This window comes from Streptomyces sp. NPDC002055 (assembly GCF_040296705.1).
Classification (GTDB): Bacteria; Actinomycetota; Actinomycetes; order Streptomycetales; family Streptomycetaceae; genus Streptomyces.
Genome location: NZ_JBEOXS010000003.1, coordinates 115344 through 230686 on the forward strand (window position 1 = coordinate 115344; position 115343 = coordinate 230686).

The 115343-nt window shown below is 70.9% G+C and carries 92 protein-coding genes and 1 pseudogene (2 of these 93 cut by a window edge); 36 read left to right on the forward strand and 57 right to left on the reverse strand.

The genetic code is table 11. The annotated features are described in order from the left end of the window. The 5 genes from ABT112_RS02520 to ABT112_RS02540 all read right to left on the reverse strand — a co-directional run. Positions 1 to 467 carry the beginning of a catalase gene (locus tag ABT112_RS02520; RefSeq protein ID WP_351504690.1) on the reverse strand. Its footprint begins 997 nt before the window's first position, so only the first 467 of its 1464 coding nucleotides appear in the window; its start codon is at positions 465 to 467; its stop codon lies off the left edge, out of view. A 477-nt stretch (positions 468 to 944) separates the two neighbouring features. Next, positions 945 to 3287, reverse strand: a complete 2343-nt coding sequence (locus ABT112_RS02525) for a SpoIIE family protein phosphatase (protein ID WP_351504692.1) — start codon at positions 3285 to 3287, stop codon at positions 945 to 947. Positions 3288 to 3332: 45 nt separating this feature from the next. Continuing rightward, a complete protein-coding gene (locus ABT112_RS02530) occupies positions 3333 to 4010 on the reverse strand; it encodes a class I SAM-dependent DNA methyltransferase (protein WP_351504694.1) in 678 nt (225 codons plus the stop codon). Between the two features lie 185 nt (positions 4011 to 4195). Beyond that, positions 4196 to 4891 carry a cytidylyl-2-hydroxypropylphosphonate hydrolase gene (fomD, locus tag ABT112_RS02535; protein WP_351504696.1) on the reverse strand — a complete coding sequence of 232 codons (696 nt, stop codon included), beginning with the start codon at positions 4889 to 4891 and terminating at the stop codon, positions 4196 to 4198. 178 nt (positions 4892 to 5069) lie between these two features. After that, positions 5070 to 6503, reverse strand: a complete 1434-nt coding sequence (locus tag ABT112_RS02540; protein ID WP_351504698.1) for a class II fumarate hydratase — start codon at positions 6501 to 6503, stop codon at positions 5070 to 5072. Between the two features lie 109 nt (positions 6504 to 6612). On the opposite strand from ABT112_RS02540, the gene ABT112_RS02545 reads away from it, so the two are divergent. Further along, positions 6613 to 8136, forward strand: coding sequence for a ricin-type beta-trefoil lectin domain protein (locus ABT112_RS02545; protein ID WP_351504700.1), 1524 nt, complete (start codon positions 6613 to 6615; stop codon positions 8134 to 8136). A gap of 240 nt (positions 8137 to 8376) precedes the next feature. Here ABT112_RS02545 and ABT112_RS02550 read toward each other — a convergent pair whose 3' ends face one another. Both ABT112_RS02550 and ABT112_RS02555 read right to left on the reverse strand, forming a co-directional pair. Next, on the reverse strand, positions 8377 to 10605 hold the full coding sequence (locus tag ABT112_RS02550; RefSeq protein ID WP_502975225.1) for a bifunctional polysaccharide deacetylase/glycosyltransferase family 2 protein: 2229 nt from the start codon (positions 10603 to 10605) through the stop codon (positions 8377 to 8379). Continuing rightward, on the reverse strand, positions 10602 to 10964 hold the full coding sequence (locus tag ABT112_RS02555) for a hypothetical protein (RefSeq protein ID WP_351504702.1): 363 nt from the start codon (positions 10962 to 10964) through the stop codon (positions 10602 to 10604). The genes ABT112_RS02550 and ABT112_RS02555 overlap by 4 nt, the downstream gene beginning before the upstream one ends. A gap of 220 nt (positions 10965 to 11184) precedes the next feature. Here ABT112_RS02555 and ABT112_RS02560 point away from each other — a divergent pair, with 220 nt between their 5' ends. Further along, positions 11185 to 12207, forward strand: a complete 1023-nt coding sequence (locus tag ABT112_RS02560) for a chitinase (protein ID WP_351504704.1) — start codon at positions 11185 to 11187, stop codon at positions 12205 to 12207. A gap of 220 nt (positions 12208 to 12427) precedes the next feature. Here the strand turns inward: ABT112_RS02560 and ABT112_RS02565 are convergent, their stop codons facing one another. The 10 genes from ABT112_RS02565 to ABT112_RS02610 form a co-directional block, all read right to left on the reverse strand. Beyond that, a complete protein-coding gene (locus ABT112_RS02565) occupies positions 12428 to 14887 on the reverse strand; it encodes an excinuclease ABC subunit UvrA (protein ID WP_351504706.1) in 2460 nt (819 codons plus the stop codon). A gap of 124 nt (positions 14888 to 15011) precedes the next feature. Beyond that, on the reverse strand, positions 15012 to 15428 hold the full coding sequence (locus ABT112_RS02570; protein ID WP_351504708.1) for a VOC family protein: 417 nt from the start codon (positions 15426 to 15428) through the stop codon (positions 15012 to 15014). Positions 15429 to 15438: 10 nt separating this feature from the next. After that, on the reverse strand, positions 15439 to 15858 hold the full coding sequence (locus ABT112_RS02575; protein WP_351504710.1) for a helix-turn-helix transcriptional regulator: 420 nt from the start codon (positions 15856 to 15858) through the stop codon (positions 15439 to 15441). 322 nt (positions 15859 to 16180) lie between these two features. Then, positions 16181 to 16426 (reverse strand): hypothetical protein, encoded by a 246-nt coding sequence (locus ABT112_RS02580; protein WP_351504712.1) that lies wholly within the window; start codon positions 16424 to 16426, stop codon positions 16181 to 16183. A gap of 335 nt (positions 16427 to 16761) precedes the next feature. Beyond that, entirely contained in the window at positions 16762 to 16971 is a 210-nt protein-coding gene (locus ABT112_RS02585) for a DUF397 domain-containing protein (RefSeq protein WP_351504714.1), read from the reverse strand. 443 nt (positions 16972 to 17414) lie between these two features. Further along, entirely contained in the window at positions 17415 to 17624 is a 210-nt protein-coding gene (locus ABT112_RS02590) for a hypothetical protein (protein ID WP_351504716.1), read from the reverse strand. Between the two features lie 72 nt (positions 17625 to 17696). Further along, on the reverse strand, positions 17697 to 18539 hold the full coding sequence (locus ABT112_RS02595) for a helix-turn-helix domain-containing protein (protein WP_351504718.1): 843 nt from the start codon (positions 18537 to 18539) through the stop codon (positions 17697 to 17699). After that, entirely contained in the window at positions 18529 to 19053 is a 525-nt protein-coding gene (locus tag ABT112_RS02600) for a DUF6879 family protein (protein ID WP_351504720.1), read from the reverse strand. The genes ABT112_RS02595 and ABT112_RS02600 overlap by 11 nt, the downstream gene beginning before the upstream one ends. Further along, positions 19037 to 19243, reverse strand: a complete 207-nt coding sequence (locus ABT112_RS02605) for a hypothetical protein (protein WP_351504722.1) — start codon at positions 19241 to 19243, stop codon at positions 19037 to 19039. Before ABT112_RS02605 ends, ABT112_RS02600 begins: the two co-directional genes overlap by 17 nt. Positions 19244 to 19463: 220 nt before the next feature. Further along, positions 19464 to 21146, reverse strand: a complete 1683-nt coding sequence (locus ABT112_RS02610; protein ID WP_351504724.1) for a fumarate hydratase — start codon at positions 21144 to 21146, stop codon at positions 19464 to 19466. 312 nt (positions 21147 to 21458) lie between these two features. Between ABT112_RS02610 and ABT112_RS02615 the strand changes: the two genes are divergently transcribed. Both ABT112_RS02615 and ABT112_RS02620 read left to right on the forward strand, forming a co-directional pair. Further along, on the forward strand, positions 21459 to 22166 hold the full coding sequence (locus tag ABT112_RS02615; protein ID WP_502975231.1) for a DUF1707 SHOCT-like domain-containing protein: 708 nt from the start codon (positions 21459 to 21461) through the stop codon (positions 22164 to 22166). Between the two features lie 145 nt (positions 22167 to 22311). Further along, positions 22312 to 22686, forward strand: a complete 375-nt coding sequence (locus ABT112_RS02620; protein ID WP_351504725.1) for a WhiB family transcriptional regulator — start codon at positions 22312 to 22314, stop codon at positions 22684 to 22686. A 171-nt stretch (positions 22687 to 22857) separates the two neighbouring features. On the opposite strand, the gene glpX is transcribed toward ABT112_RS02620, so the two are convergent. After that, a complete protein-coding gene (gene glpX, locus ABT112_RS02625) occupies positions 22858 to 23889 on the reverse strand; it encodes a class II fructose-bisphosphatase (RefSeq protein ID WP_351504727.1) in 1032 nt (343 codons plus the stop codon). Between the two features lie 283 nt (positions 23890 to 24172). Here glpX and ABT112_RS02630 point away from each other — a divergent pair, with 283 nt between their 5' ends. Further along, positions 24173 to 24763, forward strand: a complete 591-nt coding sequence (locus ABT112_RS02630) for a DUF4245 domain-containing protein (RefSeq protein WP_351504872.1) — start codon at positions 24173 to 24175, stop codon at positions 24761 to 24763. 83 nt (positions 24764 to 24846) lie between these two features. Here ABT112_RS02630 and ABT112_RS02635 read toward each other — a convergent pair whose 3' ends face one another. From ABT112_RS02635 to xseA, 3 genes are all read right to left on the reverse strand, one after another. Next, positions 24847 to 25440 carry a malonic semialdehyde reductase gene (locus tag ABT112_RS02635; protein ID WP_351504729.1) on the reverse strand — a complete coding sequence of 198 codons (594 nt, stop codon included), beginning with the start codon at positions 25438 to 25440 and terminating at the stop codon, positions 24847 to 24849. Between the two features lie 265 nt (positions 25441 to 25705). Beyond that, a complete protein-coding gene (locus ABT112_RS02640) occupies positions 25706 to 26023 on the reverse strand; it encodes an exodeoxyribonuclease VII small subunit (RefSeq protein ID WP_351504731.1) in 318 nt (105 codons plus the stop codon). Positions 26024 to 26143: 120 nt separating this feature from the next. Continuing rightward, positions 26144 to 27352: an exodeoxyribonuclease VII large subunit gene (xseA, locus tag ABT112_RS02645; RefSeq protein WP_351504733.1), complete on the reverse strand. Its 1209-nt coding sequence runs from the start codon at positions 27350 to 27352 to the stop codon at positions 26144 to 26146. Positions 27353 to 27737: 385 nt separating this feature from the next. Here xseA and ABT112_RS02650 point away from each other — a divergent pair, with 385 nt between their 5' ends. Both ABT112_RS02650 and ppgK read left to right on the forward strand, forming a co-directional pair. Beyond that, the gene (locus ABT112_RS02650) at positions 27738 to 28778 is read left to right on the forward strand and encodes a 4-hydroxy-3-methylbut-2-enyl diphosphate reductase (RefSeq protein ID WP_351504735.1); all 1041 of its coding nucleotides are present in this window, start codon (positions 27738 to 27740) and stop codon (positions 28776 to 28778) included. 180 nt (positions 28779 to 28958) lie between these two features. Next, a pseudogene (ppgK, locus tag ABT112_RS02655) lies at positions 28959 to 29690 on the forward strand (polyphosphate--glucose phosphotransferase); the annotation flags it as partial. Positions 29691 to 30078: 388 nt separating this feature from the next. On the opposite strand, the gene ABT112_RS02660 reads toward ppgK, so the two are convergent. After that, a complete protein-coding gene (locus ABT112_RS02660) occupies positions 30079 to 30657 on the reverse strand; it encodes a DUF6542 domain-containing protein (RefSeq protein ID WP_351504737.1) in 579 nt (192 codons plus the stop codon). 533 nt (positions 30658 to 31190) lie between these two features. Here ABT112_RS02660 and ychF point away from each other — a divergent pair. Further along, positions 31191 to 32279 carry a redox-regulated ATPase YchF gene (ychF, locus tag ABT112_RS02665; RefSeq protein WP_351504739.1) on the forward strand — a complete coding sequence of 363 codons (1089 nt, stop codon included), beginning with the start codon at positions 31191 to 31193 and terminating at the stop codon, positions 32277 to 32279. A gap of 256 nt (positions 32280 to 32535) precedes the next feature. Next, positions 32536 to 33429: an Abi family protein gene (locus ABT112_RS02670; RefSeq protein ID WP_351504741.1), complete on the forward strand. Its 894-nt coding sequence runs from the start codon at positions 32536 to 32538 to the stop codon at positions 33427 to 33429. Positions 33430 to 33610: 181 nt separating this feature from the next. Here ABT112_RS02670 and ABT112_RS02675 read toward each other — a convergent pair whose 3' ends face one another. The 3 genes from ABT112_RS02675 to ABT112_RS02685 form a co-directional block, all read right to left on the reverse strand. Next, the gene (locus ABT112_RS02675; protein WP_351504743.1) at positions 33611 to 35227 is read right to left on the reverse strand and encodes a serine/threonine-protein kinase; all 1617 of its coding nucleotides are present in this window, start codon (positions 35225 to 35227) and stop codon (positions 33611 to 33613) included. Between the two features lie 81 nt (positions 35228 to 35308). Further along, a complete protein-coding gene (locus ABT112_RS02680; RefSeq protein WP_351504745.1) occupies positions 35309 to 35500 on the reverse strand; it encodes a hypothetical protein in 192 nt (63 codons plus the stop codon). Between the two features lie 11 nt (positions 35501 to 35511). Next, positions 35512 to 36363 (reverse strand): helix-turn-helix domain-containing protein, encoded by an 852-nt coding sequence (locus ABT112_RS02685; RefSeq protein WP_351504746.1) that lies wholly within the window; start codon positions 36361 to 36363, stop codon positions 35512 to 35514. 252 nt (positions 36364 to 36615) lie between these two features. Here ABT112_RS02685 and ABT112_RS02690 point away from each other — a divergent pair, with 252 nt between their 5' ends. Next, positions 36616 to 37029: an ATP-binding protein gene (locus tag ABT112_RS02690; RefSeq protein ID WP_351504748.1), complete on the forward strand. Its 414-nt coding sequence runs from the start codon at positions 36616 to 36618 to the stop codon at positions 37027 to 37029. A 44-nt stretch (positions 37030 to 37073) separates the two neighbouring features. Here the strand turns inward: ABT112_RS02690 and ABT112_RS02695 are convergent, their stop codons facing one another. From ABT112_RS02695 to ABT112_RS02720, 6 genes are all read right to left on the reverse strand, one after another. Then, complete coding sequence (locus ABT112_RS02695) at positions 37074 to 40274, reverse strand: type I restriction endonuclease subunit R (RefSeq protein WP_351504750.1); 3201 nt, start codon at positions 40272 to 40274, stop codon at positions 37074 to 37076. Positions 40275 to 40280: 6 nt separating this feature from the next. Beyond that, entirely contained in the window at positions 40281 to 40895 is a 615-nt protein-coding gene (locus ABT112_RS02700) for a DUF4276 family protein (protein WP_351504752.1), read from the reverse strand. Beyond that, positions 40892 to 42133, reverse strand: a complete 1242-nt coding sequence (locus ABT112_RS02705) for an AAA family ATPase (protein WP_351504754.1) — start codon at positions 42131 to 42133, stop codon at positions 40892 to 40894. The genes ABT112_RS02700 and ABT112_RS02705 overlap by 4 nt, the downstream gene beginning before the upstream one ends. A 7-nt stretch (positions 42134 to 42140) precedes the next feature. Then, positions 42141 to 43409 carry a restriction endonuclease subunit S gene (locus ABT112_RS02710; RefSeq protein WP_351504756.1) on the reverse strand — a complete coding sequence of 423 codons (1269 nt, stop codon included), beginning with the start codon at positions 43407 to 43409 and terminating at the stop codon, positions 42141 to 42143. Further along, positions 43406 to 45502 carry a type I restriction-modification system subunit M gene (locus tag ABT112_RS02715; protein ID WP_351504758.1) on the reverse strand — a complete coding sequence of 699 codons (2097 nt, stop codon included), beginning with the start codon at positions 45500 to 45502 and terminating at the stop codon, positions 43406 to 43408. The genes ABT112_RS02710 and ABT112_RS02715 overlap by 4 nt, the downstream gene beginning before the upstream one ends. A 78-nt stretch (positions 45503 to 45580) precedes the next feature. Beyond that, positions 45581 to 47701 (reverse strand): N-6 DNA methylase, encoded by a 2121-nt coding sequence (locus ABT112_RS02720; protein ID WP_351504760.1) that lies wholly within the window; start codon positions 47699 to 47701, stop codon positions 45581 to 45583. A gap of 215 nt (positions 47702 to 47916) precedes the next feature. On the opposite strand from ABT112_RS02720, the gene ABT112_RS02725 reads away from it, so the two are divergent. Continuing rightward, positions 47917 to 49611 (forward strand): TIGR04141 family sporadically distributed protein, encoded by a 1695-nt coding sequence (locus ABT112_RS02725; protein ID WP_351504762.1) that lies wholly within the window; start codon positions 47917 to 47919, stop codon positions 49609 to 49611. Positions 49612 to 49744: 133 nt separating this feature from the next. On the opposite strand, the gene ABT112_RS02730 is transcribed toward ABT112_RS02725, so the two are convergent. From ABT112_RS02730 to ABT112_RS02785, 12 genes are all read right to left on the reverse strand, one after another. Next, entirely contained in the window at positions 49745 to 51157 is a 1413-nt protein-coding gene (locus ABT112_RS02730; RefSeq protein WP_351504763.1) for a DUF6177 family protein, read from the reverse strand. Next, positions 51154 to 55146 (reverse strand): type VII secretion protein EccCa, encoded by a 3993-nt coding sequence (gene eccCa / locus ABT112_RS02735; protein ID WP_351504765.1) that lies wholly within the window; start codon positions 55144 to 55146, stop codon positions 51154 to 51156. The genes ABT112_RS02730 and eccCa overlap by 4 nt, the downstream gene beginning before the upstream one ends. Continuing rightward, complete coding sequence (locus tag ABT112_RS02740) at positions 55143 to 56363, reverse strand: CpaE/TadZ family protein (protein ID WP_351504767.1); 1221 nt, start codon at positions 56361 to 56363, stop codon at positions 55143 to 55145. The genes eccCa and ABT112_RS02740 overlap by 4 nt, the downstream gene beginning before the upstream one ends. A gap of 9 nt (positions 56364 to 56372) precedes the next feature. Further along, positions 56373 to 57737, reverse strand: a complete 1365-nt coding sequence (eccD, locus tag ABT112_RS02745; protein ID WP_351504769.1) for a type VII secretion integral membrane protein EccD — start codon at positions 57735 to 57737, stop codon at positions 56373 to 56375. Positions 57738 to 57750: 13 nt separating this feature from the next. Beyond that, positions 57751 to 58056: a hypothetical protein gene (locus ABT112_RS02750; protein ID WP_351504771.1), complete on the reverse strand. Its 306-nt coding sequence runs from the start codon at positions 58054 to 58056 to the stop codon at positions 57751 to 57753. A gap of 171 nt (positions 58057 to 58227) precedes the next feature. Further along, the gene (locus tag ABT112_RS02755; RefSeq protein WP_351504773.1) at positions 58228 to 58515 is read right to left on the reverse strand and encodes a hypothetical protein; all 288 of its coding nucleotides are present in this window, start codon (positions 58513 to 58515) and stop codon (positions 58228 to 58230) included. A gap of 10 nt (positions 58516 to 58525) precedes the next feature. Beyond that, complete coding sequence (locus ABT112_RS02760; RefSeq protein WP_502975226.1) at positions 58526 to 60694, reverse strand: hypothetical protein; 2169 nt, start codon at positions 60692 to 60694, stop codon at positions 58526 to 58528. Next, positions 60691 to 61077 (reverse strand): DUF6507 family protein, encoded by a 387-nt coding sequence (locus tag ABT112_RS02765; protein WP_351504775.1) that lies wholly within the window; start codon positions 61075 to 61077, stop codon positions 60691 to 60693. The genes ABT112_RS02760 and ABT112_RS02765 overlap by 4 nt, the downstream gene beginning before the upstream one ends. A gap of 54 nt (positions 61078 to 61131) precedes the next feature. Next, the gene (locus tag ABT112_RS02770; RefSeq protein WP_351504777.1) at positions 61132 to 61443 is read right to left on the reverse strand and encodes a pore-forming ESAT-6 family protein; all 312 of its coding nucleotides are present in this window, start codon (positions 61441 to 61443) and stop codon (positions 61132 to 61134) included. A gap of 11 nt (positions 61444 to 61454) precedes the next feature. Next, complete coding sequence (locus tag ABT112_RS02775; protein WP_351504779.1) at positions 61455 to 61787, reverse strand: hypothetical protein; 333 nt, start codon at positions 61785 to 61787, stop codon at positions 61455 to 61457. A 566-nt stretch (positions 61788 to 62353) separates the two neighbouring features. Continuing rightward, positions 62354 to 62587: a hypothetical protein gene (locus ABT112_RS02780; RefSeq protein ID WP_351504781.1), complete on the reverse strand. Its 234-nt coding sequence runs from the start codon at positions 62585 to 62587 to the stop codon at positions 62354 to 62356. Between the two features lie 50 nt (positions 62588 to 62637). After that, complete coding sequence (locus ABT112_RS02785; protein ID WP_351504782.1) at positions 62638 to 63045, reverse strand: DUF5997 family protein; 408 nt, start codon at positions 63043 to 63045, stop codon at positions 62638 to 62640. A 154-nt stretch (positions 63046 to 63199) separates the two neighbouring features. Between ABT112_RS02785 and ABT112_RS02790 the strand changes: the two genes are divergently transcribed. Beyond that, on the forward strand, positions 63200 to 64042 hold the full coding sequence (locus tag ABT112_RS02790; protein ID WP_351504784.1) for a LysR substrate-binding domain-containing protein: 843 nt from the start codon (positions 63200 to 63202) through the stop codon (positions 64040 to 64042). Positions 64043 to 64272: 230 nt separating this feature from the next. Here ABT112_RS02790 and ABT112_RS02795 read toward each other — a convergent pair whose 3' ends face one another. Beyond that, a complete protein-coding gene (locus tag ABT112_RS02795) occupies positions 64273 to 64761 on the reverse strand; it encodes a MarR family winged helix-turn-helix transcriptional regulator (protein ID WP_502975227.1) in 489 nt (162 codons plus the stop codon). 59 nt (positions 64762 to 64820) lie between these two features. Between ABT112_RS02795 and ABT112_RS02800 the strand changes: the two genes are divergently transcribed. Continuing rightward, on the forward strand, positions 64821 to 65237 hold the full coding sequence (locus ABT112_RS02800; RefSeq protein WP_351504786.1) for a cupin domain-containing protein: 417 nt from the start codon (positions 64821 to 64823) through the stop codon (positions 65235 to 65237). Between the two features lie 171 nt (positions 65238 to 65408). On the opposite strand, the gene ABT112_RS02805 is transcribed toward ABT112_RS02800, so the two are convergent. Beyond that, entirely contained in the window at positions 65409 to 67202 is a 1794-nt protein-coding gene (locus tag ABT112_RS02805) for an NAD-binding protein (RefSeq protein ID WP_351504788.1), read from the reverse strand. 201 nt (positions 67203 to 67403) lie between these two features. Next, positions 67404 to 68936, reverse strand: coding sequence for an amino acid permease (locus ABT112_RS02810; RefSeq protein ID WP_351504790.1), 1533 nt, complete (start codon positions 68934 to 68936; stop codon positions 67404 to 67406). Positions 68937 to 69343: 407 nt separating this feature from the next. On the opposite strand from ABT112_RS02810, the gene ABT112_RS02815 reads away from it, so the two are divergent. Further along, entirely contained in the window at positions 69344 to 70801 is a 1458-nt protein-coding gene (locus ABT112_RS02815; RefSeq protein ID WP_351504792.1) for a PucR family transcriptional regulator, read from the forward strand. Between the two features lie 148 nt (positions 70802 to 70949). Here the strand turns inward: ABT112_RS02815 and ABT112_RS02820 are convergent, their stop codons facing one another. Further along, positions 70950 to 72323 carry an FAD-binding oxidoreductase gene (locus tag ABT112_RS02820; RefSeq protein ID WP_351504794.1) on the reverse strand — a complete coding sequence of 458 codons (1374 nt, stop codon included), beginning with the start codon at positions 72321 to 72323 and terminating at the stop codon, positions 70950 to 70952. Between the two features lie 326 nt (positions 72324 to 72649). Here ABT112_RS02820 and ABT112_RS02825 point away from each other — a divergent pair, with 326 nt between their 5' ends. The 8 genes from ABT112_RS02825 (at position 72650) to ABT112_RS02860 (ending at position 83874) form a co-directional block, all read left to right on the forward strand. Beyond that, positions 72650 to 75217, forward strand: coding sequence for a SpoIIE family protein phosphatase (locus tag ABT112_RS02825; RefSeq protein WP_351504796.1), 2568 nt, complete (start codon positions 72650 to 72652; stop codon positions 75215 to 75217). A 301-nt stretch (positions 75218 to 75518) separates the two neighbouring features. Continuing rightward, positions 75519 to 76697 (forward strand): alpha/beta hydrolase fold domain-containing protein, encoded by a 1179-nt coding sequence (locus tag ABT112_RS02830; protein ID WP_351504799.1) that lies wholly within the window; start codon positions 75519 to 75521, stop codon positions 76695 to 76697. A 100-nt stretch (positions 76698 to 76797) separates the two neighbouring features. Continuing rightward, on the forward strand, positions 76798 to 77550 hold the full coding sequence (locus ABT112_RS02835) for a GntR family transcriptional regulator (RefSeq protein ID WP_351504801.1): 753 nt from the start codon (positions 76798 to 76800) through the stop codon (positions 77548 to 77550). A gap of 422 nt (positions 77551 to 77972) precedes the next feature. Next, the gene (locus ABT112_RS02840) at positions 77973 to 79628 is read left to right on the forward strand and encodes an APC family permease (protein ID WP_351504803.1); all 1656 of its coding nucleotides are present in this window, start codon (positions 77973 to 77975) and stop codon (positions 79626 to 79628) included. 147 nt (positions 79629 to 79775) lie between these two features. Further along, positions 79776 to 79958, forward strand: a complete 183-nt coding sequence (locus ABT112_RS02845; protein WP_351504805.1) for an SPOR domain-containing protein — start codon at positions 79776 to 79778, stop codon at positions 79956 to 79958. A gap of 49 nt (positions 79959 to 80007) precedes the next feature. Beyond that, on the forward strand, positions 80008 to 80436 hold the full coding sequence (locus tag ABT112_RS02850; protein WP_351504877.1) for a (deoxy)nucleoside triphosphate pyrophosphohydrolase: 429 nt from the start codon (positions 80008 to 80010) through the stop codon (positions 80434 to 80436). 159 nt (positions 80437 to 80595) lie between these two features. Then, positions 80596 to 81042, forward strand: a complete 447-nt coding sequence (locus tag ABT112_RS02855) for an ATP-binding protein (RefSeq protein ID WP_502975232.1) — start codon at positions 80596 to 80598, stop codon at positions 81040 to 81042. Between the two features lie 201 nt (positions 81043 to 81243). Continuing rightward, the gene (locus ABT112_RS02860) at positions 81244 to 83874 is read left to right on the forward strand and encodes a SpoIIE family protein phosphatase (protein WP_351504808.1); all 2631 of its coding nucleotides are present in this window, start codon (positions 81244 to 81246) and stop codon (positions 83872 to 83874) included. A 91-nt stretch (positions 83875 to 83965) separates the two neighbouring features. On the opposite strand, the gene ABT112_RS02865 is transcribed toward ABT112_RS02860, so the two are convergent. From ABT112_RS02865 to ABT112_RS02880, 4 genes are all read right to left on the reverse strand, one after another. Then, entirely contained in the window at positions 83966 to 84733 is a 768-nt protein-coding gene (locus tag ABT112_RS02865) for a succinate dehydrogenase/fumarate reductase iron-sulfur subunit (protein WP_351504810.1), read from the reverse strand. Then, entirely contained in the window at positions 84730 to 86673 is a 1944-nt protein-coding gene (locus tag ABT112_RS02870; protein ID WP_351504812.1) for a fumarate reductase/succinate dehydrogenase flavoprotein subunit, read from the reverse strand. The genes ABT112_RS02865 and ABT112_RS02870 overlap by 4 nt, the downstream gene beginning before the upstream one ends. Before the next feature lie 18 nt (positions 86674 to 86691). After that, positions 86692 to 87534 carry a succinate dehydrogenase subunit SdhC gene (gene sdhC / locus ABT112_RS02875; RefSeq protein ID WP_351504814.1) on the reverse strand — a complete coding sequence of 281 codons (843 nt, stop codon included), beginning with the start codon at positions 87532 to 87534 and terminating at the stop codon, positions 86692 to 86694. Positions 87535 to 87686: 152 nt separating this feature from the next. Then, positions 87687 to 87983, reverse strand: coding sequence for an Rv0250c family protein (locus tag ABT112_RS02880; RefSeq protein ID WP_351504815.1), 297 nt, complete (start codon positions 87981 to 87983; stop codon positions 87687 to 87689). A gap of 314 nt (positions 87984 to 88297) precedes the next feature. Between ABT112_RS02880 and ABT112_RS02885 the strand changes: the two genes are divergently transcribed. The 13 genes from ABT112_RS02885 (at position 88298) to ABT112_RS02945 (ending at position 105821) form a co-directional block, all read left to right on the forward strand. Then, positions 88298 to 90580 carry an ABC transporter substrate-binding protein gene (locus ABT112_RS02885; protein ID WP_351504817.1) on the forward strand — a complete coding sequence of 761 codons (2283 nt, stop codon included), beginning with the start codon at positions 88298 to 88300 and terminating at the stop codon, positions 90578 to 90580. 259 nt (positions 90581 to 90839) lie between these two features. After that, the gene (locus tag ABT112_RS02890; protein ID WP_351504819.1) at positions 90840 to 91520 is read left to right on the forward strand and encodes a hypothetical protein; all 681 of its coding nucleotides are present in this window, start codon (positions 90840 to 90842) and stop codon (positions 91518 to 91520) included. Positions 91521 to 91679: 159 nt separating this feature from the next. After that, positions 91680 to 93584, forward strand: coding sequence for a translational GTPase TypA (gene typA / locus ABT112_RS02895; protein WP_351504821.1), 1905 nt, complete (start codon positions 91680 to 91682; stop codon positions 93582 to 93584). A gap of 462 nt (positions 93585 to 94046) precedes the next feature. Next, a complete protein-coding gene (locus ABT112_RS02900) occupies positions 94047 to 95690 on the forward strand; it encodes a peptide ABC transporter substrate-binding protein (RefSeq protein ID WP_351504822.1) in 1644 nt (547 codons plus the stop codon). Positions 95691 to 95820: 130 nt separating this feature from the next. Further along, a complete protein-coding gene (locus tag ABT112_RS02905) occupies positions 95821 to 96747 on the forward strand; it encodes an ABC transporter permease (protein ID WP_351504879.1) in 927 nt (308 codons plus the stop codon). Beyond that, positions 96740 to 97693, forward strand: coding sequence for an ABC transporter permease (locus ABT112_RS02910; protein ID WP_351504824.1), 954 nt, complete (start codon positions 96740 to 96742; stop codon positions 97691 to 97693). Before ABT112_RS02905 ends, ABT112_RS02910 begins: the two co-directional genes overlap by 8 nt. Before the next feature lie 11 nt (positions 97694 to 97704). After that, complete coding sequence (locus ABT112_RS02915; RefSeq protein ID WP_351504826.1) at positions 97705 to 98763, forward strand: ABC transporter ATP-binding protein; 1059 nt, start codon at positions 97705 to 97707, stop codon at positions 98761 to 98763. Continuing rightward, complete coding sequence (locus ABT112_RS02920) at positions 98756 to 99904, forward strand: ABC transporter ATP-binding protein (protein WP_351504829.1); 1149 nt, start codon at positions 98756 to 98758, stop codon at positions 99902 to 99904. The genes ABT112_RS02915 and ABT112_RS02920 overlap by 8 nt, the downstream gene beginning before the upstream one ends. A gap of 212 nt (positions 99905 to 100116) precedes the next feature. Beyond that, positions 100117 to 101742 (forward strand): peptide ABC transporter substrate-binding protein, encoded by a 1626-nt coding sequence (locus tag ABT112_RS02925; protein ID WP_351504831.1) that lies wholly within the window; start codon positions 100117 to 100119, stop codon positions 101740 to 101742. A gap of 85 nt (positions 101743 to 101827) precedes the next feature. Next, positions 101828 to 102751 carry an ABC transporter permease gene (locus ABT112_RS02930; RefSeq protein ID WP_351504833.1) on the forward strand — a complete coding sequence of 308 codons (924 nt, stop codon included), beginning with the start codon at positions 101828 to 101830 and terminating at the stop codon, positions 102749 to 102751. Continuing rightward, positions 102744 to 103727 (forward strand): ABC transporter permease, encoded by a 984-nt coding sequence (locus ABT112_RS02935; protein WP_351504835.1) that lies wholly within the window; start codon positions 102744 to 102746, stop codon positions 103725 to 103727. Before ABT112_RS02930 ends, ABT112_RS02935 begins: the two co-directional genes overlap by 8 nt. Before the next feature lie 11 nt (positions 103728 to 103738). After that, positions 103739 to 104791, forward strand: a complete 1053-nt coding sequence (locus ABT112_RS02940) for an ABC transporter ATP-binding protein (protein ID WP_351504837.1) — start codon at positions 103739 to 103741, stop codon at positions 104789 to 104791. Beyond that, positions 104784 to 105821 (forward strand): ABC transporter ATP-binding protein, encoded by a 1038-nt coding sequence (locus ABT112_RS02945; protein ID WP_351504839.1) that lies wholly within the window; start codon positions 104784 to 104786, stop codon positions 105819 to 105821. Before ABT112_RS02940 ends, ABT112_RS02945 begins: the two co-directional genes overlap by 8 nt. Positions 105822 to 105889: 68 nt before the next feature. On the opposite strand, the gene ABT112_RS02950 is transcribed toward ABT112_RS02945, so the two are convergent. From ABT112_RS02950 to ABT112_RS02975, 6 genes are all read right to left on the reverse strand, one after another. Then, entirely contained in the window at positions 105890 to 107005 is a 1116-nt protein-coding gene (locus ABT112_RS02950; RefSeq protein ID WP_351504841.1) for an ABC transporter ATP-binding protein, read from the reverse strand. A 73-nt stretch (positions 107006 to 107078) separates the two neighbouring features. Further along, a complete protein-coding gene (locus ABT112_RS02955; protein ID WP_351504843.1) occupies positions 107079 to 108185 on the reverse strand; it encodes an ABC transporter ATP-binding protein in 1107 nt (368 codons plus the stop codon). A 13-nt stretch (positions 108186 to 108198) separates the two neighbouring features. Beyond that, positions 108199 to 109176 (reverse strand): ABC transporter permease, encoded by a 978-nt coding sequence (locus tag ABT112_RS02960; RefSeq protein ID WP_351504845.1) that lies wholly within the window; start codon positions 109174 to 109176, stop codon positions 108199 to 108201. Between the two features lie 204 nt (positions 109177 to 109380). Then, entirely contained in the window at positions 109381 to 111180 is a 1800-nt protein-coding gene (locus ABT112_RS02965) for an ABC transporter substrate-binding protein (RefSeq protein ID WP_351504847.1), read from the reverse strand. A 124-nt stretch (positions 111181 to 111304) separates the two neighbouring features. Then, on the reverse strand, positions 111305 to 112330 hold the full coding sequence (locus tag ABT112_RS02970; RefSeq protein ID WP_351504850.1) for an ABC transporter permease: 1026 nt from the start codon (positions 112328 to 112330) through the stop codon (positions 111305 to 111307). Between the two features lie 462 nt (positions 112331 to 112792). Continuing rightward, positions 112793 to 114922: a S9 family peptidase gene (locus ABT112_RS02975; protein WP_351504852.1), complete on the reverse strand. Its 2130-nt coding sequence runs from the start codon at positions 114920 to 114922 to the stop codon at positions 112793 to 112795. Between the two features lie 321 nt (positions 114923 to 115243). Between ABT112_RS02975 and ABT112_RS02980 the strand changes: the two genes are divergently transcribed. Continuing rightward, positions 115244 to 115343, forward strand: the 5' portion of a protein-coding gene (locus tag ABT112_RS02980) for a hypothetical protein (RefSeq protein WP_351504854.1). It continues 95 nt past the right edge of the window; 100 of the gene's 195 nt are visible here — the first part of the coding sequence; the start codon lies at positions 115244 to 115246; its stop codon lies beyond the right edge, outside the window.

A 115343-nucleotide genomic window follows, 5' to 3' on the forward strand; every position in this document is an offset into this window, starting at 1 on the left:
TCCGGGCGGCGCTTCTGCGAGCGGATGAAGTCCTGGAACTTCATCGGGTCGCGGACGAAGAAGATCGGCGTGTTGTTGCCGACCAGGTCGTAGTTGCCCTCGTCGGTGTAGAACTTCAGTGCGAAGCCGCGGGGGTCGCGCCAGGTGTCGGGGCTGCCCTGCTCGCCCGCCACGGTCGAGAAGCGGGCGAGCATCTCGGTCCGCTTGCCCGGCTGGAAGAGGTCGGCCTTGGTGAACTGGCTGACGTCGTTGGTGACTTCGCAGACGCCGTAGGCCCCGCCGCCCTTGGCGTGCACCACCCGCTCGGGCACGCGCTCGCGGTTGAACTGGGCCATTTTCTCGATCAGATAGTGGTCGTGGAGCAGGATGGGGCCGGTGTCGCCGACGGTGAGCGAGTGCTCGTCGCTCTCCACCGGGATGCCGGTGTTGTTCGTGGTGTGCGGGACCTTCTTCGGGGACTGGCTCATGGAACGCCTCGCAGTGCCGTGGGTGACGATTTATTCCGGGATGTCCGGATTGCAGTCAACTCTGCCGACGGCCTGTCGGCAACCACGCGGGTCCCCGGCGTGCCCCCGCCGAAACCCGTGAAACGGGGCATCGCGGAACGGTGTCCGCCCCCTCCGCTTCCCGCGAGCCCCGGGAACGCGCCCCAGGCAGGCGCGCCCCGGGAATGTCCACCGGGTATGCGCCCCAGGCCCGCCCGCCCCGGGAACGTCCACCGGGTACGCGCCCCGGGAGCCGCCCGCGCCCCGCGGGCCGCACCGGCCCCGGACAGCACGCAGGGTTCCGCGGAACCCTCCGGCTCCACGGAACCCTGTCCCGGCGCGGCCCCTGCGCGGCCCCGGAGGCCGGGACCGGCCCTACGGCTACAGCCCCGGCGCCGGGCCGGCGCCGGGCCGGAACCGGCCCACGGCTGCCGCCCCGGCGAAGGGCCGGGGCCGCGCCTACGGCTGCCGCCCCGCCGCGGGGCGTGCCAGCTCGAACCAGACCACCTTCCCGGTGCTCAGCCGCGTCGCGCCCCAGCGCCGCGCCAGCTTGTTGACCAGGTACAGCCCCCGGCCGCCCTCGTCGGACGGGCGGGCCTGCCGCAGCCGGGGCAGCTGGGGCACGTCGTCGCCCACCTCGCAGCGCAGCACGTCGGTGCGCAGCAGCCGCAGCGTGATGGGCCGCCCCGCGTACCGGACCGCGTTCGTCACCACCTCGCTGACCAGCAGCTCGACCGAGTCGGTCAGCTCCTCCAGGTCCCAGCGGGCCAGCGCCCGGCGGGCGAGCCGGCGGGCCTTGCCCGGCGTCTGCTCGTGCGGCTCCAGAAACCAGTACGCCACATCGCTCGGCGCGATCCCGTCGAAGCGGGCGGCGAGCAGCGCGATGTCGTCGTCCCGGTCGCCGGGCCCGAGCATGTCGAGCACCTCGTCGCAGAGGGGTTCCAGTGGCGGCGGGTGGTCCGGGCCGGTCAGCCGGGCCGTCGCGGTCAGCTTCTCCCGCAGCTGCTCTATGCCGGTCCAGACGTCGCGCAGCCGGGACTCCACCAGGCCGTCGGTGTAGAGCAGCAGTGTGGCGCCCGCCGGGGCGTCCAGCTCCACCGCCTCGAAGTCGACCCCGCCGACGCCTATGGGGGCACCCGGCGGCACCCGCAGCACCTCGGCACGGCCGCCCAGATGCAGCAGGACGGGCGGCGGATGCCCGGCGTTGGCCACCATGATGCGGTGCGCGACCGGGTCGTAGACCGCGTACAGGCAGGTCGCCATCCGGTCGCTGCCGAGCCGCTGCGCCTGCTCGTCCAGGTGGTGCAGCACCTCCTCCGGCGGCAGGTCCAGCCCGGCGAGGGTCTGCGCGGTGGTGCGCAGCTGCCCCATGATCGCGGCGGAGGTCATGGAGTGCCCCATGACGTCACCGACGACCAGCGCCACCCGGCTGCCCGGGAGCGGGATCGCGTCGTACCAGTCGCCGCCCACCCGCGCGGTCTCGGCGGCCGGCAGATAGCGGCTGGCGAGCTTCACCCCGGTGGGCTGCGGCAGCGAGTCGGGCAGCATGGTGCGCTGCAGCGCGTCCGCGATGTACGCCTCCCGGCCGTACAGGACCGCCTTGTCGACCCCGAGCGCGGTGTGCGTCGCGAGCTGCGCCGCGACCAGCAGGTCGTCGGGGTCGAAGGCGGGCCGGTCCGGGCGGCGCAGGAACACCGCCGCCCCGATCACCCGGCGGCGCCCGCGCAGCGGGGCCAGCACGGCGCGCCGTCCGCCCGGTACGGAGTGGGCCGGGCCGAGGAGTTCGGGCAGCGCGGCGCGGGCGGCGGCCGAGTCGCCGAACACCGGCCGGACCCCGCGCAGCACCTCGGCGAGCGCCCCGCCCGGCCGCACCTCGGCGAGCTCGGCGGCCTGCGGGTAGTCGGCCGGCACGGTGAGCACGGGCAGCCGGTTGCCGTCGGTGTCCTGGTCCTCGGGGATCCGGTCGGTGCGCCGCAGCTTCAGGACGACCGGGCCGGTGGGCCGCTCGTCACCGACCGGCAGCGGGTCGCGGAGGTAGACGAGTATGACGTCGGCGAAGGTCGGGACGGTGGCCCGGCAGAGGCCGAGCACGATCTCGTCGAGGTCGATGCCGCGGGCGATCCGCCGGGTGGCGGCGCCGACGAACCGCAGCCGGTCGCCGTCCCGCGTGCCGCCCGCCACGGGCAGGCCGTCGGCCTGGTCCGGCGGGAGGGTCGGGTCGGGCACCGGCTCGGACGGGGCCCGCTGGTGCCCGATCTCCGCGCTGTGCGCATGGCCCGCGAGCTCCTCGGCCCCCGTGCCCTGCGGGTGACCGGCGCGGCCGGCGCCGGTGGCGGCGTTGCGGTCGGACTCGCCGCCGGGCGGCGCCGGGTGCGGCACCCCCGGCGGGGGCTCGGCCGGGGAGGCGGAGGCGCCGGCCCGGTTGCGGTGGTCGGCCGCGCCGGCCGGACCGCAGGAGTGGCCGGTGCCGTCCGGGTCCTGCCGGGGCCGGCTCGTGGGCGCCGCGAGGGTGTCGTCCCCCGCGGGCCGGGGGCGTCCTATGGTGCCGTCCGGCTCGGCCGGGCCGTGGGCGGCGCCGCCCTGCGGCCGGGCGCGGTGGGCGGCGTCGTGGTCCGCGGACCGCCGGGCCGGCCCGGCGCGTCCTGCCGGGTCCTGGCCGTGCGCCGCGGCCTGCTGGATCGCACGCCGCGGGTCCGGCGAGGCGCCGGGTGCGTCCTCACGGGCCCGCGGCGGCTGTCCGGCCGCGGGCACGGCGGAGGCGGCGGCCTGCCGGCCGCTGTGGGAGGTCGGGTACTCCGTCACGCGTAGGGTTCCATCCGTCCGGGGCTGCGCGTCGGGCGCGCGTGGTCAGGCGCGTCGTCGGCAGTGCAGGAAGAGCTGGATCTCGGGCGGTACGTCCGTACTGGCCGGGGCGTAGGCGTAGCTGTCCTCCCCGGTGACCTCGAAACCCGCGTCGGACACGACCTGGCGCAGTTCGTCCCTCAGGTAACCCGATACCCGGATCGTGTGGCCCAGGAACGGAATTGCGAAGTCGTCCACGTCGGCTTCGACCATCGACAGCGCGAGCAGCCCCTCGGGCCGCAGCAGTGTGTGCAGCGTCCGCAGCGCGAACGGGATCTCCGCGCGGGGCAGCATCAGGATCGAGAAGAAGGCGGCGACGCCGTCGAAGCGGCCGACTCCCTGCGGTCCGTCAGCGGTCAGACCGGCGATGTCCCGCTTCAGGAACTCCGCCGCCGGGACCTTGTCCCGGGCGAGCCCCAGCATGCCGGGCGACAGGTCGACGCCCACCACCTGATGCCCCGCCGCGACGAGCTGGGCCGCCGTCGGCACGCCCGTACCGCAGCCGAGGTCCAGCACCCGGGAGCCCGCGGGCAGGGTGCCGGCCAGCCACTGCCCGGCGGCGAGCTGTCCGTCCTTGTGCGGGAACGCCTCGTCGTACCGGTCGCCGATGGCATCGAATGCCTCCGCCTGACCGGTCCGGTCGATCCGTAACGGGTCGTACCCGTCGTAGCCCTCGCCGCTCACGACTCCACCCTTTCAGCTTCCCGATGACGAAAACTTATGGCCAAACGTTGCCTGTGGTCCGGGAGTTGTGCGTACCTGTGCATGGTTGCGGAGGACGATCCTACGTTTGGTGCACAGGGAAACTTCAAGAGCTCCCGGTGGATGATTCCCCGACAGCCGTGTTTCAGGAGGCCGGCCGCTGCATTTCAGGAGGCCAGCCGCGCGGGTGCCCGGTCCCAGTCGGCCGGCAGTTCCGGCACCGTCCACGCCGGGTCCGGCCGCCAGTTCTCCCAGCCCGCGTCGAACGGCGTTCCCCAGGCGCCGATCTGTTCGACCGCCGCGCGCCCGGCGGCCCGTACCCGCTCGGCCTGCCCGGCGTCCATCAGCCCGGCCCGCTGGGCCTGGGCGAACTCGTCCTCGTCGCGCCACTCCCAGCTGCGGTCCGGGCGGACCTCGATGTCCAGGAAGTGGTCCTCGGAGTCGACTCCGCGGGCCCAGCGGCTGCGCGGCTCCTCGAGGTTGACGTAGTAGTTCTTGAACCGCCAGCCCGGATCCCAGAACAGCCAGACCGACCAGGGGTCCCCGGGGCGCGCCAGCTTGAGCACGCCGGTGCCGAACCAGGGCGAACGGGTGAGCGTCCGCGGCTTGGTGTAGCGGGTGGCCAGCGGCTCGCGATGCACCGGCGTGCCGTCGCTGAGCACCGGCTTCACACAGACGGTGCCCGGCGCCATCCACACCGCCAGCAGCTCGGCGGAGTCCTCGACGACGGTCATCGGACGGCAGATGTGGAAGCGGTCCGTGGCGTTGCCACGGTAGCGCCACAGGATGTGCTCCCCGGGTGCCCAGGTGCCCGGGGCCGCGCCCGTGCCGCCTGCCTGGGGGCTCGTCGTCTCCGCTGTCATGCACAGATCTTAGTGCCGCGGGAGGCGCTCCGGACCGTTGCGTGCGGCACAACCGGGTGCCCGGGGCCCGGCACGCCGCTGCCTGGAGCGCTCACGGCGCTGACCGCCGCGCCCCGGCGCCCGAGGAGCGAACCGGGGCGCGCCGCCGCGGTCCGGCGGGCGCCGGGGGCGCGCCCGCTCACGGGTGCGTCATCCGCAGCACGTCCAGGGCCTCGTCCAGTTGCTCCGGGGTGAGGTCGCCGCGTTCCACATAGCCGCCGGCGAGGACCACCTCACGGATCGTCCGCCGCTCGGCCAGCGCCCGCTTGGCGACCTTCGCCGCCTCCTCGTAGCCGATGTACCGGTTGAGCGGCGTCACCACCGACGGCGAGGACTCGGCGTACTCGCGGGCCCGTTCCACGTCGGCGGTGATGCCGTCGACCGTGCGGTCGGCCAGCAGACGGGCGGCGTTCGTCAGCAGCCGGACCGATTCCAGCAGGTTCTTGGCGATCACCGGCAGCATCACATTGAGCTCGAAGTTGCCCGAGGCCCCGGCGGTGGCCACCGTGGTGTCGTTCCCGGTGACCTGCGCGGCCACCATCAGCACGGCCTCCGGGATCACCGGATTGACCTTCCCCGGCATGATCGACGACCCGGGCTGGAGGTCCGGCAGCGCGATCTCGGCCAGCCCGGTGCGCGGGCCGGACGCCATCCAGCGCAGATCGTTGCAGATCTTGGTGAGGCCCACGGCGATGGTGCGGAGCTGGCCGGAGGTCTCCACCAGCCCGTCCCGCGCGCCCTGCGCCTCGAAGTGGTTCCGGGCCTCGGTCAGCGGCAGCCCGGTGCTGCGCACCAGCTCGGCGATGACCGCGGCGGCGAAGCCGGGCGGGGTGTTGATGCCGGTGCCGACCGCCGTGCCGCCCAGTGGCAGCTCGGCCAGCCGGGGCAGCGACGCCCGCAGCCGCTCCACGCCGTAGCGGACCTGGGCGGCGTACCCGCCGAACTCCTGGCCCAGCGTGACCGGGGTGGCGTCCATCAGGTGCGTCCGCCCCGACTTCACGACCTCCGCGAACTCCTCCGCCTTCCGCTCCAGCGCCTCGGCCAGATGGTCCAGAGCCGGGATCAGGTCACCGGTCACGGCCGCCGTCGCCGCGATGTGCACGGAGGACGGGAAGACGTCGTTGGACGACTGGCTGGCGTTCACCTGGTCGTTGGGGTGCACCGGCGCGCCGAGCCGCTCGCCGGCCAGGGTGGCCAGCACCTCGTTGGTGTTCATGTTGGAGGACGTGCCGGATCCGGTCTGGAAGACGTCCACCGGGAAGTGCTCGTCCCACCGCCCCTCGGCCACCTCGGCCGCGGCCTGCCCGATCGCCTCGGCGACGTCCCGGTCGAGCACCCCCAGCTCCGCGTTGACGTGGGCCGCCGCCGCCTTGATCCGGGCCAGCGCCTCGATGTGGGCGCGTTCCAGCCGCTGGCCGGAGACGGGGAAGTTCTCCACCGCGCGCTGGGTCTGCGCCCGCCACTTGGCGTGCGCCGGGACCCGCACCTCACCCATGGAGTCGTGTTCGGTCCGGTATCCGGGGCCCTCGGGGGTGCCGTCCGGGGTGTGCTGTCCGCTGCCGTGGTCGGCCATCGTTCGTTACCTCCTGGGTGCCACAGCGTTTGTCCGGTTCACAGTGTTCCCAATGCGGCTTACCTGACAGTAAATACCGCGGGTAACAACCGAGAACAGGGGAGGTCTCATGCAACGCAGCAGACATGGGGTGCGATGTACGGTCGCGGTCCTCGCCGCGCTCGCCGCCGGATTCGGTGGCATGTCGGCCACCGCCCCCGCCGCCGCGGCGGACGCCGGCCGCGGCACGGCATCGGCCCCCCTCTCGCCCGAGCTGGAGCGGATCCGCGCGGCGGAGGCGACGAAGCTGTACGGCAGCTCCGCCGAGCGTCCGCTCGCCGACCGGAAGTCCTCCCTGATCTCCCTGGGGGACAGCGAGATCTCCGGTGAGGGCGTCGGCACCTACGAACCGGGCACCAACGGCCCGGACAACTGGTGCCACCGCTCCCCGGACGCCGCCATCCACCGCACCGGCATCCCGGCCGACGTCACGTACAACGTCGCCTGCTCCGGCGCCGGCACCGACAACATCCGCATCGGCGGCTCGCAGCAGTACCCGGACGAGCTGGTGCAGAGCGACGCGCTGGCGGTCAAGGCGCGCACCACCCGGATCAAGATGGTGCTGTTCGTCGCCGGAGCCAACGACGACCTCCAGTTCGGCCCGGTGATGACCGACTGCGTCACCCGCTGGTTCCTCATCCAGGGCACGTGTCAGCCGAAGTACGACCCGGGCTGGCAGGCCCGCGTCGACGGTCTGCGGCCGAAGGTCGAGCGGAGCGTGAGCGACCTGCGGACCGTGATGCGCGACGCCGGGTACGCCGACACCGACTACCGCCTGGTCGTGATGGGCTACCCCAGCCCCATCGGCCCCGACATCCAGGACAACCCCGGCTACATCGGCAAGCTGCCGGGCGGCTGCACCGGCTACACCTCCGACGCCGCCTGGGGACGCAACACCGCGGTGCCCGCGTTCGAGCGCGGGATGCGGCAGGCGGCCCGGGACGCGGGCGCGACCTTCCTCGACAGCTCCCGGCTCTTCCACGGCCACGAGGTGTGCATGGAGGAGACCTGGGCGCGCGGTCTGTGGGTCGACCTGACCAACCCGTTCCCGCCGGACTCCAACTCCGTCCGGCAGTCCTTCCACCCCAACGCCCGCGGGCACGGCGCGTTCGCGTCCTGCCTGACCCAGCTCTACAACGCCGGCTGGCGCGAGGCGAGCTGCGCCGACCCGGCGAGCACCGGGAAGCCGGAGCTGTTCCGCGGCGGCTGGGACGACGCGTTCGAGCCGCTGAAGAGCGCCGCCACCGGCGCCTGCCTGGACGCCCGGGAGGGCAGCAGCCGCAACGGCACCGCGGTGGGCGGCTGGGACTGCCACAACGGCCGCAACCAGAGCTGGTGGTACGACGAGCAGCGGGGCTCCCTGCACGTGGGGCTGACCCACGACCGCTGTCTGGACGTGCCGGGCGGCCGGTACGCCGACGGCGTGTCGCCGACGCTGTGGAACTGCCACGGCGGCACCAACCAGCGCTTCGTCCGGGACGGCGACACGCTCCGGCCGTCGGCGGCGCGGGAGCTGTGCCTGGCGCTCGCGGGTCCGCGGGAGCTGGTGCGGCTGCGGAAGTGCGACGGCTCGTCGGCGCAGCGTTTCGCCTGACCGTGCCGCGTCCGGCAGCCCTTCCCCCGTCAGCGGCGCGCCCGACGCGCTGACGGGGGCGTGCCCCGTCGTGCCACTGCCCCCGTCCTGCCACCGCCCCCGCGGGTCCCCGGACCCGCGGGGGCGGTGCGCCGTGGCGGCGGTTCGCGGCCGGGCCGCAGGCAGATGCCGAGGCACACCCGCCGCGCCCGTTCCGTACGCCTGTCCACGGGCGGTGCGCCGCCCCGGGGGCGCGAAGCGTCACCGCACGGCCTCCGTCGCCAGGGGCGTGCTCACCTCCCCGGTGCGCCGGAGCTTGTGCCAGGGCAGCCGGGTGCCGGTGGCGGCGGTGACACAGGAGTGGATCAGGACCAGGTACATCAGCTGCCGGTACGCGATCTGCTGGAGCGGCAGCATCACCAGGCACCGCAGCGGCTCCCGGTCCAGCCGGAACGCGTACGCCGCGCTGGCCAGTTGCACCAGCAGCAGCGCGCACCACAGCGACAGCGCGGCCAGCGGGTCCCCGAACAGCGCGCCGTACAGCGTGAAGAGGTCGATCAGCGGCGCGCACGCCGGGGTGAGGATCTGGAAGAGCGCCACCAGCGGCAGCCCGATCCGGCCGAAGCGCCCCGAGGGCCCCCGGTCGAGCACCGCCCAGCGGTGCTTCCACAGCGCCTGCATGGTGCCGTAGCTCCAGCGGTAGCGCTGCCGCCAGAGCTGGCCGACGGAGCCGGGCGCCTCGGTCCAGGCGCGGGCGTGCTCCTGGTAGACGATCCGCCAGCCGGCCCGGTGCAGGGCGATGGTGACGTCCGTGTCCTCGGCGAGGGTGTCCGCGCTCATCCCGCCGACGTCCAGCAGCGCCCGGCGGCGGAACGCGCCGATCGCCCCCGGGATCGTCGGCATGCAGCCCAGCAGGTCGTACATCCGCCGGTCGAGGTTGAACCCCATCACGTACTCGATGTGCTGCCAGGCGCCGATGGCCTTCCGCCGGTTGCCGACCTTGGCGTTGCCCGCGACGGCGCCGACCGAGGGGTCGGCGAAGGGCCGGACGAGCTCCCGCACGGTCTCCGGCTCGAAGACGGTGTCTCCGTCCATCATCACCACGATGTCGGACCGGGCCTCGGCGATGCCGCGGTTGAGCGCGGCGGGCTTGCCCGTGTTCGGCTGCCGCAGCACCCGTACGTTCGGCAGGTCCAGCGCCTCCGCGAGGTCGGCGGTGCCGTCCGTGGAGCCGTCGTCCACCACCAGGATCTCGATCGGAACGGTGCTCGCGGCCAGCGAGTTCACCGTGTGGGCGATGCACTCCTTCTCGTTGTACGCGGGCACGACCACGGTCACCGGCCCGTCCACCGGCGGCCCCCAGGAGAACCGCTCCCCGTTGCGGATGCGGTGGTGCCGCCGGGCGAACACCGTCATCAGCACGATCCTGCCGACCATGGCCGCACCGACCACCACCAGCAGGGCGGCCAGGCCCGGCAGTGCGAGCCGGCCGAGCGCCGCGGCCAGGACCAGCGCCCGCCCGTGCCACAGCCGGATCCCGGACGCCGGCCGGTTGGCGCTCGGGGCGCCCACCGCCCGGGTGACGGTGGTGAAGGTGTAGTGGCGCGCCTTCATCCGCTCGATGTACCGGTCCAGCGCCGCGAGGGTCCGGGACCGGTTGCCGCCCGCGTCGTGGAAGAGGACCACGGCGCCCCGGCCCTCCGGCGGGGTGGCGTTGCGGACGATCTGCGGCACCGCGGGGCCGCGCCGGTCCAGGCTGTTCCGGTCCACGAACGCGCTCATGTAGCCCTGCGCGCCCAGGTGTTGCTGCACCCGCCAGGCGCGGTCGTCGAGCCCCGAGACGTGCGCGGTGTACGGGGCCCGGAACAGGGAGCTGGAGATGCCCGCGGCGCCCGCCAGGGCCAGCTGGGTCCGGGCGACTTCCCGGTCGACGCCGGCCACGTCCTGGTTCCCCAGGTCGGGGTGGGAGAAGGTGTGCAGCCCGATCTCACTGCCCGCCGCCCGCATCCGCCGGATCAGCCCCGGGTACCGGACCGCCTGCCGGCCGACGACGAAGAAGGTCGCGGGCACCCGGTGTTCCCGCAGGATGTCCAGGACCTTCGGGGTCCACCGCGGGTCCGGGCCGTCGTCGAAGGTGAGCGCGACGGTCCGGGACGGCGGGGTGTGACTCGTGGCCTCGCCGTCGCGGAAGGTCAGCACCGGGCCGCCGGTGCGCACCTCCTCGGGGACGCTGCCCGCGTAGCCCGGGGTGTGCGCCGGGCAGTGGTCGTCGGGCTTCGCCCGCAGAAAGCCGTCCAGCAGCAGGACGCAGACCACCGAGACCAGGGCCACCAGGGAGAGCACCAGCCGGGGACGGGGCGCGGCGCGGCGGACGGCGGCGATGGTCCGGACCGGCAGGCGTGGACCGCGCGGGGCGGCCGGGGCGTCGTCGCGCGGGGTGCGGACGGGACGGCGTGGCCGCGGCAGCACCAGCGGCTTCCAGCGGTTCACGGCAGCTGCGGTCGGACGCGGCCCTGGGCCGAGAGGGTGGTGCCGATGACCGGGACCGGTCCGCCGCCGGCGCGGGTGGCCGGTCCGCCCGGGAGGCGCTCACCCAGCGGGGCGGCGGCCGCGGCCGGCACGGACTCCTTGCCGGGGGGCCGCCCGGGGGCGAGTGGAGTGCCGCCCGCCAGCCCCAGGACCACCGTCCCCAGATATCCGAGCAGCACGAGGTCCGCGACCAGACCGGCATGCCGGAGCGTACGCGCCCGGCGGCCGGTGGAGTCCACGAAGACGGGCCTCTCCTCGCCCCCGCACGACAGGAGCGTGCGCGACGGCACGCGCTCGACCACGTCAGCCTCAAGATCCATGACCCGAGATTAATGCAGACAATCTTAGTATATCTGTCAAAAGCCTGGTGTGTCATGGTTCATGGCACTCAGTCAGGTATGGAAGTTTGTCCGGCATGCTGGAATCGCCACGGAACGCCTCGCCCGGCCGGAACGGGCCCCACCACCGGAACGAGCCCGATCACGGGAACGCGCTCCGGGCCCGGAACCGGGTCCCGGGCCGGAACGAGGAGCGTGCGGGATGAGCGGACACCGCTCCCGCCTCGGCGGATTCGTCGGCGCGGTGGCGCTGACCATGGGCTGCGCCGCCGCCGCGGTATGGGTGGGCGGCTCCGGCCCGGCGGAGGACCGGTCCGCGTCCGGCCCGTCCGCCGGCCGGCACGTCCGCGTCACGCCCTACCTCAGCGCCTGGGCCGCCCGGACCTACGACATGGCCGCCGCCGTGCCGCGCGGCATCGACGAGTTCACCCTGGCCTTCGTCGTCGCCGGACGCGGCTGCGCCCCGCGGTGGGACGGCGGGACCGCGCTCGACGACCGTGCGCTGGAGCGCCGGATCGCCGCCCTGCGCAAGGCCGGCGGGGACGTACGGGTCTCCTTCGGCGGCGCCGAGGGCACCGAACCGGCCCGGGTCTGCCGGAACGCGACCGAACTCGCCGCCGCCTACGGCACGGTGATCGACCGTTACCGGCTCACCCGGATCGACTTCGACATCGAGGGCGCCACCCTCGCCGACACCGCGGCGTCCACCCGCCGGGCCCGGGCGGCCGCCCTGCTCCAGCGCTCCCGGCCGAGCCTGGAGGTCTCCTTCACCCTGCCCGCGATGCCCTCCGGGCTCACCGCCCCGGGCCTCGCGCTGCTGAAGGAGGCGAAGGCGCGGGGAGTGACCGTGTCGGCCGTCAACGTCATGGCGATGAACTACGGCGCGGCTCACACCGGCGACATGGGCGCCTACGCCGTCCGGGCCGCCACCGCCGCCCACGGCCAGCTCCGGCAGGCGCTCGGACTGTCGCCGGCCGGGGCCTGGAAGGTCCTCGCGGTGACGCCGATGATCGGGCTCAACGACGTCCCCGGCGAGGTCTTCACCGTCCGCGACGCCGCCGCGCTGGCCCGCTTCGCCGCGGACAAGGGCGTCGGCCGGCTGTCCATGTGGTCCGCGGAGCGGGACCGGCCCTGCGCCGCCGCCACCGACAAGCCGGCCGTGCGCTGCAGCGGCGTCACCCAGGCGCGGGGTGACTTCGCCGCGGCGCTCTCCGGGACGGGCTGACCGGCGGGGCCGAGCGGCGGGGCTGACCGGCTGGGCCGACCGGCTGGGCCGACCGGCCGGTGGCGCCGGGCCGCCCGGCCCCGGCGTACGCCCCACGCCCCCGCCCCGGCGTACGCCCCACGCCCTCGCTGCGCGCAGCCCCCGCCCCCGTGGCCCGCCAGGACCTGACGGACCGTCCGGGCGGGCCGTCCGCCGCCCTCCACCGGACGCCGGCGGACGGTCAGCCGCCGACGTAGGCCGCCAGGTGCTCGCCGGTGAGGGTGGAGCGGGCCGCGACGAGGTCGGCGGGGGTGCCCTCGAAGACGATCCGGCCGCCGTCGTGGCCGGCGCCGGGGCCGAGGTCGACGATCCAGTCGGCGTGCGCCATGACCGCCTGGTGGTGCTCGACGACGATCACCGTCCGGCCGGAGTCGACGAGCCGGTCGAGCAGCCCGAGGAGCTGCTCGACATCGGCGAGGTGCAGGCCGGCGGTCGGCTCGTCCAGGACGTAGACACCGTCCTTCCCGGCCCGCGAGCTCCCTCCGGCCGAGGGCTGGGGAAGGGTGGCCAGCTTGAGCCGCTGCCGCTCGCCGCCGGACAGCGTGGTGAGCGGCTGGCCGAGCTTGAGATAGCCGAGCCCGACGTCGGCGAGCCGGTTCAGGACCCGGTGGGCGGCCGGGGTGTGCGCCTCGCCGGAGCCGAAGAACTCCTCGGCCTCGGCCACCGACATCTCCAGCACCTCGCTGATGTCCCGGCCGCCGAGGCGGTACTGCAGCACCGGCGCCTGGTACCGCTTCCCCTCGCAGTCCTCGCAGGGGGCGGAGACGCCGGCCATCATCGCCAGGTCGGTGAAGATGACACCGACGCCGTTGCAGGTGGGGCAGGCGCCCTCGGAGTTGGCGCTGAACAGCGCCGGCTTCACGCCGTTGGCCTTGGCGAACGCCTTGCGCACCGGGTCGAGCAGCCCGCTGTACGTCGCCGGGTTGCTCCGCCGCGAGCCGCGGATCGGGCTCTGGTCGATCGCCACCACCTCCGAACCGGCCGCGCCCGCCTGCCCGGGAAGCGCCCCGTGCACCAGCGAGCTCTTGCCGGAGCCGGCGACGCCGGTGACGACCGTGAGCACCCCGAGCGGGATGTCGACGTCGACGCCGCGCAGGTTGTTCGTGCTCGCGCCGCGGACCGCCAGCGTGCCGGTGGGCTTCCGGACCGTCTCCTTGACGGAGGACCGGTCGTCGAAGTGGCGGCCGGTGATGGTCCCGCCCTTCCGCAGCCCCTCGACGGTGCCCTCGAAGCAGACGGTGCCGCCCGCCGAACCGGCGCCGGGCCCGAGGTCGACGACGTGGTCGGCGATCGCGATCACCTCCGGCTCGTGCTCCACGACGAGCACCGTGTTGCCCTTGTCCCGCAGCCGCAGCAGCAGGTCGTTCATCCGCTGGACGTCGTGCGGGTGCAGGCCCGAGGTGGGCTCGTCGAAGACGTAGGTGACGTCGGTGAGCGAGGAGCCGAGGTGGCGGATCATCTTGACGCGTTGCGCCTCGCCGCCGGACAGCGTGCCCGACGCCCGGTCGAGCGCGAGATAGCCGAGGCCGATCTCCACGAACGAGTCGAGGCTCTGCTGCAGCGCGGTGAGCAGCGGGGCCACCGAGGCGTACGCCTTCGCCGTGCCCGACGCGGGCTCGCGCAGGCCGCGGACCCACTCGGCCAGGTCCCTGATCTCCATCGCGCAGGCGTCGGCGATGCTGATCTTCTTGATCTTCGAGGACCGGGCGCCCTCGGTGAGCCGGGTGCCGTCGCACTCGGGGCACGTGGCGAAGGTGACCGCCCGCTCCACGAACGCCCGGATGTGCGGCTGCATGGCCTCCTTGTCCTTGGACAGGAACGACTTCTGGATCTTGGGGATCAGCCCCTCGTAGGTGAGGTTCACGCCCTCGACCTTCACCTTGGTCGGCTCCCGGTACAGGAAGTCCTGCATCTCCCGCTTGGTGTACTTGCGGATCGGCTTGTCCGGGTCGAGGAAGCCCGACTCCGCGTAGAGCCGCACGGTCCAGAAGCTGTCCGACTTCCAGCCGGGGATGGTGAACGCGCCCTCGGCGAGCGACTTGGAGTCGTCGTAGAGCTGGGTGAGGTCGATGTCGGAGACCGCGCCGCGGCCCTCGCAGCGCGGGCACATGCCGCCGGTGCGGCTGAACGTCGCCTTCACGGCCTTCCGGGCGCCGCGCTCGACGGTGATCGCGCCGCTCGCCCTGACCGAGGGGACGTTGAAGGCGTACGCGCCGGGCGGGCCGATGTGCGGCTTCCCGAGCCGGCTGAAGAGGATCCGCAGCATCGCGTTGGCGTCGGTGGCGGTGCCGACCGTGGAGCGGGGATCGGCGCCCATCCGCTGCTGGTCGACGATGATCGCGGTGGTCAGCCCGTCGAGCACGTCGACCTCGGGCCGGGCCGCCGTAGGCATGAAGCCCTGGACGAAGGCGCTGTAGGTCTCGTTGATCAGCCGTTGCGACTCCGCGGCGATGGTGTCGAACACCAGCGAGCTCTTGCCCGAGCCGGAGACGCCGGTGAACACCGTGAGCCGGCGCTTCGGGATCTCGATGCTCACGTCCTGGAGGTTGTTCTCACGCGCGCCGTGCACACGGATGAGTGCGTGGCGGTCGGCGGCGTGCGCCGCGGCCGGCTGCGCCTTCGCCCTCGGGGCCCTGCTCATGCTGTCTCCATCTCTCCGGCGGGGCCGTCCGGGCCCGCGGTCGCCGCCGACGACGAAAGACGGCCCCGCAGCGGTGACCGGGCGCCGCTGCGGCGGGGCAGCGCCCGGTGCGCGGGGCCGGAGGTCACTGCCCGCGTACCTGGTTGAAGCGCAGCATGTTGCCCGACGGGTCGCGGAAGGCGCAGTCGCGGACGCCGTAGGGCTGGTCGACCGGCTCCTGGAGCACCTCGCCCCCCGCGGCGCGGATGCGCTCGAAGGTGGCGTCGACGTCGTCGGTCGTGAAGATGACACCCCGCAGCAGGCCCTTGGCCAGCAGCTCCGCCATGGCCTGCCGGTCGGCGGGCGAGGCGCCCGGGTCCGCGAGCGGCGGTTCGAGGACGATGCCGACACCGGGCTGCGACGGAGCGCCGACGGTCACCCAGCGCATCCCCTCGAAGCCGACGTCGTTGCGCACCTCCAGACCGAGCACGTCCCGGTAGAAGGCGAGCGCCTTGTCGTGGTCGTCGACGGCGATGAAGCACTGCGAGAGCGTGATGTCCATGCGTTTCACGCTACGGGCGGGGAGCCGCTTCCGCTTCTCCGTTCCTGACCGGTCGCGTGCGGATCTTCGCGATGCAGGCCGGGACGGCGGCGCCGTCCTCATGGCTCCGGGCCCGGTACGCGCTCGGGCTCTCGCCGACCAGCTCGGTGAAGCGCGAACTGAACGACCCCAGCGAGGTGCAGCCGACCGCGCAGCAGACCTCGGTCACCGACAGATCGCCCCGCCGCAGCAGCGCCTTGGCCCGCTCGATCCGGCGCGTCATCAGATAGCCGTAGGGCGTCTCCCCGTAGGCGGCGCGGAAACTGCGGGAGAAGTGGCCCGGCGACATGAGCGCCTCGCGCGCCAGCGCCGGAACGTCGAGCGGCATCGCGTAGTCGCGGTCCATCCGGTCACGGGCCCGCCGCAGCCGGACCAGGTCCTCGAGCGTCACACGGCCACCATCCCACGGCCCGGCCGCGGGCTGCCCATGCCTCGTGGAGCGTCCTACCACTCGGAGTGACACGCGACTCGGAGGGACATGCGGCGAAGTCCGGTCACCCACCGTGAGTGCTGGAGTCTCGCCGCTGATTCCGCTGCCGCTACGCCTGACGCGCCGCGATGGAGGGACACGAACGGCGGGACGGGCGACGGGACGGCCTGTCCGCGCCTCGACGCTGAGAGGAACCGGGCGATCATGCGCGACACTGCTGTGATTCGTCGGACCGGCGTCAAAGTGTGCCGAGTGATCAACGAAATCTCACAGCGTTCGCGGATCAGCCGTCCGAAATTCTTTCCTCCAGCGCTTCTCTCGAAATTTCACCGAGTATCCATGCGTTGATGAAATGGAGTTCTTTCACGGAGGCCGGGAAGGCGAACCGAAGGATCTTCGCCAAGGTCATAGGGCTGTCGCGCAGGCGAGAGTGCTTCTCCACCATGAGCTCAGCCACTTCAATTACGCTGCATCCGATATCTCGATATTCGACTGCCAGGGTGGACAGTCGCTCCACATCACTTTTCATGATCCCACACCCGTCAAGGCGTCTCTTACTTTCTGAACGTTGCCAAGACTTCTTGGAAATCTCCATCGATCCGCGGAACCGCGTTTCCGCACAACGGCGTGCGGAAGCCCCGCCCATCTGCCACGGGGGAATAGCAGACGGACGGGGCCGCTCTCAGTGCTCGCGCGGCGCTACAGGGTTGCGCGTGGCCGCTTGACGCCACCACCACAGACCCCGGCAACCGGGGAGCGAGAGACCGAAGAACGCCCCACACCGAGCACACCAGGGAACTCCGCTCTCAGGGTCCGTGGGGCTCTCGTCGGAGCAGCGGGGGCACTGCGGCATGGGGCCTTCTCTCAGGCGCTCAGATCGAACTCACCGGCCTTGACCGCGTCGGTGAGCGTCGCCCAGTCGGAGGCGGTCATGGTGACGATGCTGTCGGGCCTGGTGCTCTCGCGCAAGGCGACGACCCCCGGCACGTTGGTTGCCACCTCGGGGCAGTTGCCCACCTTCTTGTCACGGCACGCGGCCGTCTTGACGAACTCGAATTCGGGGGTTCCGCTCATGGTGCTTGATCCCTTCGCCGAACGAGCGGGGAAACGGTCCCCGCACCGTCATGCAACCCGCCCCGGCCCGCTCGACCTCTCCGGGGTTTCCGCCAACCGGGGCGGGAGTTCATAGGTTGTGCGTCGCGGCAAGCGTGATGATCAGTCCGCAGGACGCGGCAATCAGGAGAACGAAGGATGGCCACGCAGTGCGGTCGAGGAATCGCTTCACCATCTGATCGGTTCCAATGTCCCGCCCGCACAGTGCGGGCACGGCACCTTGAATGTGAAGCGGCACGTAGTGCAGCCTTCGAATCCGTAGCAGTCCGGGCACCAAATGCGCTTGTGGTCCGTGCAGACACCGCAGTAGGTCGGAGGGACGGCCTGCGGCCTGTCAGCGGCCTGCGGGGCGCTCCTACGTCGAATGGTTTTGCCTGCTCGCTTCTGAGGCGCCTTGGTAGCGGTCATGCGTTTTTCCGGTCGGTGGCCCTCCGGTGCGGGCAATTTCGCAGCTCGACGTTGCAATCCGCCGCCGCTGAAAAGTTCCCCCTGGCCTCGGCCTCTGCGCGCTGCTTGGCCAGCGCGGCACAAACCGCGCATCCTTCGGTTGGCTTCGGCGGGCTGGGAGGGAGCGACAGATGGACAGGCGGTGTCATCATCGTGTTGTCGCTCATCGATATTGGCCTCCCCGGCTCGGCTGCTCGGTGGCAAGCAATGATGCCGGGAAGCGGTCAGGGATAGACGCTTTATTGGCGTTGTCGGGTAAAGTTCATGGACCACTCGGCCAAGAGCTCCCGGCAGTCATCGCCAAACATTGCGAACCGCTCGTATGCCTCGAAGTCCCTGAGGTACGCCGTGACGTCTCTGTGGTCGCGCAAGATCAATGCCCCCGTGCCGGTTTCCACAGTGGCTAGCCGGCGGTCGTAGACCGTGAATGTGCTCAGTGGCCTTTCCCGGATGTGTCCACCCAAGGGGATCACGCCTAGCTGCACATTCGGAATACGGGATACGGACGCGAGTCTGTCGAGCTGCATAGCCATGGCCATCGGGGGAAGTAGCGGCCACCTCACCGCCTGCTCGGTGAGAATGAACGTGAACGACTTCGAGGAGTCATAAAGCACCTGCTGTCGTTCCAGCTTCTTAGCAATGGTCTTCGACTGGTCGCCGGGAACGTCGGCGATGCTGGCGCGCACATATTCAGGCGTGGCCAGCAGTCCGGTCACCATCGACAGCAGGAAGAATCGGACCTCTGTCGAGACTGATTCGAGCGTCGCCAACTCGTTCTGTTTCTTGTCCAAACCCCTGCGGCGAGAGGACCAGTGGTCTTGCCATTCCGTGTTGGCTGTTCTTGCTACCGCCAAGATTTCGGAAGCGACGGGGCTGTCGGTTCCGAGTGCTTCAAGAATCACTTCGACGTCGACAAGGGAGGGCGTGAGCTTGCCGCCCTCGATGTTGCTTACCTTGGTTTGAGACATGTTGCAGTGGCGAGCGAGCCAGGTTTGGGTTTTACCGGCTCGCTTGCGCTGGGTTCTCAGTGCTTCGGCTAGGTCAGACCTGGACTTACCCAGCCTCTCGGGCTCAAGCGTCAAGGCCCTTCACGTACTCCTCAAAGGGCACCGACTCAGTTACCGCAATCCGCTGGTATTCGATGAATCGGGCTACATCCCCTTCGTAGACTTCGCGGTTTATCTGCTGCCCATTCGGGCGGTAATTCATCAGCACCACTTCGGCACGGTCGAACATCCAGAAGTCCTGAACGCCGGCCAGCGGATTATCTCGGTCGGTCACGTCGAGAATGCGGATCTGCTCACCCGCCAACGCGTGGGGCGCGTAATACTGGGCGAACTCGAATTGCAGGTAGTCCGTTAGTGGCCGCGTCACGATGTGCACGCGCCCCTGAGTGCGCCCTTCTGCGGCTTGTCGGCGCAGTCGGTCGGTGTACTCATTCGATACGGCGTGGGGGTCGATTCGGGCCCCCGCTTTGAACGCCTCGAACTCGTCTTCCTCCTGCGGCATGAGGTATTGGGGCAGGGTCTCGAGTCTCCACGCTTCCTGCTGGAAGCCCTCGAACCGCGTGGCCCACTTCTCACCAGCCAAGAACACGAACGGCCTCCCTCAGCACGCTCTCGGGGATCTCCACAAGTCCTTCTCCCTCGGGCGGCGTGAACGCCTGGGAAAGGTCGCCCTGGACGACGAATGAGCCGTTGGCGGTGCGGTAGACGTTCGGGCAGTCATCCTTGCCGCAAGTGCCGCTTCCGTTGCCGGTGAGTCGGGTCAGTTCCTCGCGCGCCATGCTGAAACCCCCTTGCGGTAACCCCTGTTGGGGCCTGGTGGCTACGACGGTACGAGGGGCCGGCACCCCCGTCCATGCGGCAACGCCAATATTCGCGTGGTCGGGTAAACGGTGGCCTCGGCGGCGCTCTGGGCAAGCCTGTGCGGGGCCGTCTGACTCACGGGCAACGACAGAGCCCCCGGCGTGCGCCGAGGGCTCTGTGGGGCTGTGCGGGGATGACTCAGGCGAGGCCAGGGGCCCGCACCGGGATGCTGGTCACGAACGGCTGGGCGGGCGAGGGGTCCTGGAAGAAGTCGTTGCCCTTGTCGTCGACGACGATGAAGGCCGGGAAGTCCTCGACCTCGATCCGCCAGACCGCCTCCATGCCCAGCTCCTCGTACTCCAGGACCTCCACCTTCTTGATGCAGTCCTGGGCCAGGCGGGCCGCCGGGCCGCCGATCGAGCCGAGGTAGAAGCCGCCGTGCGCCTTGCAGGCGTCGGTGACCTGCTGGGAGCGGTTGCCCTTGGCGAGCATCACCTTCGAGCCGCCGGCCGCCTGGAACTGCTCGACGTAGGCGTCCATCCGGCCCGCCGTCGTCGGGCCGAAGGAGCCGGAGGCGTAGCCCTCGGGGGTCTTGGCCGGGCCCGCGTAGTAGACCGGGTGGTTCCGCAGGTACTCGGGCATCTCCTCACCCGCGTCCAGCCGCTCCTTGATCTTCGCGTGCGCGATGTCCCGGGCGACGACGAGGGTGCCGGTCAGCGACAGCCGGGTCTTGACCGGGTGCCGGGTCAGCTCGGCGAGGACCTCGTCCATCGGCCGGTTCAGATCGACGGCGATCGCGTCGAGGTCCGCGCCCGCGCCCTCGGTCAGCTCCTCGTCGGTGGTCTCCGGCAGGTACGTCGCCGGGTCCTTCTCCAGCTGCTCCAGGAAGACGCCCTCGGCGGTGATCTTCGCGACGGCCTGCCGGTCGGCCGAGCAGGACACGGCGATCGCCACCGGGCAGGACGCGCCGTGCCGCGGCAGCCGCACGACGCGGACGTCGTGGCAGAAGTACTTGCCGCCGAACTGCGCGCCGATGCCGATCTTCTGCGTCAGCTCGAAGACCTTCTCCTCCAGCTCCCGGTCACGGAAGCCGTGCCCGGTCGGCGACCCCTCGGCCGGCAGCTCGTCGAGGTAGTGCGCGGAGGCGTACTTCGCGGTCTTCAGCGCGTACTCGGCGGAGGTGCCGCCGACCACGATCGCCAGGTGGTAGGGCGGGCAGGCGGAGGTGCCCAGCGAGCGGATCTTCTGCTCCAGGAAGGACATCATCGACGCCTCGTTGAGCACCGCCTTCGTCTCCTGGAAGAGGAAGGACTTGTTGGCCGAGCCGCCGCCCTTGGCCATGAAGAGGAACTTGTACGCGCCGCCGTCGGTCGCGTACAGCTCGATCTGGGCCGGGAGGTTCGAGCCGGTGTTCTTCTCGTCCCACATGGTGAGCGGGGCCATCTGCGAGTAGCGCAGGTTCAGCTCGGTGTACGCGTCGTAGACGCCGCGGGAGAGGGCCTCCTCGTCGCCGCCGGAGGTCAGCACGTTCTGCCCGCGCTTGCCCATGACGATCGCGGTGCCGGTGTCCTGGCACATCGGGAGCACGCCCGCCGCCGCGATGTTCGCGTTCTTCAGCAGGTCCAGCGCCACGAACTTGTCGTTCCCGGACGCCTCGGGGTCGTCCAGGATGCGGCGCAGCTGCGCGAGGTGGGCGGGCCGCAGGTAGTGCGAGATGTCCTTCATCGCCTCGGCCGCCAGGGTGCGCAGGGCCTCCGGCTCGACCTTGAGGAACGTGCGTCCGTCGGCCTCGAAGGTGCTGACGCCCTCGGAGGTCACCAGCCGGTACGGGGTGGTGTCCTCGCCCAGCGGGAGCAGATCGGTATAGGCGAACTCGGGCATCGGGGTCGTTTCCTCACTCGGCAGACGGCTGCGCTGACATCTTCCTGCGGACACCTCCCGGCCGGAGCCGGGCCAGCCGGACAAGGGTAGAACGCGGCGGAGGCGCCGGGGTGGTGAGGTAAGGCTCAGTCACCCGGGGGATCCGTCCCCCGCGGAATCCGTCACCACGGGAGGGGTCCGCCCGCAGTATGGCGGACCGGACACTGGTCGCGATCTATCGCGTTTCGCTACGCTGACGGGGTGGATGCAGCCTCTTCTCGCCCGGGTGTCACTCCCGGGCCCCCGGACCCGCAGCGGACCGAACTCACCGGTGTGCGCCCCGAACCGGATCCCGGGCAGCCGCCGGTACCGCTGAGCAAGCCCGCCGCCGAGGCGGACCGGCCCGCTGCCGGGTCCGGCGCACCGGTCGCGGAGGGCGGCCTGCGCGCGTCGGACGCGGACCGCGACCGGATCGCCGACATCCTCCGCGAAGCACTGGCGGAGGGCCGGCTGACCCCGGAGGAACACTCCGAGCGGATCGACGGCGTCTACCGGGCCCGGAGGGTGGCCGAACTGGAGCCCCTGGTACGGGATCTGCCCGCGGTCCCCGCCGCTCCGCGGCACCCGGCGCCGCCGCACTCCCCGACCGACGGCGCCGCCGAGAACCTGGTCGCGGTCTTCGGCGGCGCCTCGCGCCGGGGGCGCTGGCGGGTGGGGCGCCTGACTCGCGCCTTCGCCTGCTTCGGCGGGGTCGAGATCGACCTCACCGAGGCGGTCTTCGAGCAACAGGAGATCGTCATCCGGGCCGTCGCGCTCTTCGGCGGGGTGGAGGTCCGGGTGCCGGAGAACGTCTCGCTGCGCGGCGCGGGCCCCGGCATCTTCGGCGGGTTCGACGTCCGGACCAACGAGGCCCCCGACCCCGACGCCCCCGTTGTCGTCGTCACCGGCTTCGCGGCCTTCGGCGGAGTGGACGCCAAGGCGAAACGGGGCAAACGCCTCAAGAACCTCCGGGAACGCCCCCGTAAAGAACTCGGTGACTAGCAAACTGCCACGGTGTGAATAGGCGTGCGCACAGCGGGTAGGGACTGCTGCATCGTCTCTCGTACGGCATGGGGGTGCCATCGGTCGTGCGCCTGGGAGACGGGCAAGGGTGACTCTTCAGCGAAGCCGTCGTCAGGAGTAGACCGTGCTGCAACCGCCGCATCAGCCCCTGCAGGCCCCCGCCGCCCCGCCGCAGCGCACTCCGGCTCGGGAGCAGGCAGGCCCCTGGCACTCGGAGGCGGTGTGCCGTCGCGACGAAGCGGGATTGTTCTTCGCCCCCTCGAAGGAACCGACAGCGTCGCGGCTGTCCCGGGAGGAGGCCGCGAAGCGGGTCTGCGCCCGGTGCCCCGTCATGGTCGAGTGCCGCGAACACGCACTCCTCCAGCCGGAGCCGTACGGCGTGTGGGGCGGTCTCACCGCGGCCGAGCGCCGGGTGGTGCTGGCCCGCCGCCGGCGGCGGGACGTGGAGCTGCAGAAGGCGGCCCGCTCGGCCGTCTCGCAGATCGCCGCCGCAGGCTGAACCACACACGCCAGGGGCGCCCCCAGTGATGGGGGCGCCCCTGGCGTGTGCGGACCGTGCGCCCGGCGGGCCGCCCGCCGCGGGTGGAATCGCTGCGCCGGAACCGGCGCGTCGGAATCGGCGGCGGGGGCGGCGCGGCGGTGTCGGTGCGGCGGGGTCGGCGTTGCGGGGTCAGCGCGGCCGGTCGAAGTCCACGGCGCTGTAGGCGCGCAGCTTCGACAGCCGGTGCCGCGAGTCGATCTGGCGGATCGTGCCCGACCGCGAGCGCATCACCAGCGACTGGGTGAGCGCGTTGTCCGAGCGGTAGCGCACTCCCCGCAGCAGCTCGCCGTCCGTGATGCCGGTCGCCACGAAGAAGACGTTCTCGCCCCAGACCAGGTCGTCGTTGGTGAGCACCTTGCCGAGGTCGTGGCCCGCGTCGATGGCGCGCCGGCGCTCCTCCTCGTCCTTGGGCCACAGCCGGCCCTGGATGGTGCCGCCGAGGCACTTCATCGCGCAGGCGGTGATGATGCCCTCGGGGGTGCCGCCGATGCCCAGCAGCAGATCGACTCCGGTGCCCTCGGTGGCGGCCATGATGGCGCCGGCGACATCGCCGTCCGAGATGAACTTGATCCGGGCCCCGGCCTCGCGGATCTCCTTGACGATGCCCTCGTGGCGGGGGCGGTCGAGGATGACGACGGTCACGTCCTCCGGGGCGGAGTGCTTGGCCTTGGCGACCCGGCGGATGTTCTCGGCGACGGGCGCGCCGATGTCCACCACCCCGGCGGCCTCCGGGCCGGTGGCCAGCTTCTCCATGTAGAAGACCGCGGACGGGTCGAACATCGTGCCGCGGTCGGCCACCGCCAGCACGGAGAGCGCGTTGGTCATGCCCTTGGCGGCGAGCGTGGTCCCGTCGATGGGGTCCACGGCGACGTCGCACTCCGCACCGGTGCCGTCGCCGATCCGCTCTCCGTTGAAGAGCATCGGGGCCTCGTCCTTCTCGCCCTCTCCGATGACGACGACGCCGTTCATCGAAACGGTCGAGACCAGGGTCCGCATGGCCTTCACGGCGGCGCCGTCGGCGCCGATCTTGTCGCCGCGGCCGACCCACCGGCCCGCCGCCATCGCGGCGGCCTCCGTGACCCGGACGAGCTCCAGGGCGAGGTTGCGGTCGGGGGCCTCCGGGCTCACTTCGAGCGGGGACGGCATGTGGTGCTCGGTCATCGGTGCGCACCTTCCTGTGTACGACGACGGCCGGATAAGAGGGTGCCTGTGACTTTATCCGTTCATCGCGAATGTGAGCAGGGGGCCCCACGCATGAGCACCGCCGGGGGCCCCGCCGAACAGGCGCGGAACGCCTGACTGTCTTACGGACAACGGGAGTCGGGGCCCCGGCCCGGCCCGGGATCCATGACGGCGGCGGCACCGCGGGCGGGCGCCCCCGGTGCCGGCGGGGGGTGCCGGAAAGATCCGCCCGGCGATGGGGGACGATGGGGGCGTGGCAGGTATGCGCGGAACCCAGACGGTGCGGGACATGGTGCTGTCGATGGCGGTCATCGGTGTCGTCGTCGCGTCCATCTATATCTTCGTGCCGCACGACGAATCCCAGGACCCGGTGAAGCCGATCGGCTACCGGGTGGAGCTCGACACGGCACGCCGGGCCGCGCCGTACCCGGTCGCCGCGCCCCAGGGGCTGCCGAAGACCTGGCGTGCGACCTCGGTGACCTACAACGGCGCCGGGGACGACGGCGCGGTCTGGCACCTGGGCTTCATGGACCCGACGAACCAGTACGTCGCGGTGGAGCAGAGCAACGGCCGGGCGGCGAAGTTCATCGACTCCGTCAGCCGGCGGGCCACGAAGACCGACCGCACCCAGAAGGTCGGCGACACGACGTGGGAGCGCTACGAGGGGCCGAAGTACGACGCCCTCGTGCGCAAGGGGCGCGGGGTGACGACCGTGGTCACCGGCACCGCCTCGTTCGAGCGGCTGGGGCAGATGGCCGCCGCGCTCGAGACGACCTCCGCGAAGCCGTCCGCTGAGCCGTCCGCCACGAAGTCCTCCTCCGAGAAGCCGGCAGAGGCGAAACCCTCCTCGTAACCCGGAGGCCGCATCCGCCGCCGGGCCGGGAAGCCGGTGACGGCAGCCGGGGCGGAGGCCGCTCCCGGCTGCCGCCGACGGGCTCAGACGGTGGTGACGACCTCGTCGTAGTCCAGCCGCGGGAGGCGCGGGCGGAAGGCGTCCTCGGCGGGACGGCCTATGTTCACCACGGCCAGCACCGAGTGGTCGCCGTCGGGGAAGAACTCCTTGTTGACCGCGGCGGCGTCGTACCCGGTCATCGGGCCCGCGGCGAGACCGGCCGCCCGGACCCCGATGATGAAGTAGCCCGCCTGCAGCGCGGCGTTGAAGGAGCCGGCCTGCTCACGGGCGGGGCGCTCGCTGAAGAAGACGTCCTTGGCCTGCGGGAAGGGCGGGAACAGCCGCGGCAGCTCCTCGTGGAACTCGTGGTCCGTGGCCAGCACCGCCACCAGCGGGGCCGCGGCCGTCTTCGGCCGGTTGCCCTCGGACATGTGCTGCACGAGGCGCTCGCGGGCCTCGGGCGAGCGGACCAGGACGACGCGCAGCGGCGACTGGTTGAAGGCGGTCGGCGCGTACTTCACCAGGTCGTAGATCGCCTGCACCTGCTCGTCGGTCACCGGCTCTTCGGTGAACGCGTTGGCGGTGCGGGCCTCACGGAACAGCAGGTCCTGCGCGGCGGGGTCGAGGGCGAGGGTCATGTCGGAGAGCACCTTCTCTGTCGCGTGTGCATGGGTGGCGGGCTCGGCCGCAGCGGAGCCGACCGTATCAAGATAGATTAAACTTCAACTAAATCGGCGCGGCGTGGTGCACGTCACGTGCGCACCGGTTCGTCCCGATCCGGGATATGCGGGCGTGGGGCCGTCGGGGGACCGCGCGGTGCCGCGACGGACGCGGCCCTGAAGCCGCCTGATTCCGCCACGGACGTGGCCCGGGGGCCGCGCGGGGATAACGGAACGGGTGAGGTCATCGGGCGGGTCGGTCCTCGTCGCCCGTTCCGGCGCCGGGAGCGCCGTCCTCCGACTCGGCGAGAGCGGCGTCCAGCCGGGCCCGCGCACCGTCCAGCCACCGGCGGCACACCTTCGCCAGCTCCTCGCCCCGCTCCCACAGGGCCAGGGACTCCTCCAGCGTGGATCCGCCCGCCTCCAGCCGGCGCACGACCTCGATCAGCTCGTCGCGCGCCTGCTCGTAGGCCGGCGTCGAGCCGGCGCCGGCCGGGTCGCTCCCGGCGCCACCGGAGCCGGGGCCTGCCGAGCCGGTGGACTGCTCGTCCGTAGTGGTCATGGGCTCCAGCCTAGAGGGGGGAGACGACAGGAGAGTTGCGGCGCTGTGGCGGCGGGACCGGGAGGCCTCCGGGGCCCCGGAGAGAGGCGGGCACACGGGTGCCCGCGTGGCGGGAGGGCTTCACGGGGTGACCCGCACCGAGAACTCGCCCTCCGCCACCCTGGCCCGCAGCTTCTCGTCGGCCGACACCTCGTCCGCGTCCCGGACGACCGCGCCGTCCGCCCGCTGGAGCACCGCGTACCCCCGCTCCAGGGTGGCGGCCGGGGAGAGCGCCACCACCCGCGCCCGGGTGTGGGACAGCTCCGAGTCGGCCCGGTCCAGCAGATGCCCCAGCGTGCGGCGGCTCCGGCCGAGCAGCGCGTCGATCTGCTCCTCCCGCTCCTCCACCATCCGCTGCGGCCGCTCCATGCACGGGCGGTGCCGAGCCGCGGCGAGGCCCCGCTCCTCCCGGTCCAGCAGCCCGGTGACGGTGCGCAGCGCCCGCTCCCGCAGCTGCCGGATCCGGACCAGCTCCTCGCCGACGTCCGGCACCACCTTCTTCGCGGCGTCCGTGGGCGTGGAGGCGCGCAGGTCGGCGACCAGGTCGAGCAGGGGCGTGTCCGGCTCGTGCCCGATCGCCGAGACGACCGGCGTCCGGCACGCGGACACCGTCCGGATCAGCTGTTCGTCCGAGAACGGCAGCAGGTCCTCGACGCTGCCGCCGCCCCGGGCCACCACGATCACGTCCACGTCCGGATGCGCGTCCAGCTCCTCGACCGCCCCGATCACCTGGGGAACGGCGTGGACGCCCTGCACGGCCACGTTCCGCACCTCGAAGCGGACGGCGGGCCAGCGGTGCCGGGCGTTCTCCAGGACGTCCCGCTCCGCCGCCGAGGCCCGCCCGCAGACCAGGCCGATGAGCTGCGGCAGGAACGGCAGGGGCCGCTTGCGGTCCAGGGCGAACAGACCCTCCGCCGCCAGCGACTTCTTCAACTGCTCCAGCCGGGCCAGCAGCTCGCCCACCCCGACGGGCTTGATCTCCGTGGCACGCAGCGAGAGCTGGCCGCGGGGGGCGTACCACTCGGGCTTGGCGTGCACGACCACGCGCGCGCCCTCGGAGATGATGTCGGCGACCCGGTCGAAGACGACGCGGTAGCAGGTGACCGACAGCGAGATGTCGTGCGACGGGTCGCGCAGCGTCAGGAACACCACCCCCGCCCCGGGCCGCCGGGACAGCTGGGTGATCTGCCCCTCGACCCAGACGGAGCCGAGCCGGTCGATCCACCCGCCGATCAGCCGGGACACCTGCCCCACCGGGATGGGTGCGTCCGCCGAGGTGTTGAGAGCCATACCCGCAGGCTAGCCGCCCGCGCCGACAGAACCCCCGGATCCGCGTGATCCGCTTTCCGCCGCCCCGGGGGCACCCGGGGAGCCGGCCGGGGCGGGTGCGTCCGGGGCCGCGGGAACGAGGGCGTGCGGGAGGGTGACCGGCTCGTCCGGGCTGCGGAACGACGGCCGGGGCAGCGGGAACGACGGTGAGCGGGGTAGGCGGCGAGCGCGTCCGGGAGACACACCGAGCGCGCGCCCGGAACACCCGCCCGGTCCCTCGTACGGACCCCCGCGCGGCCGCTCCGGAACGCCCTGACCAGGCATGGCCCGCGCCGCCCCCGGCCGGTGCCCGCCCCGGCGGCGGGTGCGATCATCGCGTACCTCCCACGGCCTTACGATGGGGGGCATGACTGCAACGCCCAGCCCGTCGCCCGCCACCGCCCACAGCGGAGAGGCTGCTCGCAAGACCGGCCGGGTCCTGCTCGCCGCCCCCCGTGGCTACTGCGCCGGCGTGGACCGTGCCGTGATCGCCGTCGAGAAGGCCTTGGAGCAGTACGGCGCACCCATCTATGTGCGCAAGGAGATCGTCCACAACAAGTACGTGGTGCAGACCCTGGAGAAGAAGGGCGCGATCTTCGTCGAGGAGACGGAGGAGGTGCCGGAGGGGTCCATCGTGATCTTCTCGGCGCACGGCGTCGCCCCGGTGGTGCACGACGAGGCCGCTCAGCGGAAGCTCGCCACCATCGACGCCACCTGCCCGCTCGTCACCAAGGTCCACAAGGAAGCCGTCCGCTTCGCCAACGACGACTACGACATCCTCCTCATCGGCCACGAGGGCCACGAGGAGGTCATCGGCACCAGCGGTGAGGCGCCCGAGCACATCACGCTGGTCGACGGCCCGGACGACGTGAAGAACGTCGAGGTCCGCGACGAGTCCAAGGTCGTCTGGCTCTCCCAGACGACGCTCTCCGTCGACGAGACGATGGAGACCGTGGGCGCCCTCAAGGACCGCTTCCCGCAGCTGATCAGCCCGCCCAGCGACGACATCTGCTACGCCACGCAGAACCGGCAGGTGGCCATCAAGCAGGTCGCGGCCGAGTCCGACCTGGTGATCGTCGTCGGCTCGAAGAACTCCTCCAACTCCGTCCGTCTGGTCGAGGTGGCGCTGGGCGCCGGTGCCAAGGCCGGTCACCTGGTGGACTTCGCCGAGGAGATCGACGAGGCCTGGCTGGAGGGCGTCGGCACGGTCGGTGTGACCTCCGGCGCCTCGGTCCCGGACGTCCTGGTCGAGGGCGTGCTGGAGTGGCTGAAGGAGCGCGGTTACGGCGACGTCGAGATCGTGCAGCCGATGGAGGAGAGCCTGACCTTCTCGCTGCCGAAGGAGCTGCGGCGCGACCTGCGCGCCGAGGCCGCTGCCGCGGCGGGCCCGGAGCCCTCCCAGGACTGACGGCCAGGACTGACGGGCGGACGGTCCGGGACTGTCCGGCCTCGGCCCCGGCCCCGTCTTCGGGCGCCGGTGCCCGTCGGTATCTGCGCATGCCCGCGAAATCTGCGCATGTCCGCGAACGGGCAGCGATCCGCGTCGTCCGAGAAGTGACGCGCGGTCGCTGCCCGTAGCGTTGTCCTCATGCAGCGACACATTTTCGGTGTGGACATCGGCGGATCGGGCATCAAGGGCGCCCCGGTCGACCTCTACCAGGGCGACCTGGCCGAAGCGCGGCACAAGGTGCTCACCCCGCACCCGGCGACGCCGGAGGCGGTGGCCGAGGGCGTCAAGGAGGTCGTGGACCACTTCGGATGGTCCGGGCCGGTCGGGGTGACGTTCCCCGGCGTGGTGACCGGCGGCATCACCCGCACCGCCGCCAACGTCGACGCGGGCTGGGTGGACCGGGACGCCGAGGGCCTGCTCGCCGGCCGGCTCGGCCTGCCGGTGACCGTCCTGAACGACGCCGACGCCGCCGGCACCGCCGAACTGGCCTTCGGGGCGGGCCGGGGACGCTCGGGGACGGTGATCCTGCTGACGTTCGGCACCGGTATCGGCAGCGCGGTCTTCACCGACGGCCGGCTCGTGCCCAACACCGAGCTCGGCCACCTGGAGCTGAGCGGCCACGAGGCGGAGAAGCGCGCCTCCACCAAGGCGAAGGAGGACGAGGACCTCAGCTGGCCGCACTGGGCGCGGCGGGTCCGGAAGTACCTGGCGCACCTGGAGATGCTGTTCTCGCCCGGGCTGTTCATCATCGGCGGCGGCGTGAGCCGCAAGGCCGACAAGTTCCTCCCCCTGATCGACGGCATCCGCGCCGAGATCGTCCCCGCGGAGCTCCAGAACAACGCGGGCATCGTCGGCGCCGCCATGGCGGCCTTCGAACAGCGGGGGAGTGAGGGTCCGAGGGTGGGGCTGGCGGGGGGATCGGTGGGGGCAGGGCCGGGTGCGGGTGGGGGCCCGGGCGTCGGTGGGGAGGCGGGGCCGATCCCGGGCGCCGGGGCGGGCTCCGCGGCGGACGGTTCTACGGATGGTGGCGCGGGCTCGGGCTCGCCGTCATGGGGCTCAAGTCCGTCACAGGGCTCGGGCCCGTCGTAGAGCAGGTCCGTCACAGGGCTCGGGTCCGTCGTAGAGCTCAGGTCCGTCACAGGGCTCGGGGCCGTCCTAGGCAGGGGGAGGGGCGGTACGGCGGTTCCGGCCTCGGCCTCGGTTCCGTTGCCCTCGGGAGGGGAGGGCCCGAGGCGGCGGAGCCCCGGAATGGGGCTGGTCAGGCACTCTCGGGCTGCGGGCGCTCGGCCGTCGGCTGGCCGCCCCCCGGCGTACGCGGCGTACTCCCCGTGCGACGGGCGCGGCTGCCGAGCAGCAGGACCTTGCGCACCACCACGATGAGCACCGCGGTCAGCGTCCCGCCGTAGAGCCAGCCCGCCTGGAGCGCGAGCTGGGTGAACACCGCCATCACCTGGCTGCCGAACCCGCCCGAGCCGCCGCTGACCGGCACGAGTCCGGCCGCGAACGCGATCGGCGCGCTGATCGGCGCCGCGACCAGGTCGGACGGCCGTACCCAGAGGGCACAGAGCGCGCTGGTGAGCAGGAACAGCAGTCCGTAGGGCAGCGCGGCGGCATCCAGCAGCAGCCCGTCCAGCGTCCCGCCGACGATCATGACGACGAGCGAGGCCAGCCCACAGCCGAGACCGGTGAGCCGGGGACCGGGGAGCCGCTTCCCGAACCGCCGCAGCCCGGCGGGCCCCGGGGCGCCGGGGGGCCGCTGCCCGGCGCGGTGAACGGTGGCCGACTCCTGCTGAGCGCCTCTACGCGGCTGGGGCGTGCGCATCCTGGGTTGCTCCACCCGACCAACGTAGGTCGCGGGGGGCGCGGAACCCGGGGTGGGACACGCGGTTTGAGCCACCTTGGCGGTATGTTCGGCCGATAGTCCGAGCGGCCGGCGGTCCGGATGGTCAGAGGTGTGAGCGGTCGGCGGTCCGGGCGGACAGCGGTGCGAGTGGCCGCCGGTCCGTGCCGTCGAGGGTCCGTGTGGTCGACGGTCCGCGCGGCCGACGGCCCGTGCGGCGGGGTGGGCCGCGGTGGGTGTGCCGTGCGGTGGGCGGGCCGGAGGTGGAGCGGGCGGGGCGTGGAGCGGGCCGCGGATGGGTGCGCGGAACCTGGGAAGGGCGGCCCATGGCGGACATCGCCGCCGCTCGGCAGCGCTCGGCAGTGGTCTGCGGCGGTCGGCAGCGGTTGGCGGAAGATCGCCGGGGCCGTGTCCGGAACATCGGGCCCGTCGGCGGTCCGCGGGCAGGGAAACCGGCCCCGTAGACTGGATGACCGGCCCCGGCCCGGGGCCTGCCCTCCACCAACGTTCTCGCTACGGGAAGTCGCCACGTGTCGCTCACGATCGGAATCGTCGGCCTGCCGAATGTCGGCAAGTCGACCCTTTTCAACGCCCTGACCAAGAACGACGTGCTGGCGGCCAACTACCCGTTCGCCACCATCGAGCCGAACGTCGGCGTCGTCGGGGTCCCGGACCCGCGCCTCGACAAGCTGGCCGAGATCTTCAGCTCGCAGCGCAAGCTCCCGGCGACCGTCGACTTCGTCGACATCGCGGGCATCGTGCGCGGCGCGTCCGAGGGCGAGGGTCTGGGCAACAAGTTCCTGGCGAACATCCGCGAGTCGGATGCGATCTGCCAGGTCATCCGGGCGTTCCACGACGAGAACGTCGTCCACGTGGACGGCAAGGTCTCGCCCAAGGACGACATCGAGACGATCAACACCGAGCTGATCCTCGCCGACCTCCAGTCCGTCGAGAAGGCGATCCCGCGCCTGACGAAGGAGTCCCGCCTCCAGAAGGGCAAGGTCGCGGTCCTCGCGGCGGTCGAGGCCGCCAAGACGATCCTGGAGGAGGGCCGGACCCTCTTCTCCGCGGGCATCACCAAGAGCACCGAGCAGGGCGCGCTCCTCCACGAGCTGCACCTGCTCACCACCAAGCCCTTCCTCTACGTCTTCAACGTCGACGAGGACGAGCTGGTCGACGAGGCGTTCAAGGACGAGCAGCGCAAGCTGGTCGCCCCCGCCGAGGCGATCTTCCTCAACGCGAAGATCGAGTCCGAGCTGATCGAGCTCGACGACGAGGAGTCGCTGGAGCTCCTCCAGTCGATGGGCCAGGACGAGCCGGGCCTGGCGACACTGGGCCGCGTCGGCTTCGAGACCCTCGGCCTGCAGACCTACCTCACGGCCGGCCCCAAGGAAGCCCGCGCCTGGACGATCAAGAAGGGCGCCACCGCCCCGGAAGCGGCCGGTGTGATCCACACCGACTTCCAGAAGGGCTTCATCAAGGCCGAGATCGTCTCCTACGAAGACCTCCTCGACTGCGGCTCCATCCCGGAGGCCCGCGCCAAGGGCAAGGCCCGCATGGAGGGCAAGGACTACGTGATGCAGGACGGGGACGTGGTGGAGTTCCGGTTCAACGTCTGATACGTCCGGCGAAAGGCCGTCTGACCTGCGACGGACCGGGTTGGGCGGCCTTTGCGGTCCGCGCAGAGTCCGCAACGTGCTGGATGCGTCCGGCACGCGGGAACCGGCGGAACGGGCGGGAAGAAGTAGCCGGTCGACCTGCAGGCGGCGGCTGGTGCGAGGCTCGGCGCCTCGGCTAGAATGGCGGCAATCGACCCCCTCCCAAGCCTCTCCACGATGCTCAAATGGGAGGGGCCTCTTCCTTTCCGGGGTGCGAGTGAAGCCGAGCCTGTCCGTGGGGGAGCAGGTCGCGCTCCTGGCCCGTCGTGGCCTCGTCATCGACGACGAGGCCGTCTGTGCGGCGTTCTTTGGCTCGAACAACTACTACCGATTCTCCGGCTACGCTCGCTACTTCCAGCGAGCCCCCCACGTGGGCGACGATGCGTTTGCGCCCGGCACGACGTTCGCTGAGATCCGCCGCATCTACGAAGCCGATGAGGCGCTACGCACCGCGCTCAGCCAACCTCTCGCACGGGTCGAACTCCTGCTGCGCACGCATGTCGCCCGAGTGATCGCCGACGTGCACGGTCCGTACAGCAGCTTCCTCGAGGAAAGCTTCTACACCGACGTCGGCAACGTTGAGCCGACCGTCGAGTCGTGCCTGCGCGACATCGGCCGGAGCAAGGACCGCCACATCCTTCGGTACAGGGGCACCGAAGGTGACCGCGTCGACTACGGCAAGCTGCCCGTGTGGTCCGCCGTTGAAGCGTGGTCGTTCGGGACGCTGTCCAAGGCCATCGAGCGCGGAGCCGGCGGCGCACTGGCCGATGCCGTGGCGACCAGCGTCGGGGTCGCGAGGGCCGGGTTCGCCTACCGTGTGAGGTCGTTGGTCTACCTGCGTAACCGGTGCGCCCACCACAGCCGGCTGTGGCATCACTCGGTCCTCGACGCCGGCCCTACGCCGAACAATGTGCGTAGCAAGGCGAAGCGGCTGGCGGGGCAGTTCGAGCCGCGTTCGGTTCTCGATGTCATTGCCTCGCTCGACGACGTGGCCATACGCGGCAAGGTAGCTGATCCTGTGCTCCCGCAGGTTGTCGAGCAGCACCCCCGTGACTGCTTGTTCTGGGAGGGACTGGCGCGGCCTCAGAGCCCGCGAGATCACAGGGCGTGAATCGGTCCTGGGTAGGGACGGATCCCCCAGTACGGGGGTGCGGTGCGGAAGGCTACCGGTCACATGCCGAGAGCTCGCGAAACATGTCCTTGGCGACCTGGCCGACGGTGTTGCCGTTCTCGCACCTCCCGTGAAGGAGCGCAGGCCGCACCGCAGGAACACGTACCGCACCGGCGGGACGTCAGTAGGGGCCCGGCCCCTCCGGGCGGCGCAGCCGGGCGAGGAGGTCGGCGATCTCGCGGGTCTCCTCGTCATCTTCGCCGAGGATGACGCACATGTCCTCGTGGAGAGCGTCGAGGACGCCCTCGGCCTCGGTGCGGCGGCCTTCGGAGAAGAGGATGACGCCGATGCTGCGGCGTAGGTCGAGAGCGGTCTCGGAGGCGTCCCCGTCCGTGTCGGACACGACCTCCAGGACTGTCTGGAACTCCCGCAGGGCAGCAGTGGCCTGGCCCAGGTTGGCCCGGCAGTGGGCGGCGTGCCGGCGGCACTCCAGCGCGCTGACGCCGGCCGGTCCCGCCGTACGGGCGTAGACGGCGGCCAGCGCGTCGAACTCCGGCAAGGCACGCCGGAAGTCCTCGCCGGCCATGAGGATCGCTGCGCGCTGCTGCCGCAGGTTGAGTACTCGGGAGTTGTGCGTGCCGAGGGCGGTGGCCGCTTCGGCGATCGCCGCCTTGAGGACATCCGCGGCCTGGGCGAAGCGCCCGCGTTCGGCGAGGTCTGCCGACCGGGAGTAGGCGTCCCGGATCGCGTCCCGCAGCGCGGTGTCGGCGCGCGCCGGGACCGGCCCTGGAGCCGCCGGTTCGGGTGACGGCGCAGGCACCGTGGTCCGCCGCAGGGGGGCGTTCGGCTGCCTGTAGACCACCGTCGGGTCGGGAACTGCGGAAGGAGAGTCAGCGTCGGTGAAGATCACGGGCACAGCCGCTGAACCCGGCTGCGGCAGGTGCGGCCACAGGCGCTCGTACACCGCGTACGCGTCGGCCGGACGCTGCTCCGGCGCCTTGGCCAACAGGTCGAGGGTCAGCGCCTCCAGGTCCTCCGGCACCTCGGACCGCAGGGCGCGCAACGGCGTCGGCGGCACGTCCATGTGCTGATTCATGAGCTGGTAGTCGTTGTCGCCGCTGAAGACCGGCTCACCGGCGAGGAGTTCGTGCAGCACGCAACCGAGCGCATAGAGGTCGCTCAGCGGCGTGATCTGCGCGCAGTCGATCTGCTCGGGCGGCATGTAGCGGCTGGTACCGATCCGGCTGCCGGTGGCCGTGAGCCTGGTGACGTCCGTGTGCAGCAGCTTCGCGATGCCGAAGTCCAGGACCTTCACCGTGCCGTCCGCGGCGATGAGGATGTTGTCCGGCTTCAGGTCGCGGTGCACGACCGGGATCGCGTGGGCGTACGACAGGACCGTGCAGATCTGCGCAGCGATCGACGCGGCCCAGCTCACGGGGAGCCCCACCGCCGCTCCGTCCTCCGCGCCCGTGAGGACCCTGCGCAGGGAGATCCCGCGCACGTACTCCATCACCAGATACAGCCGGTCGTACGACGCCTCGTCCAATACCGCGTCGAACACCTGCGGCACTCCGTGATGCCCGATCCGTGCGGTGACGCGCGCTTCGCGCTCGAAGCGGTGGGCGAACTCTTTCGCCTGCGCGGGTGATGCGACGACGTCGGGCCGGATGAGCTTGACCGCGATCTCCCGGTCGAGGACGGCGTCGTAGCCGCGCCAGACCGTGCCCATACCGCCGGACTCGATCTCCGCGATCAGCTCATAGCGGCCCTGCTCGCCGATTCTCCTGGCCTGCGCCACGCGTTGCGCCCCCGTCGCCCTGATGCCTCGTCAGTCGATTGCAGTACACGGTACCGCTGGCGACGGAGGGCACGGCAGGTACTACAGCAGGTGGTCCGCCTTGCCGGCCTTGATCTCGGTGATGAGGGTGCGCAGGGCTTCGCGGGAGTCGGTGAGGTAGTGCTCCTCCTGCCCGCTGACGGCTATGTAGCCGTTGCCGTCGGCATCGGTGCCGAGGCGGAAGCAGGAACTGCCCTCGCCGCAGAGCGGTGCTTCCCAGGTGATGTCGGCCATCTGGCTTCTCCTCATAGCTGTTGGGCGATCTGGCGGATGAAGTCGCGGGACCGCTCCGGGGACAGTGCCAAGCCTTCCAACAGGTCGAGCTGTGCCCGGTATTTCGCAAGCTGACCGTCGGCATGCAGGAATGCTGGTCCATGAGAGTTGTCCACCTGCACGGTATCGAGCTGTCGCACAGGCCCCTCGGTGTAGACGACCGTATGCCCTGCTCCGGGGAAGGAGCCATGGCTGAAGGGAAGGACGAGGACGGTGACGTTGTCCCGCTCGGAGGCCTCCAGCAGGTACTCCAACTGTGCGTGGGTGACGTCTCGCCCGCCGAACTGCATGCGAAGCGCCGCTTCGTGGATCACGGCCACGTACGGGGCCGGATTGTTGCGGGTGATCACCTTTTGGCGCTCCGAACGGTGCGCGAGGCGGAGAGCGACCTCATGCTCGGGAAGCTGGGGGACGACGGCGCGGAAGATGGCCATGGCGTGCTCCGATGTCTGGAGCAGCCCCGGTACGTGCACGGTGTTCGCGCCCCGCAAACGTACCGCGTTGGCCTCAGTTTCGGAGATGTCCAGCAAGCCTTGAGGCAAGCTGCCCCGGTAGCGCTCCCACCATCCTGTTTCGCTCGGTTCCGCCATCTCGGCCAAGGCGTCGATGTACTTCTCGTCGGTGCAGTCGCAGTTGCAGGCCAGCGTGCGCAACCGTTCGGCGCTGATCGCGCGTAGTCCGGACTCCATGTTGGAGATCCTGCTTCGGTCGACGCCGAGGAGTCCTGCGGCGTACTCCGCGGACATGCCAGATGTGGTGCGCACCCTGCGCAATTCACTTCCCAGACGCTTCTGACGTTGGGTGAGGATCGTCCTTGGTGGCATGTCGTTCCTTCCGTACCGCGGGGCCTCGCGTGGGTCCGATGGGCATAAGTTCATCGCATCGAGGCCATTATTGCGGCCAGCATGGCAAATATGGCCCCTCGTGTCCTACTGTAAGTATCGCGCAAGCTACACACCGCAATGCCGGAAGTGCACCGCGCGAGCATGCCCGCCTGCCCTGGGACGGGCGTGTCCGCGCCCAGGGCGGTAGGCCACCGGCGATCCCAAATCCCTCGCACATCCGTGGAGTTCGCCATGCCCGAGATCCCCCTCGTACCCGTCCACTGGCGCTTCCCCGCCCACCCCACCTCCGTACGGCGGGCCCGGCACGCCGTCACGGAATCGCTGCCGCACGTCCTTCGGCCCCACTTCGGCGACGACCTCGTCCTGTTGACCTCAGAGCTGGTCACCAACGCCATCCGTCACGGCGCGTGCCGGGAGGACGAGGACCTCATCGAACTCGTCCTGTGGCCCGCCGACGGACACTACTGGCTGGCCGTTTCCGACCCAGGTACGGGCAAGCCCGCGCTGACCCACCCGGACACGGACTCTGAGAGCGGTCGGGGTTTGCTCCTCGTCGACCGCCTTGCCACCGCCTGGACCGTCCGGCCCCGCCCCACGCGCGGAACATCCGTGATCGCGGGCCTCTCTTTTCGCCAGGGCGGTTGACCCGGCGGAGCGGTCGGCCGGGAGGGGCCGGAAGGCCGGGCAGGTCAGGCCGCCTCGTCGTCGATGTTCTCCTCCCGGCGGATCATCCGCCAAGCCGCCCGGCGAGCACTCTGGTTGAGCGACTGCTTGAAGCTGTCGTCGTGGCTGAAGTACTGGCGTCCCATGTCGGCGATGGTGTCGATGTGCTCGGCCATCTTGTCCTCGAAGACCTCGTCGAAGACGAGCCCGAAGTTCTCCTCGTCGTTGACGGCGGCGGCGCGGACCTTCGGGTCCGCCTTTGCCTCGTCGAACGGCGTGAGCACGTCCTGATCGGTGAAGTCGGTGCCGAACTTGTCGTTGAACTTCTCGATCAACTCCGACAGCAGCGACTTCTCCTGTTCCTTGGCACCACCCGTACCCTCACCGAAGCCGCGTAGCTCCGCCGCTCCCTCCGAGGTCAGCGCGAGGTCGTGTTGGCCGGTCTTCTGGATGCGCAGGTGACTGAGGTCGACGTCTCCTATGTCCACGCCGCCGTCTCCCCGTCGTGGCAGACGGTTGAGCAGGTGGCGGCCGTAGAGGTAGAGGCATTCGAGGTCGGCATCGCGGTAGGACACGATCTGCGAGAGGAAGCCGTACTTCCGCACGTAGTCGTTGAGGTCCGCGCGGAACTGCTCGGCGGCTTCCTGGGCGTCCTCGTCCGCGTCGCCCGCCTCGTCCTTGCGGTCCAGCAGCTCGGTGAACCGCTCGACGGCGGGCCCGAGATGCCGGTACAGCTCCGCGTGCAGCTTCTCCCAACGGGCCGCAGAGCCCGCGGCCTTCTCCTCGGCCTCCAGGTAGGCACCGGCGAACTCTCGCATCTCCTCGTCGACGAGGATGTCGGGCTGCATGACCTTGCTTTGCGCGGTGTAGAGGAGGTTGGGGTCGGAGGGAAGAGTGTTCGCCTCCTCGAAGTACGGGCGGAAGGACTCCTTGATGTCCTCGGCGTCATTGACGAAGTCCAGTACGGCCAGGTCCGCCTGCGACTTGCGGTCGGTGGTGCGGTTCAGGCGGGAGAGAGTCTGGACGGCGCTGATGCCCGCGAGCTTCTTGTTCACATACATCGTGGTGAGGAGTGGCTGGTCGAAGCCGGTCTGGTATTTCTCGGCGACCACCAGGATGCGGTACTCGCGCTGCGTCGCTTTCCCACCGGTGCGCACGGCCTTGTCGTCCTTGCGTGTGTACGCGAACGCCTTCGGCAGCGCGGACTCGGCCAGGCCGCCGTTCTCCTTCGGCTCGGTCGTCTCCACGCCGTCGTACGTCAGGCTGCCGGAGAACGCGACCAGGACACCGGGGTCGGCGTACGCCTGGTCGTCGACGTACTTCCTGATCGCGCGGGCCATCTGCACGGCGCTGTGCCGGGAGGCCGTCACCACCATGGCCTTGGCCCGCCCGCCGAGCCGGCCGGCGGTGTGCGTGCGGAAGTGCTCGACGATCACCTGCGCCTGCTGCGTCACGGTGGAGTCGTGCGTGAGTGCGTACCGGGCGAGCAGCGGATTCGCCTTGGACGGGTCGACCTCGCGCTCGTCCGGGTTCTTGTTCACCAGCTTCCAGTACGTGTCGTACGTGACGTAGGTGCGCAGGGGATCGAGGATGAAGCCTTCCTCGATGGCCTGGCGCATCGAGTACGTGTGGAAGGGGACGTACGTCGGCTTGCCGTCGACGCTCTCCAGGGTGCCGAAGAGTTCGAGCGTCTTGGCCTTGGGCGTGGCAGTGAACGCGAAGTAAGAGAGGTTCGGGGCCTTGCTGCGCTGGATGGCCTTTCGGCGGAGCTTGGCATCGGTGGCGGCTTCTGCTTCCGCGTTGGTCGCCCCGGCTTCGTCGGAGTCCGAGTCCAGGCCCAGGTCACGCAGCGCCGCGCGTACGTCCGTGGCCGCGCCGCCGGACTGGGAGGAGTGCGCCTCGTCCACGATGATCGCGAAGTTGTGGCCCTGGATCTCGGTGGGGTTGCGGCGCAGGTAGTCGATGAGGGCCGGGAAGGTGTGCAGCGTGACGGTGATGATCTTCCCGGCCTCGCGGGAGAGTGCCTTGGCGAGCTGGTCGGATTTCGCGCCGTGCTTCTCGTCGATCTTCACGACGAGACCGGCGGTCTTCTCGAAACTGCCGACGGTCTCGCGGAGCTGGGCGTCGAGATTGCGGCGGTCGGTGATGATGACGACCTTGTCGAAGACGGGTGCACCCGGCTTGAGTCCGGCGGCCAGGGCATCGGGGTCGATCTCGGCCGGGTCGGTGGGCGTGTGCAGCGACGACAGGCGGTGCGCCAGCCATCCGATGGTGTTCGACTTGCCGGAGCCGGCGGAGGCCATGCCCAGGTAGTTGTGACCGGGGCCGTGGAGGGCCGCGTGGTGGGCGAGCTTCTTGACGATGTCCCACTGGTGGTAACGCGGGAAGATCAGCTTCTTGCGGGTCCGGCCGTCCGCGCCCTTCTCCTTGCTGAGATGCACGAACCGCTCGATCAGGTCCAGCCAGGTGTCCCGCTCCCAGATCTGCTCCCAGAGGTACGAGGTGGCGTACGTCCCCGGGACGGTGGGCGCCGGATTCCCCGCGCCGCCGGGCTTCCCCGGGCCCTCCGACCCGGTGTTGAACGGCAGGAACCGTGTCGTCTTGCCGCGCAGCTCCGGCGCGACGAACACCAGGTCCGTGTCGATGGCGAAGTTCGCGATCACGCGCCGCGCGAAGATCAGCTCGGTGGGGTCGCGGTCCGTGCGGTACTGGTCCTTGGCGGCCTCTACTCCCTGGCGCGTGAGGGCGTTCTTCAGCTCGGCGGTCGCCAGCGGGATCCCGTTGAGGAAGAGGGTGAGGTCCAGGCGCTTACCCTTGTCCGCCTGTTTGGCGGCGTACTCCAGCTCCTTGACGAAGGTCAGCCGGTTCGCCCGGTAGTCGTCCAGGACCGCGTCCGACGCGACGAGCGACGGTTTGAAGTAGGCGAGCCTGATCAGGACGCCGTGGTCCTTCACGCCCTTGCGAAGTACGTCCAGGACGCCGTCGGTCGCGATGGCTTGATCCACGCGCTTGGCGAACCCGGCCTGGGCAGTGTCGGGATCCCCGCCGTAGAGGGCGATCAGTTCGGCCCATTCGTCGGCTTGGGTCTTGCCGATGAACTCGAAGAGTTGGGCGGTGTCGAGGCCGAGGTGGGGGCGGTAGTTCTGTCGGTTTCCTTCACGCCAACCGCGCTCCCGCAGGGCGGCGACTATGGCGTTTCCGAAGGCTGCTTCGTCGTGGACGGGCATGAGCGGCTATTCCCCCCGGTTTCCGGTTACCAGATACTTGATGTCGCGGCAGAACTTTTCGAATGAGGATGAGTTGGCGCGGGCAAGGTCAAGATCCATGTCCTGGGTCAGTGCCGCCTGGTCCACGCGGGGGCGGTACCGCACTCCGTCGCGCCGGTGGTGGGTCAGCCAGCCCTTGCAGTCGCGTAATGTCTCGCTATTGGCCGGGACCTCCAGATGCCTGGCGAGCCCTGCCCGCCCGCCGAGGGAGGGCGCTGACGCGAGGAACCATGCCTCGAACTCCCGGCTCGCCATCACGACGGCCGTCCGGCGGTCCGGGCGGGTGGCCTCGGCCCTGGCCAGGAGCGAAGGCCCGAGGCTGGCCGGACAGTCGTCGTCGGCGTCGATCACGACCAGGATGCCACCCGGGCAGTCGGCGGGTACGCGTCGAGCCTGGGCTTCCACGGCGGCTTCCAACCCGCCCGGCCGGACGAGCCGGCCGCGGTCGACCAGGAAGGGCGGCTGGATGTCGGCGTCCCAGATCTCCGCCTCGTACATCAGCCGTCGGAGGAGTACGGGCAGCGCGCTGATCTCGCCCTCACCCTCCACGACGGAGGCGATCGTGACCCGCGGGTGGTTCACTCCTCACCCTCCGACTGCTCGTCCGGCTGGTCCGCGGGTTCGACGACCGGGCGCAGTTGGTCGGAACGCAGCAGTTCGGCCGTGGTGGCCAGGCCGTCGGCGACGATCGACCGGCTCACCGGGTCCACTTCGCCGATCACCGTCACCCCGTGCTCGGCGGCGACCACGCGGATCGCCGACAGGTCGGCCTCCTTGCGGTCGAACAGCTCCGCGCTCTGCGTGGTGGCCAAGACCTGCACATGCTCACTCGCCTCCGTGAGGGCGTCGTAGAGGGCCCCGGCCGCGAGCGGGTGCAGAGCGAGTTCGGGCTCTTCGACCGCGATGAGTGGGATCAAGTCTTCACGGGCGTCGGGATGGAAGAGCGCGGTCAGCAGGCCGATGGCCCGGATGGTCCCTTCCGACATGGACTCGGCGCGGAAGACGTGGGGTTCCGTCTCGCTGTCGGTGGCGAAGTTGATCCGAGCTGCGATGTAGTCGGCGGAGGGGTCCGTGGGGCCGACCTGCACGACACCGGGCACGATCACCCCGAGGTACTGCGAGACGCGCTCTCGCTCCTGCTCCCCGAGCGCGGCCAGCGCCGGGCCGAGGTCGCCGCCTTCCTCACCCAGGGCTCCGGCGGTCGGCGTGTTCGGGCTGGCTTTGCGGAGACTGGCCAGGTCAGGGCTGTAGAAGAACATCTCCGTGAGGGCCGCGAAAAGGTCAGCGAAGGGCTCGCCCTCACTCAGGTGTGAAAGTTGCAGTCGCTTCTGGCGACGCCCCTTCCCGGTGCGGTCGCGCATCATGAAGTGCTCTGCATTTGCCCGACCCTCGACGCCCGGGCGACGCATCTCGCACAACTCTCGCTGGATACGGACACCGGGCCCCGCATCGCGCCTCGTCTCGGGGACGGTCTGCGGGGCAATGGTGATCTCGTACCGCCCCACCCATGGCTTCGCGTCATGGGTGATCGCCGGCAGGTGGAATTCCAGACCGATCGTGCAGGAGGTCGTCGGCTCAGGGACCCGGCGCAGCACCTCTTCCCATCCGCCGCGCGTCGCCACGGCCTCGGCCGGGCTGTTCACCAGCGCGTCGCGTACGAAGCGCAGGGCATCGAGGAAGTTCGACTTACCTGCGGCGTTCAGCCCGAGCAGCACGGTGAACCGGCCGAGAGTCACGTCGCAATGAGCGATGGACTTGTAGTTGTCGACTCGGACACGGGTGATGAATGGCAGCGGGGGCTGGGGCGCGGCGGGGCTCATGGCGCGATCATTCCTCGATCCCACGTCCGCTGGCGGTGGACACGTCGATCTGGCCGGTGACGGCGGCGGTGATCAGGGCTTGGCGCCGCTCGGCGAGCAGGTTCTCTCTCTCCCTGAGTAGCTGGACCTTACGGCTCAGTTGCTCTTCCGCTCCAGTCAAATAGAATACGATTTTCTGCTGCTCCGTCATGTCGGGGGTGGGAATCCATAGACTTCTGATCAACTCCTGGCTGAGGTTAGGCTGACCAGCTCCTTGGGCGAGGGCAACGACGCTTTCCTTATGCGCCCGGAACCAATAGCGAGCATATTGTGTCGAAATTCTTCCTGTGGGTGACAAAACGCAGCATGCTTGATTTACGCATGCCTGGTTTGCCAGCAATCCTACTTTCCCCTTGGTGGCGCCCTGCCCGTACATCGCAATTACCAAAGAGCCGTGGTTGTGGAGTTTCAACGCGGGGAAGTCATTCAAGGCTCTATCTGTGATCTTCTTTTCGCTCGATGTGACCTCTCCGTCATTGAGGTCGGCGCTGTTGATCCACCAGTAGGGCCCATCGAAGTACTCGGCTACCGTTGACGTGGGAGTCGTACCGCTTCCTGTCATGAACTGATGGCCTACCTTGAGAAGGCTCCAATTAGAGTTCATCTTGGGCATCCACGGAATTCTTGTCGGACTCGTCTCGTCATTTCCGACCGTTGTCCAGCGGCGCATCATCTCGTGAAATTGCTCCTGGAGGAGCGCTAGTTGACGAGCAGTTCTCCATTGAAGATCGTTGATGCGATTAGTCTCGGCGTCGAGGAAGTCGGCAATGCGGCGCTGTTCCTCCAGTGTTGGCAGCTGTACTGGTAGGTCACGCAGAAACCTGTCCGGAACACGCTGCTGTCCGGCAACACCGTACATCTCCGCCTCCCCCTGTTTGAGGAAGCTGTGTGTATTCGCTACGTACAAAAGGAACCGCTGGTCAATGAGCGGCCCGGGACGGAGCACGTGAAGCTCCGTACTCCCCACGCCCACGCCTCGATGGAGACCGTGGATTAGGACAGACCGTCCGGCCTCGAATGTGGGCGTGATCTTCGGTACAAGAACGTCGCCGTTCTGGAAGCGGGTGTAGCCAGTTGAAACGGATGCTTTGGTTCGACGCCATGAGAGGTCTAGCCTCTCTCCAGGCCATACTGCTTCCATGGGGAGGAAAGTGAGCTCCTCCTCGTTCGCAAGGCGATTGAAAGCTGGCGTCAATGGATTGATGTCAGCGAGGTGTCGCAGACGCAGGGTGCTCATTCCGCCACCTCCCCAAGCAGCGCTTGGATCTCGCCTTCCAGCGCCTTCAACTCCGCGTCGATCTCCGCCAACGGCCGCGGCGGCTTATACACATAGAAATGCCGCGTGAACGGGATCTCGTACCCGATCTTCGTCTTCGTGTGGTCGATCCACGCATCCGGAACGTGCGGCAGCACCTCCCGCTTCAGGTACTCCTCCACGTCCTCTTCCAACGGGACGTTCTCGTAGTCCCGCAGCTCCGGGTCCGGTTCCGGCTGACCCTTGACGCGCTGGATCTCGCCCTCCGGGTCCCGTACGCCGACCGCCTCCCGCAGCGCCCTGTTGAACGGCGCGCCCGTCGGCCACGTCTGGCCGGCCGCGACGACCGCGTCCTTGAGGTCGATCCACGCGTCGGACTTCGTCGTCCACGACTTGCCGTCCAGCGGGCGCAGCGCCGCCACGAACTCCTCGGCGTCCGTCGCCCGTGCGATCGGCTTCGACGCGGTGATCGCCGTCAGCGTTTCCTCCGTCACCTCGAAGCGGAGCTTCCATGGGCGCTCGACGGCGATCCGGCGGTACCCGAAGTCCTCGTTGCGGAAGACCTTGATCTTCCCGGCCCGGTCGGCCAAGTCGTGGCCGCCGTCCTTCTCCGCCGCGTCGAGGACCGCCAGCGCCTCCGTGTACAGCCGCGTGATCTCGGAGATGTGCTGATCGCCCAGTTCTTTGCGCTTGTCGCCGAGCGACTTCCGCATCTTGCGCCAGTAGTCGCGTGCGTCCAGCAGGACGACCTTGCCGCGCCGGTCCCTGGCCTTGCGGTTGCTGAGCACCCAGAAGTACGTGGAGATGCCGGTGTTGTAGAAGAGCTGGTCGGGCAGGGCGACGATGCCCTCCAGCCAGTCGTTCTCCAGGATCCACTGCCGGATCCTGGACTCACCCGACTCCGCTGCCCCCGTGAACAGCGGGGAGCCGTTGAAGACGATCGCGATCCGGCTGCCGCCGGACCCCGACGCGTCCACCGGCTTCATCTTCGAGATCATGTGCTGGAGGAAGAGCAGCGAGCCGTCGTTGATGCGCGGCAGGCCGGCCCCGAACCGCCCGCTCTCACCGAGGCGTTCGTGCTCGTCCTCGACCGCGTCTTTCACCTTCTTCCACTCCACGCCGAACGGCGGGTTGGCCAGCAAGTAGTCGAAAGTGGTGGGCGTGTTCTTGTCCTTCTTGGAGTCGTCGCTGTTGAAGCCGTCGTCGCTGAACGAGTTGCCGTACTTGATGTTCTCCGGGTCCTGCCCCTTGATCATCATGTCCGACCGGCAGATGGCCCAGGACTCGGCGTTGAGTTCCTGGCCGAAGACCTTGACCGTGGCGTCCGGGTTGAGGGCCGTGATGTGCTCCTCGGCCGCGCTGAGCATGCCGCCGGTTCCGCATGCCGGGTCCATGACCGTGCGGACCGTGCCCGGCAGGGCCAGCGCGTCACTGTCCGGTGCGACGAGCAGGTTGACCATCAGCCGGATGACTTCCCGCGGTGTGAAGTGCTCACCGGCCGTCTCGTTGGACTGCTCGGCAAAGCGCCGGATCAGCTCCTCGAAGATGTAGCCCATCTGGTGGTTGGTGACGATCTCGATCGGCTTGCCGTCCTCGCCGAGCGCGAGATTGCCCTCTTCGTCCCTCTTCACCGGCCGCAGGTCGAGGTCGGCGAACCGTCCGACCACCTGGTACAGCAGGTTCGCCGCGTCCAGCCGCTTGATCTGCTGGGCGAAGTCGTACCGCTCCAGGACCTCCCGGGCGTTGGGGGAGAAGGCGCCGTAGTACTCGTTGAGGTACTTCGCCGCGTGCGAGGGGTCGCCCGCGATGGCCTTCAGCGTGTAGGAGCTGGTGTTGTAGAAGCTGTGGCCGGACGCCTTGCGCAGGAAGCGGTCGGGGTTGAGGTCCTGGTCCTGGTAGCGGGCTGCGACCTCCAGGACCTTGTCCTTGGTCGGGGCGAGGACACACTCCAGGCGCCGCAGCACGGTGAACGGCAGGATCACCTTGCCGTAGTCGGACTGCTTGTAGTCGCCGCGCAGGAGGTCGGCGACCGACCACGCGTGGTTCGCCAGTTCCGTGTGCTTACTGCTGTTCAACGGAGTCCTTCCGGTGTTCGCCGCTTCAGCGGGACAGAGACATCAAGTCTGGTCGTTCGGGGCGCCGCGGCGCACGTTTCACGCCGATCCGTGACCGTCCGGCAACAGCGCGCCGCCGGTGAGGCCGGCGCCGAGGAGGCGCGTGACCTCCTCGGCGGCCCGATCGGCACGGCGGGCCGCGGTGCGCAGTTCGTGAAGGCGGCGGAAGGCGGCGCCGTAGCGCTGCTGCTCGGCTAGTGGAAGCAAGGGAACGCGCAGGCGTCGCGGGTCCACGCGGACGAGGGATGTGCCGGTGGCGGCGGCGTTGACGTTCTGCTCCGCCGCGAGGAACCCGGCGAGGAACCAGGGGTCGAGCCGACGCCGGTCCGGGCGGAAGAGCAACAGGTGGGGCCCGAGGAAGAAGCCTGCCTCGACCGGCTCGACGACCCGGGCCACGGCGGTGCGTTCCGCGCGGAGGATCTCGGTGAGCAGCACGTCACCTTCCTGGACCAAGGGGAGGGCGACGCCGGTGGGAAGGTCCGCTTCCGTTCCGGAGGCGGGCCGGCTCTCGAGGACATCGGCAGCCGTGAGCGCCGGGCGTGCGCCGGTTTCTGCTTCTGGCCGAGGCTGCGGTTGGCCGTTACGGGTCCGGCGGCCGAGGGGCGTGGTGTGGAGCAGGCTGAGAGCGCCGCCGCGCAGAAGGTCCGCGACCGTTGCGGTGCGCCAGTCGCGGGGCCGGTCGTCGGCCGGCGGCCAGTCGCCGTCGGCGCTGAGGTCGATCAGGTCTGTTGCCCCTTCACGGAGTTGGTCGTACAGCTCCGATGCCTGCCGGGCCAGCAGGGCGGGGCGGAGGGATTGCCGGGAAGCCGTCCGGATGCGGCGGGCCGGGGTCAGGTCCACGGCCTCGTCCAGGAGGTCGGTGACCGGCATCGCGGCGGCGACGCCCGGGGCTCCCGTGAAACCGTCCTGGTCGGCGAGGTAGGACCGCCACGCCGAGAGCACAGTGTCGTCGACGGTCTCCCCGGCGAGATCTCGGTGCTCGGCGGCGGCATCGACGAGTAGGACCGTCCCAGGGGCTTCAGCCTGCGGATCGGGTCGTTCGAGCACCCACAGGTGCAAGCGGATGTGGAGCGGGGTTGCCGTGCCCTGCGGAAGCGAGACGACCGCGCGGAGGGCTCCGTCGCGTACGAGTTGAGCCCGGATACGCCGGCCGGCGGTGCGTTCGGCCACGGCGGGAGGCATGAGCAGTACGGCACGGCCGCGGGGGGTGAGGTGGGCCAGGCAGTGCTGGACCCAGGCGAGCTCGGGCTCGCCCTTGGGCGGCACGCCGTAGGCCCAGCGCTGGTCGTACGCCAGATCGTCGTGCCCCCAATCGCGGACTCCGTACGGGGGATTGCACAGGACGGCGTCCACAGTGAGGCCCTTGAAGGCGTCGGAGCGCAGACTGTCCCCCGCACGGACGGAGATCGCCGCCTCGGGGGCGTTCAGCCGGAGTCGCACGGCGGCCGGTGCGGCCTGAGCGACCAGCAGGTCCTGGCCGTGCAATTCGCTCGCGCCCGCGGATGCTGCTGCGGCAAGCAGCGATCCGGTGCCGCACGCGGGATCGAGAACGCTGACGGGGAAGGCACCCGCGCTGTCGGCCAGGAGCCGGGCCATGAGGGTGGCCAGGGGGCGCGGCGTGAGGTAGGTGCCGGCACCCCCCGTGTCCTCCAGTAGGCGTTCGGCCAGGACAGCGGCCGCGGCCTCGGCACCATCCGTGACGACGCACCGCAACAAGGCCCTCAGCGGTCCGGTCGCGTCGGGGCTGTACGGGGCGTCCAGGACTCCGGGGATGTCCTCGGCTCCGTCGCCCGCAGCCGACCGCGCCCATCGCAGCAGTGCGTCGTCACGCAGTTCGGGAAGGGCTTGGCGCTCTCTCCTGTCCAGCCGGGCAGCCGTCAGCACCGCAGGGAGCAGGTGCAGGGCCAGATCGCCGTCGCCGGGGTGGGTGCGCAGCGCGGTGCGAAGCCGGTCCGCCGGGGTGTCCTCGGGGAGTTGGCCACGGGCGGAGAGCCAGGCGCGCACGGCGTCGAGGTCGTAGGTCGGGCTGGTGTCCGTGCCTCCCGCAGGGGCCGGGAAGTCGGGATGCCGACGACGCCAGTTGCTCACCGTGGCCCGGGTGACTCCGGCCAGCCGCGAGATGTCGGCGGCGGTCACGAGGGCACTGGCCTGCTGGTTCATGGGCTCCTGCCGGGTGACGTGGGGTGCGCGCTGGATGGCTTCACTCTATACCGACGCCGAACCGATGTGAACGGTTTGACGTCGCTTTCAAGTGTCATTTGACAGTGCTTTCAGTTGCAGCTCTACTGGGTGTGCTTTCACTCGGCTCTCAGCTTCCCCGGGCCTCCCGGGCTTCCCCCTGCCCACAAGACGTTCGATTCGAATGGAGCGGCACCATGGCCACCAGCACCTCCGGCACGTCCAAGCGCACCCTGTACCGCCTCACGGGTATCGCTCCCACGGTCGACGCGATGTTCGACGTCCTTGACCCGGCCCGGCTCGCAGCCGTTGACGCGGAACTGCACATCCCGGAGGAGCGGTTGGGCGTTCCGGCTCTGCTGGTCACCGGCAGCTTCGAGCAGCCGGTCGCGAGCTGGTGCGGCGAGATCAACCGCACGACCGGGTGCGAGGTGTCGCGGCCCGTGAACCGGTCGGCCGGGCTGCTGATGCTCGCGGTCGACGGCGAGGTGTACGCCATCGGCTACGACCAGGGCTTCCGCCTGGTGCCCGACCAGGTCAAGGACCGGCGGTTCGGGTTGAGTTTCGTGATCCGCAGGGTGGACCCCGCCCAGATCCGGGACCTGGTCTCCCATACGCCGGGCGGCGGCCGGACCGACATCACCCTTGTGCCCGGCGGCGCTCCGGTCTGGAGCCTGGGCGTCCAGGAGCACGCGCAGATCGTGCGGCGGCTGGGCGGTCGGCTGGACGGGATCGAGCTCACCATCGCTCAGGACGACCGTACGAAGATCTCCAGCGTTGAGGGCGGTACCGGGTTGCGGATGCGCCTCGGTATCGACGCCGCGGACCTGGTCGCGGACATCCGGGCCATCGCCCGTGTCCTTCGGGACGAGGTCCCCACTCCGGAACTGGAGTTCGTCGAGCACATCGTCCCGGTCAAGGAGGCCGACCTCGTCACGCGGCTGGAGGAGAGGCTCGACGACATGCTGGGCGAGGTGCCGGACGGACGTATCGCGGTCGCCGTCCCGGCCGATCACTGGGACGACTACGGCGCCGCCCAGGCGTTCGCCACCAAGGTGCACAGCCCGGAGGCGCGCCTCACCGCCGACTTCAGCCTGGAGTATGTCCTCAACCGGGCCCGCGTGCAGAGGGCGGGAACACGCTTCGCCGCCCTCCGGGACGGCACCGTCACCCTCTATGCGCACGCCCGGGCGGAGAAGGGGGACGTCATCTGGGCATCGAGCGTGCTGCGGTGGATCGAGGCGCAGGTGACGCTCGGCCCCCGTCGGTTCTTCCTGCTGGACGGGCAGTGGTACGAGATCGGGGAGGCGTATCTGGAGGCGATCCGCTCGCAGGTGGAGCGGCTCATCACCGGCACGCCCTCGGTCGACCTCCCGGCCTGGGTGCTCGGGGACAAGGAGCGGGACTACAACGAGTCGGTGCCCGACCTGCGGCCCGGGTACGTCTGCTTCGACCGTGACAACGTCCGGACCGCGCTGCACCGGGGCAACGGCGTGGAGGTCTGCGACCTGCTGAGCCCGGACGACGTCCTGGTGATGGTGAAGCGGGCCAAGGGCTCCGACGCGCTGAGCCATCTGTTCGGCCAGGCCGTCGTCGCCGTGCAGACCCTGCTGCACTCGCCGGAGGCCGTGGACGGGTTCGCCCGGAAGGTGGCCGCGGCCCGGCCTGGCCGGGCCTTGCCGGACGGCTTCCGGCCGTCGAAGGTCGTATTCGCGATCCTGCTGAAGGGCGGAACCGATCTCACCGCCGACACGCTGTTCCCGTTCTCCCAGGTCACCCTTGTGCAGACGGCCAAGACCCTTGAGGCCTGGGGCGTCGAAGTCGAGGTCATCGGGATCCAGGCCACGGCGGTGCCTCCGAGCGGGGCGGGAATCCGCCACCTGGCTGCGTAGCGCGGTGTCAATTGGCCCCCGGTTTGCACCGGGCCGCTCGCGGCCCGCACGGATCGCAGCAATCTTGCGGTGGCCGCCGGGCAGGGCGTCCTCGTCGGGCGTCCGCACTGACGGCCCACAGCAGGCCACGGGCTCAGCTGCCCGCCCGCAAGTGCTGGGTGAGCCGACGCAGCGCGGTCCACGTCTGTGGGTCCGTTCCATCGCCGAGGGGGTAGTGGAGTGCGGGGCGGGCGCTGGGGCCGAGTGGTGCGGGGAGGAGGTCGTGGGGCGGCCGGCGGGCGTGTGGGAGGCCGATGTCCTGGACCGGGTCCGGGCCGAGCGTGAAGGAGACCGGGACGGGGGGCGCCTCGATGTGTGCGGGAACCGTCAGGTCGCGACGGGCCCGGCGCACGGTGGCGAGCATCGACGTCAGGCCGTGCTCGGGTGCGGAGAGCGCCTCGGCGAGAGGGAGGACCGCGCCGAGCGGCAGGTCCTCGGCGGGGCCGTGGCCCACGGCGAGGGTCATCTCCTCCTCGACACCTGCGGTGGTGCGGGTTACCCGGAGCGTGGCCAGGGCGGGGCGGTCGGGGTGCCCGACCACGGTGAACCAGGTCGGCTGGGGTGCGCGTCGGCGGGCGAGGTCGGTCAGCTGGCGCGTGGTCCAGGGGTGGTTGACCGGTTCCGCCGTGCTCCAGCCGGCGGGCGCGGCCCCGGTGATGTGGTGCCAGGCGGCCTCGAGAGCGCGGCCCAGTACCAGGTGCTCGTCGGCCGGGTGGCGGGTGCGCAGGGAGAGGACGAGCTGGCGGTCCCCGGAGTCGGTGCGGTCAGCGAACGCGGCCGCTACGGGAGTCCCGGCCGACGTGGTCCGGGCGGGGGCGAAGCTGTCGCCCTGCCAGTGCAGGACGGCGCCGGACAGGCCGTCGTAGTAGCCGTCCTCGCCGTCCTGGACGACCCAGCGGTGGGGGTGGCCGCCCAGCGCGGCGCGGGCGGGGAGGGTGAGGCGCGTCGTGTCGGGGGTGACGATCTGCAGGGCGCGGTCGCTGGTGATCGCGGTGCGCAGGGCGTCCGAGAGCCAGCTGGTCATGGCGACCACGGGACGGTCCTGGAAGACGACCGCGGCCTGCTCGGTGAGGACGTCCACAGCCGGAGGAATGCCCTCGGTCTCCGGCGGAGCGTCCGTGCCGGACGGGACGGGGACGACGGCGGTCGTCAGGGCTTTGGGCGGCCACGTCGTGCCGTCCAGCACTGTGGCGAGGCGTCCGGCGAACGACGCGGCGAGCTGTTCGGCTTCGGGGACCGCGGTGGAGGCACGGGCCTCGGTCCACCAGACGGGCCCGTCCGGTACTGCCGGGACGGGCCCGAGCAGTCGTTCGACCTCGCCGGGGACCTGGACGAGAACGGGAGCCTCCACGGAGACCAGAGTCCGTCCGTCGGGTGCGCAGAGCTGGACGACGGCTCCGTCCGCCGTCGTGCGGACGCCCAGGTCGGGGCCGCCGGCGTACAGGCCCGCCAGGAGCGTCCGGACATCGGGCATCGTCGGGGTGAGGGTGATGACGTCCTTGGTCACAGGGTGTGTTCCCGGCTGATGTCGGTGGCGAGGGCGGTCTGGATGAGCTGGTGGGGGCGGCCCCGGCGGACGAGGGTGCCGCGCCCCGGAGGCTGAGCACTGGCGTGGAGGCCGGGGAAGAGCTGGCCCTCCGTGCGGTCGCCGGCCATGACGAGGGCCGCGGTGCCGGTCTCGCGCAGAGTCGTCAGCAACGGGTCGTACAGGGCTCGTGAGGCGCCGGCGACGCGCCGGGCGATGACGAAGTGCAGCCCGATGTCCTGGGCCGAGGAGATGTACGGCAGGAAGGGGGACAGCGGTTGTTGCCCGGCGGCGGTCAGGATGTCGTAGTCGTCGATGACGACCACGATGCGCGGCCCGGTGAAGGCCGGTCCGTCGGCCGGCGTCTCGTGGTCGAATGCCTCGTCGGGGAGGCGTTTGTCCAGTTCCTTCGCGATGCCCGTGGCGAGGGCGGCGGAGAGCTTGGGGTTGTGGGCATAGCCGCCCCGGTAGGGCTCGGGGACGACGCTGCGCAGGCCGCGCCGGGGGTCGAAGACCGCGAAGACCAGCTCCTCGTCGGTGCAGCGGTCGACGAACTGCCCGGCGATGAGCCGCAGCAGATTGGTCTTCCCGCATTCGTTGTCGCCCAGGACGAGCAGATGCTGGTCCTGTTCGAACAGGTCGAGCAGGACGGGGGCGAGGCTGTCCTGGTCGACACCGATGGGAACCCGCGACGGCTCGGCCGCGGCCGAGGGCAGCTTCGCGGCGGGCAGCCGGGTGGGCAGGATGCGGACGGGCGCGGCGAGTTCGCCGTGCCAGGAGGCGCGGATCGTGCGGGCGGTGTCCTCCAGGACCGGGCCGAGGCCCTCCCCGGACGGGACGGTGTCGATACGGGGCAGGGCGACCTGGGCGAAGAGCTTGCCGTCGGTCAGGACCCGGCCGGGGGTGCCGGGGTCCAGGGTCTCGGAGAGCTTGCGATCGATGCTCGAGTCGGACGGGTCGTTGAGCCGCAGTTCGACACGGGTGCCGAACATCGACTGGGTGGCGAGCCGCACGTCGTTCCAGCGCATCATGCCGGCCACGACGTGGATGCCGTACCCGCTGCCGCGTTTGAGCAGATCGGTGACGGCGTCCTCGAGGTCGGCGAATTCGTCGCGGAGCGCGCCGAAGCCGTCGATCAGCAGGATGATGTCGGTGGAGGGGAGCGCCGGCAGGCCGCCTTGGGTGCGGACCCGCCTGAGCTGGTCGACGGAGTCGATGCCGGACGAGCGGAAGAGGTCCTCGCGCTCGCCCAGCATGGCGCGGACCTCCGCGACGGTGCGGGTGGCGCGTTCGTGATCGGAGCGACCGGCGATGCCTCCCACGTGCGGCAGGCCGGTCAGGGCGCTGAGGCCGCCACCGGCCAGGTCCAGTCCGTAGATCGCGACGTCGCGCGGTGTGTGCGACAGGGCGAGGGAGAGCGCCAGGGTGCGCAGCAGGGTGGTCTTGCCGGACTGGGGGCCTCCGATGACTGCCGCGTGGCCGCCCGCGACGGTCAGATCCAGCTGCCAGCGGTCCTGCCACTGCTGGGCCGGATCGTCGAGGATTCCGAGAGGTACGCGCAGGATGGCCGGCCGGTCCGTGAAGTGCACCCCGTCCGCCGAGGCCCGGACGCCGCCCGCGGCGACATCCAGGGCGACGGCGTCGGGCAGCGGCGGAAGCCAGATGCGGCGCACCGGCTCCGCGGCGCCGCGCAGCCGGCCGACCATGGCGGACAGGACGGTCGGGCCGGTCTCCCGTTCCCGCATCTCCGGAGCTTCCTCGGCAGCGGGCTCCGCTGCCGGGACGCTGTTGAAGGCGGCGTACGGGAGGGCGAGCGGTTCCTCCTTCTCCGGCGCGCGCAGCGCGGGACCACGGTAGGCACCGGAGACGTAACCCGTCTTGAAGCGTTCGTAGGTGGACGTGTCCACCTTGAGGTAACCGAACCCCGGCAACGGCGGCAGGTGGAAGGCGTCGGTCGTGTCCAGGACGGTGCGGCTCTCGTCGGCGGAGAAGGTGCGCAGGCCCAGCCGGTAGGACAGGTAGGTGTCCAGCCCCTTGAGCTTGCCGCCCTCGATGCGCTGGCTGGACAGCAGAAGGTGGACGCCGATGGAGCGGCCGATGCGTCCGATGGACAGGAAGAGGTCGATGAAGTCGGGTTTGGCGGTGAGCAGTTCACCGAACTCGTCGATGACCACGAACAGATGGGGGAGCGGCTCCAGATCGGGGCGGGTGGCACGCAGCGCGGCGTAGTGGCCGATGTCGGCGACGTTCCCGGCGTCCTTGAGTACCTGCTGGCGGCGCTTCACTTCTCCCGCGAGGCTGGTGTGCACCCGCTCCACGAGACCGGCCTGGTTCTCCAGGTTCGTGATCACACCGGCGACGTGGGGCAGGTCCTCGAACGGCGCGAACGTGGCGCCGCCCTTGTAGTCGACCAGCACCAGTGCCAGGTCCTCCGGCGCATGCGTGGCGACCAGGGCGAGGACGAGGGTGCGCAGCAGCTCACTCTTGCCGGAGCCGGTGGCGCCCACGCACAGCCCGTGCGGGCCCATGCCCAGTTCCGAGGACTCCTTGAGGTCCAGCAGCAGGGGCTCACGCCGGTCGGTCACCCCGATCGGGACCCGCAGAAAGCCTCGCTCGCCCCGCGGGGCCCACAGCCGTTCGAGGTCCAGTGCCGCCGGGTCCTCGATGCCGAGCAGTTCGGGGAAGTCCACGGGACCGGACACGGGTGTGCCGTCCGCGGCGGATTCGGCCGACAGCCGCAGGGGTGCCAGGGCCCGCGCCACCCCCTCCACCCCGGGCCGGGTGATGTCGTCCACGGTTCCCGACGCGCGAGCAGCTTCCGGGACGCGCAGGTCCTCCACCTCGACCCGGTCCCCGGCGACGGTGAGGCGGACGCTCACCTGATCGGGCTCCTGCACCTGCCGCTCCAGCAGATGCAGGACCGTCACCCCCATGTCGGGCAGGGCGACGGCCTCGTCCGGGCGCGGCAGTTCCACGGCCGTCCCCCCGTGCGCGTCACTGATCACCAGGAGGCGCCCGGTCATGCGCAGGGCGTTCCGGTCCGACAGGCCCCGGCGTATCTCGGCGGCGTAGGAGGCGCGGCTCCGCAGCTCCGCGCTCAGCAGGGTGGCCAGCTGCTGCGGACCGGGGGCCATCCGGCGTGCGGCCACCGCTCCGTCGCGTTCGGACGGGTCCAGCACGTGCGGCAGCCACTTGCACCATGCCCAGTCCTCCTCCCGCTCATCGGGGAACGCCAGAGCGAGGGCCAGGTCGTCGGGGGCGTGCGCCACGGCCGCCTGGACCAGCACGGACCGGGCGACCCGGAGGACCCCTTCGCGGTCGCCCACGATGCTGACGTTGCCCGCGCGGTCCAGCGGCACCGTGAGCGGGAAGTCGGTCGACGCGGCGAACCGGCCCAGCAGGGCGTGGGCCTCGTTCAGCATGAACGGATCCGGCGGCGTCAGCACGGTGCCCGCATGCTGCCCCACCGTCAACGCCTGCACCGGCACCTCGCCCGTACCCACCCGCACCCGCAGGAAATCCGCGTCTGGCCGCCGCCGTTCCCACAGCCGTGCCGGGTCCCGGAGCACGTCGTACAGGGCACCGGGCGGGGGGTTGAGCACCCGAGCGATCCGCCGGCGCCGGCGCTCCAGCTGCCCGAACTCCTCCCGCAGCTCCTCCAGATACTCCAGGTACCTCTCGCGCTGGGCGCGTCGGGTGCGCTGCGCCTTGCCCCGCTGCGACCAGAACAGGGCCACCGCACCGAGCAGAGCGAACACCAGGACGATGGCGCCGATCGCCGCGAACTGACTGTTGCGGATCACGGTCATCATCACGACCGAGCTCATGACGCCGGCCATGGGCAGCAGCGCGGTCGCCGCGTTCCCGATCCTGCCCTCGGGAAGGTTCGGCGGGGGCTCGACGGTGCGTGGTTCCGCGGGAGCGAGCGGGCGGGTGCTGCGGGCGGGCCGGTGGATCAGCTGCTGGGTCACCGTGCGCTCACCGCACGCCGCATCGCCTCGGCGGCCAGCACGGTGGCCGCGTCCCGGGTGTCCCGTCCCAGCATGGCGTTCACCAGGGGTCCTCCTCCACCGAGGTGGCGGTCGTAGGGGACGGGAACCACCACGACTCCCGTCTCCCGCAGATGTGCGGTTGCCGTCTTCAGGTCGAGCGTCGTGTCGGGCGAATTCGCGGTCAGCGCCACGACCGTGGTCTCCAGGGCCGAGTGCGGGAGCCGGGCCAGCCAGTCCAGGACGATGCGGGTGCCGTTGACGCCCTCCGCGGTCATCGGCGCGACGACCACCCGGGCGTGGGCGGTGTCCATCGCCGTGCGGGCCACCTCGCCCGGCAGCGTCTCGCAGTCGACGAGCGTCAGGGCGAAGTGGCGCCGCAGCGCCAGCGTCACCGTGCGGTAGCTCCGTACGTCCAGCGGCGGGCCGACCCGGCCGTTGCTCGCGGGAAGCAGCCAGCCCCCGTCCGACACCGGCACCAGATAGCCGATGATGTCGGTCAGCTGCATCGACGGGGTGAGGATCCCGGCCAGCTCCGCACAGGACCAGCGCACCGACTCGGCACCGAGGCGCACGGGCAGCGTGCCCAGCGCCGCATCGGCGTCCAGAGCGAGCACCGGATCGTGCCGGTAGTGGTTGAAGACCCGGCTCAGCAGGGCCGTCACCGTGGACTTGCCCACCCCTCCCCTGATGGACGTGACGGCGATCACCCGTCCGGTGGTCACCGGTTGCTGCAACTCCCCGGCCAGCCGGGTCTCTTCGGCGACCTCCTGCGCCGCGGACGACCCGATGCGGAGCAGTGAACGACCGGTGCGCCGTGCCATGGAGTCCCCGTGCACCGGGCGGCCCATCGCCCGGGCGAGGCGCGGGTCGACGGTCGGTACGGACTCGGGCGTCGGCATCGGGAGACGAGGATCCCGCGTGCCGCGGACAGCGGGCTGTGGCCCGTCCGCCGGGGCGTGCACCTGGGCGGGGGAGCCGGCTTGCGGAGATGCGGGCGCCTGTTGCTGGGGTGGTTCGACCGGCCCCGGCTGCGGCTGCGGCTGCTGCTGCGCGGCAGTGTGTGGCGGCTGCGGGGCGGCCCTGCCCGGCTCCGACGACGTCTCGCTCCGGGGGCGGCCCGTGTGGGAGGTGCTCTCCGGGGTGCTGCCGTGGCTCAACTCCCGCAGCAGATTCCGCTGCCAGTCTCCCTGCGACATGCCGAGCCCCTAAGCGAACGTGTCCAGCAGGCGTCCGTACACCCCGAACACTCCGATGACCAGCGGGAACAGAGCGATCACGCCGGTCGACTCGGCCATGTCCCCCATGCGCCGGAGGCGCACCCGGACATGCTCCGCGGGCTGTACGGCCAGCACGACCAGGGGAACGACGGCGAGTGCGGCGAGCACGGCAAGGGGCCCGTGGACCCCGGAGTGCTCCAGCCATACGACGATCAACCGCAGCCCGACGCCCGCGCCGGCCAGGAGCAGCGCGACGACCTCGGCGATCAGCGGGAAGGCACGGGCCCGCAGGGGCACCACCACGGCGACGACGACAGCCACCAGGACCGTCCACACGGTGGGTGTGCGCAGCGCGAGGACTCCGGCGGCGCAGGCGGAGCAGGCCGCGACGAGCGTGGCGAGCACCAGCCCGCGGTGCGTTGCCGTCAGCGCCGTTCCCACCCGGTACCGGCTCACCGAGGCTCCGCCGGACCGGCGGTCGTCCAGCCCGGTCAGCCCCGATGCCATCAGAGCCAGCCGGGGTACCAGCCCCAGCGCCACGACGGAGACGACCGCGAGCACGGCACCCACCCGCGCCTGCTCATCGGCCGATCCTGCACCGCCCTGGAGGGCCGCGACGATCTCCCAGCACCCGGCCGTGACCGTGACGGCCGCGCCTCCCACGAGTCCGCCGCGTCCCAGCGGGGAGAACCACCCCAGCAGCAGCAACGTCATGACCACGGAACCGGCGGCCGCGGCCAGCCGCAGTCCGGAGGACCACTCGTGGGCGTCGGCCAGCGTCCACGTACCCACCACACCCAGGGCTCCGGCCGTCGCGATCAGTGCCGTGGCCACCCCGCGCCGGCCGGCGCGCCCGGTCAGGGCACCGGCCGCGGCCGCTGTCGCTGCGACGACCAGCAGTGCGGCCGCGACGGAGGCCGGAGCGAACGCGCCGCGTGCGAGGAACCCGGCCGCGACGGCCCAGCCGACTGTGGCCGCACCGGCGGTGACGCGCCGCGCGGCGGGGCTCCATCGCCATGGCCGGACGTCGAGATCCTCGGCCACCTCGTCGGTCACGTCGTGCACGACCGGCGCCGACGGCGCGTCCTCGACGCGTACGAGGCGCAGCACCGCGCCGTCCGGTATCCCGGCCGACTCCAGCGTGCTGTCCTCAGCCAGCACCGAACCGTCCGCCGTGACGAGGTGACGAAGGGACGGCCGGGCGGGCACACGGTCGTCCAGCAGCCGAAGAACGTCGGGCAGCAGGCGGCCGACGGGCTCCTGGGACGGCAGTACGAGATCGATCCGCCGCCGCTCACCGACGAGCGTGACCCGGCTCAGCGCAGTCCGACGTAATGCCCCAGCAGCTACCACGCGTTCGAACCTATCATCGGTGAGTAGTCGCTCTGTTCGGTGCGGAGGGGGACGAAGGGGAAGAGGAGGGCGAAGGGGAAGAGGTCGGGGCCGAGGGGCCGTACGGGCTCTTACCGATGAGCCGGTGGGAGATGAACGACCAGCCCACGCAACCGGCACACAGCACCGCCGCGATCACCACCCCGGCAACGACCTTCCCCAGCCGCTCGTCCACGGAGCGCCGCTGGCGCTGGGCTCCGAACAGCAGGGCATCGCGAAGGCGTCGGCGTCGTACTGATACCGACTCAAGTAGTTGGCTGTCGTAGTCGTGGGCTGGCACGGTTGCCAGTCTCCCCCTCGTAGCTGTCCGTCCACCAAACCCTGGTATTGCATTGCGTGCACCGCGCGATGGTTATTCTGCCCACCTCGCGCCCAACCTGATGGCCTTGTGGGTACCTAGGGTTTGCATCGACTTCGGGGCTGTAGATCCACCCTGGTATGGGCATGCATCCTATTCCGGAGGCAAAGGCTGCTCGCGCTCATCCTCGAAAAGGTAGCGGTACATCTTCTTCAAGTAGTCGTATAGCGCGTCCTCGTTCGGGAACTCGATATCTGTGAGTCCCTCGTAGTCGCCCACGGAGAGCTCTCGGGTGTTCAGGACACTCTCAAGCCCATGCTGTACGGCTTCCACATACTCATGCTTGAATGCGTGCAAAGTTGGACGGAGGTATCCACCCGTGTCGTAGGCCTCTTCAAGATTGAGGTAGACGCGGATGAATTTTTGTAGTTCTCGATTCATGATTTCCGTCCTAAGGGTGTCGCCCGCGACCCGGGTTAGGGTACATGGTGTGAAGGTGCCACTCCTCGCCGTGTCTGCGGTAGACGGCCTGGATCGTGCCGTTCTCGAAGTCGACGGGAAGGAATTCGTCCGGCGCTTCCGGATCCCTGTAGTATCCCGTCAGTCGCTTGTGTGCGTCAGGACCGAGTACTTCTGCGATCGGTACTGCATTCTCAGGCGGTTCGCCGTGATCCTTGATGTACTTTCGGAAGTACGCATCAGCATCGACCATGTCGCGGGGCTTGTCGAATCGTGTGGAGTAGGCTCCCACTCGATGGCTGCGACCTGAGACTCCGTCCACTGTCGTCCCAGTGAGTGGGTCGATATTGTTCTCCGATTTCACGTGGCCAGGGTAATTGGACTGTGGCCCGTAAAACTTCAGCTGTCCATCGGTATCGGTCTTCGGGGATCCTAGGCGATCCTGCAATGTTGAATCGTCGGGGCGCAGGTGGCGTCCGGGTGCGTGCCCTTCGCCGCCTTCCCGGTCGTCAAGCTCCCTGATGCGGTCGTCAATGGCGCGCTGATCGATCGAATTCTCTGGCTCATGAAGCTCCTTGGAGGAAGTTGCCGCATCATACTCGCCTCTGTTCGAGCTGGGAGGCGCCTGCTGAGAATCAGCTGGCTGTCCATCGGAACCATGATTACCAGCGGATTCCGAGGTGTGCGCCCCGTGCGTGCTACTAGCGCCGTGGTCACTGGGGGGTATTGCGTGGCCGTCTCTGGGGTCAGTGGGTGGAGCGGTGTGACTGGCGCGTGGTGTGGGGTTCTCTGAATGAGCGGCGGTGGCTCCAGACCTATGCGAGCTCGCTCCGACCCCCGCCAGTTCCCGCTCGGAGGCCCCGTCGTGCTGCCCCGCCCGTTCGTGCGCCCCCAGCTCCCGCTTCGGCGTGTCCTTGATGGGGTTGCCGTCGGCGTCGACGCGGATGAATTCGCCGTCCTGGATTCGGACCCTGGCGCCGTTGAGTTCGAGATCGCTGTGCAGGCGTTGTGGTGCCGAAGTTTCGAATGCGGCCTGAATCTTGGCCGTCACCTCGGACATCTTGGGCAACGAACTCGCGGTTTTTCCGCCTATCTTGAACGCTGCCGAGAGCGGTTCGATGTACTCGCCCACCTTGGCGGCCGTCGCGGCGGTCTTGGCCGCGGTGCCGGCCTTGCCTCCCTTGGCGGCGATGGCGAGGGGGCCGGCGCCGAAGGTGAGAGCGTTGAACGCCACCGTCGCTGAGGCCCGAGTGGGGTTCTCGCCCCACATGTCCCATGCGACGAGCGCCTTGCCGAACTCTCTGGCAGCTTCCTTCTGCCTGGTCACGTCGGGATCCTCGGGAGCTTCTCCCAACGCCAGTTCCATCAGGGCTTCGTATGGTGCGGCAGTGTACTGACCGACACCACCCGCGATGTCCCCGAGCTGACTCCAGGCGTCGCTCGCGGAGCCGCCGATGCCCACAAGTCGCCCCAGGCCTTGAACTCCGGCCACAATGTTGTCGACGACGATGCCGTCCCAGAAGAAGCTCTTGAGATGGTGACCGATGTCCAAGGCATCGTAGGTCTGGGCGACCGGACTTCCCCAGGGCAGCTCTTTGGCCTGTCCCAGAACGTCCAAGCCGTAGCCGTACATCACCTCTTTGCGGTTCTGTGTGTGGCTTCCGTCGTCCACCACGAACTTCGGGCCGCCCACCAGGGCCGAGATCTTGCTAGCGGCACGGCGCTCGGCTTCCTGGAAGGCGGTAACCGCGCTGTTCACGCCGTCCAGCAGCTTCTGGTGACGGTCGACCTTGTCCTCGTCCTCGGTCCAGTCGTCCTTGCCCTCGACACTGTCCACGAACGCGAGTGCGTCCGCCTTGAGTTGTGCGAGGCGCTTGACGAGCGGGCGGACCTCGTAGGCATACGTGTCCAGCGCGTCCGCCACGGCCTCCAGGTCGGTGGCGAAGGCATCGGCCTTCTGGCTCACCGGCAGGGTGCTGGCTAAGAGCTGGTCCGCCTCGGGCGCCTTGTAGTGGGCCTCCAGCATCTGGAAACGGGAGTGCACATGCAGGCCGCCGTTACGGATGCCGATCGCATTGCTGCGCAGCGCGGAGACGTCCTTCTCGAGCTGTTCGAGATTGCCGGTGAACTGATATATGCCACCGGGTTCGATCATCTTCACTTGTGGTCGCCACCCCGCTTGTCGCCCGGCAGGTCGATCTTCGGCGCCGCGAGCGCCTTGTGCTGGGTGTCGGAAGCCATCTCGAGATTCCCTACGACGTAGTACGCCGTGGCCTCGCGAGCTCCATTGGCCGACTTCGCGGCCCGAGCACTGAGGAACATCACGTCATGTGCTGTCCTGTCGACGAACAGCGCGAGCGCTGCACCGACCGGCCCGGTGGGCACAGCGCCGCAGACCGGACCGCTGATGCTGCCTGCCGACTCGGCAGCGCTCTTGGCGTTCGTTCCGTACGACTTGACGTCCTGGTCGATCTCTTCGATCGCGTCCCCCACGAGAGAGGTCACGAAGTCGACTCCGGACGGAGTCACGTCCCACCTGGTCATGGCCATATCCCCCCGCTACAGCTCCGAACCTGCTCCCCCTGCTGTACGCCCGGATCAACCGATGTTGTCGACCGCGGCCTTCGCCTTGGCGAGCGTCGACTGCGCCGTGCCGTCGTTCTTCTCCAGCGTCGAGCGCACCAGGCGGATGATCTCGCGCACCTCGTGCGCGGCGCGGTTCCAGCGGACTTCCTTGTTGTGGTACTCGTCCGACACTCCGTCGGCCTGGAAGTCGGCCATGGCCGCCTTCACTGCCTGGTCCCGGTCGACGAGGACCCGCTCCAGCTGGCCGATGATTCCCTGGAGGCCGCCCTGCACCTCCGACGAGACACCGGTGTCGAACGACGTGCGGTCCAGACTCTGTCCCATTGCGAATCCCCCTATCGTCCGGAGAACCGGGCGGCGTCGAAGTTTGCCCCGGCCATGTTCTGGTGGGCGTTGGACTCCTGCTCCTGGTCACCGGTGGTGAATGCGCTGTCCATGCCCGACTGGCCGCCCAGGATCGCCTGCAGCGATCCGTTCAACGCGGCGGTGATCTCGTCGGCACGCGCCTTGAACGAGTCGAACGCCACCTTGCCGGCGCCGTTGAACTTGCCTTCCAGGGGTTCCGCAGCAGCGATCAGCAGCCTGATCAGCGAGCCGAGGTCGTCACTGGAACCCACCGTGCTCTTACCGAGGCCGGACAGAGTCGTACTGCCCATGTCGAACTTCATGCACCTACCCCCCGTACGGTCTGGTGCGCTGCCGTGGCCATCGTTGCAGCGCGTAACGAACTTCTGTCGGTCTGTCGAACATCCTCTCCTGTGAGGCGTCGTGGACTCAACGAGCTTGTGCGCGGCGTGTCTTGATTGATCTCCCGGAACGGAAGATGGGAGCCGGGACCCGGGGTTGAGGTTTCCCGCTCGCGCAGGCTGCATCGCGGAAGGCAGCTCTTCCTCGGCCGATCAAACGGCGGCGTGGGGGCGTAGCCGAGTTGGCTGAGACTGTGTCAGGCAGGCGAGGTGATTCAGCAGATCTGCCGTGTGTGCTTCCGTGTTTCAGTCGGCGAGGACGGCAGCTGGGGGATGCGGCGGCGAGCGGTGGGCGGCCGCCGCTCGACTGGTCGTGGAGAGTTGTGGCGGGCGGTGCGACCGGCCCAGGGCAACGGCGTGATCACCGTCATGGCCGCGACCGCCGGCGCTGTTCCGTGAACGGCTGCCCGTGGCTGCTTCCCGGACGCCGAGGCTGAGGCCTCCGGGCGGCGGCCAAGCCATGGACGCCCGAACCCAGAAGGTGAAGATCAACTGGCGCTGAAGCCGCGCAGGGGCCAGGTGCCCCGTTCTTCGCGGATGCTGTTGATCTTTTGGGATGCCTTCAGGAAGGCGTGGTCGATGGTGCCGTCGTCGGGCAGGGAGCGGCGGATGCCCTTGTCGAGGGTGAGGGTGCGGTGCATCTCCTCGGGGTCGGGGCCGAAGAGGTACCGGACCCCGTCCTCGTTCTCCTCCAGGCGGTGGAAGTACACCAGGGAGGCCATCGCGTCACCTACCCCGGTGGTGGGCTCGGCGCGGTAGAGATGCGGGGCGTTCAGGAGCGCGGCTTGCCGGACTGGTCGTCCTGCTCCGCCTTCTTCTTCTCCTTGATGCGCACGGCTTCCTTGCGGACCTCGGCCTGGGTGGCGCGCTCCTGCTGCAGCCACTCGGGGTCTTCCTGCTTCAGCGCGTCGATCTGCTCCGTGGTGAGGGGCTCGGTGACGCCGCCGCGTGCGAGGCCCGAGATGGAGACGCCCAGCTTCGAGGCGACGACCGGCCGCGGGTGCGGGCCGTTGCGGCGCAGCTCCTGCAGCCACTCGGGCGGGTCGGTCTGCAGCGCGTTCAGCTCGCTGCGGGAGACCACACCCTCCCGGAATTCCGCGGGGGTGGCCTCGAGGTACACACCCAGCTTCTTCGCCGCGGTTGCGGGCTTCATCGTCTGGGAGGTCTTGTGCGACGTCATGCCGTCCAGGGTATCGAGCGTGTGCGTGACCGCTGACCACGGCCGCCACCCGGGATCGCGGGGTGGCCGGAGCGCCTGGGGTTGCCACGCCGGGCCGCGGGCTGCTGCCCCGGCCCACGGCCGCCGTCCCGGTCGCGGCCGGTAACCTGGCGGGGTGACCGGCTCCGAGATGTCCCCCCAGTTCCGGCTCGCGTATGTCCCGGGTGTGACGCTGGCCAAATGGGTGCGGATCTGGAACGAGCGGCTTCCCGACATTCCTCTGGATCTTGTCGCGGCAACCGCCGCGGAAGCCCCCGACCTGCTGCTCAGCGGTGGCGCCGACGCGGGCTTCGTGCGGTTGCCGGTCGACCGGACGGCGCTGAGCGCGATCCCCCTCTACACCGAGACCACCGTGGTCGTGGTGCCGAAGGACCACGTCGTGACGGCGGCCGAAGAGGTGTCCGTCGAGGATCTGGCCGACGACATCGTGCTGCACTCCCTCGACGACACCCTCGACTGGGAGCGCCTGCCGGGTCAGCCGGCGATCGAGCGCCCGGCCACGACCGGGGACGCCATCGAGCTGGTGGCGGCCGGCGTGGGCGTGCTGGTCGTGCCGCAGTCCCTCGCCCGGCTGCACCACCGCCGGGACCTCACCTACCGTCCGGTGTCGGACGCCCCCCAGTCGCGCGTCGCGCTGTCCTGGCCGGAGGGGGAGACCCCCGACCTGGTGGACGATTTCATCGGGATCGTGCGCGGCCGGACGGTCAACAGCACGCGCGGGCGGGCCGGGGCCGCGGCGCAGTCGCAGGACAAGCGGTCCGACGCCGGCGGTGCGGGCGGCTCCGGCCGGAAGTCCGCGGGTGGCGGAACCGGCAGGTCGGGAGGCAAGCCGACGGGGCGGACCGCCGGGAGGGCGGCTGGGAAGCCGACCGGCAGAGCGGCGGGGAAGGGCCGGGGCAGTGGTTCCGGTGGCGCCAAGGGCGGCGGCAAGCGCGGAAAGCCCCGCGGTAGGTCGTAGATCCGCCCCGGACCCGCAGGATCGAACCCGCCTCCAATCTTGAGCCCGGAGCCCGGAGCCCGGAGCCCGGAGCCCGGAACGCCCGGCCGCTGGCCCCAGGGTCCCGAGCCCGAACGCTCAGCCCTCAGCTCCGGAGTCCCGAGCTTGGAGTCCCGAGCTCCGGAGTCCCGGAACCCGAGCCCGAACGCCCACCCCGAAGCCTCCAGCCCCGAAGCCCCGAAGCCCCGACGTCACGCCCCGCCGAACCAGCCCGGGACGTCCAGGCGGAACAGGTCCTGTGGGGTCACCGTGCGCAGGTCGTCCTCCAAGGCGTGCAGCCGTTCCTCGCCCAGCGTCGCTGCCCACTGCGCCCGTAGCTCGTCGAAGATCCGGGCCGAGCGGGTGAGGCAGTCGGCGCCCCGTTCGGTCAGCTGGACCGTTTTGCGGCGGGCGTCGTGGGGGTCGGTCGCCCGCCGGACGTAGCCGAGGCGTTCGAGGGAGTCGATCGTCTTGCCCGCGGCCTGTTTGGAGACGCCGAGGGTGCGGCCCAGCTCGGCGGCCGTGGTGCCGTACGGGCCGATGGCCTGGAAGACGAACCCGTGCAGGGGACGCACGTCGGGATGCCCCTGGCGGGCGAGTTCGGCGTGCAGATCGTCGATGAGGGCCCGGAATCCAAGGAACAGGCGCAGGGGCAGTTCGAAGCCGGGGGTGGCGGCGGGATCACTTGACACAATCGACAACCAGGTTCACTGTTGCGGCGAGAAGGACAACCATGTTGTCGAGTGTAGGAGACTCCACGATGCCTGTCATCCGCCATGCCGAAGCCCGCCGGACCGAGACGCCGAACGCCGTCATGACCACCCTCGCCTCGCCCACACAGGGGCCTGCCGGCGAGCTCGCCGTCTGGCGGGTCGCGATGCGGCCCGGGCAGGCCGGGCCCGAGCACACCTTCGACGCGGAACAGGTCTGGACCGTGCTCGAGGGCGGCGCCCGGATCGACCTCGGCGGGGAGGCGGTGACCGTGACGTCCGGCGACACCGTGGTGATGCCCGCGGGCCTCCCCCGGCAGGTGTTCTGCGACGGGCCCGAGGGGCTCACCGCCGTGGTCGCCTCCCGGGCCGGCGGGCAGGTACGGGTGCGGGAGGCCGCCGGACCGGACGCCGACGGATGCGCCGTACGGGACGGTGAGCGCTTGGTCCCGGCCTGGATCGCGTAGTCGGCCCGTTGGTGGCAGCCGGGCACCTGCTCGACTGGGTGACGGCCGGGGCCGGGCCACGATCCGGGATGAGGCCGAGGCCGAAACCGAACAGGGAGCGCGAACCCCAGGAGCGCGAACACAGGGAGTGCGAAGGCGGGACGTGCGAACGGGGCGCGTGGCCAGGGGTGTTCATCGCTGACGGAGTCTCGGGCCCGGGACGGTCCGGCCCGCTGCCGGCCTTCCGTCCGCGGATTCGTCCTGCGCGTGGTCGCAGCGTTCCGCCTCCGGCCAGGGGAGCAGCGTGCCGTCCGCGTTCTCGACCAGGAGCCGGCCGTCCTGGACCAGCACCCCGCGCGGCGGCTGCGCCCCGTACAGGCTCGCCGTCGTGTACGCGGCGCTGAGGCCGCCCAGGTCGTGGACCAGGCCGATCCTGAAGAGTGAGCGGGTCTCCGCGATGGCCTCGTGGTCGCCGGCCCGGATGACGATCCGCAGGTCGGGCGCGACCGCCAGGGCCGCCACCGACACGGCGATGTTGTCGAGGTCGTCCGAGGCGACGGCGGCCAGGGCCTGCGCGCGGTGCAGGCCGAGTTCGCGCAGGACGAAGCGGTCCTGGGCGTCGGCCACGACCACCGGGACGCCGAGCGCCCTGGCCAGCCGGAGGTTGGGGGCCTGCGGGTCGCGTTCCACGGCGATCACGCCGATGCCCAGGTCCTGCAGTTCGGTGCAGAGCCGCAGGCCCACCTGCCCGAGACCGACGACCACCACATGGCCGGCCCGCGGCAGCGCCCGGGGGCCCACGATGCCGACGGAGCGCGGCGCGAGCATCCGGTCCACCATCCCGGCGGTGAAGACCGCGGTGAAGGCCATGGTGATCAGCATCGCGACGATGCCGAACACCAGGTACGGGGTGTCCGGACCGTGCGGGGACGCGGGGCCGACGGTGGAGACCGTACGCGTCGCCTCGAACAGCGCCTCCACCGGCGGCCGGTGATGCAGGAACACCAGCCAGGCCCAGTCCGAGAGGAGGACGGTGAGCAGCCCGGCCAGCCCGGCCAGCATGATCCGCGAACTGCCGTCGTGCGGCCGCAGTTGCCCCCGGAGCCGCCCTGCCCGGGCCCGGTACCGCAGCGCCCGGGGCGCGCGGTAGGGCGTGCGCCGCAGGGAACCGTTCTCCCAGTGGGCGGCGGCATGGCCGGATTCCGTACGGCTCAGGGACACCAGACCGGGCTCGATGCAGGCGGCCAGGAAGGTGGGGGCGACGACGTCGGCGGGGGAGGTGACCCGGCAGTTCGGGACCACCCGCACCAGTTGCTCGGCCACGGTCCGGTCGAAGATCGTCACCACCAGGCGGACATGCGGGCGGATGTGCTCCACGGCGAGCGCGTAGCGGAGGGACTCCACGTCGTCGAGGAGGATCGCCACGCCGGCCACGCCGCCCGTGTCCGCCACACTGGCCACGCCGCCCGTGTCCGCCAGGCCGGCCTCAGCCGTGTCCGCCACCCTGCCCGTGTCCGTTACGCCGGCCCCGGCGGTGTCCGTTAGGCCGGCCGCGGCCATCTCCGCCCCGCCGGCCCCAGCCATCTCCGCCGCGGCGGCCCCAGCCATCTCCGCCCCGCCGGCCACGTCCGCCACACGTGTCACGTCAGGACCGAGCCGGCCGTTCGGATCGGGAGTGGCGGACGGAGCCGACGGATCGGCCCCGCTCGGTGCCGTTCCGTCGGGGGCGAGGGCCGCGCGCAGTTCCTCGTCCGTGGGCTGGGTCAGATGGCACACGGTGTGGCCCGCGGCCTGCAGGGTGCCGCAGACCTTGCGGGCCACATCGCCGCCGATCACCACGTAGTACCGGCCGGGTGGTGTCCCGTTTCCCTCGGGCGGGGCACCGGCGGTCCCGGCGGCCCGCCCGAGGGGAAACGGGTCCTCGGCGCGCGGGGGCACCGGGAACCCGGACGCCCCGAGCGCCGGCACCCCCGGCGCCTCAGACACCGAACGTGCAGTCATCGGACCGGTAGGGATCGCAGGCGGGACACCGCGGTTCCCCGCAGCCGGCACAGGCGGTGAGCGGCACCCCGCAGTGGCACTGCTGAGCGCCGGGCCGGTCGGCCCGGACGGCCGGGTCGGACGGGGCCGCGATGGTTGGGACGTCAGGGACGGCCGGGACGGAAGGGGAGGATCGCGAGGGCGCGGTCATCGTTCCCCTCCCTGCTCCCCGGCCTCCGCGGCCCGGCTCGCCCCCGGCCCGTCCGCCTCCACCGGCCCGGCTTCCACCGGCACCGTTCCCGCCGCGCCTGCGTCCGCCCCCGCCGTCCGCCCCAGCAGCGAGTTCCGGTACCCGTACAGCCCGTAGACCGCGAGGCCGAGCAGGAACCAGACCAGGAAGCGCAGCCAGGTCGTCGGCTGGAGCTGGAAGACCAGCCAGAGCGAGAAGGCGATGCCGACGAGCGGCAGCACCGGCATGCCCGGGCAGCGGAAGGACCGCGGCAGCTGCGGCGACCGGTAGCGGAGGACGATCACCGCGGCGGAGACCACCACGAAGGCGAGCAGGATGCCGATGTTGGTGAGCTCCGCGGCCTCCGCGATCGGCATGAACCCCGCCATCACCGCGGACACCGCGCCCACGATCCACGTCGGCCGGTGCGGCACCTCGGTGCGCGGGTGCACCTTCGCGAACCAGCCCGGGAGCAGCCCGTCCCGGCTGATCGCGAACCAGACGCGGGAGGCGCCCAGCATGAACGAGAACAGCACGGTGAGGATGCCCACGATCGCCCCGACGGCGATGACGTCCGCGAAGCCGGGCAGCCCCACGGCCGCGAAGGCCGAGGAGAACGCGCTCTCCGGGTCGATCCGGTCGAACGGCTGCATGCCCGTCAGCACCCCGCAGGCGAGCAGGTACAGCACCATGGCGATGGCCAGCGAGAGCAGGATCGCGCGTGGCAGATTGCGCTGCGCGTCCTTCGACTCCTCCGCCGCGGTGCTCATCGCGTCGTAGCCGAAGACGGCGAAGAAGACGGTGGCCGCGCCGGTCACCACACCGCCGAAGCCGTACGGCAGGAACGGGCTGAGGTTGCCGGAGTTCACATGAAACGCGCCGACCACGATGACCGCCAGCACGATCGCGATCTTCACGAAGACCAGGACCGTCTCGATCCGCGCACTGGTCCGCATGCCCCGGTTGAGCAGCCAGGCGATGAGCAGGCAGAGCAGCGCGGCGAAGAGGTCGACCCGGTGGCCGGAGCCGGTGCCCGGGGCGCCGAGCATCCACGCCGGGAGGTCGATGCCCAGCCCCTGGAGGAGGAACGAGAAGTAGCCGGAGATGCCGATCGCCACCACCGCGACGATCGCCGTGTACTCCAGCAGCAGATCCCAGCCGATCAGCCAGGCGACGACCTCGCCGAGCACGGCGTAGCTGTAGGTGTACGCGGAGCCGGCGCGCGGGATCATCCCGGCGAACTCGGCGTAGGCCAGCGCCGCCGTGGCGCTGGCGACTCCGGCGATGATGAACGACAGACTGACGGCGGGCCCGGCGGTGCCCTTGGCGACCGTCCCGGCCAGCGAGAAGATCCCGGCGCCGATGATCGCGCCGAGGCCGATCGCGGTGAGCTGCCAGAGTCCCAGGGTGCGCTTCAGGCCGGACGGCCTGCCGTCGTCGGGCCCGCCGCCGGTGATCGGCTGGCGGCGGAAGATGCCGGTGGACGGACCGGCTCTGCCTGCTGTGGTCATGGGTCACTCCCGTCGGAAGGGGTGGCGGCGTCCCGGTTCACGGCCGCGCGCCCGGGGATGCCGGGCGGGGAACAGCGGCCGATTCGCACCCCGGGGTGGGGGTTTCCGCAGGCCGGAAGGGGGACGACAGTCCGGTCGGCCGGGGAGGCGGGCCCCGCGGAGCAGGTCGTGCGTCACACCGGGCCTGCCCGGAAGGTAGGGGTGCACCGGGAGCCGGACCCATCGACAAGTGCCACATCTTCCGGCCCCGGATTGCTCCATCTGCTCAAAGGCCGCGGGGCGGGGCGGTGGGTATCGTTCGCGGTGGGTTCTCACCGGCTTTCCGGTGGGTTTCCGCCGAGTGCCCCGACCGGAGGCGCCCGGACCCGGGCAGGCAGCCGGGCCGCGGACGCCGGGAGCGAACGGATATGAGGCCCGAGTACCAGGACATCGTCGACGAGGTTTCACGGCTGCTGGAAGCACCCGCGATCCTCGAGGAGCGCAGCCTGGCCCTGATCGCCTTCTGCGCTCACGACGGCGCGATCGACACGGTGCGGGAGCGGTCCATCCTGCAGCGGCAGTCCTCCGCCGAGATCCGCGAGCACTTCGAGGGCTACGGCATCAGCACCGCCACCGGGCCGGTCCGCATCCCCGCGGACCCCCGCTCGCGGGTGATGGCCCGGCTCTGCCTCCCGGTCCGCTGGCAGGGCATCACCTACGGGTACCTGTGGCTGCTCGACGAGGGCCGGGAGATCGGGGAGACCCTGCTGCCCCGCGCGATGGCGCTGGCGTCACGGGCGGGGGCGCTGATGGCCACCGAACTGCACCTGCGGGAGGACCTGGGCTACCGGCTGCGCGACCTGATCTCCGTCTCGCCCGAGGTCCGGGAGCAGGCTGCGGTGGAGATCGGCGACCTGGGACACGTGCCCCGCGGCACCCCGGTGGCCGCCGTCGCGCTGCGATTCCACGACACGGGCCGGGGCGGCTGTGACGCACGGTACGTACCGGGCAGCCGCGGCGCGCGGTACGCACAGCATGCGCAAGGCAGCGGGGACGCGCGGCACGCACAAGGCGGCGGGGACGCGCGGCACGCACGAGGCAGCGGGGACGCACAGTACGTACGGGGCAGTGGTGACGCGCGGTACGCACCAGGCACAGGTGACGCACAGTACGCCCGGGACCGGGGAGGCATCCCGGCCATGCGGGAGCAGCCGGACGCGGCCGCCGCGAAGATCCCGGAGCAGTGGGACCCCCGGGACGCCCTGGCGACCCTGCTGTGGGGGCTGCCACGGCAGGTGCTCGCCCATGTCGCCGCCGATCACGCCGTTCTGCTGGTGCCCCTGGAGTCCGTGACGGACCTCGGTCCCGCCCGCGCGGCGGCGGCCCGGATCGCGGACGGGGCAGGAGGGCCGCCCGGCACGGTCCGCGACCGTCCGCCGCTGCTCATCGGCCTGGGGGCGCCCCGGCCCGACCTGGGCGAGGCGCACGCGAGCTGGCAGGAGGCCCGGCTCGCCACCCGGATCGGGGCGTTCCTGCCGCACGCCGGCCCGGTCGTGGAGTGGGAACGGCTCGGCGTCTACCGGCTGCTGGCGCGGATCCCGCAGAGCGAACTGCGGGACTCCTCCCTCGACCCGGCGGTGCACCGGCTGTTCGCCTGCGGCGACCCCGAACTCATCCGCACGCTGGAGGTCTACCTCGACGAGGCGGGCAACGCCCAGCGGTCCGCCGCCGAACTCGCGGTGCACCGGCAGACCCTCTACTACCGGCTGCACAAGGTCGAGCAGATCACCGGTCTGAGCCTCGCCGTCGGCGACGACCGGCTGGTGCTCCATCTCGGCCTGAAGATGGGCCACTTGCTGGGCCTGCTGCCCGCTTCCCGGCTCTGAGGCCCGCGGATCCGGGCCCGCGGATCCGTGCCCGCGGCCGATCCGGGCCCGCGGCCGTCCGTGGCGCGGCCGTCACCACCCGCCCCCGGCCCATGTCACCACCCGCCCCCGGCCCGCGTCACCCCCCGCCCCCGGTCCCCGTCAAGGGTCAGGGCTTGATGTTCTGGTTCAGATGGAACAGGTTGTCCGGGTCGTAGCTCTGCTTGATCCGGGCCAGCCGTTCGTAGTTCTCCCGGTAGTTGTCCCGGATCCGGCCCTGGTCGTCGTCGGCCATGAAGTTGATGTAGCCGCCGCCCTCCGAGTGCGGGGCGGTCGCCCGGTAGTAGTCGCGGACCCAGTCGACGGACGCCTCGTTGTCCGCCGCGTCCGGCCACATGCCGGCGATGACGGTGGCGAAGGTGGCGTCCCGGTACGCGAAGGCCGTGGCGTCCGGCGCCACGTCGTGGCAGGCGCCGTTGATCGGGTAGATGTGCACGGTCGAGTTGACGGCGGGCAGCCCCGGCCCGTGCTCGACGTGCGCCGCGATCGCCGCGTCGGTGAGCTCGGTGACGAAGTTGGCCTTCCAGTAGTGCTGCAGGCCCGGCGGCACCAGGTCGTCGAAGGCGCTGTTGAGCATCGGATACGGCATCGGCCCGAGGTGTTCGGCGACCACCCGGCCCGCGTCCCGGAACGGCCGCACGGCCTGCTCGCCCTCTTCCATCGGACCGGTCCAGCAGGTCACCACGATCGCGTGGACCCGGCCCTGGCGCTCCTCCGGGATGAACGGCAGCGGCGGCGCGATCTGCAGCCCCGGGAAGGCGCCGAGTTCGCGCGGCGCGGTGGTGATGAAGTCGCGGAAGAAGCGCAGCACGGAGGCCGTGTCCTCGAACTCGTAGAGGAGCGGGCCGCCGTAGACGTCCTTGACCGGGCCGAGCCGGAACTCGAACGACGTCACCACGCCGAAGTTGCCGCCGCCCCCGCGCACCGCCCAGAACAGGTCCTCGTTCTCCTGCTCGCTCGCGACGAGGATCCGGCCGTCGGCGGTGACCACCTCGGCGGAGATCAGACTGTCGCAGGACAGCCCCATCGACCGGGACAGATAGCCGATGCCGCCGCCCAGGGTGAGCCCGCCGACGCCGGTGGTGGAGATGATGCCGCCGGTGGTGGCGAGCCCGTACGCGTAGCCCGCGTCGTTGAAGTCGCCCCAGGTCGCGCCGCCTTCGACGCGCGCGGTCCGGGTGGCGGGGTCGACGCGGACGTCCCGCATGCCCGACAGGTCCGCCACCAGACCGTTGTCGCAGGTGCCGAAGCCCGGGACGCTGTGGCCGCCGCCCCGGACGGCGAGTTCGAGCCCGCTCTCCCGGGCCGCGTCGACCACCGCCCGGACGTCACCGGCGCCGGTACATCGGACCACGGCGGCCGGGGTCCGGTCGATCATCGCGTTGTGGACGCTCCGCGCCTCGTCGTAACGGGCGTCCCCGGGACCGGTCACCGGCCCTTCCACACGCCCGCGGAGCTGCTGAATCACTGCGCTCGCAGCCATCACGACCACCTCTGGTGCACTGATCCCTCTTCCACGCTACGTCGCCCCGGCCGTGCCTGCCCGTCCGTCGCGGCCCGGCCCCTCCGCGGTCCCGGATACGAGCCAGGCAGCCCGCCGCCCGTCGCGCCGCGGGTCCCGGCCGCTCTGCCGTCCCGTCGCCCGGCCCCTCTGCCGTCCCGCCGCCCGGCCGCTTTTGCCGTCCCGCGGCCCGGGGGCGCCCGGCCGAGCCCCACACCCGGCCCACCCCCGCCCCGCGCGCCGATCACCCGGCCGTGTCACATGCTGGTGATACGACGTGCGGGCGTCCGTACCCGGGAGGGCGCGACATGGCTGAGGAAGCCCCGTGGCCGGCGCGCGGCTCCGGCCCGGGCAGCGACGACGACGATGACGGCTGCGAGGTGCAGGTCGAGAACACCCTGACCTCCGCCCTGGCCCCGGCCCTGGTCGAAGCCGTCCGCGCCGGGGGCGGCTACGGAGGCGGTATCTACCTGCGCTCCCGCGACCGCCGCTCCCTCGTGCTCGCCATGGTCGCCGGGATCCCCCGCTCCCTGCTGAAGCCCTGGTGGCGGGTGCCGGTCAGCGGCGCCGTCCCCGCGGCGGAGGCCTACCGCAACGCCGAGGGCATCCACCTCTCCGACGAGGGCGAGACCATGCGCCGCTTCCCGCAGATGTCGGTCGGCCTGCCCTACCCGTTCGCCTCCGCCTACCTGCCCGTGCTGGTGTACGGCGAGGTGGTGGGCGTCCTCATCGTGATGCGGTCCAGCACCCGCGGCAGCGGCCCCGCCCCGGGCGAGGACCGGCTGCGCACCGCCGCCGACGCCATGGGCGAGGACCTGGCGCAGCTCCAGGACCAGGACTGCCCGATCGAGTACGACGAGGAGCCGTTCAGCGTCCGGCTCCCCGCCGCCGCGGTCGCCGGGGTGCGCGTCGGGCTGATCGACTGGGACCTCGGGTCCGGGACGATGGCCGTCGACGACGAGGCCTGCGCGGTGCTGGGCGCGGACCCGGCGGCCTTCGGCGGCACCCTCGACGAGCTGGAGGCCCTCGTCAGCCCCGACGACCTCCACGAGCTGCGGGCGAGCCGCCGGGAGGCCGCCGAGCACGGCTGGGTCCGCGCCCGCAGATTCCGGGTGCTGGACCGGAGCTCCGGCGAGCCGCGCCACCGGCAGGTGGAGCTGTGGGGCCGGGTGGTCGGCGGCCGCGAACGGCCCGACTCCGCCCGCCACCTGGTGGGCGTCGTCGTCGACGCGGGCACCGGGACCACCGCGGCCGAGGCCGCCGAACGGCTGCCCGACGGTGTCTTCTCCATGGACCAGGACGGCCGGGTCACCTACACCAACCACCGCTGCGAGCAACTGCTCCGCCGCTCCCGGGAGGAACTGCTCGGGCGGCACCCCTGGGAGGTGCTGCACTGGCTGTCGGACCCGGCGTACGAGGACCGCTACCGGGCGGCGATGCTCTCCCAGGACCCCGCGTCGTTCCTGGCCCGCCATCCCGACGGCGGCTGGCTGGGGTTCATCCTCTACCCGGACGCCAGCGGGCTGACCGGCCGGGTCTTCCCCACCGCCCCGCCCCTCGACGAGGCCCCCGACGACCGGTTCCCGGAGCCCGACGCGCAGGTCGCCGCGCCCGTCGCCCTGCGCCGCCCCGGCGCGCTCTACCACGTGGTGCACATGGCCAGCGTGCTCACCGAGGCGGTGACCGTGCGCGAGGTCTGCATCGCGGTCGCCGACCAGCTGCTCCCGGCCTTCGGCGGACAGGAACTCGCGCTCTACGTCATCCGGGACGGGCGGATGCACCTGGCCTGGGAGTCCGGCTACCCGGACGGCTTCCTGGAGGAGTTCGAGGGCGTACCGCTCGACGCCCACCTGCCCGGCGTGGAGACCCTCACCTCCGGCGTCCCGATCTTCTTCGAGTCGCCCCGCCGGCTCTCCGCCGCCTATCCGGGCATCTCGCTGGACCGGATGCACGCCTGGGCGTTCCTGCCGCTCATCGCCTCCGGGCACCCGGTCGGCTCCTGCATCCTCGGCTACGACGCACCCCACACCTTCACCGCCGACGAACGGGCCGCCCTGACCGCCCTCGGCGGCCTCGTCGCCCAGGCGATGGAGCGCGCCCGCCTCTACGACGCCGAGTTCGCCCTGGCCCGCGGGCTGCAGGACGCCCTCCTGCCGCACCGGCTGCCCCCGGTCGAGGGGCTGCGCACGGCCGGCCGGTATCTGCCCGGCACGCAGGGCATGGAGATCGGCGGCGACTGGTACGACGTGATCGTCACCGGCCGCGGGGTCGCCCTGGTGATCGGCGACGTCGAGGGCCACAACGTGGCCGCCGCCGCGGTCATGGGGCAGCTGCGCAGCGCCGTGAACGCCTTCGCCACCAGCGACAGCACCCCCGTCGAGGTGCTCTCCCGGACCAACCGGCTGCTCGCCGACCTCGACGCGGGGGTCTACGCCACCTGCTGCTACATCGAACTCGACCCCGCCACCGGCCGGGCCCGCGCGGTCCGGGCGGGCCACCCCCCGCCGCTGCTGCGCCATCCCGACGGCCGCACCGAGCAGCTGCAACTGGCCGGCGGCACCCTGCTGGGCGTCGACCCGGACGCCACCTATCCGGTGAACGAGCTGGAACTGCCCCGCGGTTCCGTCCTCGCGCTCTACACCGACGGGCTGGTCGAACAGCCGGGCGTCGACATCGACCACGGCGTGGAGGCGGTGCTGTCCTGCCTCGCCCGCACCCCGCCCGACTCCCTGGAACACCTGGCCGACCTGCTGGTGCGGCAGGCCCGCCGGGCACCGGACCGGCCGGACGACGTGGCGCTGCTGCTCACGGCGTACACCGGCACGGACACCCCGGCCGCCGGAACCGGAACCGGAACCCGAACCCCCTCCGGCTGACCGGCCGGCGACCGCTGCGCACTCCCTCGGGCTGACCGGTCGGCGTCCGCCGTCCCCCTCCGGCTGACCCGCAGGCGACCGCCGCGCCTCCCCCCAGGCCGATCGGTCAGCGACCGCCGCGCACCCCCTCCGCCCTGCCCCTCGACCGCCGCCGTGCCCCATCCACCCCGCAGCCGGGCACTGCGCCGATCGGACCAGTCCGCGTGGGCGCTCCGCCCCCGCCCGGGACAGTCTGGGCCCGGCGGTTCCCGCGGTCCCGGCGCGAGGGCGGGGCGAGGAGGGCGGTGCCGAGGAGGCGGTCATGGCGCTGTGGCGAGGCATCGTGCGGTGGCTGCTCGCCACGGCGCTGCTGCTGCTCGCCGCCGTGCAGACCCTGCTGCTCGTCCTGGTCCTGGTGCCGCTGCCCCGGCAGCCGCTGCTGGCCACCGCGTCGGTGCTGGCCACCTCGTGGTGCACCCCGGTGCTCGCGCTCCCGGCCGCGCTGGGGCTCCTCGGGGTCCTGGCCGCGCGGCGGGTCCGGGTGCGCTGGACGTCCTGGATCGCGCTCACCACCTCCGGCGCGGCGCTGTTCTGCGCCCTCGCGCCGTACGCCCTGGCCTGGCGCACGGCCCGCGTCCAGGGCGAAGGGCTCTCCCTGGCCGGGCAGTTCGACGGGCTCAACTACGCCCTCACCCCGGACCGGGAGCGCACCCTCGGCTACGCGCGGGTGGGCCGGCACCGGCTGAAGATGGACGTCTGGCTGCCGGACCGGCCCGCGCACCGGCCCCGCCCGGCCGTCGTCTGGGTGCACGGCGGCGGCTGGGAGTCCGGCCACCGGAGCCAGACCCCGCGCTGGAACCAGTGGCTCAACGACCGCGGCTACGCCGTGTTCGACGTCGAGTACCGGCTCGCGCCCGGGGCGACGCAGCTGCAGCAGATCGGGGACGTGAAGTGCGCGATCGGCTGGGTGCGCCGGCACGCGGACCGCTACGGCGTCGACCCGTCCCGGATCGTCCTCGCGGGCACCTCCGCCGGCGGCAACCTGGCGCTCTCCGCCGCCTACACCGCCCGCGACGTCCGGCCGCGCCCCTCCTGCCGCACGGCCCGGGACACCTCGGTGCGGGCGGTGGTGTCGTTCTACGGGCCCACCGACATGGCCGGACTGATCGCGAGCGGCGCCGATCCGGCGGACCCGGCCGTGCGCCGCTTCATGGGCGGCTCGTTCCGCTCGGCGCCGGACAGCTTCCGGCTGGGGTCCCCGGCCCAGCTGGTCCGGGCCGATGTGCCGCCGACCCTGCTGCTGCACGGCAGCCACGACCGGCTCGTCCCCGTGACACAGGCACGCGAGCTGAACGCCCGGCTGGCCGCGATCGGCGCGCGGCACCGGTACGTGGAGATCCCCTGGGCGGACCATGCGTTCGACTACAACTGGGGCGGCTGGGGAACCCAGATCGCCCGGCCCGTCCTGGCGCGCTTCCTTGCGACTCATGCGGGACCTTGACCAAGATCACCACTTCGAGTGAAACTCTGGCCTGCGCTTGCCGTCAACAACCCAGGGTTGCCACGCTGTTGCAGAATGTCAACCTGATGGGGAGGGGCCTGTGCCTTTCGGTGAGCAGCCTGCGTACTTGCGGGTCGCCGGTGACCTGCGGCAGAAGATCGCGGACGGCTCACTGCCGCCGCACACCAGGCTCCCGTCCCAGGCCCGCATCCGCGAGGAGTACGGCGTCTCCGACACCGTCGCGCTGGAGGCGCGCAAGGTGCTCATGGCCGAGGGGCTCGTCGAGGGGCGCTCCGGGTCCGGCACCTATGTCCGGGAGCAGCCCGTCCCGCGGCGGATCGCCCGCACCGGCTACCGCGCGGCGGGGGAGTCCACCCCGTTCCGCCAGGAGCACGCGGACGACCGGGTCACCGGCACCTGGGAATCCAGCAGCGAGCAGGACGAGGCGACCGCGGAGATCGCGGCCCGGCTGGACATCGCGCCGGGGGAGCGGGTGATGCGCACGCGCTACGTCTACCGCGCCGAGGGTGAGCCGACGATGCTCTCCACCTCGTGGGAGCCGCTGGCCGTCACCGGCCGCACCCCCGTGATGCTGCCCGAGGAGGGGCCGCTGGCCGGCCGCGGGGTCGTCGAGCGGATGGCCGCGATCGACGTGGTCGTCGACAACGTGCTGGAGGAGATCGGCGCCCGGCCCGGCCTCGCGGAGGAGACCCTGGCCCTCGGCGGCGTCCCCGGGCACGCGGTCATCGTGGTCGCCCGGACGTTCTTCGCCTCGGGGCGGCCGGTCGAGACGGCCGATGTCGTGGTGCCGGCCGACCGCTTCCGCGTCTCGTACCACCTGCCGGTGAAGTAGCGGTCGGGAGCTCCCGGTTCGCCGGGGGCTCCGTTCCGCACCGGCGCCGGATCCATCCGGCTGCCGGTGCGCCTCGCCCTCCGTTTCCCCTGCGGGGGCGGCCCCGCTCCGGCCCTGGTCGCCCCGCCACCCCGTCGCCATGACACCACCGCGCCACCGCGCCACCGCGCCACCGCGCCACCACGACGCCATCGCACCACCTCAACACCGCGGTCGCCGTCGCGGCTCCCGAGGTCACCGCACATCACCCCATCGCCGCCCTTATGCCTGCTTTGACCCGCTTGGGCAGGGCGGCCCTTCTGTGTCAAAACTCACAGAGTCCCAGGTGGGGGGCCTGTCTGGATGATGATCTTCCGTTTGATCTTTACGATGTGTCGGTTTGTGTGTCCTGTCCATGGGGGGCGAAGGGAGAACCAGGAGCGTTGAGTACGGAGCAGGGATCTCAGTCCCACTACCGACGATCCCTCGGCACGGTGGCCCTCACCGCCGTCGGGCTGGGGTCGATCATCGGTTCCGGGTGGCTTTTCGGTGCTGAACGGGCCGCCGCGCTCGCCGGTCCCGCCGCCATCCTCGCGTGGGTCATCGGCGCCGTGGTCGCCCTGACCATCGCCCTCACCTACACCGAGCTCGGCTCGATGTTCCCGAAGGCCGGCGGCATGGTCCGCTACGGCCAGTATTCGCACGGCTCGCTCGCCGGCTACCTCGCCGCCTGGGCCAACTGGATCGCGATCGTCTCGGTCATACCCGGCGAGGCGACCGCCTCGATCCAGTACATGAGTTCCTGGGACTTCTCCTGGGCGCAGGGCCTGTACGACGGCAAGGAGCTCACCGGCACCGGCGTCGCCGCGTCCAGCGTGCTGCTGCTCGTCTACTTCTTCCTGAACTGGTTCGCGATCACCCTCTTCGCGAAGACCAACACCGCCATCACCGTCTTCAAGGTCGTGGTGCCGGTCCTGACGGCGGGCGCGCTGATGTTCGCCCACTTCGACACGAGCAACGTCACCAGCCACGGCGGCTTCACGCCGAACGGCTGGAGCGCGGTCTTCAGCGCCGTCGCCGTCTCCGGCATCGTCTGGGCCTTCAACGGCTTCCAGTCGCCGCTGAACATGGCCGCCGAGGCCCGCAACCCCGGCAAGTCGCTGCCCAAGGCCGTGATCGGCTCGATCCTGATCGCCCTGGTCATCTACCTGGCCCTGCAGGTCGCGTTCCTGATGGCCGTCCCGGCCGAGAAGCTCGCCGCCGGCAACGGCTGGAGCGGGCTCGCCTTCAACTCGCCGCTCGCCGACCTCGCCATCGCCTGGGGCATGAACTGGCTGGCGCTGCTGCTCTACGCGGACGCGTTCGTCTCCCCGTCCGGCACCGGCATGATCTACGCGGCCACCACCTCGCGCATGATCCACGGCGTCCAGGAGAACGGCCACCTGCCGGGTGTCTTCGGCAAGGTCGACCCCAAGACCGGTGTGCCGAAGCCGGCGCTGCTGCTCAACCTGGTCGTGGCCTTCGTCTTCCTCGCCGTCTTCCGCGGCTGGGGCTCGATCGCCGAGATCGTCGGTGTCGCCACCGTGATCTCCTACATCACCGGCCCGGTCGCCGTGATGGCGCTGCGCCGGCTCGCCCCCGAGCTGCCGCGGCCGGTGAAGCTGCGTGCCATGCCGGTCATCGCCCCCATCGCGATGATCTTCGGTTCGCTGGTCATGTACTGGGCCCGCTGGCCGCTCACCGGCAAGGTCATCTTCATCATGGCGATCGGTCTGCCGATCTGGGCCTGGTACGAGCTGCGCAAGCCGTGGGCCGAGCTGAAGCCGCACCTGAAGGCCGGCGCCTGGATGGTCACGTATCTGCTGGTCATGGCCTTCGTCTCGTGGGCCGGCGGCAAGGAGTTCGGCGGCCAGGGCTACCTGCCGGAGGGCTGGGACATCCTGGTCGTGGCCCTGATCGGGCTCGCCTTCTACGCCTGGGGCGTCCGCAGCGCCTGGCCGAACCCGTCCCTGGCCGAGGTCCGGGCGGAGATGGCCGTGGCGGACGGCGAGAGCGCCGACGGCCGCGAGAAGTCCGACCTCGAACGCGTGGCCGGATGATGACCTCTTGGTGAAAACCCGTATCCGGTGCGTAAGGGTCGGGCGTACGCTCGGGCATATGCGGACTGGGGTTTCCACAGAGGTCGTGGCGCTGTGCACAGGCGCGCTGTGCGCAGATGTGCGGGGCCCGGCGCGGGAGGCGCGGTGATGACCGACAACGGTGCCGTACTGCCGTGGATCGTCATACGTCAGGACGACAACGGCAATCAGTACCGTGTCGGCCGCTACGCCACGCGCGCCGAGGCCCAGCGGGTCGCCGACCGGCTGGAGGCGGGCGGCCACAAGCAGCTGTACCTGGTCGAGCGGTCCGGCCGCCGCGCCTCGTCGTAAGTCGCGTCCGCGCCGTAGGGTTTGGCGCGTGACGGACGACGGGACGACGATCGTGGTCGCCGGAGCGGTGCTGCACGGCGGGCGGCTGCTGGCTGCCCGCCGCAGCGCGCCGCCCGCGCTGGCCGGCCGCTGGGAGCTGCCCGGCGGCAAGGTGGAGCCCGGCGAGGCTCCGGAGGCGGCGCTCGTCCGCGAACTGCGGGAGGAGCTCGGCATCGAGACCGAGCCGCTCGCCCGGATCCCCGGCCAGTGGCCGCTGACGCCGGGTTATGTGCTCCGGGTGTGGACCGTCCGGCTGGTCGCCGGCGAGCCCCGTCCGCTGCAGGACCACGACGCGGTCCGCTGGCTCACCCCCGACCGCGCCGACGAGGTCGACTGGCTTGACCAGGACCGTCCGGCCGTCGGGGAGGCCGTCCGTCTGCTGGCCGGCCGCGCGCCGGGGGAGTCCCGGACGCCGGAGCGTCCGGTGGGCGGGGTGTAGCACCCGCATCTTGTGCCTTTCGTGGCACAGTGCGCCGAATGTCGCGATAGTCGGGCTTCGATAGCGGGTATGTGCCTTCTAGTGTCCGAGCATCCTCCCCCCGATATTCGGACAGATCGAACAGCGTGGTCTGCCATGGGATCTGCCAGCGGTCTGGAAGTGGTCGGCGTGAGCGACAGCGCAGGGGCCTTCGACCCGGCTCCGCCTGCCGCACGCCCCCTGTCGGAGGACCGGGCGGCCGAGTGGAGCTTCCCGGCCGAACCGGGCTCCGTGCGCAAGGCGCGGTCCCTGGTCCGCTCGACGCTGAACGAGTGGGGCCTGAACGCGGTGAGCGACGTGACCGTACTGCTCGTCAGTGAACTCGTCACCAACGCCATGCGCTACGCGAGCGGCCCCATCGGGGTGCGCATCCAGCGCATCCGCAGCGACGCGCTGCTCGTCGAGGTGTCCGATCCGCTGCCCGATCCGCCGCTGGCGCGGAGCGCCGCACCCGACGACGAGGGCGGGCGCGGCCTGCAGCTCGTCGCCCATGCCTCCAAGCGCTGGGGCACACGTCACGGCAACCGGGGCAAGGCGGTGTGGTTCGAGCTCGGTCTCCCTGGTTAGGAGAAGGGAGGTAGTGCTGATCACGGCAGCGGTCCCGCTGAACGATCTTCGATGCGATAGTGGGCGGCAGCATTTCGGGGGTGGCGCACCCACCCTCGAATGAGACGGTGCTGTGATCGTGGAGGCCGTGTTCCGGACAGCCGGGGTGCTGGATACTGGCCCAGGCCGGTCCGGGCAAGGTGAGCTGGAGGGGACGGGCGCGTGAGCGACATACCAGCGGGGGCGGGGACGCCTGACGAGGCAGCGGCTGCCTCCACGTGGCAGAGCAATCCGCCCGGATCGATCTACGACTACATCCGGGTGGCCTCCTTCTCGCTCGGGCCCGACGGCCGCATCGAGCAGTGGAGCGACCGGGCGGCCGAGCTCCTGGGAATCCCCGCACACGCCGCCGTCGGCAAGGACCCCATCGACGCCTTCGTCCCCGGCGAGCTGCGCGACCTCGGACACCGCAAGATCGCGGAAATCATGGACGGCCGCGAATGGGTCGGGCTGGTCCCCTTCCGGGCCATCGAAGGCGCCGGACCGCACGGGCTCGCCGAGGTCTATGTGATGCCGGCCCGCGCGGAGGACGGCGGCCGCGGGGCGGTCTGCATCGTCGTGGACGTCCGCGCCCTGCGCAGCATCGAGACCGACCTCGCCGCCTCGCAGGCGGTTTTCGGTCAATCTCCGATGGGCTTCATCCTCTTCGGCGCGGACCTCCGGATCCTCCGGGCCAACGCCCGCTTCGCCTCCGTCTTCGGCGGCACCATCGACTCCCACCGCGGCCGCAGCCCGGCCGACTACCTGCCGCGCGGCGAGGCCGAGCGGCTGACCGGTGCCCTCCGCCAGGTCATGGAGAGCGGCAATCCGGTCACGGAGCTTCAGCTGATGGGGGCGGTCCCCGGCGACCAGGAGCGGCACCGGTGGTCCGTCAACCTCTTCCGGCTGCACAGCGCGAGCGGCCGTCCCATCGGGGTGGCCGGGCTCGCCACCGATGTCACCCGCCGCCGCAACGCCGAACGCGAGGCCGCCAGCGCCCGGCGCAACCTGGCGCTGCTGAACGCGGCCGGCGCCCGGATCGGCAACTCCCTCGACCTGGAGACCACCGCCCGCGAACTCCTCGACGTCGCCGTGCCGCAGTTCTGCGACCTGGCCTCCGTCGACCTCTACCAGGGCCTGCTGGTGGGGGACGAGGCGCCGCCGGGACTCGCCGACGGCAGCGCGGAACTGCGCCGGGTCGCCTTCGCCAGCGCGGTCTCCGACGCCCCCGTGGTCATCTCCGCCTGCACCGTCCCCGACGACGGGGAGCCGCGGCCCGTCGAGGTCGGAGCCGTCCACCGCTATCCCTTCAACTCGCCCTGCGCCAGCGCCCTGCGCACCGGCCAGGCCCGCGTCATCCCCGGCCAGGACAGCGACGACGGCCCGGAGCTCGGCGCCGTCGTGCAGTCCACCCTCGCGGTGCCGATGGTCGCCCACGACACCGTCGTCGGACTCGCCCAGTTCTCCCGCACCAAGGGCAGTGAGCCGTTCGGCGAGCGGGACACCGCGCTCGCCGTCGAACTCGCCTCCCGGGCCGCCGTCTGCATCGACAACGCCCGCCTCTACCGCCGGGAGCACGAACGCGCGCTGATCCTCCAGCGCAGCCTGCTGCCGCCCGGCGACCCGGAGGCGGCCGGGCTCGACATCGCCTGCCGCTATCTGCCGGGCACCACCGCCACCGAGGTCGGCGGCGACTGGTTCGACGTCATCGAACTGCCCGGCCACCGCACCGCCCTGGTCGTCGGCGACGTGATGGGCCGCGGGCTGCGGGCCGCCGTCGCCATGGGCGAACTGCGCACCGCCGTACGGACGCTGGCCCTGCTCGACCTGGAGCCCGCCGAGGTCCTCTCCGCCCTCGACGAGATCGCCCGCGGCCTCGGGGCCCCGGGCGGCTCCTACGGGGGCGCCGCCGCCTCGCGGGCCGCCTCCCGGAACGGCGGCTCCGGCGAGGCCGCCTCCGACCTCTCCGAGGTCTATCTGGCCACCTGTGTGTACGCGGTCTACGACCCGGTCACCCGGCGGTGCACCTTCGCCAACGCCGGCCATCTGCCGCCCGCGCTGGTCGAGCCGGGCGAGCCCGCCCTGATGCTGGAGGTGCCCACCGGCATGCCGCTCGGCGTGGGCGGCGAGCCCTTCGAGGAGGTCGAGGTCGAGCTCCCCGACGGGGCCGTGCTCGCGCTCTACACCGACGGCCTCGTGGAGTCCCGCGACCATCCGCTGGACGAGGGGCTGCAGGACTTCCGCACCGCCCTCACCAACCCGCCGCCGTCCTCGGCGGAGGGCGCCCCCGACCCCCTTGAGGACCTCTGCGACCACGTCCTGGGCACCCTGGACACCCACCACGGCGAGGACGACATCGCCCTGCTGATGGCCCGGGTGCAGGGCCTGCCCGCGGACTCCGTCGGCGACTGGAAGCTGGCGCCGGAGCCGCAGTCGGTCTCCCGGGCCCGCGAGCAGGCGCGCGAACAGCTCGTCGCCTGGGGCCTGGAGAGCCTGGTGGACACCACCGAACTGCTGGTCAGCGAGCTGGTCACCAACGCGCTGCGGTACGGCGAGGGCGAGATCCGGCTCCGGCTGCTGCTCGACCGGACCCTGGTCTGCGAGGTCTGGGACGGCGGTCTGGTCCAGCCGCGCCGCCGCCGGGCCCGCGACACGGACGAGGGCGGCCGCGGGCTCCAGCTCGTCGGACTGCTCAGCGCGGGCTGGGGCAGCCGCCGCACCCCGCACGGCAAGACGGTCTGGTTCGAACTCGCCCTCCCGGGCGGCGAGTCGGCGGCCGTGGACCCGGTGGAGGCCCTGCTCAGCCTGTACTGAGGCGCCGGACGTGCCGGAGGGGGAGGGCCGCCGGCCCTCCCCCTCCGCGCGTGCGCCCGGCCGCCGTCACGGGCCGCGGCCGGTCACCGGCTCAGCCGCGCCGCCGGATCTTGTCGCCCAGCCAGACCAGCGGGTCGTACTTGCGGTCCGCGGCCCGCTCCTTCAGCGGGATCAGCGCGTTGTCGGTGATCCTGATCCCCTCCGGGCAGACCTCCGTGCAGCACTTGGTGATGTTGCAGTAGCCCAGCCCGTGGTCGTCCTGCGCGGTCCGCTTGCGGTCCAGGCCGGACTCCTCGGCGGCGTCCAGCGGATGCATGTCCAGCTCCGCGACCCGCATGAGGAAACGCGGCCCGGCGAAGGCCGGCTTGTTCTCCTCGTGGTCGCGCACCACATGGCAGGTGTCCTGGCACAGGAAGCACTCGATGCACTTGCGGAACTCCTGCGAGCGCCCCACGTCCTCCTGCATCATCCGGTACTCGCCCGGGGCGACCCCCGGCGGCGGGACGAACGACGGCACCTCCCGCGCCTTGGTGTAGTTGAACGACACGTCCGTCACCAGGTCCCGAACGACCGGGAAGGCCCGCAGCGGGGTGACCGTGATGGTCTCCGACCGCTCGAAGACCGACATCCGCGTCATGCACAGCAGCCGCGGCCGCCCGTTGATCTCCGCACTGCACGAACCGCACTTGCCCGCCTTGCAGTTCCACCGCACGGCCAGATCGGGCGCCTGCGTGGCCTGGAGCCGGTGGATGATGTCGAGCACCACCTCGCCCTCGTGGACCTCCACCCGGAAGTCCTCCAGGCCGCCGCCGTCCGTGTCGCCCCGCCACACCTTGAAGCGGGCCTCGTAGCCACTCACTGGGTCAGCTCCTCGTCCGTCAGGTACTTCACCAGTTCTTCCTTCTCGAACAGCCCGAGCAGGTCGTCCCGGATGGGCTCGCTCTCCCGCCGCTCCAGCCGGATCTGGCCGCGCTCGGTGTCGGTCGCGGCCAGACCGCCCGTCGGGTCGGAGAGCCGGCAGACCAGGTTGATCCGCCGCCAGTCCCGGTCCATCCGCGGATGGTCGTCCCGGGTGTGGCCGCCGCGGCTCTCCGTGCGTTCCAGCCCGGCCCGCGCCACGCACTCGCTGACCAGCAGCATGTTCCGCAGATCGATCGCCAGGTGCCAGCCCGGGTTGAACTGCCGGTGCCCCTCGACGCCCGCGCGCCGCGCCCGCAGCCGCAGCGCGGCCAGCCGGTGCAGCGCCTCGGTCATCTCGCTCTCCCGCCGGATGATGCCGACGAGGTCGTTCATCGTCTGCTGGAGCTCCTGGTGGAGCGTGTACGGGTTCTCCGCGGGGCGGCTGTCCGGGTGCTCCGGATCGGGGCCCTCGGCACTGAACGGGCGCAGCGCCTCCGCCTCCGCCATGGCGATCTCCGTGTCCTCCGGCAGCGGACGGGGACCGGCCGGCGCGGCGGCATACTCCGCCGCGTGCAGCCCGGCCCGCCGTCCGAAGACCAGCAGGTCCGACAGGGAGTTGCCGCCCAGCCGGTTGGAGCCGTGCATACCGCCCGCGACCTCGCCCGCCGCGAAGAGCCCGGGCACCCCGGTGGCGGCCGTGGTGTCGGGGTCCACGTCCACCCCGCCCATCACGTAGTGGCAGGTCGGCCCGACCTCCATCGGCTCGGCGGTGATGTCGACGTCCGCCAGCTCCTTGAACTGGTGGTGCATGGACGGCAGCCGCCGTTTGATCGCCTCGGCGGGCATCCGGGTCGACACGTCCAGGAACACCCCGCCGTGCGGCGAGCCCCGGCCCGCCTTCACCTCGGAGTTGATGGCGCGGGCGACCTCGTCGCGGGGCAGCAGCTCGGGCGGGCGGCGGTTGTGGTCCGGGTCCTCGTACCAGCGGTCGCCCTCGTCCTCGGACTGCGCGTACTTCTCCTTGAAGACGTCCGGGATGTAGTCGAACATGAAGCGTTCGCCCTCGCTGTTGCGGAGCACGCCGCCGTCGCCGCGCACGGACTCGGTGACGAGGATGCCCTTCACCGACGGCGGCCAGACCATCCCCGTGGGGTGGAACTGCACGAACTCCATGTTGATCAGCGGGGCCCCGGCGAGCAGCGCGAGGGCGTGCCCGTCACCGGTGTACTCCCAGGAGTTGGAGGTCACCTTGAAGGACTTGCCGATGCCGCCGGTGGCGAGCACCACGGCCGGGGCCGAGATGACGAAGAACCGCCCGGACTCGCGCTCGTAGCCGAAGACGCCCGCGACCCTCCCGTCGGACTTCAGCACCCGGGTGACGGTGCACTCCTGGAAGATCTTCAGCCGCGCCTCGTGGTCGCCGTGCTCGCGCTCGTCCTCCTGCTGGAGCGAGACGATCTTCTGCTGGAGGGTGCGGATCAGCTCCAGACCGGTGCGGTCGCCGACGTGGGCGAGCCGCGGGTACTCGTGGCCGCCGAAGTTCCGCTGGGAGATCCGTCCGTCCTTGGTGCGGTCGAAGAGCGCCCCCCAGGTCTCCAGCTCCCACACCCGGTCGGGGGCCTCGCGGGCGTGCAGCTCCGCCATCCGCCACTGGTTGAGGAACTTGCCGCCGCGCATCGTGTCGCGGAAGTGGACCTGCCAGTTGTCGCCCGCGTTCACATTGCCCATGCTGGCGGCGATGCCGCCCTCGGCCATGACCGTATGGGCCTTGCCGAACAGCGACTTGCAGATCACCGCGGTCCGCATGCCCTGTTCCCGGGCCTCGATGGCGGCGCGCAGGCCGGCGCCTCCCGCACCGACCACGACCACGTCCCACGCCTGCCGGTCGACTTGGGTCATCGTTGTTCCATCTCCATCTCAGAAGAGCCGCGGGTCGTCGAAGGCGCCGGTGGCGAGCAGATAGACGTAGAAGTCGGCGAGCGCGACGCTGATCAGTGACGACCAGGCGAGAAGCATGTGCCGCTCGTTGAGCTTTCCCACCCAGCCCCACATCCGGTAGCGCACCGGGTGCTTGGAGAAGTGCCGCAGCCGGCCGCCGATGATGTGCCGGCAGGAGTGGCAGGACAGGGTGTACGCCCAGATCAGCACGATGTTGACGAGGAAGACCAGGGTGCCCAGGCCCATGTGGCCCCACTCGTACTCGCTGTTCCGGAAGCCGAGGGCGGTGTCGTACGTCAGGATCCCGGCCACCGGCAGCGCGGCGTAGAAGAAGTACCGGTGGAGGTTCTGCAGGATCAGCGGGAAGCGGGTCTCGCCGGTGTACGTCCGGTGCGGCTCGGCGACCGCGCACGCCGGGGGCGAGGCCCAGAAGCCCCGGTAGTAGGCCTTGCGGTAGTAGTAGCAGGTGAGCCGGAAGCCCAGCGGGAAGATGAGGATCAGCAGGGCGGGGGAGAGGCCCCACCAGCTACCGAAGATCTCCCAGTTGGGGCCGCCGCGCATGGTCTCGCAGTTCTCCGCGAGACAGGGCGAGTAGAACGGCGAGACGTACGGCGCCGCGTAGTAGTGGGAATTGGCGAAGGCCCGCCAGGTCGAGTAGACGATGAAGGCGAGCAGACCCGCGGCGGTGACGGCCGGCGCGAACCACCAGCGGTCGTTCCGCAGATGTCGCGCCGGAATGGCGGCACGCGGGGCGGAGAGCACTCCGCCCCGTGCGTCGCCGGGGTCGTCGGTGCCCGGTCGGGGTTGGGTGCCAGTGGCCAAGAGTGACTCCGTGCTGGAGTGGGATCGGCGGTGGATGCGGAGCGGAGGGGCCCGTCGTCGGCCGGTGCCGTGACCGGAACGGTGTGCCGGAGAACTCACGGTGCCGTGCCGGGCGCCGCGAGCCGGTGCACCTCTCCGGTGACAGGACCTGGCTAGGGCGCGCGCCGGTCGCGCGCGCCGAGACCCTCGTCCTCGGCGTCCGCCCACAGGGCGCTGTTGTAGGGGGCGTCGGGGATGGTGACGAGGTCGGTGCGGCGGGGCGTGGTCCCGGCCCGCTCGGGTGGGGCGGTCTCGCGCAGCAGGGCGAGGCTCTCGCGCAGATGGTCCGCGTCGGCGCGCACCCGGCGGATCTCCAGGCCGGTCCCGATCTGCTGCTCCAGTCGGCCCACGGTGCGGAACAGCTCCTCCACCGTGCGCTGTGCGGCGGTCAGATCGTCCTGAAGGGACATGAAACGCCCTCGCTTCCCATGGGCTCCTCCTGTCGAAGGGGGCAGGAGGGAGGCTGACAACGCTGATGCGCATGAGAGTGTCGCGCGTCACATATTGCCTTGGCTAGGGCGCCACCACGATTACCCATTTCGTGTCGCCCGGATACGCCCTGTCAGCGCGCCGGGGTGCCTCCGGGCTTGCTCCCTCCGGGTGGCAAAGCCCCTGTGCCCGCCGTGTCTGCGCCCCGGAACGGGGGGCGTCGCGTTCAGTGGTGCAGCAATAGATGCGATGAAAGACATAAACCGCCAAACGTGTGCAGCCCGGAGGTTCAGACATGTCGATCGACGGCATCCGAGTCGGGGCGGCCTCCCGTCAGCGCCGCTGCACCGCACTCCTCGCGGCGGGCGTGCTCCTCCCGCTGCCGGTCCTGGCCGGCTGCAGCTCCTCGTCGTCCGAGGAGGCCGCGCCGCGGCAGGCCGTCGTGCCGCAGGACGTCGCCTCCGCGGCCCGTGGACAGCTGCGCGGCGGAGGCACGGTGCGCTGGGCGATCGACGCCGTGCCGGTGACCCTCAACACCTTCCAGTCCGACGCCGACGCGGCCAGCGACCGCATCGCCGGGGCGGTCCTGCCCGCGCTGTTCACGCTCGACGAGCGCGGCAGGCCCAAGCGGAACCCCGACTACCTCGACTCCGCGGACGTGACCGAGCGCGAGCCCCAGCAGGTCGTGGTCTACAAGCTGAAGCGCGCGGCCAAGTGGAGCGACGGCCGGGCCCTCGGCGCGGAGGACTTCGCGGCCCAGTGGAAGGCGCTCAGCGGCCGGAACCGCGCCTACTGGACCGCGCGCAACGCCGGGTACGAGCGGATCCGGAAGATCGAGCAGGGGCACAGCCCGCAGGAGGTCCGGGTCACCTTCGCCAAGCCGTACACCGACTGGCGGTCGCTGTTCACCCCGCTCTACCCCAAGGCCGTCATGGGCACCCCCGGCGCCTTCAACGACGGCGCCCGCAAGACCCTCAAGGCCACGGCCGGGCCCTTCGCGCTGAAGGACGTGGACGGTACGAAGGGGCGGGGGAAGGTCACCCTGGTCCGGAACACGCGCTGGTGGGGCGAGCGGACGAAGCTGGACTCGGTGGTGTTCAAGGCCGTGGCGCGGGACCGGCGGGCGGCCGCCCTGAGCGCCGGTGAGCTGGACGTCGCCGACATCGACCGGTCGACGGTGGAGAAGATCCAGGCCGCGGCGCGGCCGAAGAGCGGGAACCGCAGCGAGAAGGGCGGCGACGCCCGGCAGGCGGCCCACCACGGCGAGTCGCTCGCCGGAGCGCTCCGCTCCGCCCACGCCGGTCCCACGGAGGCGCTCCGGGCCTGGGCCCGGGCCCACGGGACGCCGCGGGAGCGCGACGCCGAACGGGCGCGCCGTGCGGCGGCCGCCCGGGCGGGGAACCTGCGCGGCTACACCGTGCGCAAGTCCCTGGAGCCCGCCTACACCCAGCTCGCGCTGAACGGCGCCTCCGGGCCCCTCGCCGACGAGCGGGTGCGCCGGGCCGTCGCCCGGGCGATCAACCGGCAGGCCATCGCCGACGCCGTACTGAAGCCGCTCGCACTGCCCGCCCAGCCGCTCGGAAGCCATCTGCTGATGGCCGGGCAGCAGGGCTACCAGGACAACAGCGCCGCGCTCGGCAGCCAGGACACCGAGGCCGCCCAGGCGCTGCTCAGCTCCGCGGGCTGGCGGCGGGAAGGCGGCGCGGACCTGCCCAAGGCGGGCGGGAAGGCGGAGGACCGGCGCAACGGCGACGACACCGCCGAGGAGCGGGACGAGAAGAAGAAGCAGGCCCGGGAGGAGCACGGCGAGAAGAAGGACGAGAAGAAGGGCGAGAAGCGGGACGGGGAGAAGAAGGCCCCGGAGAAGCGGGACGAGGAGAAGCAGGCGAAGAAGGACCGGGAGAAGCGGGACGAGGAGAAGCGGGAGGGCGCGCGGAAGGACGACGGCGAGAAGCGGGACGGCGAGAAGCGGGACGGGGAGAAGAAGGGCTCGGCGAAGGAGGTCGGGCCGGGCGGCAGCAGGGCCGGATCGGCCGACGTCCACGCGGTCCGCAAGGACGGCAAGCCGCTGGTCCTCCGCTTCGTCCTGCCGACCGGAACCGGTGCCGAACCGCTGCGTACCGTCGGCGACCGGATCTCCGCGATGCTGGAGGGCATCGGCGTCAGGACCGAGATCGTCAAGGTCAAGGACGACAGCTACTTCAAGGACCACATCGCCGCCGGTGACTACGACCTCGCCCTGTGGTCCTGGCCCGCGAGCGCCTACCCGGCCACCGACGCCCGTCCGATCTTCGCCAAGCCGCAGCCCGCGGCGGACGGCTCGCTGATCGTCGAGCAGAACTACACCCGGGTCGGCACGGACCACATCGACCAGCTCTTCGACCAGGCGGTCTCCGAGCTGGACGGCGCGGCCTCGCGCAGCCTGGTGCGCCGGGCGGACGCCCGGATCTGGGCGGTGGCCGGTTCGCTCCCGCTCTACCAGCGGCCGCAGCTCGTCGCGGCGCGGTCGAACCTCGCGAACGTCGGGGCCTACGGCTTCGCCACCCCGCGCTACCAGGACATCGGCTTCCGGAAGTAGCGCTTCAGCAGGAACGGCCGCCGCAGGAACGGCCACACGGCAGAAGCAGCCACCGCAGGAAACAGCCACCGCAGGAGACGGCCTCCGCAGAAGCAGAAGACGCCTTCCGCGGAGAGCCGGACGGACCGGTGGCGGGCGGGTCGCCACCGGCCCGCCCGCCACCGGCCGGGAGGGCCCTCACCGGCCCGCCCCGGTGGCCCGTCCCCCGCGGACCGAGACCATGACCGTGAGCAGACCCGGGAACGGGGGAGTCGAGAGCATGCAGCGTGTGTGGATCGCAGCAGTGGTGGCCGTCCTGGTGACAGCGGGGACGGCCGGCTGCTCGGCGGAGAGCGACGACAAGCCGGCCAGGACCGAGGCCGCCGCGAAGCGGCCCGCCCCCGCGCCGCCCGCCCGCCGCGCGGTGGAGCAGGCGTGCGAGGACGGCACCTACCGCTGGTTCAACGCCGCCCAGCGCTCGGTCGTCACCGATCTCTCCCCGACCCGGCAGTACCGCAAGGGCCGGGAGATCGGCAGCGGGCGCAACGTGGAACTCGTGCGCTTCACGCCGACGGTGGCGGCCCGGGGCCCGGCGCTCCCCGCCGATCTGGTGATCCAGGCCCTCGCCCAGCGGCTGAAGGCCGACGGCCTGGCGGGCGACGGCATGGAGGGCTCCCCGGCCACCTCGCGGGACGACGGCAGCTCCGCCGGCACCTGGTCCGCGAGCCGGTCCGGCCGGTACCTCACGGCCCGCTCGGTCCGGCTGGTCGAAGCCGACTTCACCTACACCTGCCGCGGCGCGGGCCGGAGCGGCACCACCTCCGGCCATGTGCTGACCTGGCGGTCCGGGGCCGATCTGGATGTGGTGAGCTGCGGCGCCAAGCCGGAGAAGAAGCGGCCGGCGTGGCTGCGCGAGGCGGCCCGGCTCGGCTGCCGCACGGGCGATCCGGCGCGCTCCTGACCGGCGCGGGAACGGGCGGTACGGGCGATAGGCATCGCCGGGGAGTCCGGAGTTTGCCGGTCCACGTACCATGGGAGGCAGCCGAGGCGGGCCAGCCCGGCGGGGCGTACGAGGAATGAGACGCCGCATCCCACGATCCGAGAGAAGCGCTAGTCACCCATGCCCACGCGCCACGACATTCGTAACGTCGCCATCGTCGCCCACGTCGACCACGGCAAGACGACCCTCGTCGACGCCATGCTGAAGCAGGCCGGTGCCTTCGCCGCGCACGCCGCTGAGAACCTCGACGAGCGCATGATGGACTCGAACGACCTCGAGCGCGAGAAGGGCATCACCATTCTCGCGAAGAACACCGCGGTCAAGTACCACCCGAAGGACGGTGGCGACCCGGTCACCATCAACATCATCGACACCCCCGGCCACGCCGACTTCGGCGGTGAGGTCGAGCGCGGTCTGTCGATGGTCGACGCGGTCGTCCTGCTGGTCGACGCCTCCGAGGGCCCGCTCCCGCAGACCCGCTTCGTGCTCCGCAAGGCCCTCGCGGCCCGGATGCCGGTCATCCTGTGCATCAACAAGACCGACCGCCCGGACTCCCGGATCGACGAGGTCGTCAACGAGACCTACGACCTGTTCCTGGACCTGGACGCGGATGAGGACCAGATCGAGTTCCCGATCGTCTACGCCTGCGCCCGTGACGGCGTCGCTTCGCTGACCAAGCCGGAGGACGGCACCGTCCCCGCCGACAGCGAGAACCTCCAGCCGTTCTTCACCACGCTGCTGGAGACGGTTCCGGCCCCGCAGTTCGACGAGACCGCCCCGCTCCAGGCGCACGTCACCAACCTCGACGCCGACAACTTCCTCGGCCGTATCGCGCTGCTCCGGGTCGAGCAGGGCGAGCTGAAGAAGGGGCAGACCGTCGCCTGGATCAAGCGCGACGGCTCGATCTCCAACGTCCGCATCACCGAGCTGATGATGACCGAGGCGCTCACCCGCAAGCCCGCCGAGAAGGCCGGGCCGGGCGACATCTGCGCCGTCGCCGGTATCCCGGACATCATGATCGGCGAGACGCTGGCCGACCCGGAGAACCCGGTGGCGCTGCCGCTGATCACGGTCGACGAGCCCGCGATCTCGATGACCATCGGCACCAACACCTCGCCGCTGGTCGGCAAGGGCGGCACCGGCAAGGGCGCGGACGCCAAGAACGCGGTCAAGGACCGCAAGGTCACCGCCCGCCAGGTCAAGGACCGCCTGGAGCGCGAGCTGATCGGTAACGTCTCGCTGCGCGTGCTGGAGACCGAGCGTCCCGACGCCTGGGAGGTGCAGGGCCGCGGCGAGCTGGCGCTGGCCATCCTGGTCGAGCAGATGCGCCGCGAGGGCTTCGAGATGACCATCGGCAAGCCGCAGGTGGTCACCAAGGAGGTCGAAGGCAAGACCTACGAGCCCGTCGAGCGCATGACCATCGACGTGCCCGAGGAGCACATGGGCGCCGTCACCCAGCTGATGGGTGTCCGCAAGGGCCGCATGGACAACATGTCCAACCATGGCTCCGGCTGGGTCCGCATGGAGTTCGTCGTCCCCTCCCGCGGTCTGATCGGCTTCCGTACCGAGTTCCTGACCAACACCCGCGGCACCGGTATCGCGCACTCCATCCACGAGGGCCACGAGCCGTGGTTCGGCCAGCTCTCCACCCGTAACAACGGCTCCCTGGTCGCCGACCGTTCCGGTGCGGTCACCGCCTTCGCGATGACCAACCTCCAGGAGCGCGGTGTGCTCTTCACCGACCCGGGCACCGAGGTGTACGAGGGCATGATCGTCGGTGAGAACTCCCGCTCCGACGACATGGACGTCAACATCACCAAGGAGAAGAAGCTCACCAACATGCGCTCCTCCTCGGCCGACTCCTTCGAGGCGATCGTGCCGCCGCGCAAGCTGTCGCTGGAGCAGTCCCTGGAGTTCTGCCGCGACGACGAGTGCGTCGAGGTGACCCCGGAGGCCGTGCGCATCCGCAAGGTCGTCCTGGACCAGAAGGAGCGCGGCCGCACGGCGTCGCGCGCCAAGCGGTGACACGCCGCCTCGTGCGGTGACTCTCCCGCATGAGCCGATGAGCTGACAGCTCTTCAGCCGCACGGATACGCTCGGCCCGGCACCCCTTTCGACGAGGGTGCCGGGCCGTCGTGCGTGCCCCCGCGTGTCAACGGGATTTCTCCCGCACCGCGTTCGGATATCGGGCACCGATCACCGGAAGAAGCGTTAACAGTCCGTTTCATGCCTGTCTGTATGGGCTCCCTTTGTCCGGATTTCGGGCATCTCGATGAACTTGATGTGACCAAAACGAGATCCCTTACGTGTGGTTTACGGCGCGAACCTACTCGATAGTTGGGTCCATTGAGCTCGGGTCAATGGGTCAAGCGCTGTGGGGAGCGCCGACTCACGAGCACGGGGTGCCGACTGCAGCTGTCAGGGGTGTCAGCGCGCGGCCGGCGTCCTTCCATGTAATGGACAGTGGACTCCTGAGGAGGCATACCCATGCGCGGTGCCAAGAGCGCCAAGTGGGTCGCGGGCGCGATCGTCGTGGCGATGGCCGCGACCGCCTGCGGTGGCGGCAACGACTCCGGTGCCGGCGGCGGCATCAACGACGGCAAGCCGGACCCCAAGGGGATCCTGGTCGCCCAGCTGAGTGAGCCGCAGCACCCGCTCCAGCCGGCGAACGCCAAGGAGAGCCAGGGAAGTCGCGTGCTGCGCACCATCTTCTCCGGCCTCGTGGACTACCAGCCCGGCACCGGCAAGCTCGAGTACATCAACGCCGAGTCGGTCACGCCGAACAAGGACTCCTCCGTCTGGACCGTCAAGCTCAAGCCGGGCTGGAAGTTCCACAACGGCGAGCCGGTCACCGCCAAGTCCTACGTGGACTCCTGGAACTGGTCGGCCAACGTCGAGAACGGCCAGACCAACTCCAGCTGGTTCCAGGACATCAAGGGCTACGAGGACGTGCACCCCGAGAAGGGGAAGCCGACCTCGGAGAAGATGTCCGGCCTGAAGGTCGTGAACGACAACGAGTTCACGATCAGCCTCAAGGACTCGATCTCGTACTTCGCCTACAAGCTGGGCTACGACGTGTGGGCGCCGCTCCCCAGCGGCTTCTTCAAGGACCCCAAGGGCTACGGCGAGAAGCCGGTCGGCAACGGCCCCTACAAGTTCGTCTCCTGGGACCACAAGAAGCTGATCAAGGTCCGGAAGTACGACGACTACAAGGGGTCGAACAAGGCCAAGAACGGCGGCATCGACTTCAAGAACTACACGACCGCCGAGGCCGCCTACTCGGACCTGCGCTCCGACCAGCTGGACTGGATCGAGCAGATCCCGACGACCTCCCTCGCCAACTACAAGCAGGACCTGGGCGAGCGGGCGATCAACACCGACCAGTCGTCGATCCAGACCCTCGCCTTCGCCTTCTACACCAAGCAGTGGAAGGACATCGACCCGAAGGTCAAGCAGGGCCTGTCGATGGCGATCGACCGTGACACCATCACCAAGAAGACGCTGAACGGCAGCCGCGTCCCGGCGACCAGCTTCGTCGCCAAGGACGTCCTCGGCTACCAGGACGGCGCCTGCGGCGAGGCGTGCACGTTCGACCCGAAGAAGGCCAAGGCCCTCATCAAGGAGGGTGGCGGCGTCCCGACCAACAAGATCTCGATCCAGTTCAACGCGGACCAGCCGCACAAGATCTGGGTCGACGCGGTCTGCAACAGCATCCGCAACGCCACCGGCGTCGAGTGCGTCGGCGACTCCAAGCCGGACTTCCAGTCCGACCTGAACGCTCGCGACAACAAGCAGGTCAAGTCGCTGTACCGGTCGGGCTGGACGCTGGACTACCCGGTCAACTCCAACTTCATGCGTGACCTGTACGGCACCACCGCCGCGGGCAACACCGGCGACTACTCGAACAAGAAGTTCGACAAGCTGTCGTCCGAGGCGGACAAGGCCGCGACCCTCGACGAGACGGTCAAGAAGTACCAGGAGGCAGAGAAGCTGCTCGCAGCTGACCTGCCGGCGATCCCGCTCTGGTACTACAAGGTCGACTCCGGTCAGTCCAAGAACGTGTTCGGGAAGATTCCGTTCGCCCAGGACGGCGACCCCATCTTCACCGACGTCCAGGTGAAGCAGAAGTAGAGAACCGGGAACGCCGGCCGGTGCCGCCGCTCGTACGAAGCGGCGGCACCGGCCTGCAGGCGTAGGCCCCGCACCCCCACCGCAGGGCGATGCTGAGGTCTGCCGCCACCCCTCACGGCTTGGAGGCATGATGGGGCGCTACGTCGCGCGGCGACTGCTCCAGATGATCCCGGTGTTCATCGGGACGACTCTGTTGATTTTCCTGATGGTGCACTCACTCCCCGGCGACCCCGTCCGGGCGATGTGGGGCGACAAGGCGGCGGACCCCGCCCAGGTCGCGCAACTGCGCCATCAATTCGGTCTGGATCTGCCGCTGTGGCAGCAGTATCTGAACTACATGGCCGACCTTTTCAAGGGTGACTTCGGCACCACGTTCGGCGGCCGGCCGGTCCTGGACGAGATGTCGATGGCCTTCCCGGTCACGGTCCGGCTGACCCTGGTGGCCCTCACCATCGAGATCGTGCTGGGCATCGCTCTCGGGGTCTGGGCCGGGCTGAAGGCGGGCCGGGCGGTGGACACCGGGGTGCTCGCGTTCACCCTGGTCGTCATCTCGATCCCGGTCTTCGTTCTGGGCTATCTGGCTCAGACGCTGTTCGCCGACACCCTCGGCTGGGTCACGCCCAGCGTCCAGGACTCCATGGACATCGGACAGTTGATGCTGCCCGGCTTCGTCCTGGCGATGCTCTCGCTGGCGTATGTCGCGCGGCTCACCCGGACCACCGTCGCCGAGAACCGCCGGGCGGACTACATGCGCACCGCGATGGCCAAGGGCCTGCCCCGGGGCCGCATCGTCGGTGTCCATCTGCTGCGCAACTCGCTGATCCCCGTCATCACCTTCCTCGGGTCCGACATCGGTGCCCTGATGGGCGGCGCGGTGGTCACCGAGGGAATCTTCAACGTCCAGGGTGTCGGGAACGTGCTCTTCCACGCGCTCGGTCAGCGCGAGGGCTCGACGATCGTCGGTATCGTCACGGTCTTCGTCCTCATCTTCCTGGTGCTCAACCTGATCGTCGACCTGCTCTACGCGGTCCTGGACCCGAGGATCCGGTATGCCTGACGTGACCAAGACGAAGACGGAGCAGGTCGTCGACGCCGTCGCGGCACCTGCTGCCGACCCGGCGGCGAGCGTCGCCACCGAGAAGGCGCGCAGCCTGTGGGGCGATGCCTGGCACGATCTGCGCCGCCGCCCGGTCTTCGTGATCTCGGTGCTGCTGCTGCTCGTGCTGTTCACCATGGCCGCGTTCCCGACGCTCTTCACCAGCGCCAACCCGCGGGCCGGACAGCTCACCGACCACTTCCTGACCAAGCCCCAGCTGACGCACTTCTTCCAGCCCGACTGGTTCGGCTATGACAACCAGGGCAACAGTGTCTACGCGCGTACCGTCTACGGAACCCGCGCCTCCATCCTGGTCGGTGTCGGCGTCACCTTCGTGGTGACGCTGGTCGGCGGTGTCCTCGGCATGCTCGCCGGCTACTTCGGCGGCTGGCTGGACGGGATCATCTCCCGGCTCACCGATGTCTTCTTCGGCCTGCCCTTCCTGCTCGGCGCCATGGTCGTGCTCAACGCGTTCACCAAGCGCGATGTCCTGGTGGTCATCGGCGCGCTGGCCTTCCTGGGCTGGACGCAGATCACCCGGGTGATGCGCAGTGCGGTGATCACCAACAAGCACGCGGACTACGTCATGGCGGCCCGGGCCCTCGGCGCGAGCACCACCCGGATCATGTTCCGGCACGTGCTGCCGAACTCGGTCGCTCCGGCCATCGTCGTCGCCACCATCTCGCTCGGCGGCTTCATCTCGGCCGAGGCCACCCTCTCGTACCTGGGCATGGGACTCGCCGACCCGGCGATCTCCTGGGGCACCGATGTCTCCATGGCCAAGGACGTCCTGCGCGACAACCCGCACGTCATGCTCTTCCCCGCACTCGCGGTCAGCATCACCGTGTACGCGTTCATCATGCTCGGCGACGCGGTGCGCGACGCCCTCGACCCCAAGCTGCGCTGAGGAGGGCGTACGTGACCATCATCGAAGAATCAGCTGATGTCCCGGCGCCCCGTGCCGGTGGCGACGAGAGCACCCCGCTGCTCGAAGTCCGTGACCTGCACGTGGAGTTCCATACCCGGGACGGCATCGCCAAGGCGGTGAACGGGGTCAACTACAGCGTGGCCCCCGGCGAGACGCTGGCGGTGCTCGGCGAGTCCGGCTCCGGCAAGTCCGTCACCGCGCAGGCCGTCATGGGCATCCTCGACATGCCCCCCGGCCGGATCCCGCAGGGCGAAATCCTGTTCCGCGGCCGGGACATGCTCACCATGAGCAACGAGGAACGGCGGAAGATCCGCGGCGCCAAGATGGCGATGATCTTCCAGGACGCGCTCTCCTCGCTGAACCCGGTGCTCTCCGTCGGCTACCAGCTCGGTGAGATGTTCCGGGTCCACCAGGGTCTCTCCCGCAAGGAGGCCAAGGCCAAGGCGATCGAGCTGATGGACCGGGTGCGGATCCCGGCGGCGAAGCAGCGGGTGGGCGACTATCCGCATCAGTTCTCCGGCGGTATGCGGCAGCGGATCATGATCGCGATGGCGCTGGCGCTGGAGCCGGATCTGATCATTGCGGACGAGCCGACGACGGCGCTGGACGTGACGGTCCAGGCGCAGGTGATGGACCTGCTGGCGGAGCTTCAACGCGAGTTCAACATGGGTCTGATCCTGATCACCCATGACCTCGGTGTCGTCGCCGACGTCGCGGACAAGATCGCGGTGATGTACGCGGGGCGGATCGTGGAGACGGCTCCGGTGCACGAGCTGTACAAGCGTCCGGCGCATCCGTACACCCGGGGTCTGCTGGACTCGATCCCGAGGCTGGACCAGAAGGGGCAGGACCTCTACGCGATCAAGGGCCTGCCGCCCAACCTGCTGAAGATCCCGTCCGGCTGCGCCTTCAACCCGCGCTGCCCGAAGGCCGAGGACAGCTGCCGCACGGAGGTGCCGGTGCTGCACCAGGTCACCGAGCGGGACGGCGGCGAGCTGGCCGGCCGCGGCAGCGCTTGCCACTTCTGGAAGGAGACGATCCATGGCTGAGATCAAGAAGACCGACGAGGCCGTGGACGCGACCCCGAACGTCACCGAGGTGGTGACGAGCGACGCCTCCACCACCACCGAGGTGGAGGCGGCCATCGCGGCTCCGGTGGAGCGGGGCGAGCCGATCCTCCAGGTGCGCAACCTGGTCAAGCACTTCCCGCTGACCCAGGGCATCCTCTTCAAGCGGCAGGTCGGCGCGGTCAAGGCCGTGGACGGGGTCTCCTTCGACCTCTACCAGGGCGAGACGCTGGGCATCGTCGGCGAGTCCGGCTGCGGCAAGTCCACCGTCGCCAAGCTGCTGATGACCCTGGAGACCGCCACCTCCGGCGAGGTCTTCTACAAGGGCCAGGACATCACCAAGCTGTCGGGGCGGGCGCTGAAGGCGGTGCGGCGGAACATCCAGATGGTGTTCCAGGACCCGTACACCTCGCTCAACCCGCGGATGACCGTCGGCGACATCATCGGCGAGCCCTTCGAAATCCACCCGGAGGTGGCCCCGAAGGGTGACCGGCGGCGCAAGGTGCAGGAGCTGCTGGACGTCGTCGGGCTGAACCCGGAGTACATCAACCGGTACCCGCACCAGTTCTCCGGCGGTCAGCGGCAGCGCATCGGCATCGCCCGGGGCCTGGCGCTCAACCCGGAGATCATCATCTGCGACGAACCGGTCTCGGCGCTCGACGTCTCCGTCCAGGCGCAGGTCATCAACCTGATGGACCGGCTCCAGGAGGAGTTCAACCTCTCCTACCTGTTCATCGCGCACGACCTGTCGATCGTCCGGCACATCTCCGACCGCGTCGGTGTGATGTACCTGGGCCGGATGGCGGAGATCGGCACCGACACCGAGATCTACGACCACCCGACCCACCCGTACACCCAGGCGCTGCTCTCCGCCGTGCCCGTCCCCGACCCGGAGGCGCGGGAGGGCCGGGAGCGGATCATCCTGGCCGGCGACGTGCCGTCCCCGGCCAACCCGCCGTCCGGCTGCCGCTTCCGCACCCGCTGCTGGAAGGCCGAGGAGAAGTGCTCCACGGAGGTGCCGCTGCTCGCGATCCCGGAGCGGTTCGCGGACAGCGACACCCCGGCCGCCCATGAGTCGGCGTGCCACTTCGCGGAGGAGAAGGACGTGGTGCACGCGGCCTGACGCCGCCCCGCTCCGCATCGTGCGCCCCACGGGACTGCCCGTGGGGCGCACGTCTGTTCCCCGCCGGATTCCCCGCCGGGCCCCGCCCGCTGACGGGCATTCGGGGGGATCTGGCGCATGATCCGCGTGTAGGGAGTTAGCATAAGTGCACTTTGGGGCAATTTGGGGTGTTATTTGGTCTACCTGAGACCTGGCACTCCAAGGAGGCACCCATGCGCGGAGCCATGTACGCCAAGTGGGCCGCAGGCGCCGTGACCGTCGCCCTCGCCGCGACGGCGTGCGGCGGCGGCGGTGGGGGCAGCGGCACCGACGGTTCCGGAATCGTCAGCTCCTCCTGGGGCGACCCGCAGAACCCGCTCGAGCCGGCCAACACCAACGAGGTCCAGGGCGGCAAGGTCATGGACATGATCTTCCGGGGGCTGAAGAAGTACGACCCCCGGACCGGGGCCGCCCAGAACATGGTGGCCGAGAAGATCGAGACCACCGACTCGCAGAACTTCACCATCACCCTCAACGCCGGCTGGACCTTCAGCAACGGGGAGAAGGTGACCTCCCACTCCTTCGTGGACGCCTGGAACTACGGGGCCCTCATCACGAACAAGCAGAAGAACGCCCCCTTCTTCGGCACCATCGAGGGCTACGACCAGGTCCACCCGGAGTCCGGCGGCCCCACCGCCAAGACCCTCTCCGGCCTGAAGGTGAAGGACGACCGGACGTTCACGGTGAAGCTGAGCCAGAAGTTCTCCACCTGGCCCGACACCCTCGGATACGCGGCGTTCTCCCCGCTGCCGAAGACCTTCTTCAGCGACCACTCCGCCTGGCTCAGCCAGCCCGTGGGCAACGGCCCGTACACCATCGACTCGTACACCAAGGGCTCGCAGATGCAGCTGCGCACCTGGAACGAGTACCCCGGCAAGGACAAGGCGCGCAACGGCGGTGTGGACCTCAAGGTCTACACCGACAACAACACCGCCTACACCGATCTGCTGGCCGGCAACCTCGACCTGGCCGACGACATCCCCGCATCGCAGCTCAAGAACGCCCCCAGCGACCTCGGCAGCCGCTACATCAACCAGCCCGCGGGCATCATCCAGACCCTCACCTTCCCCTACTACGACAAGGACTGGGGACCGGGGAAGGAGAAGCTCCGGCTCGGCATCTCCCGGGCCATCAACCGCCCGCAGATCACCGAGCAGATCTTCCAGAAGACCCGCACCCCCGCCACCGACTGGACCTCACCGGTCCTCGGGGAGGACGGCGGCTACCGGGCCGGGCTCTGCGGCGACGCCTGCTCTTACGACCCCGCCGCGGCCAAGAAGCTCATCCAGGAGGGCGGCGGCCTCCCCGGTGGCCGGATGACCATCACCACCAACGTCGACACCGGCTCCCACCGGCTGTGGACGGACGCCGTCTGCAACAGCATCAACAACGTGCTCGGCGACGACCAGGCCTGCACGGTCAAGCCGGTCGGCACCTTCGCCGACTACCGCAACCAGATCACCAGCGGCAAGATGACCGGCCCGTTCCGGGCCGGCTGGCAGATGGACTACCCGCTGATCCAGAACTTCCTCCAGCCGCTCTACTACACCGGCGCCTCCTCCAACGACGGCAAGTTCACCGACAAGGACTTCGACAGCCTCGTCGACCGGGCGAACGGCGAGAGCGACACCGCGCAGGCCGTCGGCACCTTCCAGGACGCCGAGAAGATCCTCGCCCAGCAGATGCCGGCCATCCCGCTCTGGTACCAGAACGGCAACGGCGGCTACTCGGAGCGGATCAGCAACGTGACGCTCAACCCGTTCAGCGTCCCCGTCTACAACGAGATCCAGGTCAAGTGAGGCCCGGCCGCCACCGGGACCGGTGCCCTCGCCGGCACCGGTCCCGCGGACCCGCCTCCGCCGGCCCACCACGCGCGGAGCTGCCATGGGCCGCTATGTGATCCGACGGCTGCTCCAGATGATCCCGGTGTTCATCGGCAGCACGTTCCTGATCTTCATCATGGTGTACGCCCTCGGGGACCCGGTCGCGGCCCTCTTCGGCGACAAGGCCCCGGACGCCGCCACCGCCGCGCAGATCCGCAAGGACCTGTACCTCGATCAGCCGCTGTGGAAGCAGTACCTCCACTACATGGGGCAGATCTTCCAGGGCGACTTCGGAACGGCGTTCAACGGACAGCCCGTCACCGAGCTGATGGCCACCGCCCTCCCCGTGACGCTCCGGCTGACCCTGGTCGCGGTGGTCATCGAAATGCTCGTCGGCATCACCCTCGGGGTGCTGAGCGGACTGCGCCGCGGCCGGAGCGTCGACACCACGGTGCTCTTCCTGACCCTGATCGTCATCTCGGTGCCCACCTTCGTCACCGGCTATGTGCTGCAGTTCCTGCTCGGCGTCAAATGGGAGATCGTCAGCCCGTCGGTGTCGCCCGAGGCGCCGTTCGACGAGCTGATCCTGCCCGGCACCGTGCTCGCCCTGGTCTCGCTGGCCTACGTCACCCGGCTCAGCCGCACCTCGATCGCGGAGAACGTCCGCGCCGACTACGTCCGCACCGCGATCGCCAAGGGACTCCCGCGCCGCCGGGTCATCACCCGGCACCTGCTGCGCAACTCGCTGATCCCGGTGGTCACCTTCATCGGCACGGACATCGGCTTCCTGATGGGCGGGGCGATCGTCACCGAGCGGATCTTCAACATCCACGGGGTCGGCTTCCAGCTCTACCAGGGGATCCTGCGGAACAACTCGCCCACGGTGGTCGGCTTCGTGACCGTACTGGTCATCGTCTTCCTGCTGGCCAACCTGGTCGTCGACGTCCTCTACGGCGTGCTCGACCCGAGGATCCGCTATGCCTGAGCAGCCGTACGACCCGGAGGAAGCCGTCGCCCCGACCGGCGTCGGCGGCACGATGGACCTCGCCGTCAGCGAGGCGGAGACCCTGGAGGGGGGCCCCGAGGGCGGTCCGGCACCCGCCGGGCCCGCTGGCAGGCCGCGCAGCCTCTGGTCCGACGCCTGGCACGAGCTGCGCCGCAACCCGGTCTTCCTCGTCTCCGGGCTGATGATCGTGTTCCTGGTGCTGATCTCCGTCTGGCCGCAGCTCATCGCCGACGGCAACCCGCTCCAGTGCGACCTCGCCAAGTCCCAGCAGGGCTCGGCGCCCGGCCACCCCTTCGGCTACGACACCCAGGGCTGCGACGTCTACACCCGCACCGTCCACGGAGCCCGCGCCTCCGTCACCGTCGGCGTCTGCGCCACCCTCGGCGCGGCCCTCCTCGGCAGCCTCCTCGGCGGCCTCGGCGGCTACTACGGACGGTGGGGGGACGCCCTGCTCTCCCGCACCGCCGACATCTTCTTCGGCATCCCCGTCGTCCTCGGCGGACTGGTCTTCCTGTCCGTTGTCACCAGCAGCACCGTGTGGCCGGTCGTCGGGTTCATCGTGCTGCTCGGCTGGCCGCAGATCTCCCGGATCGCCCGCGGCGCGGTGCTGACCGCCATCCAGAACGACTACGTCCAGGCGGCCCGGGCCCTCGGCGCGGGCAACGGCCGGATCCTGCTGCGGCACGTCGGGCCGAACGCGGTGGCCCCGGTCATCGTGGTCGCCACCATCGCGCTCGGCACCTACATCTCGCTGGAGGCCACGCTGTCCTTCCTCGGCGTGGGACTGCGCCCGCCCACCGTCTCCTGGGGCATCGACATCTCCAACGCCGCCCCGCAGATCCGCAACGCACCGCACATGCTGCTCTGGCCGGCCGGCGCGCTGAGCATCACCGTCCTCGCGTTCATCATGCTCGGCGACGCGGTGCGCGACGCCCTCGACCCCAAGCTGCGCTGAGGAGGAGGCCCATGACCCCGCTGCTGGAGGTGCGCGACCTGCGTGTCGAGTTCCGGACCAGGGACGGCGTCGCCCGTGCCGTGAACGGGGTGTCCTGGGAGGTCGACGCCGGGGAGACGCTGGCCGTGCTGGGCGAGTCCGGCTCGGGGAAGTCCGTCACGGCCCAGGCCGTCATGGGCATCCTGGACAGCCCGCCCGGCTTCGTCACCGGCGGCCAGGTGCTCTTCCAGGGGCGGGACCTGCTCACCATGGACCGGGAGGAGCGCCGGAGGATCCGCGGCGCCAGGATGGCGATGATCTTCCAGGACGCGCTCTCCTCGCTGAATCCGGTGCTGTCGGTGGGCTATCAGCTCGGTGAGATGTTCCGGGTGCATCAGGGTCTCTCCCGCAAGGAGGCCAGGGCCAGGGCCGTGGAGCTGATGGACCGGGTGCGGATTCCGGCGGCGAAGCAGCGGGTGGGGGACTATCCGCATCAGTTCTCGGGCGGTATGCGGCAGCGGATCATGATCGCGATGGCGCTGGCGCTGGAGCCGGATCTGATCATCGCGGACGAGCCGACGACGGCGCTGGACGTGACGGTCCAGGCGCAGGTGATGGACCTGCTGGCCGAGCTCCAGCGGGAGTTCACCATGGGCCTGATCCTGATCACGCACGATCTGGGTGTGGTGGCGGATGTCGCGGACAAGATCGCGGTGATGTACGCGGGGCGGATCGTGGAGACGGCTCCGGTGCACGAGCTGTACAAGCGTCCGGCGCACCCCTACACCCGCGGCCTGCTGAACTCGATCCCGCGGCTGGACCAGAAGGGCCAGGATCTCTCCGCGATCAAGGGCCTGCCGCCCAGTCTCACCGCCGTTCCGCCCGGCTGCGCCTTCCATCCGCGCTGTCCGCGAGCCCGGGACCTCTGCCGGACCGAGCGGCCCCCGCTGCTGCCGGTCACCGAGCCGGTGGTGCCGATGCCGCAGGCCCGGGCGGGGACCCCGCTGTCGGAGGCCCTGGGCGAGGCCGAGGTCCCCGGCCGCACCAGCGCCTGTCACTTCTGGAAGGACGAGCTGCATGCCTGAGCCGATCCTCGAAGTGCGCGACCTCGCCAAGCTCTACCCCCTCACCCGGGGCATCGTCGTCAGGAAGCAGGTCGGCGCGATCCGCGCGGTCGACACCGTCTCCTTCGACCTGATGCGCGGTGAGACCCTCGGCGTCGTGGGGGAGTCGGGCTGCGGCAAGTCGACCCTCGCGAAGCTGCTGGTCAACCTGGAACGGCCGACGTCCGGCCGGATCCGCTTCAAGGGCCAGGACATCACCGAGCTGTCGGGGCGGGCGCTGAAGGCGGTGCGGCGGAACATCCAGATGGTGTTCCAGGACCCGTACACCTCGCTCAACCCGCGGATGACCGTCGGCGACATCATCGGCGAGCCGTACGACATCCACCCGGAGGTGGCCCCGAAGGGAGACCGGCGCCGCCGGGTGCAGGAGTTGCTGGACGTCGTCGGGCTGAACCCGGAGTACATCAACCGGTATCCGCACCAGTTCTCCGGCGGTCAGCGCCAGCGCATCGGCATCGCCCGGGGCCTGGCGCTCAACCCGGAGATCATCATCTGCGACGAACCGGTCTCGGCGCTCGACGTCTCCGTCCAGGCGCAGGTCATCAACCTGATGGACCGGCTCCAGGACGAGTTCCGGCTGTCGTACGTGTTCATCGCACACGACCTCTCCGTGGTCCGGCACATCTCCGACCGGGTGGCAGTGATGTACCTGGGGCGGTTCGCGGAGACCGGCACCGAGGAGCAGATCTACGCGTACCCGACCCACCCGTACACCCAGGCGCTGCTCTCCGCCGTGCCCGTCCCCGACCCGGAGCTGCGGGAGCTGCGGGAGCGCATCCTGCTGTCCGGTGATGTGCCCTCCCCGGCCGACCCGCCGTCCGGCTGCCGCTTCCGCACCCGCTGCTGGAAGGCGCAGGAGATCTGCGCGCTGGAGACACCACCGCTGGCGGTGCCGGAGCGGGCGGCGGCCGCCGGCGGCCCGGCCGCCCACCCGTCGGCCTGCCACTTCGCGGAGGAGAAACCGGCGGTGGTGCCGACGGGGGGCGGGTAGGGGCCGGGCCCCGGCAGCCGGCCGGGACTCCCGGGTCCTCCGGCCCCGCTCCACCCTGGTGGCCTGCTTCAGCCCCGTTCCAGCCCCTCCTCGATCGCGGCCAGTGCGGGGTCGAGGACGACATCGGCGCCGCGGGCCGCCGTCGTCGGCTCCTCCGGGAAGTGGCACGCCGTCAGGTGTCCGGGGGCGTTCCCCTCGATCCGTACCAGCGGCGGCTGTTCGGCCGCGCACCGCTCCCGGGCCTTCCAGCAGCGGGTGCGGAAGCGACAGCCGGACGGCGGGCTGATCGGGGAGGGGACGTCGCCCGCCAGTCGGATGCGCTCCCGGCGGGTGCGCTCCTCCTCGTCGCCGATCACCGCCTCCGGCACCGCCGACAGCAGGGCGTGGGTGTACGGGTGGCGGGGCCGGGTGTAGAGGGAGTCGCGGTCCCCGGTCTCCACCACCGTCCCCAGGTACATCACGGCCACCCGCTGCGAGACGTGCCGGACCACCGCCAGGTCGTGCGCGATGAAGACGAACGCGATGCCCAGGTCCCGCTGGAGCCGCTGGAGCAGATTGACCACCTGCGCCTGGATGGAGACGTCCAGCGCGGACACCGGCTCGTCGGCCACGATCAGCCGGGGCTCCAGGGCCAGCGCCCGGGCGACGCCGATCCGCTGCCGCTGGCCGCCGGAGAACTCGTGCGGGAAGCGGTTGTAGTGCTCCGGGTTGAGGCCAACCGTCTCCAGGAGCTCGCGCACCCGCCGCTCCCGGCCGCCCGGCGGACGGATGCCGTTGATCTCCATGGGGCCGCGGATGATGGTGCCGACGGTCTGCCGCGGGTTCAGCGACGCGTACGGGTCCTGGAAGATCATCTGGATCTCGGAGCGCACCGGTGCCAGTCCGGCACGGCCGGCGTGGCTGATGTCCCGGCCCCGGTAGACGATCCGGCCCGCGGTCGGCTCCAGCAGCCGGGTCAGCAGCCGCCCGGTGGTGGACTTCCCGCAGCCGGACTCGCCGACCAGGCCGAAGCTCTCGCCGGCGTGGACGGTGAGATCGATGCCGTCCACGGCCTGGACCGCGCCGACCCTGCGGCGGAACGGGAAGCCGCCCTTGATCGGGAAGTGCTTGACCAGCTTCTCCGCGACGAGCAGCGGCTCACCGGGCGCGGGCGCGGGCGTGGGTGCGGCCTGCGCGCCCCGCACCTCGTCACCGCGGGTCCCCGCACTCCGCCCGTCCCCTCTCCCGCCCCCCGCACGCGGACCGGGAAGGCTCGCTTCACTGCTCATGACGGCTCGCCCCCAGCCCGGGCCGGATCCGCCCGGTGAAGATGGATTGTCGCCGGCCGGCCCCGAGGTGGCAGGCGGCTCCGCGCCCGTCCGGCATCGCCGGCCGGTCCTCGGCGCACCGCGGACCGTCCCCGCCCGGCGCCCCCCGCGCCGCGTCCACCTCGGAGACGAACCCGCAGCGCGGGTGGAACGGGCACCCCGCCGGGGGCGCCAGCAGGCTCGGCGGGGCGCCCGGTATCGGCGTCAGCGCCTCCTCCACCGGGGACTCCAGCCGGGGCATGGAGCTCAGCAGCCCCCAGGTGTACGGGTGCTGGGGCGAGCGCAGCACCTCCCGGACGGTGCCGCGCTCCACCGCCCGGCCCGCGTACATCACCAGCAGGTCGTCGGCGGTGTGGGCGACCACGCCCAGATCGTGGGTGATCAGCACGATCGCCGAGCCGAACTCCTGCTGCAGATCCCGCAGCAGGTCCAGGATCTGGGCCTGCACGGTGACGTCCAGCGCGGTCGTCGGCTCGTCCGCGATCAGCAGTTCGGGGTTGCAGACCAGCGCCATCGCGATCATCGCGCGCTGCCGCATGCCCCCGGAGAACTGGTGCGGATAGTCGTGCACCCGGAGCCGGGCATGCGGAATGCCCACCTTCTCCAGCATCTCGGCCGCGCGCAGCAGAGCCTCCCGCCGGGAGGCGCCGGTGTGCTTGCGGTACGGCTCGGCGATCTGCCGACCGACGGTGTAGTACGGCGACAGCGCGGTCAGCGAGTCCTGGAAGATCATGGCGACCTTGTTGCCGCGCAGCCGCTCCAGGGTCCGCTCGGGCGCGCCGGTCATCTCCTGGCCGTCCAGCAGGATCTCACCGCGGATCTCGGTGTGCCGGGGGTCGTGCAGCCCCATCACGGCGAGGTTGGTGACGGACTTCCCCGAGCCGGACTCGCCGACGATGCCGAGGGTGCGGCCCCGTTCCAGGCCGAAGGAGAGCCCGTCGACGGCCTTGACGGTGCCGTCCTCGGTGCCGAAGTGCACATACAGGTCGCGGACGGAGAGGAACGGGCCGGCCGCCGGGGCCGGCGGGGTGGTCTCGGGCGTGGTCGGAAGTGTCACGGTCCTCCCCGGTCTAGGCGAGCCGCACACGCGGGTCGATGTACGCGTAGAGGGCGTCCACGATGATGTTGGCCACCACGATGGCGGTGCAGCTGAACAGCATCACGCCCATGAGCATGGGCAGGTCCTTCTCGGTCACCGAGTTCACCGCGAGCCGGCCGAGGCCGTGCAGCCCGAAGGTGAACTCCGTGATCATCGCGCCGCCGAACAGCGACCCCAGGTCGATGCCGACGATGGTCACGATGGGGGCGAGCGCCCCGCGCCAGGCGTAGCGGAAGAAGACCGTCCGGCGGGACATCCCCTTGGCCCGCGCGGTGCGCACATGCTCCTCGTCCAGTTGCTCGATCATCTGCGAACGGGTCATCCGGCTGTAGTTGGCGACGAAGATGATGGACAGGATCAGCCAGGGCAGCAGCAGCCCGGTGAACCACCGGGCCGGGTCCTCGGTGAGCGGGGTGTACTCGGGGTTGTCGAGCACTCCCCAGGTGTCGACCAGCAGCCACAGCGCGATCACGCCGACGAAGTAGATCTGCAGCGAATTGCCGATCAGCGAGAGCGAGCTGAAGAGCTTGTCGGTGACCGTGCCGCGCCGGGCGGCCGCGACCATGCCGATCCCCACCCCCACGACGAGGAAGACGACGGTCCCGCCGACGGTCAGCGACAGGGTGGTGGGGTAGCGGTCGAGGATGGTCTCCCAGACCGGCTGGGAGTCGTTGAACGAGTAGCCCAGACAGGGCGCGTCGCACCGGCCGACCGCGAAGTCGCGGCCCGCGACGATCCCCGCGAGGTAGTGCCAGAACTGCAGCGGCACCGGCTCGTCGAGACCGAGGTTCCGCTCGATCAGGGCGACCGCCTCGGGGCTGCAGTTCTTGCCGCAGGCCAGCAGGGCCGGCTCTGAGGGCAGGGCGAAGAAGAGGAAGAACGTGATCGCGCTGATCAGAAAGATGATCACCAGGGCGCCGAGGGAACGGCGGAGGAGGAATCGCAGCATGGCATCGCGGACTTCCGGTAGCGCCGCGGCCCCGGCGGAGGCCGGCCGGCGGACGGGGGACGGGGGCCCGGCCGGTCCCGCCGCCGGGTGACGGCGGGACGGCCGCGGAGCGCCCGCGCGCCGGGACCTGCCGGGCGGACCGGGCAGATCCCCGCGGGACCGGGCGGGCAGGCCTGCTGCACCAGCAGGACCCGGCGGGCACGCCTACTTCACGAAGACGCCGGTCGGATCGGCGGTCCCGTACACGGAGTGGTACTTCACCCCGCCGAGGCCCGAACCCCACAGCGACCACTGCCGGTTGTAGAAGATCGGCACCGCCGGGACCTCGTCCTTCAGGATCCGCTCGGCGAGCCTCACCCACTGCCCGGACGCCGCCTCCACATCGGCCATCCCGTTGATCCGGTCGATCTCGGCGTCCACCGACGCACTCTTGAGGTGCCAGTAGTTCTGCGACCCGTCGGCCACGGAGTCCCCGTGGAACAGCGGCGGGACGACGGTCGAGCCGACCGGCCAGTCCGCGCCCCACGAGGCCCGGTAGATGTCGAACCTGTTGTCGACCTTGGAGATCTCGGTGGAGTAGTTGTTGGAGTCGATCTCCTTCTTCTCCACCCGGAACCCGGCCTTCTGCAGCGCCTGCGCGACCACCACCGCGACCTTCTGGTACTCGGTGGTGTTGGGGTAGGCGTAGACGATCTCCTGCCCCTCCTTGCCCGCCTCCTTCAGCAGGGCCTTGGCCTTGACGGGGTCACCGGCCGGACGGGTCTTCTTGCCGTACGGGTCGGTGTCCTTCCAGCCCGCCAGCGACGGGGAGAGCAGGTTCCCGGCGACCTGCCCGGCCCGCGGCCCGCCGAACTGGCCGAGGATCTGGCCGTTGGGCAGCGCGTAGGCCAAAGCCTGCCGGACCTTCTTGTTCTTCTGCCGCGTCATGTTGATCGCCATGTAGTCGACGTACGGCTGCACCTCGTTGAAGGAGCGGGCGGCGGTGCCGCGGTCCTTGAGGACGGCGGGGCCGTTCTCGATCGTCACGGCGTTGGTGAAGGACATCGCGGTCCGGTCGCTGCCCCGGTCGGCCAGCAGCCGGCGGCCGGAGTCGGGCTCCTGGATGCCGAAGCGGATGTCGAACCGGTCCGGGTACTGGTGCCGCACCGCGTCGGTCCGCGGATCCCAGTGCTCGTTGCGCACCAGCGTCAGCGACTTCCCCGCCTTGAGGGTGCCGACCTTGTACGGCCCGGAGGAGACCGGGTGGTTGGTGTACTTCTCCCCGGTGTCCTTGCCGCCCCGGTGCGGCACGGCGCCGACGTTCGGCATGGCGACCGCGTACGGCGTGTCCGCGTGCGGCTTCTGGAAGTGGAAGACGACGGTCTTCTCGTCCGGGGTGTCCAGCACGCTGCCGGGCAGGTGCTTTCCCTTGTACGGGCCGTCCGGCAGCGCCTTCCGGAAGGACTGGCCGCCGCCCGACAGCCACTGTGGGATATAGAGCGGCCCGTCCGTGGCCCACTTCGCGTAGAGCCGCTCGACGCTCTGCCGCACATCGGCGGAGGTGATCGGCGTGCCGTCCTCGAACTTCAGCCCGTCCTTGAGCCGGTACGTCCAGGTGCGGCCGCCGTCGGAGGCCTTGCCGGTGTCCGTGGCGAGGTCGCCGACCAGCGTGACCTTGCCGTCCGCGGCCACCTTGTACGTGGTCAGCGACCGGTTGAAGAGCATCTGCACGGTGAGCTGGTCGCCGTAGTAGATCTGCGCCGGGTCCAGGTAGGTGAAGGCGTCGCGCTGGAGGACGTGGACGGTGCCGCCCTTCTTCGCACCCGGCACCTCGGCGGCCGGACCGGTGGAGTCGGCCCGGGTGCCGACCGCGTAGTTCTCGGCCCGGTTCTTGTCCTTGCCCTGCGGCGCGCCCCGGTCCTCGTCCTTCCGGCCGTCTCCGCCGCTGCATCCGGAGAGGACGAGCACCCCGGCCGCCAGAGCCGCGGTGACCCACCGCGCCCTGCTCGTCGCTGGCATTCTCATGGAGTCCTGCACCTGCCTGTCCGTGGTCGCCTGGTGCTGCCTGGCTGGGAAGTGCCGGGGGGTTGAGCCCGCCCCGTGGTGCGTCCGTCGGTGCGTCAGTGCCGTTCGGGCCCCGCCGCCGGGGTCAGCGCTTCGTCCTGGGGTCGAACGCGTCCCTGACCGAGTCCCCGAGCAGGTTGAAGGCGACGACGAAGATCACCATCGCGATGCCGGGGAAGAACATGTAGGTGATGTCGTTCTGGTAGTGCCGGGCCCCCGCGGCGAACATCCGGCCCCAGTCGGGGGTGGGTTCGACGACGCCCACGCCGAGGAAGGACAGCCCGGCCTCGACGGTGACGAAGGCGGGCAGCATCAGCGTCGTCTGGACCAGGATCGGGGTCCAGAGATTCGGCAGCAGCTCCTTGCGGATGATCCGCCACGGCGAGGCCCCGGTGACCTTGGCCGCCTCCACGAACTCCCGCTCCCGCAGGCTCAGCACCTGGCCGCGGAGCAGCCGCGCCAGCCCCATCCAGCCCAGGGCCCACTGCACGATGATCAGGGTCATGACACGCAGATAGGTGGGTGTCTCCTTCTCCGGGCTGACGAACAGGGCGTACACCACGGGGGTGAAGGCCACGAACGACAGCTGGGCGGGAAAGGCCAGCAGCAGATCGATGAACCGGCCGAGGAAGTAGTCGGTCCTGCCCCCCAGATACCCGGCGGTGACGCCGATGACGATGCCGGTCAGCGTGCACAGCACGGTCACCGCGGTGGCGATCAGCAGCGAGGTGCGGATGCCGTACAGCAGCTGGGTGAACACGTCCCGGCCGAGCTGGGGTTCCAGGCCGAACCAGAACTCCCCGTCGATGCCGCCGCCCGGCTTCACCGGGTAGAAGAACTCGTCGAGCAGGCCCGGCCGGTCGAGCCCGTACGTCGTGTAGGGGCCCTTGCCGTAGAGCCAGGAGATGACCGGGGCCAGCAGCGCGACGACGAAGAAGAACAGCACGACGAAGGCGGAGACGACGCCCGTCCGGTCCCGGGTGAAGCGGCGCCACATCAGCTGCCCCGGGGAGCGGCCCGCCACCTCCGCGGCAGCGGCCCCGGCCGGTTCCGGCGCCGCGGGGAGGGGCGCACCGACTCCTGTCGCACCGGCCGGGTATGGACTCGTCATCGTGTAACGCCCCCGCACTGTAGGTCCGTTGCACTGGGTCGCGGCGTCGCCGAACGCCGTGAGATGAGCGGACTGTCGCAACGGGGGTCACTGCCAGTCAAGGGGCAGGCACAGGAAGCCGGGCCGGGCGGGCGCTTCTTGAGCGAAGGTTGAGCAGATCGACGTGGCTGCGTGCTTGACAGTGCCCGTGCCGCACCGCCCCGCCCCGCTCCGCACCGCCGAACGGCGGCAAGAGCCGGCCAACGCCGTTAACACACAAGCAACTTGGCGGAATCAGCGCCGATATGTGAACGCGTCATCCTGGAGGGCGTACGGCCGTGCGGGTGCCGTGGACCGGCCGGGGGCGGCACGCCGCCCCCGGCCGGTCGTGCTCCGGGCCGGGTCCTTGCGCCCGGGGCCGGATCGATCCTCCGGCCCGCCCGGCGTTCCCGGGCCGGCCGCGGCGCCGTCCGGGCGGACCGCTCAGGCCAGGCCGAGCGAGCGCTTGAGGAAGTCCACCTGGAGCAGCAGCAGATTCTCCGCCACCTGCTCCTGCGGCGTCATATGGGTCACCCCGGAGAGCGGCAGCACCTCGTGCGGGCGGCCCGCGGCGAGCAGCGCCGAGGAGAGCCGCAGGGTGTGCGCCGCCACCACGTTGTCGTCGGCCAGACCGTGAATGACCATCAGCGGCCGGGCCGGGTCCGCGGCGCCCGACAGCCCCTCGTCAGTGACGAGCGAGTTGGCCGCGTAGACCTCCGGCTGCTCCTCCGGCAGGCCGAGGTACCGCTCGGTGTAGTGGGTGTCGTACAGCCGCCAGTCGGTGACCGGGGCGCCCGCCACCCCCGCGTGGAACACGTCCGGGCGGCGCAGCACCGCGAGCGCCGCGAGATAACCGCCGTAGGACCAGCCGCGGATGGCGACCCGGGTGAGGTCCAGGGGGTGGTTTCCGGCCAGCGCCTGCAGGGCCTCGACCTGGTCGTCCAGGGTCGCGCCCGCGAAGTCGTGGGCCACGGCCTTCTCCCACCCCGGGGAGCGGCCGGGGGTGCCGCGGCCGTCGGCGACGATCACGGCGAAGCCCTGGTCGGCGAACCACTGGGAGGTCAGATACGCGTTGTGGGCGGCGACCACGCGCTGGCCGTGCGGTCCGCCGTAGGGGTCCATGAGGACCGGCAGCGGCCCGTCCCCCTCCCGGTGGCCGGACGGCAGCAGGACGGCGCACGGGATCCTGCGCGCGCCCCCCTCGCACAGCCGGGCCCGCGCGGTCAGGACGGGCCGGTCCGCGACGGAGGCGACGACCCCGGCGGGCTTGCCGTCCCGGTGGATCCGCACCGTCGCCCCCGGATCGGTCAGCGAGGTGGAGGAGAGCACCACGACCCCGCCGGAGCGGACCGCGGAGTGCACCCCGCGGCCCTCGGAGAGCCGCTCCATCCCGCGGCCGTTCACCCGGTGGACGTGGATCTCCCCGGTCGCCGGCTCCGGCGCCTCGGGCCCGGCGGACGCCGAGATCAGCACATCGTCGTCGGTGACGTCCAGCACCGCCCGGACGTGCAGCTCGGGGCCGGTCAGCGGGCGGTCGCCCACCATCAGCACCCGCTTCCCGGCCTCGTCCGCGATCCGCACCAGCCGGCCGTCCGGCGTCCAGGCGGGCACCCCGGGGAACAGTTCCAGCCAGACCGGGTCCTCGTCCGCGTGCACCATCCGGGTGGCACCGCTCGCGGTGTCCACCGCCAGGCAGAGCTGGCTGCGCTGGTCCCGGGCCTGGACGAGCAGCAGCGGCGGCCCCGCCGCGGACCAGTGCACCCGCGCCAGGTACGGATACCGCTCGCGGTCCCACTCGACCTCGGTGCGGGCCCCGTCCAGGCCGGTGAGGAAGAGCCGGACCTCGGCGTTGGCCGTCCCGGCGGCCGGGTAGCCGACCTCGGCGGGCTCCCGGTCCGGATGGGCCGGGTCGGCGATCCACCAGCGCCGCACCGGGGAGGTGTCGACGCGGGCGACGAGCAGCCGGTCGCTCTCCGGCGACCACCAGAAGCCGCGGGAGCGCTGCATCTCCTCGGCGGCGATGAACTCGGCGAGCCCGTGGCCGACGCCCTCCGGGTCCCCGGGTTCCGGCGCGGCGACGGCCCGGTCCCCGTCGCCGTCGGCGCCGACGACGCGCAGGGCGCCGCCCATGGCGTACGCGATGTGCCGCCCGTCGGGGGAGGGGCGCGGGTCCACGACACCGCTGGGGACCCGGAGTTCCCGCGCCGTGCCGGCCCGGAGTTCGGCGGCGAACAGGCGGCCGGAGAGCGCGAACGCGGCGAGTTCGACGGCGTCGTCCACCGCGTAGCCGACGATGCCCGCCGAGCCCTCGCGGCTCCGCTCGCGCCGGGCCCGCTCCTCCGCCGACAGCTCCTCCGCCGCGCCGCCGAGCAGCGCGGCGGGGTCGGCGGCGATGCGCTCCTGTCCGGTGTCCAGGTCGTGCACCCAGAGCAGATGCGCCCGGTCGGTGCCGCTCCGGGTGCGCAGGAAGGCCAGCCGCGCGCCGTCCGGCGACACGGTGAAGGCGCGCGGCGCGCCGAGGGTGAACCGCTGGGTTCGGGCGTGCTGGCGCGGGAAGGTGAGCTGTCCGGTCATGCGGCGACCCTAATCGGGAAACGGCGGGTCCGGAGAGCGACCGGGGGAACGGACCGGTCCGTTCCCTCACCCCCGACGGGTGGTGAGGGCCGGGGGCGGCGCGCCGCTCCCCGCCCGGTCCGGCAACGGCCGGAAATCCCCGTACCGGTACGGCCGTTGCCGGACGATGGGCGGCGCACCCTGCGCCCCCTCGTGCTCCTGTGCACCGACCCATGACGTCGCACAGAAAGTTATGATCAGTTGCGCATCGTGGGTATGAAGAGCGTGGCATCGGTATGTTGTCCGTCCGTTGGCCCGACCGCATTTTGGAGGTGAACCGCCGTGGCACTCTCGATTTCGGCGGTGGTGCTGCTGGCGATCATCGTCTTCCTGCTGGTCCGGAAATCCGGACTGAAGGCCGGACACGCGGTGGTCTGCATGC

Bases quoted from the DNA above. Each gene is read 5' to 3' on its own strand.
- fomD (WP_351504696.1), bottom strand. From the start codon at position 4,891: ATGACAGCGGAGACGACGAGCCCCCAGGCAGGCGGCACGGGCGCGGCC.
- ABT112_RS02540 (WP_351504698.1), bottom strand. From the start codon at position 6,503: ATGGCCGACCACGGCAGCGGACAGCACACCCCGGACGGCACCCCCGAG.
- ABT112_RS02545 (WP_351504700.1), top strand. From the start codon at position 6,613: ATGCAACGCAGCAGACATGGGGTGCGATGTACGGTCGCGGTCCTCGCC.
- ABT112_RS02555 (WP_351504702.1), bottom strand. From the start codon at position 10,964: ATGGATCTTGAGGCTGACGTGGTCGAGCGCGTGCCGTCGCGCACGCTC.
- ABT112_RS02560 (WP_351504704.1), top strand. From the start codon at position 11,185: ATGAGCGGACACCGCTCCCGCCTCGGCGGATTCGTCGGCGCGGTGGCG.
- ABT112_RS02565 (WP_351504706.1), bottom strand. From the start codon at position 14,887: ATGAGCAGGGCCCCGAGGGCGAAGGCGCAGCCGGCCGCGGCGCACGCC.
- ABT112_RS02570 (WP_351504708.1), bottom strand. From the start codon at position 15,428: ATGGACATCACGCTCTCGCAGTGCTTCATCGCCGTCGACGACCACGAC.
- ABT112_RS02580 (WP_351504712.1), bottom strand. From the start codon at position 16,426: ATGAAAAGTGATGTGGAGCGACTGTCCACCCTGGCAGTCGAATATCGA.
- ABT112_RS02585 (WP_351504714.1), bottom strand. From the start codon at position 16,971: ATGAGCGGAACCCCCGAATTCGAGTTCGTCAAGACGGCCGCGTGCCGT.
- ABT112_RS02590 (WP_351504716.1), bottom strand. From the start codon at position 17,624: ATGAGCGACAACACGATGATGACACCGCCTGTCCATCTGTCGCTCCCT.
- ABT112_RS02605 (WP_351504722.1), bottom strand. From the start codon at position 19,243: ATGGCGCGCGAGGAACTGACCCGACTCACCGGCAACGGAAGCGGCACT.
- ABT112_RS02610 (WP_351504724.1), bottom strand. From the start codon at position 21,146: ATGCCCGAGTTCGCCTATACCGATCTGCTCCCGCTGGGCGAGGACACC.
- glpX (WP_351504727.1), bottom strand. From the start codon at position 23,889: ATGACCGAGCACCACATGCCGTCCCCGCTCGAAGTGAGCCCGGAGGCC.
- ABT112_RS02630 (WP_351504872.1), top strand. From the start codon at position 24,173: ATGCGCGGAACCCAGACGGTGCGGGACATGGTGCTGTCGATGGCGGTC.
- ABT112_RS02635 (WP_351504729.1), bottom strand. From the start codon at position 25,440: ATGACCCTCGCCCTCGACCCCGCCGCGCAGGACCTGCTGTTCCGTGAG.
- ABT112_RS02640 (WP_351504731.1), bottom strand. From the start codon at position 26,023: ATGACCACTACGGACGAGCAGTCCACCGGCTCGGCAGGCCCCGGCTCC.
- xseA (WP_351504733.1), bottom strand. From the start codon at position 27,352: ATGGCTCTCAACACCTCGGCGGACGCACCCATCCCGGTGGGGCAGGTG.
- ABT112_RS02650 (WP_351504735.1), top strand. From the start codon at position 27,738: ATGACTGCAACGCCCAGCCCGTCGCCCGCCACCGCCCACAGCGGAGAG.
- ABT112_RS02680 (WP_351504745.1), bottom strand. From the start codon at position 35,500: ATGGCCGACATCACCTGGGAAGCACCGCTCTGCGGCGAGGGCAGTTCC.
- ABT112_RS02685 (WP_351504746.1), bottom strand. From the start codon at position 36,363: ATGCCACCAAGGACGATCCTCACCCAACGTCAGAAGCGTCTGGGAAGT.
- ABT112_RS02690 (WP_351504748.1), top strand. From the start codon at position 36,616: ATGCCCGAGATCCCCCTCGTACCCGTCCACTGGCGCTTCCCCGCCCAC.
- ABT112_RS02695 (WP_351504750.1), bottom strand. From the start codon at position 40,274: ATGCCCGTCCACGACGAAGCAGCCTTCGGAAACGCCATAGTCGCCGCC.
- ABT112_RS02705 (WP_351504754.1), bottom strand. From the start codon at position 42,133: ATGAGCCCCGCCGCGCCCCAGCCCCCGCTGCCATTCATCACCCGTGTC.
- ABT112_RS02710 (WP_351504756.1), bottom strand. From the start codon at position 43,409: ATGAGCACCCTGCGTCTGCGACACCTCGCTGACATCAATCCATTGACG.
- ABT112_RS02720 (WP_351504760.1), bottom strand. From the start codon at position 47,701: ATGAACCAGCAGGCCAGTGCCCTCGTGACCGCCGCCGACATCTCGCGG.
- ABT112_RS02725 (WP_351504762.1), top strand. From the start codon at position 47,917: ATGGCCACCAGCACCTCCGGCACGTCCAAGCGCACCCTGTACCGCCTC.
- ABT112_RS02740 (WP_351504767.1), bottom strand. From the start codon at position 56,363: ATGTCGCAGGGAGACTGGCAGCGGAATCTGCTGCGGGAGTTGAGCCAC.
- ABT112_RS02755 (WP_351504773.1), bottom strand. From the start codon at position 58,515: ATGAATCGAGAACTACAAAAATTCATCCGCGTCTACCTCAATCTTGAA.
- ABT112_RS02765 (WP_351504775.1), bottom strand. From the start codon at position 61,077: ATGACCAGGTGGGACGTGACTCCGTCCGGAGTCGACTTCGTGACCTCT.
- ABT112_RS02770 (WP_351504777.1), bottom strand. From the start codon at position 61,443: ATGGGACAGAGTCTGGACCGCACGTCGTTCGACACCGGTGTCTCGTCG.
- ABT112_RS02775 (WP_351504779.1), bottom strand. From the start codon at position 61,787: ATGAAGTTCGACATGGGCAGTACGACTCTGTCCGGCCTCGGTAAGAGC.
- ABT112_RS02780 (WP_351504781.1), bottom strand. From the start codon at position 62,587: ATGGCCTCCCTGGTGTACTTCCACCGCCTGGAGGAGAACGAGGACGGG.
- ABT112_RS02785 (WP_351504782.1), bottom strand. From the start codon at position 63,045: ATGACGTCGCACAAGACCTCCCAGACGATGAAGCCCGCAACCGCGGCG.
- ABT112_RS02800 (WP_351504786.1), top strand. From the start codon at position 64,821: ATGCCTGTCATCCGCCATGCCGAAGCCCGCCGGACCGAGACGCCGAAC.
- ABT112_RS02810 (WP_351504790.1), bottom strand. From the start codon at position 68,936: ATGACCACAGCAGGCAGAGCCGGTCCGTCCACCGGCATCTTCCGCCGC.
- ABT112_RS02815 (WP_351504792.1), top strand. From the start codon at position 69,344: ATGAGGCCCGAGTACCAGGACATCGTCGACGAGGTTTCACGGCTGCTG.
- ABT112_RS02820 (WP_351504794.1), bottom strand. From the start codon at position 72,323: ATGGCTGCGAGCGCAGTGATTCAGCAGCTCCGCGGGCGTGTGGAAGGG.
- ABT112_RS02825 (WP_351504796.1), top strand. From the start codon at position 72,650: ATGGCTGAGGAAGCCCCGTGGCCGGCGCGCGGCTCCGGCCCGGGCAGC.
- ABT112_RS02830 (WP_351504799.1), top strand. From the start codon at position 75,519: ATGGCGCTGTGGCGAGGCATCGTGCGGTGGCTGCTCGCCACGGCGCTG.
- ABT112_RS02845 (WP_351504805.1), top strand. From the start codon at position 79,776: ATGACCGACAACGGTGCCGTACTGCCGTGGATCGTCATACGTCAGGAC.
- ABT112_RS02870 (WP_351504812.1), bottom strand. From the start codon at position 86,673: ATGACCCAAGTCGACCGGCAGGCGTGGGACGTGGTCGTGGTCGGTGCG.
- ABT112_RS02880 (WP_351504815.1), bottom strand. From the start codon at position 87,983: ATGTCCCTTCAGGACGATCTGACCGCCGCACAGCGCACGGTGGAGGAG.
- ABT112_RS02885 (WP_351504817.1), top strand. From the start codon at position 88,298: ATGTCGATCGACGGCATCCGAGTCGGGGCGGCCTCCCGTCAGCGCCGC.
- ABT112_RS02890 (WP_351504819.1), top strand. From the start codon at position 90,840: ATGCAGCGTGTGTGGATCGCAGCAGTGGTGGCCGTCCTGGTGACAGCG.
- typA (WP_351504821.1), top strand. From the start codon at position 91,680: ATGCCCACGCGCCACGACATTCGTAACGTCGCCATCGTCGCCCACGTC.
- ABT112_RS02900 (WP_351504822.1), top strand. From the start codon at position 94,047: ATGCGCGGTGCCAAGAGCGCCAAGTGGGTCGCGGGCGCGATCGTCGTG.
- ABT112_RS02905 (WP_351504879.1), top strand. From the start codon at position 95,821: ATGGGGCGCTACGTCGCGCGGCGACTGCTCCAGATGATCCCGGTGTTC.
- ABT112_RS02910 (WP_351504824.1), top strand. From the start codon at position 96,740: ATGCCTGACGTGACCAAGACGAAGACGGAGCAGGTCGTCGACGCCGTC.
- ABT112_RS02920 (WP_351504829.1), top strand. From the start codon at position 98,756: ATGGCTGAGATCAAGAAGACCGACGAGGCCGTGGACGCGACCCCGAAC.
- ABT112_RS02925 (WP_351504831.1), top strand. From the start codon at position 100,117: ATGCGCGGAGCCATGTACGCCAAGTGGGCCGCAGGCGCCGTGACCGTC.
- ABT112_RS02930 (WP_351504833.1), top strand. From the start codon at position 101,828: ATGGGCCGCTATGTGATCCGACGGCTGCTCCAGATGATCCCGGTGTTC.
- ABT112_RS02935 (WP_351504835.1), top strand. From the start codon at position 102,744: ATGCCTGAGCAGCCGTACGACCCGGAGGAAGCCGTCGCCCCGACCGGC.
- ABT112_RS02940 (WP_351504837.1), top strand. From the start codon at position 103,739: ATGACCCCGCTGCTGGAGGTGCGCGACCTGCGTGTCGAGTTCCGGACC.
- ABT112_RS02945 (WP_351504839.1), top strand. From the start codon at position 104,784: ATGCCTGAGCCGATCCTCGAAGTGCGCGACCTCGCCAAGCTCTACCCC.
- ABT112_RS02960 (WP_351504845.1), bottom strand. From the start codon at position 109,176: ATGCTGCGATTCCTCCTCCGCCGTTCCCTCGGCGCCCTGGTGATCATC.
- ABT112_RS02965 (WP_351504847.1), bottom strand. From the start codon at position 111,180: ATGAGAATGCCAGCGACGAGCAGGGCGCGGTGGGTCACCGCGGCTCTG.
- ABT112_RS02970 (WP_351504850.1), bottom strand. From the start codon at position 112,330: ATGACGAGTCCATACCCGGCCGGTGCGACAGGAGTCGGTGCGCCCCTC.
- ABT112_RS02975 (WP_351504852.1), bottom strand. From the start codon at position 114,922: ATGACCGGACAGCTCACCTTCCCGCGCCAGCACGCCCGAACCCAGCGG.